At 66.5% G+C, this 92,030-nt stretch carries 87 protein-coding genes, 3 tRNA genes and 1 other RNA gene; 43 read left to right on the plus strand and 48 right to left on the minus strand.

Annotation, left to right across the window (positions count from 1 at the left end; all coding sequences use genetic code 11):
• The first annotated feature begins 700 nt into the window (after window positions 1-700).
• Window positions 701-868 carry a hypothetical protein gene (locus AAIL68_RS07075; RefSeq protein WP_347138974.1) on the plus strand — a complete coding sequence of 56 codons (168 nt, stop codon included), beginning with the start codon at window positions 701-703 and terminating at the stop codon, window positions 866-868.
• A 397-nt stretch (window positions 869-1,265) separates the two neighbouring features.
• On the plus strand, window positions 1,266-1,604 hold the full coding sequence (locus tag AAIL68_RS07080; protein WP_347138976.1) for a hypothetical protein: 339 nt from the start codon (window positions 1,266-1,268) through the stop codon (window positions 1,602-1,604).
• 157 nt (window positions 1,605-1,761) lie between these two features.
• On the opposite strand, the gene AAIL68_RS07085 is transcribed toward AAIL68_RS07080, so the two are convergent.
• From AAIL68_RS07085 to AAIL68_RS07105, 5 genes are all read right to left on the minus strand, one after another.
• Window positions 1,762-2,037 (minus strand): hypothetical protein, encoded by a 276-nt coding sequence (locus AAIL68_RS07085; protein WP_347138978.1) that lies wholly within the window; start codon window positions 2,035-2,037, stop codon window positions 1,762-1,764.
• A 112-nt stretch (window positions 2,038-2,149) separates the two neighbouring features.
• Window positions 2,150-3,337, minus strand: a complete 1,188-nt coding sequence (locus tag AAIL68_RS07090) for an AAA family ATPase (protein ID WP_347138979.1) — start codon at window positions 3,335-3,337, stop codon at window positions 2,150-2,152.
• 139 nt (window positions 3,338-3,476) lie between these two features.
• Window positions 3,477-4,703, minus strand: a complete 1,227-nt coding sequence (locus tag AAIL68_RS07095; RefSeq protein WP_347138980.1) for a site-specific integrase — start codon at window positions 4,701-4,703, stop codon at window positions 3,477-3,479.
• A gap of 251 nt (window positions 4,704-4,954) precedes the next feature.
• Window positions 4,955-5,029 (minus strand) — tRNA-Asn (locus AAIL68_RS07100).
• Between the two features lie 58 nt (window positions 5,030-5,087).
• Window positions 5,088-5,948, minus strand: coding sequence for an MBL fold metallo-hydrolase (locus tag AAIL68_RS07105; protein WP_347138981.1), 861 nt, complete (start codon window positions 5,946-5,948; stop codon window positions 5,088-5,090).
• A 34-nt stretch (window positions 5,949-5,982) separates the two neighbouring features.
• Between AAIL68_RS07105 and AAIL68_RS07110 the strand changes: the two genes are divergently transcribed.
• The 3 genes from AAIL68_RS07110 (at window position 5,983) to AAIL68_RS07120 (ending at window position 10,344) form a co-directional block, all read left to right on the plus strand.
• Window positions 5,983-7,329: an ATP-binding protein gene (locus AAIL68_RS07110; protein WP_347138982.1), complete on the plus strand. Its 1,347-nt coding sequence runs from the start codon at window positions 5,983-5,985 to the stop codon at window positions 7,327-7,329.
• A gap of 130 nt (window positions 7,330-7,459) precedes the next feature.
• On the plus strand, window positions 7,460-9,877 hold the full coding sequence (gene lon / locus AAIL68_RS07115; protein ID WP_347138983.1) for an endopeptidase La: 2,418 nt from the start codon (window positions 7,460-7,462) through the stop codon (window positions 9,875-9,877).
• Window positions 9,878-10,164: 287 nt separating this feature from the next.
• The gene (locus tag AAIL68_RS07120) at window positions 10,165-10,344 is read left to right on the plus strand and encodes a DUF2147 domain-containing protein (protein WP_347138984.1); all 180 of its coding nucleotides are present in this window, start codon (window positions 10,165-10,167) and stop codon (window positions 10,342-10,344) included.
• Between the two features lie 50 nt (window positions 10,345-10,394).
• On the opposite strand, the gene AAIL68_RS07125 is transcribed toward AAIL68_RS07120, so the two are convergent.
• The 10 genes from AAIL68_RS07125 to AAIL68_RS07170 form a co-directional block, all read right to left on the minus strand.
• Window positions 10,395-10,470: transfer RNA gene (locus tag AAIL68_RS07125), tRNA-Ala, on the minus strand.
• A gap of 527 nt (window positions 10,471-10,997) precedes the next feature.
• Entirely contained in the window at window positions 10,998-11,444 is a 447-nt protein-coding gene (locus AAIL68_RS07130) for a hypothetical protein (protein ID WP_347138985.1), read from the minus strand.
• 2 nt (window positions 11,445-11,446) lie between these two features.
• The gene (locus AAIL68_RS07135) at window positions 11,447-12,331 is read right to left on the minus strand and encodes a hypothetical protein (RefSeq protein ID WP_347138987.1); all 885 of its coding nucleotides are present in this window, start codon (window positions 12,329-12,331) and stop codon (window positions 11,447-11,449) included.
• Between the two features lie 5 nt (window positions 12,332-12,336).
• On the minus strand, window positions 12,337-13,374 hold the full coding sequence (locus AAIL68_RS07140) for a UDP-glucuronic acid decarboxylase family protein (protein WP_347138988.1): 1,038 nt from the start codon (window positions 13,372-13,374) through the stop codon (window positions 12,337-12,339).
• Window positions 13,375-13,379: 5 nt separating this feature from the next.
• Window positions 13,380-14,465: a glycosyltransferase gene (locus AAIL68_RS07145; RefSeq protein ID WP_347138989.1), complete on the minus strand. Its 1,086-nt coding sequence runs from the start codon at window positions 14,463-14,465 to the stop codon at window positions 13,380-13,382.
• On the minus strand, window positions 14,462-15,553 hold the full coding sequence (locus AAIL68_RS07150) for a glycosyltransferase (protein WP_347138990.1): 1,092 nt from the start codon (window positions 15,551-15,553) through the stop codon (window positions 14,462-14,464). Before AAIL68_RS07150 ends, AAIL68_RS07145 begins: the two co-directional genes overlap by 4 nt.
• A complete protein-coding gene (locus tag AAIL68_RS07155) occupies window positions 15,550-16,659 on the minus strand; it encodes a glycosyltransferase (protein ID WP_347138992.1) in 1,110 nt (369 codons plus the stop codon). Before AAIL68_RS07155 ends, AAIL68_RS07150 begins: the two co-directional genes overlap by 4 nt.
• Window positions 16,656-17,729 (minus strand): glycosyltransferase family 4 protein, encoded by a 1,074-nt coding sequence (locus AAIL68_RS07160; protein ID WP_347138993.1) that lies wholly within the window; start codon window positions 17,727-17,729, stop codon window positions 16,656-16,658. Before AAIL68_RS07160 ends, AAIL68_RS07155 begins: the two co-directional genes overlap by 4 nt.
• Entirely contained in the window at window positions 17,726-18,817 is a 1,092-nt protein-coding gene (locus AAIL68_RS07165) for an SDR family NAD(P)-dependent oxidoreductase (protein ID WP_347138994.1), read from the minus strand. Before AAIL68_RS07165 ends, AAIL68_RS07160 begins: the two co-directional genes overlap by 4 nt.
• Window positions 18,814-19,929: an NAD-dependent epimerase/dehydratase family protein gene (locus AAIL68_RS07170; protein WP_347138995.1), complete on the minus strand. Its 1,116-nt coding sequence runs from the start codon at window positions 19,927-19,929 to the stop codon at window positions 18,814-18,816. The genes AAIL68_RS07165 and AAIL68_RS07170 overlap by 4 nt, the downstream gene beginning before the upstream one ends.
• A 134-nt stretch (window positions 19,930-20,063) precedes the next feature.
• On the opposite strand from AAIL68_RS07170, the gene AAIL68_RS07175 reads away from it, so the two are divergent.
• From AAIL68_RS07175 to AAIL68_RS07190, 4 genes are read left to right on the plus strand one after another with little or no spacing between them, the layout of a single operon-like run.
• The gene (locus tag AAIL68_RS07175; RefSeq protein WP_347138996.1) at window positions 20,064-20,657 is read left to right on the plus strand and encodes a histidine phosphatase family protein; all 594 of its coding nucleotides are present in this window, start codon (window positions 20,064-20,066) and stop codon (window positions 20,655-20,657) included.
• A gap of 11 nt (window positions 20,658-20,668) precedes the next feature.
• Complete coding sequence (locus AAIL68_RS07180; RefSeq protein WP_347138998.1) at window positions 20,669-21,439, plus strand: TIGR04290 family methyltransferase; 771 nt, start codon at window positions 20,669-20,671, stop codon at window positions 21,437-21,439.
• The gene (locus AAIL68_RS07185) at window positions 21,436-22,368 is read left to right on the plus strand and encodes a glycosyl hydrolase (protein ID WP_347138999.1); all 933 of its coding nucleotides are present in this window, start codon (window positions 21,436-21,438) and stop codon (window positions 22,366-22,368) included. The genes AAIL68_RS07180 and AAIL68_RS07185 overlap by 4 nt, the downstream gene beginning before the upstream one ends.
• A 25-nt stretch (window positions 22,369-22,393) precedes the next feature.
• Window positions 22,394-23,518 carry an inositol-3-phosphate synthase gene (locus AAIL68_RS07190; protein WP_347139001.1) on the plus strand — a complete coding sequence of 375 codons (1,125 nt, stop codon included), beginning with the start codon at window positions 22,394-22,396 and terminating at the stop codon, window positions 23,516-23,518.
• On the opposite strand, the gene AAIL68_RS07195 is transcribed toward AAIL68_RS07190, so the two are convergent.
• Window positions 23,458-24,090 (minus strand): DUF1003 domain-containing protein, encoded by a 633-nt coding sequence (locus tag AAIL68_RS07195; RefSeq protein ID WP_347139003.1) that lies wholly within the window; start codon window positions 24,088-24,090, stop codon window positions 23,458-23,460. The two genes, AAIL68_RS07190 and AAIL68_RS07195, sit on opposite strands and share 61 nt — an antisense overlap.
• Before the next feature lie 50 nt (window positions 24,091-24,140).
• Here AAIL68_RS07195 and AAIL68_RS07200 point away from each other — a divergent pair, with 50 nt between their 5' ends.
• From AAIL68_RS07200 to AAIL68_RS07225, 6 genes are all read left to right on the plus strand, one after another.
• Entirely contained in the window at window positions 24,141-25,106 is a 966-nt protein-coding gene (locus AAIL68_RS07200) for a zinc-binding dehydrogenase (RefSeq protein ID WP_347139004.1), read from the plus strand.
• Window positions 25,103-26,086 (plus strand): Gfo/Idh/MocA family oxidoreductase, encoded by a 984-nt coding sequence (locus AAIL68_RS07205; RefSeq protein ID WP_347139006.1) that lies wholly within the window; start codon window positions 25,103-25,105, stop codon window positions 26,084-26,086. The genes AAIL68_RS07200 and AAIL68_RS07205 overlap by 4 nt, the downstream gene beginning before the upstream one ends.
• A 1-nt stretch (window position 26,087) precedes the next feature.
• The gene (locus AAIL68_RS07210) at window positions 26,088-27,143 is read left to right on the plus strand and encodes a polysaccharide pyruvyl transferase family protein (protein ID WP_347139008.1); all 1,056 of its coding nucleotides are present in this window, start codon (window positions 26,088-26,090) and stop codon (window positions 27,141-27,143) included.
• Window positions 27,140-28,528 (plus strand): Coenzyme F420 hydrogenase/dehydrogenase, beta subunit C-terminal domain, encoded by a 1,389-nt coding sequence (locus tag AAIL68_RS07215; RefSeq protein ID WP_347139010.1) that lies wholly within the window; start codon window positions 27,140-27,142, stop codon window positions 28,526-28,528. The genes AAIL68_RS07210 and AAIL68_RS07215 overlap by 4 nt, the downstream gene beginning before the upstream one ends.
• A gap of 107 nt (window positions 28,529-28,635) precedes the next feature.
• Window positions 28,636-28,956, plus strand: a complete 321-nt coding sequence (locus AAIL68_RS07220) for a hypothetical protein (RefSeq protein WP_347139012.1) — start codon at window positions 28,636-28,638, stop codon at window positions 28,954-28,956.
• 105 nt (window positions 28,957-29,061) lie between these two features.
• Window positions 29,062-31,026: a potassium transporter Kup gene (locus AAIL68_RS07225; protein ID WP_347139013.1), complete on the plus strand. Its 1,965-nt coding sequence runs from the start codon at window positions 29,062-29,064 to the stop codon at window positions 31,024-31,026.
• Window positions 31,027-31,042: 16 nt separating this feature from the next.
• Here AAIL68_RS07225 and AAIL68_RS07230 read toward each other — a convergent pair whose 3' ends face one another.
• Genes AAIL68_RS07230 through AAIL68_RS07240 form a run of 3 tightly spaced genes read right to left on the minus strand, consistent with a single transcriptional unit; the run spans window position 31,043 to window position 32,884 of the window.
• The gene (locus tag AAIL68_RS07230) at window positions 31,043-31,483 is read right to left on the minus strand and encodes a YcgN family cysteine cluster protein (RefSeq protein WP_347139014.1); all 441 of its coding nucleotides are present in this window, start codon (window positions 31,481-31,483) and stop codon (window positions 31,043-31,045) included.
• Entirely contained in the window at window positions 31,483-32,409 is a 927-nt protein-coding gene (locus AAIL68_RS07235) for a bifunctional riboflavin kinase/FAD synthetase (RefSeq protein ID WP_347139016.1), read from the minus strand. The genes AAIL68_RS07230 and AAIL68_RS07235 overlap by 1 nt, the downstream gene beginning before the upstream one ends.
• 31 nt (window positions 32,410-32,440) lie before the next feature.
• On the minus strand, window positions 32,441-32,884 hold the full coding sequence (locus tag AAIL68_RS07240) for a MaoC family dehydratase (RefSeq protein WP_347139017.1): 444 nt from the start codon (window positions 32,882-32,884) through the stop codon (window positions 32,441-32,443).
• A gap of 125 nt (window positions 32,885-33,009) precedes the next feature.
• On the opposite strand from AAIL68_RS07240, the gene AAIL68_RS07245 reads away from it, so the two are divergent.
• Window positions 33,010-33,858 (plus strand): class I SAM-dependent methyltransferase, encoded by an 849-nt coding sequence (locus AAIL68_RS07245; protein WP_347139018.1) that lies wholly within the window; start codon window positions 33,010-33,012, stop codon window positions 33,856-33,858.
• Window positions 33,859-34,150: 292 nt separating this feature from the next.
• On the opposite strand, the gene AAIL68_RS07250 is transcribed toward AAIL68_RS07245, so the two are convergent.
• The 3 genes from AAIL68_RS07250 to AAIL68_RS07260 all read right to left on the minus strand — a co-directional run bounded on the left by AAIL68_RS07250 (window position 34,151) and on the right by AAIL68_RS07260 (window position 36,086).
• Complete coding sequence (locus AAIL68_RS07250) at window positions 34,151-35,020, minus strand: TIGR01459 family HAD-type hydrolase (protein WP_347139019.1); 870 nt, start codon at window positions 35,018-35,020, stop codon at window positions 34,151-34,153.
• The gene (locus AAIL68_RS07255; RefSeq protein ID WP_347139020.1) at window positions 35,020-35,937 is read right to left on the minus strand and encodes a manganese-dependent inorganic pyrophosphatase; all 918 of its coding nucleotides are present in this window, start codon (window positions 35,935-35,937) and stop codon (window positions 35,020-35,022) included. The genes AAIL68_RS07250 and AAIL68_RS07255 overlap by 1 nt, the downstream gene beginning before the upstream one ends.
• A gap of 73 nt (window positions 35,938-36,010) precedes the next feature.
• A tRNA-Thr gene (locus AAIL68_RS07260) sits at window positions 36,011-36,086 on the minus strand.
• A 148-nt stretch (window positions 36,087-36,234) separates the two neighbouring features.
• Here AAIL68_RS07260 and AAIL68_RS07265 point away from each other — a divergent pair.
• On the plus strand, window positions 36,235-37,098 hold the full coding sequence (locus AAIL68_RS07265; RefSeq protein ID WP_347139022.1) for a hypothetical protein: 864 nt from the start codon (window positions 36,235-36,237) through the stop codon (window positions 37,096-37,098).
• 56 nt (window positions 37,099-37,154) lie between these two features.
• Here the strand turns inward: AAIL68_RS07265 and AAIL68_RS07270 are convergent, their stop codons facing one another.
• From AAIL68_RS07270 to acnA, 4 genes are all read right to left on the minus strand, one after another.
• Window positions 37,155-37,580, minus strand: coding sequence for a VOC family protein (locus AAIL68_RS07270; protein ID WP_347139023.1), 426 nt, complete (start codon window positions 37,578-37,580; stop codon window positions 37,155-37,157).
• 216 nt (window positions 37,581-37,796) lie between these two features.
• Entirely contained in the window at window positions 37,797-37,964 is a 168-nt protein-coding gene (rpmG, locus tag AAIL68_RS07275; protein ID WP_022707377.1) for a 50S ribosomal protein L33, read from the minus strand.
• Window positions 37,965-38,094: 130 nt separating this feature from the next.
• Window positions 38,095-38,469: RNase P RNA component class A (rnpB, locus tag AAIL68_RS07280), an RNA gene on the minus strand.
• Window positions 38,470-38,557: 88 nt separating this feature from the next.
• Window positions 38,558-41,314: an aconitate hydratase AcnA gene (gene acnA / locus AAIL68_RS07285; protein WP_347139024.1), complete on the minus strand. Its 2,757-nt coding sequence runs from the start codon at window positions 41,312-41,314 to the stop codon at window positions 38,558-38,560.
• Between the two features lie 239 nt (window positions 41,315-41,553).
• On the opposite strand from acnA, the gene AAIL68_RS07290 reads away from it, so the two are divergent.
• Both AAIL68_RS07290 and AAIL68_RS07295 read left to right on the plus strand, forming a co-directional pair.
• Complete coding sequence (locus AAIL68_RS07290; RefSeq protein WP_347139025.1) at window positions 41,554-42,549, plus strand: DUF1223 domain-containing protein; 996 nt, start codon at window positions 41,554-41,556, stop codon at window positions 42,547-42,549.
• A gap of 72 nt (window positions 42,550-42,621) precedes the next feature.
• Entirely contained in the window at window positions 42,622-43,230 is a 609-nt protein-coding gene (locus AAIL68_RS07295) for an inner membrane-spanning protein YciB (RefSeq protein ID WP_347139026.1), read from the plus strand.
• A gap of 343 nt (window positions 43,231-43,573) precedes the next feature.
• On the opposite strand, the gene AAIL68_RS07300 is transcribed toward AAIL68_RS07295, so the two are convergent.
• The gene (locus AAIL68_RS07300) at window positions 43,574-44,482 is read right to left on the minus strand and encodes a hypothetical protein (RefSeq protein WP_347139028.1); all 909 of its coding nucleotides are present in this window, start codon (window positions 44,480-44,482) and stop codon (window positions 43,574-43,576) included.
• A 544-nt stretch (window positions 44,483-45,026) separates the two neighbouring features.
• On the opposite strand from AAIL68_RS07300, the gene AAIL68_RS07305 reads away from it, so the two are divergent.
• Both AAIL68_RS07305 and AAIL68_RS07310 read left to right on the plus strand, forming a co-directional pair.
• Complete coding sequence (locus AAIL68_RS07305; protein ID WP_347139030.1) at window positions 45,027-47,657, plus strand: Rne/Rng family ribonuclease; 2,631 nt, start codon at window positions 45,027-45,029, stop codon at window positions 47,655-47,657.
• A 95-nt stretch (window positions 47,658-47,752) separates the two neighbouring features.
• Window positions 47,753-48,496 carry a cytochrome c biogenesis protein CcdA gene (locus tag AAIL68_RS07310; protein WP_347139031.1) on the plus strand — a complete coding sequence of 248 codons (744 nt, stop codon included), beginning with the start codon at window positions 47,753-47,755 and terminating at the stop codon, window positions 48,494-48,496.
• Here the strand turns inward: AAIL68_RS07310 and chrA are convergent.
• Window positions 48,493-49,659 carry a chromate efflux transporter gene (gene chrA, locus AAIL68_RS07315; protein ID WP_347139032.1) on the minus strand — a complete coding sequence of 389 codons (1,167 nt, stop codon included), beginning with the start codon at window positions 49,657-49,659 and terminating at the stop codon, window positions 48,493-48,495. The two genes, AAIL68_RS07310 and chrA, sit on opposite strands and share 4 nt — an antisense overlap.
• A gap of 133 nt (window positions 49,660-49,792) precedes the next feature.
• Here chrA and ftsW point away from each other — a divergent pair, with 133 nt between their 5' ends.
• The 13 genes from ftsW to recN all read left to right on the plus strand — a co-directional run bounded on the left by ftsW (window position 49,793) and on the right by recN (window position 64,091).
• Complete coding sequence (ftsW, locus tag AAIL68_RS07320) at window positions 49,793-50,956, plus strand: putative lipid II flippase FtsW (protein WP_347139034.1); 1,164 nt, start codon at window positions 49,793-49,795, stop codon at window positions 50,954-50,956.
• Window positions 50,956-52,056 (plus strand): UDP-N-acetylglucosamine--N-acetylmuramyl-(pentapeptide) pyrophosphoryl-undecaprenol N-acetylglucosamine transferase, encoded by a 1,101-nt coding sequence (locus AAIL68_RS07325; RefSeq protein ID WP_347139036.1) that lies wholly within the window; start codon window positions 50,956-50,958, stop codon window positions 52,054-52,056. The genes ftsW and AAIL68_RS07325 overlap by 1 nt, the downstream gene beginning before the upstream one ends.
• The gene (gene murC, locus AAIL68_RS07330) at window positions 52,053-53,480 is read left to right on the plus strand and encodes a UDP-N-acetylmuramate--L-alanine ligase (RefSeq protein WP_347139037.1); all 1,428 of its coding nucleotides are present in this window, start codon (window positions 52,053-52,055) and stop codon (window positions 53,478-53,480) included. Before AAIL68_RS07325 ends, murC begins: the two co-directional genes overlap by 4 nt.
• The gene (locus AAIL68_RS07335; protein ID WP_347139038.1) at window positions 53,477-53,722 is read left to right on the plus strand and encodes a DUF2484 family protein; all 246 of its coding nucleotides are present in this window, start codon (window positions 53,477-53,479) and stop codon (window positions 53,720-53,722) included. Before murC ends, AAIL68_RS07335 begins: the two co-directional genes overlap by 4 nt.
• Entirely contained in the window at window positions 53,719-54,093 is a 375-nt protein-coding gene (locus AAIL68_RS07340) for a hypothetical protein (RefSeq protein ID WP_347139039.1), read from the plus strand. The genes AAIL68_RS07335 and AAIL68_RS07340 overlap by 4 nt, the downstream gene beginning before the upstream one ends.
• Window positions 54,094-54,139: 46 nt before the next feature.
• Window positions 54,140-55,081 carry a UDP-N-acetylmuramate dehydrogenase gene (gene murB, locus AAIL68_RS07345; protein WP_347139040.1) on the plus strand — a complete coding sequence of 314 codons (942 nt, stop codon included), beginning with the start codon at window positions 54,140-54,142 and terminating at the stop codon, window positions 55,079-55,081.
• Window positions 55,082-55,276: 195 nt separating this feature from the next.
• Window positions 55,277-56,167, plus strand: a complete 891-nt coding sequence (locus AAIL68_RS07350) for a D-alanine--D-alanine ligase (RefSeq protein ID WP_347139041.1) — start codon at window positions 55,277-55,279, stop codon at window positions 56,165-56,167.
• Complete coding sequence (locus AAIL68_RS07355; RefSeq protein ID WP_347139042.1) at window positions 56,155-57,102, plus strand: cell division protein FtsQ/DivIB; 948 nt, start codon at window positions 56,155-56,157, stop codon at window positions 57,100-57,102. The genes AAIL68_RS07350 and AAIL68_RS07355 overlap by 13 nt, the downstream gene beginning before the upstream one ends.
• 3 nt (window positions 57,103-57,105) lie before the next feature.
• A complete protein-coding gene (ftsA, locus tag AAIL68_RS07360; protein WP_347139044.1) occupies window positions 57,106-58,455 on the plus strand; it encodes a cell division protein FtsA in 1,350 nt (449 codons plus the stop codon).
• A gap of 221 nt (window positions 58,456-58,676) precedes the next feature.
• Window positions 58,677-60,257 carry a cell division protein FtsZ gene (gene ftsZ / locus AAIL68_RS07365; protein ID WP_347139045.1) on the plus strand — a complete coding sequence of 527 codons (1,581 nt, stop codon included), beginning with the start codon at window positions 58,677-58,679 and terminating at the stop codon, window positions 60,255-60,257.
• 219 nt (window positions 60,258-60,476) lie between these two features.
• The gene (gene lpxC, locus AAIL68_RS07370; protein ID WP_347139046.1) at window positions 60,477-61,406 is read left to right on the plus strand and encodes a UDP-3-O-acyl-N-acetylglucosamine deacetylase; all 930 of its coding nucleotides are present in this window, start codon (window positions 60,477-60,479) and stop codon (window positions 61,404-61,406) included.
• 152 nt (window positions 61,407-61,558) lie between these two features.
• A complete protein-coding gene (locus AAIL68_RS07375) occupies window positions 61,559-62,410 on the plus strand; it encodes an outer membrane protein assembly factor BamD (RefSeq protein ID WP_347139047.1) in 852 nt (283 codons plus the stop codon).
• 34 nt (window positions 62,411-62,444) lie between these two features.
• Window positions 62,445-64,091, plus strand: a complete 1,647-nt coding sequence (gene recN, locus AAIL68_RS07380; RefSeq protein WP_347139048.1) for a DNA repair protein RecN — start codon at window positions 62,445-62,447, stop codon at window positions 64,089-64,091.
• A gap of 3 nt (window positions 64,092-64,094) precedes the next feature.
• Here recN and cysA read toward each other — a convergent pair whose 3' ends face one another.
• From cysA to AAIL68_RS07415, 7 genes are all read right to left on the minus strand, one after another.
• Complete coding sequence (cysA, locus tag AAIL68_RS07385) at window positions 64,095-64,814, minus strand: sulfate ABC transporter ATP-binding protein (protein WP_347139049.1); 720 nt, start codon at window positions 64,812-64,814, stop codon at window positions 64,095-64,097.
• Window positions 64,815-64,824: 10 nt separating this feature from the next.
• A complete protein-coding gene (gene cysW / locus AAIL68_RS07390) occupies window positions 64,825-65,688 on the minus strand; it encodes a sulfate ABC transporter permease subunit CysW (RefSeq protein ID WP_347139050.1) in 864 nt (287 codons plus the stop codon).
• Window positions 65,681-66,520 (minus strand): sulfate ABC transporter permease subunit CysT, encoded by an 840-nt coding sequence (gene cysT / locus AAIL68_RS07395; protein WP_347139051.1) that lies wholly within the window; start codon window positions 66,518-66,520, stop codon window positions 65,681-65,683. The genes cysW and cysT overlap by 8 nt, the downstream gene beginning before the upstream one ends.
• A 2-nt stretch (window positions 66,521-66,522) precedes the next feature.
• Window positions 66,523-67,524: a sulfate ABC transporter substrate-binding protein gene (locus AAIL68_RS07400; protein ID WP_347139053.1), complete on the minus strand. Its 1,002-nt coding sequence runs from the start codon at window positions 67,522-67,524 to the stop codon at window positions 66,523-66,525.
• Window positions 67,525-67,545: 21 nt separating this feature from the next.
• Window positions 67,546-67,764, minus strand: a complete 219-nt coding sequence (locus tag AAIL68_RS07405) for a hypothetical protein (RefSeq protein ID WP_347139055.1) — start codon at window positions 67,762-67,764, stop codon at window positions 67,546-67,548.
• Between the two features lie 153 nt (window positions 67,765-67,917).
• The gene (locus AAIL68_RS07410) at window positions 67,918-69,048 is read right to left on the minus strand and encodes an aminotransferase class V-fold PLP-dependent enzyme (RefSeq protein WP_347139056.1); all 1,131 of its coding nucleotides are present in this window, start codon (window positions 69,046-69,048) and stop codon (window positions 67,918-67,920) included.
• A 75-nt stretch (window positions 69,049-69,123) separates the two neighbouring features.
• A complete protein-coding gene (locus tag AAIL68_RS07415) occupies window positions 69,124-69,723 on the minus strand; it encodes a LysE family transporter (protein ID WP_347139058.1) in 600 nt (199 codons plus the stop codon).
• Window positions 69,724-69,894: 171 nt separating this feature from the next.
• Between AAIL68_RS07415 and AAIL68_RS07420 the strand changes: the two genes are divergently transcribed.
• Genes AAIL68_RS07420 through AAIL68_RS07430 form a run of 3 tightly spaced genes read left to right on the plus strand, consistent with a single transcriptional unit; the run spans window position 69,895 to window position 73,252 of the window.
• On the plus strand, window positions 69,895-70,593 hold the full coding sequence (locus AAIL68_RS07420; RefSeq protein ID WP_347139060.1) for a type 1 glutamine amidotransferase: 699 nt from the start codon (window positions 69,895-69,897) through the stop codon (window positions 70,591-70,593).
• Window positions 70,590-71,948 (plus strand): glutamine synthetase family protein, encoded by a 1,359-nt coding sequence (locus tag AAIL68_RS07425; protein ID WP_347139062.1) that lies wholly within the window; start codon window positions 70,590-70,592, stop codon window positions 71,946-71,948. Before AAIL68_RS07420 ends, AAIL68_RS07425 begins: the two co-directional genes overlap by 4 nt.
• Window positions 71,945-73,252: an FAD-binding oxidoreductase gene (locus AAIL68_RS07430; RefSeq protein ID WP_347139063.1), complete on the plus strand. Its 1,308-nt coding sequence runs from the start codon at window positions 71,945-71,947 to the stop codon at window positions 73,250-73,252. Before AAIL68_RS07425 ends, AAIL68_RS07430 begins: the two co-directional genes overlap by 4 nt.
• Window positions 73,253-73,363: 111 nt before the next feature.
• On the opposite strand, the gene AAIL68_RS07435 is transcribed toward AAIL68_RS07430, so the two are convergent.
• The 11 genes from AAIL68_RS07435 to AAIL68_RS07485 form a co-directional block, all read right to left on the minus strand.
• A complete protein-coding gene (locus AAIL68_RS07435) occupies window positions 73,364-73,810 on the minus strand; it encodes a TerB family tellurite resistance protein (RefSeq protein ID WP_347139064.1) in 447 nt (148 codons plus the stop codon).
• A gap of 86 nt (window positions 73,811-73,896) precedes the next feature.
• On the minus strand, window positions 73,897-74,802 hold the full coding sequence (ppk2, locus tag AAIL68_RS07440; RefSeq protein WP_347139065.1) for a polyphosphate kinase 2: 906 nt from the start codon (window positions 74,800-74,802) through the stop codon (window positions 73,897-73,899).
• A gap of 71 nt (window positions 74,803-74,873) precedes the next feature.
• Window positions 74,874-75,356: a hypothetical protein gene (locus AAIL68_RS07445; protein WP_347139066.1), complete on the minus strand. Its 483-nt coding sequence runs from the start codon at window positions 75,354-75,356 to the stop codon at window positions 74,874-74,876.
• 1 nt (window position 75,357) lies between these two features.
• A complete protein-coding gene (gene mnhG / locus AAIL68_RS07450; protein WP_347139067.1) occupies window positions 75,358-75,741 on the minus strand; it encodes a monovalent cation/H(+) antiporter subunit G in 384 nt (127 codons plus the stop codon).
• Window positions 75,738-76,019: a K+/H+ antiporter subunit F gene (locus AAIL68_RS07455; protein WP_347139068.1), complete on the minus strand. Its 282-nt coding sequence runs from the start codon at window positions 76,017-76,019 to the stop codon at window positions 75,738-75,740. Before AAIL68_RS07455 ends, mnhG begins: the two co-directional genes overlap by 4 nt.
• Window positions 76,016-76,501, minus strand: a complete 486-nt coding sequence (locus tag AAIL68_RS07460; protein WP_347139070.1) for a Na+/H+ antiporter subunit E — start codon at window positions 76,499-76,501, stop codon at window positions 76,016-76,018. The genes AAIL68_RS07455 and AAIL68_RS07460 overlap by 4 nt, the downstream gene beginning before the upstream one ends.
• Window positions 76,498-78,135: a monovalent cation/H+ antiporter subunit D gene (locus AAIL68_RS07465; protein WP_347139071.1), complete on the minus strand. Its 1,638-nt coding sequence runs from the start codon at window positions 78,133-78,135 to the stop codon at window positions 76,498-76,500. Before AAIL68_RS07465 ends, AAIL68_RS07460 begins: the two co-directional genes overlap by 4 nt.
• On the minus strand, window positions 78,125-78,475 hold the full coding sequence (locus AAIL68_RS07470) for a Na+/H+ antiporter subunit C (protein ID WP_347139072.1): 351 nt from the start codon (window positions 78,473-78,475) through the stop codon (window positions 78,125-78,127). Before AAIL68_RS07470 ends, AAIL68_RS07465 begins: the two co-directional genes overlap by 11 nt.
• Window positions 78,475-81,360 (minus strand): monovalent cation/H+ antiporter subunit A, encoded by a 2,886-nt coding sequence (locus AAIL68_RS07475; protein ID WP_347139073.1) that lies wholly within the window; start codon window positions 81,358-81,360, stop codon window positions 78,475-78,477. The genes AAIL68_RS07470 and AAIL68_RS07475 overlap by 1 nt, the downstream gene beginning before the upstream one ends.
• A gap of 192 nt (window positions 81,361-81,552) precedes the next feature.
• Complete coding sequence (locus tag AAIL68_RS07480; RefSeq protein ID WP_347139074.1) at window positions 81,553-82,629, minus strand: hybrid-cluster NAD(P)-dependent oxidoreductase; 1,077 nt, start codon at window positions 82,627-82,629, stop codon at window positions 81,553-81,555.
• A 7-nt stretch (window positions 82,630-82,636) separates the two neighbouring features.
• Window positions 82,637-83,869, minus strand: coding sequence for an aromatic ring-hydroxylating dioxygenase subunit alpha (locus tag AAIL68_RS07485; RefSeq protein WP_347139075.1), 1,233 nt, complete (start codon window positions 83,867-83,869; stop codon window positions 82,637-82,639).
• 472 nt (window positions 83,870-84,341) lie between these two features.
• Between AAIL68_RS07485 and nrdH the strand changes: the two genes are divergently transcribed.
• From nrdH to nrdF, 4 genes are all read left to right on the plus strand, one after another.
• On the plus strand, window positions 84,342-84,563 hold the full coding sequence (gene nrdH, locus AAIL68_RS07490; protein WP_347139076.1) for a glutaredoxin-like protein NrdH: 222 nt from the start codon (window positions 84,342-84,344) through the stop codon (window positions 84,561-84,563).
• 6 nt (window positions 84,564-84,569) lie between these two features.
• Window positions 84,570-85,022, plus strand: coding sequence for a class Ib ribonucleoside-diphosphate reductase assembly flavoprotein NrdI (gene nrdI / locus AAIL68_RS07495; RefSeq protein WP_347139077.1), 453 nt, complete (start codon window positions 84,570-84,572; stop codon window positions 85,020-85,022).
• Window positions 85,007-87,130 carry a class 1b ribonucleoside-diphosphate reductase subunit alpha gene (gene nrdE, locus AAIL68_RS07500; protein ID WP_347139078.1) on the plus strand — a complete coding sequence of 708 codons (2,124 nt, stop codon included), beginning with the start codon at window positions 85,007-85,009 and terminating at the stop codon, window positions 87,128-87,130. Before nrdI ends, nrdE begins: the two co-directional genes overlap by 16 nt.
• Window positions 87,131-87,209: 79 nt before the next feature.
• The gene (gene nrdF / locus AAIL68_RS07505; protein ID WP_347139079.1) at window positions 87,210-88,181 is read left to right on the plus strand and encodes a class 1b ribonucleoside-diphosphate reductase subunit beta; all 972 of its coding nucleotides are present in this window, start codon (window positions 87,210-87,212) and stop codon (window positions 88,179-88,181) included.
• Here the strand turns inward: nrdF and AAIL68_RS07510 are convergent.
• Window positions 88,178-89,740 (minus strand): NAD(P)H-hydrate dehydratase, encoded by a 1,563-nt coding sequence (locus tag AAIL68_RS07510; RefSeq protein ID WP_347139081.1) that lies wholly within the window; start codon window positions 89,738-89,740, stop codon window positions 88,178-88,180. The genes nrdF and AAIL68_RS07510 overlap by 4 nt on opposite strands.
• A gap of 154 nt (window positions 89,741-89,894) precedes the next feature.
• Here AAIL68_RS07510 and AAIL68_RS07515 point away from each other — a divergent pair, with 154 nt between their 5' ends.
• The gene (locus tag AAIL68_RS07515; RefSeq protein WP_347139082.1) at window positions 89,895-90,233 is read left to right on the plus strand and encodes a P-II family nitrogen regulator; all 339 of its coding nucleotides are present in this window, start codon (window positions 89,895-89,897) and stop codon (window positions 90,231-90,233) included.
• Between the two features lie 69 nt (window positions 90,234-90,302).
• The gene (gene glnA / locus AAIL68_RS07520; RefSeq protein ID WP_347139084.1) at window positions 90,303-91,709 is read left to right on the plus strand and encodes a type I glutamate--ammonia ligase; all 1,407 of its coding nucleotides are present in this window, start codon (window positions 90,303-90,305) and stop codon (window positions 91,707-91,709) included.
• Window positions 91,710-91,803: 94 nt separating this feature from the next.
• Here glnA and AAIL68_RS07525 read toward each other — a convergent pair.
• Window positions 91,804-92,030, minus strand: a 227-nt coding sequence (locus tag AAIL68_RS07525; protein WP_347139085.1) for a tetratricopeptide repeat protein, incomplete at its 5' end; no start/stop codon positions are given.

Consider the following 92,030-nt stretch of genomic DNA (forward strand, 5'->3'; position numbering starts at 1 on the left):
CTGGAACGCCACAACGCGGACGGTCCTGAACCTTCATCCTGCTTCCTAAACCGCTTTCAGGAGGCGAAAATGACACCAGGACGGCACAGCAGCTGCTTGCGGAGGCCGGGTATTACCGGGCCGCGGTCGATGGACGAATCTGTCCCGCGACCAGGGCGGCGGTTGAGCAGATCGAGAGGAATGCGGATGATCGGCGCGTGGGGTCGTGGCCTTTCACTCGGCGCCTGATTGCGGCGGCGCAAAGAGTCCTAGCGGCACAGGGGTATTACAAGGGGCTGATCGACGGCATCACCGGGCCGAGGACCACGGGCGCCGTGACGGCATGGCGGTCGGCAAAAGCAGGACCTGTCGTCCTTTCTGAACCTGCGCCCGTGAAGGGCGCTCAGCGATGGCTGGACCGTCTGGACATCGCGGCGATGAACCGAGCATTCGGGAGGCCGGGTTCGGCACAGGCGACGGCGGGGCGGTGCGTCCTGCCAGTTCCTTTTGTTCTGGCGTGGGACAAGGGCCAAAAGATCAGCACCTTCGCCTGCAACAGCGTCGCCGCGCCCGTCTTCCAGAGGATCTTTGAGGAGGCGGTCCAGCACTACGGGGAAGCTGCCTACAGAAGGCTAGGACTGAACCTCTTCGGCGGGTGCTACGCCAACAGGACTATGCGGGGTCGAACACGACGACTTCGACCCATGCATGGGGTGTCGCTGTGGATCTGGATCCGGAGCGCAATCAGCTGCGCTGGGGCCGGTCGAGGGCGTCCTTCGCGAAGCCCGACTACGACGCGTTCTGGTCGATCGTAGAGGGTCATGGCGGCACCAGCCTGGGCAGGAAGCGCGATTACGACTGGATGCATTTCCAGCTGTGCAACGAATGAGAGGGTCGATGGGATATCGTCCTCACCCCACCGGAAAGCCAATCGGCCGGCCGCCTTTGGTCGGCGGGTCGGGGCGCAGGGAGCCGGTCGTCGTCATCGTCCAGGTCGGAGCGCAACCGGGCGGGTCCGGGGTCTCGTCTATCCTCCCTTCAGAAAGCAAGGTGCGCGATGGAAGCAGCTGACCAGTCACTGGTGACGCTGATGCCGTCCTGCATCGTGATTATGATCCTGTTCTTGCTAGGAAAATAGGACCCCATGCAGATCCTTGAACAACTCCTGACTCTGATGACATCCCTCCTGCTCGCGCTGGCCGGCCTGATCGCGGCCCGCTTCGAGGCACGGATCAAGAAGATGACGCATATCGAGATGTAGTCGTATCACCGGGACGTCCTTCACCTTGGCCCTGTCCACCGGGGTCAAGCTGGCAGTCGCGAAACTGGTGCGGGACGGGAAGTCCGTGAACACGCATATCGAGGACATTAAAGCGCAGGGCGTCGCATATGCTCGCCAGTCCGTGCCTGATGCGATCGAATACCTGAAGGCCCAGTTCGATCGTCTACTGGATCTGGCGGAGAGCAAAATCGACGAGTCCGTCCCGTTTATCGAAATGGATGCTGAGAGGCGCCCCGTGAACGTCGTCCTGGATGGGAAAGAAGCCGCGACATTTTACGCACCCAAAGCAAGCCTCGACCAACTCGAGATGGATCTGAGCAAGGTGTCGCGGGCCAAGTCCTGAGCGGCATTCCAGAGCGAAGTAAGGCCCCCTTTCGGGGGCCTTTTGCATTCCTGAGCGCTCTCTCCCGCGGCCTTCATGCCTGAGACTGCACGTGCGAACGTTCATCAGGGCACTCTCAGGGCCAATTCCTGGGGTATCCAGACACCTCAAATTGGCATCAGCGGGGCATGCAGCGATAGAACCCGCCGTGCGACAGCCTGTCTTGCTCCTCGTTGACAGCCAGGCAGATGCCTTCAGAATTGAATTTGGCGCGCTGGGCCTCAGCCGCGCGGCATCCGCCCTGTCCCGCCTGGCAGGATTCAATCAGTTTATTGTATCCGTCGATCGCCGCACGGTCTTCACCGGACAACGCGTTAGCGTCTCCCCCGGCCATAGAGAAGAAGACTGCGACGAGGACCAGGACGGCAACGGCGGCAGAGACAATCAGCTTCATAGATAATTCCTTTCAGAAGATGCTGAGGGATTGCAGGGACTCGATGATGTCGAGCCAGTCCGCGAGCGCGGGCGCTTCGCTCCAAACAAAAGCCAGGGCGACGAGAGCGCGGTCAGTGCAAAGGCTCTTCATCGCCTTGGATTTCCTCTGCTTTTTCGATGCTCCGGATGATCGTGCGCAGGTCGATGCGTCGGTATCGCGCTCGGTCGGATAGAGTCCTGGAGAGGAAGGCGATCACCTCCGGATCCAAGCGGCCGGAGGCCAAGAGTCGGGTGATCTGCGGCACGTCAGCGGCTTGGATCCCGTCAAGGCGGATCACGTGAACGCGCGACAACAGCGCGTCTGGGATGCCCTGCAGCGAGTTCGAGGTCATGGCCCAATTAACATTCGTTAAGTCAAACTCGAGGCCGTAGAAGGGACACCGCCAGCTGCGCGCGGTTTCAGGCTCAAGCATCGACAGAAGAGCTGAATGAGCGCCCGGCAGTGCCCGACCACTGCTGGTCTCTGCCCGATCGGAAGCGCTGTCGATCTCGTCAACAATGATGATGGGGTTAGCGACCCTGCGCTGGAGGATCGTGCGAACAACAAGGCCGGCGTGCGCAGAACTCCATCCGCGCTCCATGCCCGTCAAGCTGAAGACACCGCCCCCGCTTGCCCCAAGGTCAATGGAGACAGACGGCACTCCGTAAACCGCAGATACTCTGCGAAAGAAAGCCGACTTGCCGATGCCCGGTGGGCCTAGGAGAAGGATGGGCGGAACGTGATAGTGCTCGCCCCGGCGCGCCCGGTCACGCATCCGGCGCATGACGTGTGTGCTGACTCGAGACATCCACGGCATCTCGCTGTGCAGGCCGGCGATAATCTCGTCGGACTCGTCCGACGTGACGCAGCCTGCGAGGCAGACGCCGCGAGATGCCGCATAGATCGCCTCGGTCTGAGACTCGTCTTTCAGCCAAGCTAGATCAGGGAGAGCCTCGGACATGCGCGCAAAGAGGGCGGAGGACCGTCGCTTGATCTTCTGAATGTCTGCAGGTCGAAGCGGCGGCGGTCCGTCTTTTTCAGTGAAAAGGGTCAAACGCTCATACGGCTTGACCGTCTCAAAGACCACGTCCCGCGCATCGCCGAGGCTCAGACCGATCTGCTCGACGAGGTAGCGCATCTGCTCGTCGATCCGCGCATAGCGCTGGGCACGGAGGACTTTGAGATGCTCCTCCAGGCGTGCCCGGATCACGCGAGCGGTGATAGTCGGGTATTTCGGCGCCCGGAAGGGCAGCACATATGTCCGCTTGGATCGTCCCATCTGTCACCCCATTCCCGAATTGCGCGGGAAGGCGCGACACGCCTACCCGATCAGCCTGTTGCTGATATCGCTATTCGAGAAAGGGGGCGCATGGTGTTGATCATGCACCCATTATATCGGCGGGCGATTCGTGAGGCAATCAGAAAACGCGGGGAATGCGTTGGATCGCTTCGAGCATCTCGGCCGGCTCCGAGTCCGAGCCGTAAACCCGGTCTGTGATCGATGTGGGGGTGTGGCCCAGGATGTCCTTGATCACACGGTCCCGGATATCCCTCATCTTCCCGAGCTGATCGACGACCGTGTGACGGAAGGAATGGAAGCATCGGCGAGGCAGCTCATCCGGCCGGAGACGTTCGGACATGATCTTGCGCCAGTTATAGTCGATGCAGTTGCCCAGCTTCGATTTCGCCGACTTACGATAGAGGCCAGGGAATAGTCGCCCCTCACCGTCCCGCAGATTGAGGATACCCAGTTCGATCAGGTGAGGATGAACCGGGACCTTGCGGATCGAGGATTCAGTCTTGATGCCGCGCTCTTCGTTCTCATCAAACCGAAAGCACCAGACGCCCCCTTCTTCGTGAAGATCGTTGACGGTCAGTCCCGCAATCTCTTCCCGCCGGGCGCCGGTGTAAGCGGCGACCAGGGGAAGCCAATAAAGGCCGTCCTGGATGATCTTGTCGCCGGGCTCATGCCGCCGCGCGATGTTGGCGCACCCGGTCCAGGTCGGAGCCCCGAAGATCCGGCGAAGCTGGTCCTCGGTGAACGCGAGGCGATCGTTGCGAGAACGCTTCGTTTTCTTGCGGCGGAGGGCGGTAGGCCTCAGCTTCGGGTCAATATGGATGCCTTCGTCGCCCGCCCTGGCAACGATCTGCTGGAAGACCTGAAGGATCCTGTTCGTCGTCCCGGCGGCCAGGCCGACAGGGCGCCCTTCCTGCTCAGCTTTCATCGCGATCTCCCGAAGAGGCATCTCTCTTTCCTTGGCGCTCTTTCGATACGACGGCGGCAGACGGCCCAGAAGATCGCTAAGTTCTACGACATGGTGCTGACGCATTTTGCGAATATCGGAGATGCCGGTTCCTTCTTCGATCAGGGCGGCCGTCTTCCTGATCGCGTCGCATGTGTCTGTATTTGCGGCACCGTCTTTCAGCAGTGCTCTGATCAGGCGCGAGGTGACGGACTGGATAGAGGGATCAAGAGCGGGCGCATCTTCCTCCTCTTCCCGAATAACCGGAGGCGCGGACTGCCCGGCCACGGAGGCTAGGATGCCGCCCTCTGCCATGGCGCCGCGGATGACGGCAAAAGCCTGCTCCAGCGAAATTTCTTGTCTGATCATACGGTCCCATACCCCCTCGGATGCAGCGGTCACGATGACGGCAAGGCGGCGGGCTGCACGCGGGCATGAGGTTCCCAGCGCGATCTGGACGACTAGCCGCCCAGCTTTTCGTCTCCAAGAGTAATATCGTCCGCGTCTAATGAGATGTGTTGCGATAGGCATGGGCAGCGTCCTCGTTCGGACGGCCCCGCCGGTGTCACCTGGGTGACATGCGCCGAATCAAAGCGCCGGTGTCACCCCGTCAGGGCTTCACCTTCCTGAAATCGTAACTGTTTATTAAAAACTGGCTCCGGCGGTAGGGATCGAACCTACGACCAATTGATTAACAGTCAACTGCTCTACCGCTGAGCTACGCCGGAACACGGGGGCCGTATAGCAATGCCGCCGGGGGGCGTCCAGAGGGGTTTTGAGGTTTTTTCACAAACTCGCAAATTCGCTGTCCGGGTGCAGGTCGCCCAAGGGCGCGATCGCGCCCAGGTCGGTCAGCGCCAGCAGGTGGGCCAGGACGTTGCGGGTCGCGGCGGGCAGCAGGACCGGGGGCACGTCATAGATGCGCCGGGCCAGGGCAGCGGCGTCCGCCGGGCCGTCGCGCAGGGCTGCAAGGATCTGCGCGGTGCGCTCGCGCCGGTGCGCGGCCAGTTCGGCCAGCCGAGACAAGGGATCCTCGATGGGCTCGCCATGGGCGGGCAGCAGGCGGCGGGGCTGGAGCTGCGCCAGCCGATCCAGCGTGCGCAGGTAATCCGCCAGATCGCCGTCGGGAGGCGAGATGATGGTGGAGGACCAGCCCATCACCACGTCGCCGCACAGGATCCAGTCGTCCCACAGGAAGGCAAGGTGGCCGCCGGAATGGCCAGGGGTGTGCAGCGCTGTCAGGCGCCAGCCGGATCCTTCGATCACGTCGCCGTCGCGCAGGGTGATGTCGGGGGCAAAGGCCAGATGCAGTCCCTCGCCTCCGCCCGTGGCGCCGCCCGCGAGGCGCTGCATCATCGGCGACCGCCCGGCCAGGGCATCGCCGAAGGCCAGCACCGGGGCGCCGGTCAGCCGCGCCAGGGCGGGCGCGCCCGCGCTGTGATCCAGATGCGCGTGCGTCACCAGGATATGGCTGATCCTTCCCTGTCCCGCTTCCACGATGGCCGCCAGATGGCCGGGATCGTCCGGGCCGGGGTCGATCACCGCCACCTGCTCATGTCCCAGCAGGAAGGTGTTGGTCCCCGGCCCGGTCAGGGGCGACGGGTTCGGGGCAAGGATTCGCAGCAGGTCTTTCGTCCGTCCGTCCATGCCGCTAGCCTTAGCACGACCGGCGGGGGTTTCCATGGCGAACCAGACAGAAGGCGGCTGGCTGAAGGGCTTTTTCCCGCGCGGGCTTTACGGCCGCGCGGCGCTGATCCTGTTCCTGCCGGTGGTGGTCGTCACGCTGGTCGTCAGCGTCATGTTCCTGCAACGCCATTTCGAAGGCGTGACGCGGCAGATGACCACCAGCATGGCACGCGAACTGGCCTTTGTCGCCGCCCGGATCGACCTTGCGGACGGGCAGCGCGACGCGGGCCACGAAATCGCCGTGCCACTGGGCGTCACCATCGGGGCGCCCGAAACGGATGGCGACGGGGATCAGCGCCTGTTCTATGACTTTTCAGGCCGCGTGGTGATCGAGGAACTGCGCGCCCATCTGCCCGCCCTCCGCGCCATCGACCTGGCCAGCGATGAAAAGCGGGTGATCGTGACCATCGACGGGCCCGCCGGTCCTTATTCGCTGTCCTTCGACCGCCGCCGGGTCAGCGCGTCCAATCCGCATCAGCTGCTGGTGCTGATGGTCTTCACCTCGTTCCTGATGACGGGAATCGCCACGATCTTCCTGCGCAACCAGTTGCGTCCCATCCGGCGCCTGGCCGAGGCGGCCGAGGATTACGGCAAGGGCCGGATCGTGCCCTATCGCCCCTCGGGCGCGACCGAGGTGCGCAGCGCGGGCGCGGCCTTCCTGGACATGCGCAACCGCCTGGAACGCCAGAACGAACAGCGCAAGATGATGCTGTCGGGGATCAGCCACGACCTGCGCACGCCCCTGACCCGCCTGCGGCTGGGCCTGTCGATGATCTCGCCCGACATGCCCCCCGACGACGATGAACTGCGCGCCATGGAGGCCGACATCGCCGAGATGAACCGCATGGTCGATGCCTTCCTGGACTATGCCCGCGACGAGGCGCAGGACAGCGCGCCCGAACCCACGCCCGTGTCGGATTTCGTGGACGGCGTGGTGGCCGATGCGCGGCGGGCGGGCCAGCAGGTGACATTGCGGGCGCTTGACGGCGACCCCGACGGCTGGGCGACCTTCCGTCCCGACATGCTGCGCCGCGCCTTGGAGAACCTGCTGGGCAATGCCGCGCGCTACGGCACCCGCGCGGAACTGGACGCCACCCTTGGCCCCCGCAGCCTGCGCATCGGGATCGAGGATGACGGCCCCGGCATCCCCGACGAGGCGATGGAGGCCGCGATGCGCCCCTTCACCCGCCTGGATCCGTCGCGCAACCGCAACAGCGGCGGGGGCGCGGGCCTTGGCCTTGCCATCGCCGCCGATGTGGCACGCGCCCATGGCGGGCAGTTGCGGCTGGGCCGGGGTCAGCGCCTGGGGGGGCTGCGTGCCGAAATCGTCATCCCGCGATAGGTTGCGCCGGAAATAGCAGGCATTTTCTGCGTCATATTGAATGGCGCGCGACGCCGCCCTAGATTGTCGGAACGCAGGGGCCGTGTGTCGCCATGACGGGGCCACGGCTTCGGGCAGAAAGGAACGCATAATGAACGAATTCGCTGCTTCGACCTATCCGGTGCTGCCTTTGCGCGACATCGTGGTCTTTCCCCACATGATCGTTCCGCTGTTCGTGGGTCGCGAAAAATCGGTCCGCGCGCTGGAAGCGGTCATGGAATCGGACAGCCCGATCCTGCTGGCCGCGCAGAAGGACGCCTCGGTCGATGAACCGACGGAAGACGGCATCTATCGCGCCGGCGTGCTGGCCAATGTGCTGCAACTGCTGAAGCTGCCCGACGGCACCGTCAAGGTGCTGGTGGAAGGGCGCGAGCGTGTGCAGATCACCGGCTTTGTGCCGAATGACGACCATTTCGAGGCCACCGCCATCGTGATGGCCGAGACGCCGGGCGACGCCGCGACGGTGACCGCCCTTGTCCGCACCGTGGCCGAGGAGTTCGAGCGCTACGTCAAGGTCCGCAAGAACATCCCCGAGGAAGTCGTGACCGCCGTAACCGAGGCGAAGGAGCCCGGCAAGCTGGCCGACCTGGTCGCGGGCCACATGGGCATCGCGCTGGACCGCAAGCAGGATCTGCTGGACACGCTGGACGTGGCCGATCGGCTGGAGAAGGTCTATTCCCTGATGCAGGGCGAGATGTCGGTCCTGCAGGTCGAGAAGAAGATCAAGTCGCGCGTCAAGACCCAGATGGAGAAGACGCAGCGCGAATACTATCTGAATGAGCAGATGAAGGCCATTCAGAAGGAACTGGGAGACGGCGAGGACGGCCAGAACGAGATCGCCGAGCTTGAGGAAAAGATCGCCAAGACCAAGTTCAGCAAGGAAGCCCGCGACAAGGCGGAATCCGAACTGAAGAAGCTGAAGTCGATGTCGCCGATGTCGGCCGAAGCCACGGTCAGCCGCAACTATCTGGATTGGCTGCTGTCCCTGCCCTGGGGCGTGAAGTCGCGCACCCGCAAGGATCTGACTGCTGCTGAAAAGGTGCTGGATGCCGACCATTATGGCCTGGAAAAGGTCAAGGAACGGATCGTCGAATACCTGGCCGTGCAGACCCGCAGCCAGAAGCTGAAGGGCCCGATCCTCTGCCTCGTCGGCCCTCCGGGCGTCGGCAAGACCTCGCTTGGCCGTTCGGTCGCCAAGGCAACGGGGCGCGAATTCATCCGCATCTCGCTGGGCGGCGTGCGTGACGAATCGGAAATCCGCGGCCACCGCCGGACCTATATCGGCTCGATGCCGGGCAAGATCATCCAGGCCCTGAAAAAGGCCAAGACGACCAACCCGCTCATCCTGCTGGATGAGATCGACAAGATGGGCCAGGACTTCCGGGGCGATCCGGCGTCGGCAATGCTGGAGGTGCTGGATCCCGAACAGAACGCGACCTTCGTGGACCACTATCTCGAGGTGGAATACGACCTGTCGAACGTGATGTTCGTGACCACGGCCAACAGCTACAACATGCCGGGGCCGCTGCTGGACCGGATGGAGATCATCAGCCTGTCCGGCTATACCGAGGACGAAAAGCGCGAGATCGCGCGCCAGCACCTGCTGCCCAAGCAGATCGCGGCGAACGGGTTGCGCAAGGGCGAGTTCGAGGTGACGGACGAGGCGCTGACCCATGTGATCCGCTATTACACGCGGGAAGCCGGGGTGCGGTCGCTGGAGCGTGAGATTGCCAAGTTGGCGCGGAAAGCCGTGACCGAGATCCTGAAAGGTCAGGTCAAGTCGGTGACGGTGGATGCGGCCAAGGCCGAGGAATACCTGGGCGTGCGCCGCCACCGCTACGGCCTGGCCGAGAAAGAGGATCAGGTCGGCGTGGTGACGGGCCTGGCCTGGACCTCGGTCGGGGGCGATCTGCTGCAGATCGAGGCGCTGCGCCTGCCGGGCAAGGGCCGGATGAAGACGACCGGGAAACTGGGCGATGTGATGAAGGAATCGATCGACGCGGCCTCCAGCTTCGTGCGGTCCATCAGCCCGGAAATCGGGGTGAAGCCGCCGGATTTCGACCGCCGCGACATCCACGTCCACGTGCCCGAGGGGGCGACCCCGAAGGACGGTCCGTCCGCGGGCATCGCCATGGTGACCTCGGTCGTGTCGGTGATGACCGGCATCCCGGTCCGCAAGGATGTCGCCATGACCGGCGAGGTGACGCTGCGCGGCAACGTGCTGGCCATCGGCGGCTTGAAGGAAAAGCTGCTGGCGGCGCTGCGCGGGGGCATTAAGACGGTGCTGATCCCGGCCGACAACGAAAAGGATCTGGCCGAGATCCCGGACAACGTGAAGACCGGGCTGACCATCATCCCGGTCAGCAATGTCCGCGAGGTTCTGAAGCACGCCCTGGTGCGGATGCCCGAGCCCGTCGAATGGGACGAGGCCGCCGAGGAAGCGGCCGAAGCGGCGCGGGTCGCCTCGGCGCGGGACGAACGGTCGGCTGGAAGCGCGGTCGCCCATTAAGGATCAGGGAAGGGCCGGGTTGCACCGGCCCTTTTCCTTTGCCTGTCTGCCGCACCGCAACGGGGTCACGCGATGAAGCCTGCGGCCCTTGCCCTTGTCCTGTTTGCCTTGGCGCCGGCCTTGTCCTGAGCTGCCGATCTCCTGGCCGGCACTTGGCGCACCCAGTTCAGCAAGAATGGCGGCTTCGGGCATGTGGAAATCGTGCCCTGTGGCGGAGGCCTGTGCGGCACGGTCGTCCAGACCTTCGATGCCGGAGGCAAATCGGTCCGGGCCAGCGACATGGACCGGTGATCCTTGAAAAACATCGTCGCCACGGGGACAGAACCTATGGCAAGGAGCGCATCATCAACCCTGAAACCCGGCGCAACTACACGGCACGCCTGACGCTGCACGGCGGTCTGCTGGATATCGGCGGCTGCGTGATGATGATCTGCCGCAATGCCGGAACCTGGCAACGCGTGAAGTGATACCTGCGGCCATCAGGCCACATATCTATCACGTAAATGCTAGGATTATTTGGTGGAGCCAAGGGGAGTCGAACCCCTGACCTCTTGAATGCCATTCAAGCGCTCTACCAACTGAGCTATGGCCCCACCGGAGGTCTGCTTCGTCTTTCGACGTTGCGTGGGGGGTCTATAGGGGTGCCCGCAGCGGGGTGCAAGCGGAAAATGAACAAGGCGCAGGAAGTTTCTGAAGCGGCTTACCCGGCAGGAAAAAGCAGTCCTCCGGCCCGCCCTTCGGGCGGACAAAGGGACTGTTTCAAGGAAAGACAGGATGGAGCTGGTGAGCGGTGAGGGATTGCCCACTGTACGGACAAATAATTGATATTTATTATAATTATTCTGATGTGTGCGGGGGTCGCGTTGTCATACCTGTGGTTGTGGTGCGCAAGTTCAAATCGTCTGCACGGAACAGCACAGACTTTAGGCTCACTGTCACCGTGGGCTAAGTTTATTTCATCAATGTTGCCCGAATGTCGGCTATTGTGCACCACTTGAACGGCAAATGACGACCAGATGCGGTCAGGGGCCTCGGATCGCAGAAGCCATCCTGTGCCGTCATGGGGGACAGGGATATTTTGCGAAGCGGAAGGCCGGCAAAGGCCGCAACAGCGCCTTTGTTATCCTTTCCGGCGGCCGAGATCCCCGTAACCCATCCCGGCCGCCGGAGTTGCGGCGTGGTGTTTTTCCTCGACCAGGTCCGATCGCAGCAGGGCATTGATCTCGCGCTTCAGCGCGGCTCTTTCGTCGTTGGTCAGATAGACCGAGCGCGCGAGTTCGATGAACCTCGCGTCGAACTCGGCGGCGGCCTCCTTGGCGCGGATGTCGTCCTCGATCTGCCACAGCACCCCGTTCACGCGGCGCAATCCGTCCATCAGGGGCGCAAGGCCCGGTTGCGGCAGGACGGGTGCCGCGACGTCGCGCAGAAGCGCCAGTTCCCGGCCCACATTGGCGCGGGCGGCAGGGTCGGCGATGCGGTCGGCCTTGATCTCCAGGATGGTGATCTTGTCCAGAAGCTCTCCCCAGGAGACGGGGGCAAGGGGGGCTGCACGGAAATCCGCAGTCATGGTCATCCTCCTTCTGCGGGCTGAAGCCGGGGCAGGCGGTCCAGTTCGGCGGCTGCCCTGCCGACAAGGCCCGCCCAATCGCCAGGCGCGGATTGGTGCCAGACCCGCATGGTCGGATACCAAGGCGTGCGCGGGCTATCGACAGGCCAGCGCCAGTCCGGGTCGTGCTTGACCAGCAGCCAGACCGGGCGCCCCAGGATCCCGGCAAGGTGGGCGATCATCGTGTCCACCGTGATCACAAGCGCCGATCCGGCGACAAGCTGGGCGGTCCGCACGATGTCCAGCGGGCAGCCTTCCGGGTTCAGCACCGGCAGCGTGGTTGGACCCGGCATCAGGGACAGCGCGGGGCCACGGCAGAAGGGCGCGAACATCGCCTGCGGAACCGATCGTCCGGCGTCCCAGTCGCCCGCGCCCCAGCACAGCGAGACCGTGCCGGGGGGCAGGGGGGCGGGTGCGATGTTCAGCGTGGGCATGGGCGCGTCGGCAGGGGTGGCGCGCAGGGCAAGGGACAACTCCATGATCTCCAGGTCGCAATCCTGCGGCGGCAGGGGATGGGCCACGTCGAAAGGCACCAGCCGAAGAGTGCCGGGAAAATCCCCGAACAGTGGCAGAAGATGCGGCTGCATCTCGACCGTGACCCGCGCCGCGCGCGCGCGCAGCAGCGGCAGGAAGCGCGAGAACATCAGCGTGTCGCCAAGCCCGTGATAGCAGCGGACCAGCACGTCCCGTCCGTCGAAGGGCCGACCGTCCCAGACCCAGCGCAGGTGATAGGGCAGGCGCGGATCGTCCCGCGTGGCCGGGTCGCGGTGGGCCAGCGACGCAGCCGCAATGGCCCAGGCGGCGGGAAAATCGCCGCGCCGCATGGCGTCGGTCCAGGGATCGCCCATGCCGCCTAACCGGCCGCTCCGGCGGCTGCGGGCTCGGAGGCCAGTTCCTCGGCGAACCACGCGCAGGTCGCCTCAAGCCCTTCGGCCAGCGGCACCCTGGGCTCCCACCCCAGCAGCGCGCCCGCCCGGCTGATGTCGGGGCGGCGGCGGCGCGGGTCGTCCACGGGCAGCGGGCGGTGGACCACGCGGGCACGGGTGCCGGTCAGGGTCAGGATATGGCCAAGCAACTCGTTCACCGTCATTTCGTGCGGGTTGCCCAGGTTGACCGGCTCGGTCCCGGCGATGTCCGCGTCCATCAGCGCCATCAGCCCCGCCACCATGTCCGAGACATAGCAGAAGCTGCGCGTCTGGCTGCCGTCGCCATAGACCGTCAGTTCGTTGCCGCGCAGCGCCTGGCAGATCAGGTTCGACACCACGCGCCCGTCGCCGGGGTCCATGTTCGGGCCATAGGTGTTGAAGATGCGCGCGACGCGCACCTCGGCCCGACCCGCGCGGGCATAGTCGAAGGCCAGGGCCTCGGCGGCGCGCTTGCCTTCGTCATAGCAGGCGCGGGGGCCGGTGCAACTGACATGGCCGCGGTAATCCTCGGCCTGGGGGTGGATCTCGGGGTCGCCATAGACCTCGCTGGTGGAGGTCAGCAGGAACCGCGCCTTGGCGGCCTCGGCCAGGTGCAGAAGGTGGTTGGTGCCGACCACGTTGGTCAGCATCGTGTGTTCCGGGTCGCGCTGGTAAAGCGGGGGCGAAGCCGCGCAGGCCAGGTTCCAGATGCGGGTGATGCGCGAGGCCATCCGCGTCAGCTCGGGTGGCAGCGGCTGGCTGATGTCGTGGCGCAGGAAACGGAAGCCGGGCTGGCCTTCCAGGGCCCGCAGGTTCGAGGGCCGCGAGGTCTGCAGGTTGTCGAGGCAAAGGACCGATTCCCCCCGGTCCAGCAGAGCGCGGCACAGATGCGATCCGATAAAGCCCGCGCCGCCCGCGACGACGTTCAGCGCCAGGGGCTGCACGGTTCCGCGAGGGCCATGATCCAGGTTGGTCTGCTTCCTCATGCTGCTTATCCCTCTGCTGTTTCGACTGGACGGGCGCCAGTCTTGTGATGTGCCGCCTCGGTCAGGTGGGCTTCCAGTTCGGCCGCGCGATGATCGGCGCTATGCGCGGATTCGATCCGCGCCCGCGCCGCGCGGCCCATGGCGCCGGCATCGCTGTCCAGCGCGGCCAGCACATCGGCCGCGCCGTCGGCCAGGACGATCTCGGACCCCGGCCGGAACAATGTCTCGATCCCGTCCCAGCGGTCCGAGATGATGGGCGTGGCGCAGGCTCCCGCCTCGAACAGGCGGACGGATGGCGAGAAGCCCGCGCGGATCATGTCGGCCCGCGTCACGTTCAGGGTGAAGCGGCTGGCCGAGTAGAAATCGGCGTGGTCGGCGGGCGGGCAATGCTCGATCCGTTCCACGTTCGCGGGCCAGTCGATGCCCGCCGGATACTGCGGCCCCGCCACCACGAACGCCAGGTCGGGGCGGCGGCGGGCGGGTTCCAGCAGCAGCCGTTCCAGCGTCGGCTGGCGGTCGTCGCTGTAGGTGCCCAGATAGGAGAGATCCCAGCGTTTCGGCACCTTTCGCGGGCCGTAAAGGTCCAGATCGACCGAGCAATACAGCGCCCGTGCCATGGGCGATCCGTAGCGGCTTTCGATATGGCGCAGGGTCGGGCCGCCGGTGAAGGACAGGTAGACATCGAAGCCCGGGATCACCTCGGGCGAGAGATATTCGAAATCGCCCCGTTCCAGCTTCGCCAGCGTCACGGGCGTGTCGATGTCGTAAAAGGCGGTCGTGCCGCGCGCCCATTTCTGGACGCGGCGGGACACCTCGACGCCTTCGGGTACGTAGGAGCCGACAATCACCGCATCCGCCTGCGCGATCTGGTCGCGCCAGCGATCCAGCCCGGCAAGGTCGGCGTAGAACTCCAGCCGGCACCAGTCAGGATCGGTCAGGTCGCGCTGGCTGGCATACCAGGGCACGTCGCGTTCGAGGAACAGGATCTCGTGCCCGCGCCGGGCGAAGGACTTGAGCAGCGCCCGGAAGGTGGTGGCATGGCCGTTCCCCCAGGAGGACGACAGCGACAGCCCAAGGACGACCAGCTTCATGCCCGGGCCTCCTCAAGCTGCGGCGCATGGGCCTTGAACAGCGCGTCCACCTGCGCCCCGCGCAGAGCATAGGTGTGTTCCCCTTTGATCCGCGCCAGCGCGGCCTGGCCGATCTCGCGCGCCCGTTCCGGCGTCAGCGCCGCCAGATGGTCGGCCACGTCCTGCCCGTCGCGGGCGACCAGCACCTCGGAGTTCGGGGTCAGGAACAGCTCGATCCCCTCCCAGGCGTCGGTGATGAGGCAGGCCGCTGCGCCCGCCGCCTCGAAGACGCGGGTCGCGGGGGAAAAGCCCACATTCGCCATGCTGTCGCGGGCGACGTTCAGGACCGCCAGCGGCGTGCAGTTGAAGGCGTTGTGCTCGGTCGTGTAGACATGGCCCAGGTGGCGGACATTGTCGGGCATCGGCTTGCTGTCCCAGCCATTGCCGCCGATCAGGAAGCTGCGGTCCGGGAGCTGTGCGGCGGGCTTGAGGAAGAACTCCTCGACCCGCGCCTCGCGGTCGGGCAGGCGGTTGCCGAGGAAGGCGAGGTCCGAGGCGAACTTGGGATCCGCCGGCGCGGGATGGTGCGTGGCGGGGTCCAGCGCGTTGTAGACCGGCTCGCAAAGCTTGGCGCCGAAGCCGCGATAGGCCTCGACCACCGGGGGGCCGCCGCCATAGGTCAGCACCATGTCGAGGCCGGGCAGCGCCCGGCGCACGGGATGGCTTGCGTCCGCCCGCATCTCGTCCAGCGTGGCGGCGGCGTCCACGTCCCAGAAGATCCGCAGTGCGCCGGGGCGGGCATGGGCGATGATGCCCTCCAGCAGTTCGCGGTCGAAGACGCCCACGCCGTTGGCCTTGACCACGATGTCGGCATCTGCCGCCTCGGCCAGAACGCCGCGCATGGCGTCCTCGGTCGCGGGATAGACGACCGAGCGGCACCAGTCCGGCGGGTCGATGTCGCGGTGCTTCTGGCGGTCGAAAGCGTCGGGTTCATAGAAGGTGATCTGGTAGCCGCGCTTGGCGAGTTCGCCGAGGATGCCGCGGTAATAGGTGGCCGCGCCGTTCCAGTAGGACGACAGAAGGCTGGATCCGTAAAAGGCGATCTTCATGCCGCGGAGGCTCCGAGGTTGAGGCCGAGCTGAGCGGCGATGGACAGAAGTTCCTGCGCGCGGTGGGCGCAGGTGTGGCGGGCGCGGATGGTCTCCAACCCATGCGCGACAAGCGAGGCGCGCAGGGCGGGGTCATGCGAAAGGTCGCGCAGATGGGTGGTCATTTCCGCGCCGTCACGCGCGAATAGGAAATCCTGGTCGGGGCGGAACAGGTTTTCGCTGTCTTCCCACGGGGCAGACACAAGGGGGATTCCGCAGGCAAGGGCCTCGAAGACGCGGATCGTGGGGATGCCGGGCAGCATCGTGGTGTAGAACCGGCGCGGCACGTGGACCGTGGCCATGTGGCGCGCAAAGATGCCGGGTGCCGCGGCATTGGGCGCCCAGCCATGATAGCGCACGCGGTAGCGATCCAAGGTCGCCAGCGCCTCGGCCGGATAGCGGACGCCGTAGATGTCGAGCGGCAGTTCGGCCTGTTGCGCCGGGCGGAACAGGAAGCGTTCCAACTCCTCAGTCCGCTCGCCGTCGCCCCAGTTGCCGATCCAGACCAGCCCCTCGCGCGCGGTTTCTTGCGCGGGCGGGTGGAACAGACGGGTGTCGGCGGCCTCGTGCCAGGTCCAGACGCGGTCGCCCCAACCCCAGCGGCGGTAAACCTCGGACAGCGTCTCGCCAAAGGCCAGCACGCCGTCGAAGCCCGACAGGTCAAAGGCGCGGATGGCGTCGGGGTCGCTGACTGCGCGGTGGTGGGTGTCGTGGAACAGCAGCTTGAACCGCGCGGCCCCCTTGCGGGCCTTGCCCAGCGTGGCCGCCAGCGCCGGGTCGTTCCATTCATGAACGATCACCAGGTCGGCATCGCCCGCCAGATCCACCGGATCGGCGGCGGGGTCATAGGTCTCGACGGACAGGTCGGGATAGTTCCGGCGGAAGGGGTCAAGCCCCGCCTGCCCGTGGTCGCGCAGCAGGTTCTCCAGGCTCCAGGCGCCCTGTGGTTCCAGCGCGCGGACGTGGTGGCCCAGCGCCACCAGTTCCCGCAGCACGCCGCGCAGGAAATGGGCGTTGCCGTGGTTCCAGCAGCTTTGCAGCGAATGGGTGAAATAGACGATCTTCATGCGGCTTGGGTCCGTCTCGAAAGCGCATCGCGATAGATTTCGGCCATCCGGTCGGCCGTCGCGGCGGGGGTGTAGCGGGCTGCGTGCTGGCGGGCGGCCTGCCCAAGCGCAGCATGGCGCGCGGGTTCGGCCAGCAGCCCGGCAACGGCATCGGCAAAGCCCTGCGCGTCGCCGGGCGCGACAAAGGTGGCGGCACCGTCCCAGAGTTCGCGGAAGGTCGGGATATCCGACAGAACCAGCGGGCAGCCGGCCTGCGCGGCTTCCAGCACGGCAAGGCCAAAGGGTTCGAACCGCGCGGCGCTGGTGAAGACCGGGCGGCGGGCCAGCCAGTGGCCGATGATTTCGGCGGGCAGGGGGCCGGTGGCTTGCAGATGCGCGGGCGTGACCGTCGCGCCGTGCGGCGCGCGGGTCGCGCCGACGGCGACGACGGGCGCGTCCAGCAGGGCCGCCGCTGCATCGAGCGTGGCCGTGTCCTTCACCTCGTCCCAGAGCCGCCCGACCGTCAGCGCGCCGTGGAAGGGCTGCGCTGCGGGCAGGGGCTTCGCAGTGCGGCCGTTGTGGACTGCCGCGGGCGTCACGGGCAGACTGTAGCGCCGCGCGGTAGCCTCCGCATAGGCGCGGGTGGGCGCCACCACGCGATCCGCCGCGCGCAGGCCCTGGCCGACCAGTTCCGGCAGCCAGGCGAGCGCAGGGTCCACGGGACCGCCGCGCGCCGCGTCCCACCAGGTGCCGAGGCAGCCGTGGTTCACCGCAACGACCGGCTGCGCGAAGCGGGCAACCGCCAGCGCGGGGGCGTTCAGGTGGACGACCTCGGCCCCCACCTCGTGCGCCAGCCGGGCCACGACCTCGCCTGCCGCCAGCACCGGTGCGGGGCCGTCGCTCAGCCAGTCGAGCGGCAGGCCCGTCTCGACCAGCCGCACCCGCGCCGCCTCCGCCGCCGCGCGCTGGTCGGCGTCGGGCGCGGGGCCCAGCACCGCCAGCGTGACCTCGGCCCCCAGCGCGGCGGCGAGTTCCAGCGAATATTGCCAGACCCCGCCGACCGCATCGGTGGTCATCAGCAACCGCATCATGCGGACTGCTTCAGGGGCGGGTGCCCCACGGGCAGGTTCACGCCGTTTTCCGCAGCCAGCCACTGGGCCAGCCGCGTGACGCCGTCCTGCCAGTCCACCTTGGGCGACAGGCCCAGCGCCTGTTCCGCCGCCCGCGTGTCGGCCACGAAATAGCGCTGGTCGCCCGCGCGCCAGTCGGAATAGGCGATGTCCACGGGCCGGTCGATGATCCGGCCCACGAAGTCCAGCAACTGTCGCAGGCTGACCGCGTTCTTCGGCCCCCCGCCGAGGTTGAAGACGCGTCCCTGCACCTCTTCGATCCGCGCCCAAGCCGCCAGATAGGCTTCCACCGCGTTCGACACGTCGAGAATGTCGCGGACCTGGCAGCCGTCGCCGAACAGGGTGATGGGCTGGCCCCTCAGCGCGCGGATCAGGAAATGGGCGACCCAGCCCTGGTCCTCGGTCCCCATCTGGCGCTGGCCATAGATGCAGGACATGCGCAGCACGCAGGTCGGCACGCCGAAGCTGCGGGCATAGTCCAGCACATACTGGTCCGCCGCGCCCTTGGAACAGCCATAGGGGGTGTGGAAGTCCAACGGGCGGGCCTCGCCGATGCCATGCGCGCGGACCTGCGCGTTGGTCGGCTGGTAAGCCTCGCCTTTCAGCGCGAAGTCGAGATCGGCCAGATCCCCATAGACCTTGTTGGTCGAGGCGAAGATCAGCGGCGTGCCGTCGTTCTTGGCGCGAAGCGCCTCCAGCAGGTTCATGGTGCCGATCAGGTTGATCGTCATGTCCTCGACCGGCTCGACCATGCTGGTGGTCACGGCGACCTGGGCGGCGAGGTGGAACACCACCTTCGCCTCGCGCGCCGCTTGTGCCATGCGCGCGGCGTCGCGGATGTCAGCCTGGATATGCTCGATCCGGTCGCCATGGCGGGTTTGCAGCCAGGCAAGGTTGCGTTCCACGCCGGGGCGACTCATCGCGTCATAGACGATGACGCGGTGGCCATCGCCCGCCAGCCGGTCGGCAAGGTTCGATCCGATGAATCCCGCCCCGCCCGTGACCAGCACCGGGCGGGGATCGGCGGCGGGGTCCAGACGCCCCGTCATGCCACCAGCCCGCGCTTGTCGAGTTCGGCGCGCATCTGGTCCACCCGGTCCACGGCCGTCTGGCTGGCGACCCATTCGGCCAGTTCCGCCAGCCCTTCGCGGAAGTCGGTCCGGGCGGTGAAGCCCAGCTTTTCGGCCGCGAGCGTCGTGTCGCAGAAGCAATGGCGGATGTCGCCGATGCGGGCCTTGCCGACGATCTGCGGTTCCAGCGAATTGCGGCCCATCGCGCGGCCCAGTTCCTGCGCGACCTCGGTCACGGACCGGTCGTTGCCCGAGCCGATGTTGAAGGTGCCGCCCGCCGCCTGCGGCAGGGACAGCGCCTCGGCGAAGGCGCGGGCCACGTCGGACACATGGACGAAGTCGCGGCGCTGTTCACCGTCCTCGAAGATCATCGGGGCTTGCCCGTTGAGATAGCGCGAGGCGAAGATCGCGAGCACCCCGGTATAGGGGTTCGACAGCGCCTGTCCGGGGCCGAAGACGTTGAACAGCCGCAGGCACACCCCTTCGATCCCGTAGGGGGCGGACATGATATGGGTGGTGCGTTCCTGCACGAACTTGTTCAGCGCATAGATGGATGCAAGGTTCGGGCGCTTCCATTCGGGCGTCGCCACGGGTGTCAGCGGGCGGTCCTCGTCGTCCACGGGATCCCATTGCTTCAGCCCGTCGCGGATGCCCACGCGCTCGGCATCCTCGACCAGCGTGCCGTCGGCGTCGCGGTAAAGCCCCTCGCCATAGATCGACATGGACGAGGCAGTGACGACGCGGCGCACAGGGTTGTCGATCAGCTTCTCGAACAGGACGGCGGTGCCCACGTCGTTGGTCGAGGTATAGCGCTCGACCTCGTACATCGACTGGCCCACGCCGACCTCGGCGGCCAGATGCACCACGCTGTCCACGCCCTTCAGCGCGCGGGCGACCGCATCGCCGTCGCGCACGTCGCCCTGGATGAACTCGGCTTCCTTGTTCAGCGCTTCGGGGCGGGTTGCGCCCTCTCCGTGGACCTGCGGGATCAGCGCATCCAGCACACGGACCTGGTGTCCTCGCCGCAGCAATTCGTCGGTGACGAAGCGTCCGATGAAGCCTGCGCCGCCGGTGATCAGAACCTTTTCCAATGTGTCCCCCGTTCTCTGTTTCAGAAATTGCAACGGTTTCAGTGTTATGATGTAAAAGCTTCCATGCAGGTTTGGTTCCATCTTCTTCTTGATCTTTGTTGCTTGCCCTTCGCACCCGCAGATCGGCGCCGGGCATGAGCGTGCTGATCGGACTGGTCCGCCATGGTTCGCATGACGACCTGGGCACCTGGCTGAGCGGGCGGACGCGCGACATCCCGCTGAACGCGGCGGGGCGGGAGGAGACGGCGGCGCTGGCGCGGCGTCTTGCCCGGCGGGGCGTCACCGCCATCGCCACCAGTCCCCGCCGCCGCACGGTCGAGACCGCCGCGATCCTTGGGCAAGGGCTGGGCCTGGCGCCGGTCCATGCGGATGCGCTGGATGAGATCGACTTCGGCGGCTGGTCGGGCGCGCGCTTTGCCGACCTGGACACCGACCCCGCATGGCAGCACTGGAACGCCGCGCGCGGGACCGCCCCCACGCCGGGGGGAGAGACGATGGCCGCTGCCGTCGCGCGGGCCCTGGCCTTTCTGGACGGTCTGGCAGAACAGGGCGGCGGGCCGGTCCTTTGCGTCAGCCATTGCGACGTGATCCGGGGGGTGATCGCCCATGCCTTGGGCCTTGCCCTGGACAACATCCTGCGGTTCGAGATCGCGCCCGCATCCATCAGTTGGATGATGGCGCATGGACAAGGCCCGTCGCATGTCCTAACCATGAATGGCAGGGAGTGACGGAACGGATAATGAACGAAACGCAGATTATCCAAAAGATTGAAGGGCTTGGTCCCTGGTTCCAGAACTTGGACCTTTGCGGTGTCCGCACCGCGCCCGAACATTTCCTGGGTGATTATCCCGCCGACAAGTTCTCCCGCTTCTCGCATCTGGTGCCCGAGGATCTGACCGGCAAGACGGTGCTGGACATCGGCTGCAACGCCGGTTTCTACAGCTTCGAGATGCGCCGCAGGGGCGCCGCCCGCGTCCTTGGGATCGACACCGACGCCCGCTATCTGGCGCAGGCCCGCTTCGCGGCCGAAGTGCTGGACATGGACGGGGTCGAGTTCCGGCAGATGGGCGTCTATGACGTGGCCGCCTTGGGGGAACGCTTCGACCTGGTCGTCTTCATGGGGGTGCTGTACCACCTGCGCCATCCGCTTCTGGCGCTGGACCTGATCCGCGAACATGTCGCGGGCGATCTGATGCTGTTCCAGACGCTGACGCGCGGCCCGGATACGGTCGCCGTGCCCGCCGAGGATTACGATTTCTCGGAAGACGCCCATTTCCAGCAGCCCGACTGGCCGCGCATGGCCTTCATCGAGCGCCAGTGGGCCAATGACTGGACCAACTGGTGGGTGCCGAACCGCGCAGGCGTCGAGGCGATGCTGCGCGCCTCGGGCTTTGCGGTGGAAGCCGGTCCTGCCGACGAGGTCTATCTGTGCCGCACCAGTCCGGTGCCCTTCGCCAATTACGGACCCCACGTGGTCTATCCCGCCCGACCCGAGGAGCCTGCCCGATGATCGAAGCCGCGATGATCTGGAACGAGCCGAACAACAAGTCCCACTGGGATCCCGAACTGGACCCGGACTGGTCGCGCTTTGCCCAGTGCGTGACGCTGGCGGGGCAGGCGATCAAGGATGTGAATCCCGCAATCACCCGCGTGTTGGGCGGCATGTCGCCCATCGACCCCCTGTGGGTGCAGCGGATGGATGGCCATGGCGCGCTGGACCATGTGGACGTGGTCGCGGTCCATGGCTTTCCGCTGGACTGGAACCTGTGGCAGATCCACGAATGGCCCGCCAAGGTGGCCGAGATCGAGGCGGTCACGGAAAAGCCCGTCTGGGTGACGGAAGTAGGCGTGGGCAGTTTCGGCGCCGAGGAGGTGCAGGTCTTCGGCGTGCAGAAAACGGCGGAACTGCTGGTCGGCCGTGTGCCGCGCATCTTCTGGTATTCGCTCTTCGACCTGCCGCAGGAATGGGGCGCCACGACCCGCCACCGAGAGGCGGAAGGGTCGTCCTATTACCGCCATTTCTACATGGGCCTGATCCGCGCCGACGGCACGCCCAAGCCGGGGCTGGAGGCCTATGCGCCTCATGCCGCGGACATGGGGCTGATGCAGTGGTTCCATTACCAGGATCCGCGCCTGGACGACGCGGTGGCCTGGATGAAACGGCTGGGCGTGCGCCACCTGCGCACGGGCCTGTCCTGGGCCGACAGCTTCCGCCCCGACGCGCTGGGCTGGTTCGACCGGCAGATGGAGGCGCTGGCGGATTTCGACACCACCGTGACCTTCTGCTTCACGCCCGAACATCTGGGCCCCGGCGCCCATCACACCAGCCCGCCGCATGATCCGCAACAGTTCGCCGATTTCTGCGCGGCGATGATTGAACGATATGCGCCCCGACGGGTTGAAGCGCAGCCAGCTACAAAGCTGGCCGCCCTGACTTGACCCGTCCCGATCCGAAGGTCCATCCATGAAAGACGCCCACATGCCGATCAACATCGCCATCATCGGGGTCGGCAACTGCGCCAGTTCCCTGGTGCAGGGGCTGGCGCATTATGCCGGGCGCAACGATGCCACGGGGCTGATGCACCACAGCCTTGCGGGCTATCGCCCCGACGACATCCGCGTGGTGGCGGCATGGGACATCGACGCCCGCAAGGTTGGCCGCGACGTGGCGCAGGCGATCTTCGCGCCCCCGAACTGCACCGCCGTTTTCGCCCCCGAGGTGCCCGACACCGGCGCCGTGGTCCGCATGGGCCGGATCCTCGACGGCGTGGCCGAGCATATGGCCGATTACCCCGAGGCGCGGACCTTCGTTCCCGCCGACGCGCCCGAGCCTTCGCGCGCCGATGTGGTGGCCGCCCTGCGCGACGCGGGTGTGGACGTGCTGATGAACTATCTGCCCGTGGGCAGCCAGCAGGCGACGGAATTCTATGCCGAATGCGCGCTGGAGGCCGGGGTGGCCTTCGTCAACAACATCCCGGTCTTCATCGCCTCGGACCCCGAATGGGCGCAGCGGTTCGAAAAGGCGGGCGTGCCAATCATCGGCGACGACATCAAGGCGCAGCTTGGCGCCACCATCGTCCACCGTGTGCTGACCGACCTGTTCCACAAGCGCGGCGTCAAGCTGTGCCGGACCTATCAGCTCAACACCGGCGGGAACACCGACTTCCTGAACATGGCGAACCACAAGCGCCTGGAGAAGAAGAAGATCTCCAAGACCGAGGCCGTGCAGTCCGTCGCCGCCGACCGGATCGCGGACGAGAACATCCATGTCGGCCCGTCCGACTATGTCGCCTGGCAGAACGACAACAAGGTCTGCTTCCTGCGGATGGAGGGCGAATTGTTCGGCGGCGTCCCCATGAACCTGGAACTGCGCCTGTCGGTCGAGGACAGCCCCAATTCCGCGGGCGTCGCCATCGACATGATCCGCTGCGCCGCCATCGCCCGCGACCGTGGGTTGTCGGGGCCGGTGCTGGCGCCTGCGGCGTATTTCTGCAAGCACCCGCCCGAGCAGATGACCGATGACGAAGCCTACGATGCGGTCGAGGCTTTTATCGCGGAAGGCTTGCCCGTCGCGGCGCCCGCGTCGTGATCGGTGCGGGGATGACCGGGGGCGCCGTCGCCCCCGCCGATATCCTCCAGCGCATCCAGCACCTGCTCGGGATCGACGTTCTTCTCGACCTCTTCGGCGGCTTGCTCGTCTATCGGAACGTCCAGCTTCTCGGCCATGCGGTGGATGACGGTCGCAAGCTTGGTCAGCTCGTCCTCGGTCAGCAGGCTGACATGCAGGGTGAAATCGGCGCGGCTGTCGGCGCGCTGTTCCTCGCGCCGCTGGTTCATCAGGACGAACAGCGACAGGAAGATCGCCTCGGTCGAGGCGACCGACCCGATCAGCCCCAGCCCGTCGCCGAAGGGGATCGGCACGGGGATCAGGTCCGTCAGGACCAGCAGCGCCCCTCCGTAGAAGACGATATGCAGAACGATGAAGGTCATCGACCCTGCGATCCGGGTGATCCGTTCCGCGATCTTGTCGCTGGGCGAGGCGCGGGCATCCTCCTGACGGCGCCGCTGGACCAGCCGCATGATGTTGCTGGTCAGTTGCTCCTTCATGCCTTCCCCAGAGGGGACGGGATCCTTGCGGTCCATGACAACCTCGCCAATCATGCCTTGCACAAGAAGGGACCGGGCAGCCCCTTGGTTCCGGGAGACGACAGATGACCCAGACCATGCGTGCGGCGGTCCTTGAAGGACCGCAACGGTTTTCCGTGGCCGAAGTGCCCGTTCCCCGGCCCGGTCCGGGCGAGGTGCTGATCCGGCTGGAAGGCTGCGGCGTCTGCGCGTCCAACGTGGAACCCTGGGAGGGCCAGCCCTGGTCCACCTGGCCCGGCGCGCCCGGCGGCATGGGGCACGAGGGCTGGGGCCGGATCGTCGCCTTGGGCGAGGGGGTGCAGGGCCTGTCCATGGGGGACCGGGTGACCGCGCTGACCGAACGGTCCTATGCGGAATACGACGTGGCGCAGGCCGACATGGTGGTGCCGCTGCCCGCGTCCCTGGACGGGATGCCGGTTCCGGGCGAACCCGTGGCCTGCGCCATGAACATCTTCGCGCGGTCGGACGTGCGGGCGGGACAGACGGTGGTGATCGTCGGCATCGGCTTCCTGGGCGCGATCCTGACGCGGCTGGCCACGGACGCGGGGGCAAAGGTGATCGCCGTGTCGCGCCGGGCCGAGACGCTGGACCTCGCCCGCCGCATGGGCGCGGCGGAAACCATCCCCATGGACGACCACTGGCGCATCATCGAGGATGTGAAGCGCCTGACGGGTGGCCGCATGGCGGAACGGGTGATCGAATGCGTGGGCAAGCAGTGGCCGCTGGATCTTGCGGGGGAACTGGTGGCCGAGGGCGGGCGTCTGGTGATCGCAGGCTATCACCAGGACGGACCCCGGCAAGTGAACATGCAGATGTGGAACTGGAAGGGCATCGACATCGTCAGCGCCCATGAACGCGACGCGGGCGTGCGCGTGGGGGGCCTGCGGGCGGCGGTCGATGCGCTGGCATCAGGCCGGCTGGACCTGGGGCCGCTGCTGACGGGGACTTACGCGCTGGACCAGTTGGGAGAGGCGCTGGCAGCGACCCGCGACAAGCCGGGCGCTTTCGTCAAGGCCTGGGTGGCGCTGTGAAGCCGCGTCTTGGTTTCCTCGGCACCGGCTGGATCGGGCGGCACCGGATGGCGGCGCTGGCAGTCACGGGGCTTGCCGAGATCGTGGCCGTGGCCGAGCCCGACGACACCGGCGCGGCCGAGGCGCTGAAACTGGCGCCGGGTGCGCGGCGGGTGGACGGCTTGGACGCCCTGCTGCGCGAAGACATCGACGCCGTGGTGATCGCCACCCCCAGCGCGGCGCACGCCGAGCAGTCCATCGCCGCCCTGAACGCGGGCAAGGCCGTCTTCTGCCAGAAGCCCCTGGGCCGCACCGGGCCGGAGGTGGCGGAGGTGGTAAGGGCCGCGCAACGCGCCGACCGGCTGCTGGGCGTGGACCTATCCTATCGCCAGACCGCCGCCATGGCCGCGATCCGGCCGCTGCTGGACACGGGCGCCCTGGGCCATGTCTTCGGCGTGGACGTGACCTTCCACAACGCCTGGGGGCCGGACAAGCCGTGGTTCTATGATCCCGCGCTGTCTGGCGGCGGCTGCGTGGTGGACCTGGGCGTCCACCTGATCGACCTTGCGCTGTGGTCGCTGGGGTGGCCCGAGGTCACGGGCGTCGAAAGCCGCCTTTACGCCAAGGGTGCACCCTTGGCCGATCCCTCGGCGCAGGTCGAGGATTACGCCTTGGCCACGCTGGACCTCGCGGGCGGAACCGTGGTGCGGCTCGCCTGCTCCTGGGGGCTGCAGGCCGGGCGCGAGGCGGTGATCGCGGCCGAGTTCTACGGGACGGAAGGGGGGGCGAGCCTGCGGAACGTCAACGGATCGTTCTACGACCTGCGGGCCGAGCGGCATCACCATATCCAAGCCGAACCCCTGGCCGAGCCGCCCGACGACTGGGGCGGGCGCGCGGCGGTGGACTGGCTGGCGCGGCTTTCCCAAGGAGCGCGCTTTGACGATCAGGCGCGGCATCTGGTGACGGTCGCGCGGGTGATCGACCGGATCTATGGCCGATAGGATGCGGGTCGGCGTCCTGACCTTCCACCGCTGCATCAACTATGGCAGCTACTGGCAGGCCCGCTGCCTGGTCGAGGCCATCGCCGCGCGCGGCCATGACGCCGTTCTTCTGGACCACCATTCCCGCGAGGTCACGTCGCGCGAATGGCGCTATGCCTTCCAGCCGCTGACGCCGGACCGCTCGTCGCGCGCGGATGTGGCGCAATACGGGCGCAAGCTGCGGAAGTTCGTGGCCGCCTTCCGCGCCCTGCCGCTGTCGGCGCCCTTCGACCTGGACAATCCGTCCGCAATGCCCCCGGTGGATCTGGCGGTGATCGGCAGCGACGAGGTGCTGAACCTCTCGCATCCCTGGTATGGCGGCAAGCCGGTCTTCTGGGGCGACGGGATCGCGGCCTCTCGCACCGTCACCTATGCCGCGAGCTTCGGGAACTACGCCGCCGATTTCGTCGAGCCGCAGTGGTCGGAACGCCTGCGCGCGCTGGATGCGATCTCGGTGCGCGACGACAACAGTTTTGGATTGGTGGCGAGGGCCCTGGGAAGGGAACCGGCGATGGTGCTGGACCCGGTGCTGCTGAACCCGCCGCAGGTTCAGGCGGTGGACGAAGCACCCTATGTGCTGGTCTACGGCCACCACATTCCCGACTGGTTCGCCGTGCGCGTCAGCGAGGCCGCCCGCGCGCGCGGCCTGCGGACGATCAGCGTGGGTTACCGCAACGACTGGGCGGACGAGCAGCGGCTGGACGCGGGGCCGCAGGAGTTCGCGGCGCTTGTGGCGGGCGCGCAGGCGGTGGCGACGACCTATTTCCACGGCTGCTGTTTCGCCTTGGCGAACGGCAAGCCGCTGGTCTGCGCGCCCTCGGATTACCGCTGGACCAAGGTCCGCGACCTGACCGCGCTGCTGGGGGCCGAGCGCCACCTGACCTTCGAGGACCGCGACCCCGCCGACGTGGGCGCGCTGCTGGCCGAGCCGGTTTCGGACGCGATTCAAGCGCGGATTGCCGATTTGCGGGCGCAGTCGGCGGCCTGGCTCGACGCGGCGCTGGCGGGGCGGGCATGACGCGGGCGCTCAGTCCCGCGCAGATCGTCCGCTCGGGCCTCTGCATCGGCTGCGGTTCTTGCGCTTCGGGCGCCGACGCGCGGATGGAATGGGACGGCTACGGCCAGTTGAAGCCGACCGGCCCCGCCACCCGGCGGCGCAGCGAGGAGTTTGCGAAACTCTGCCCGTTTTCACCCGAGGCGACGAACGAGGACGCCATCGCCGCCGCCTGCTTCCCCGACGCGCCGCAGCACGACGCGCGCTTGGGCCGCTACACCTCCTGCCACGTCGGCGCGGTAGCCGAGCCGCCCTTCCGGGAACGCGGCAGTTCCGGCGGCATGGTCAGCTGGGTCGCGGCCGAGCTGATGCGGCGGGGCGAGATCGACGGCGTGCTGCACGTCCATCCGGGCGCGCCGGGGGAACCTTTCTTCGGCTATCGCATCAGCCGATCACAGAATGAACTGCTGGCCGGCGCCCGGTCCCGCTATCACCCCATCCATCTGGCCAAGGTTCTGGATCAGGTCCGCGCCACCCCGGGCCGCTATGCCGTGGTCGGCATTCCCTGCTTCATCAAGGCCGTGCATCTGGCCCGCGCGCAGGATCCGGTGCTGGCGGAACGGATCACGCATTTCCTTGGCCTTTTCTGCGGTCACATGAAAAGCGCGCGCTTCGTGCAAAGCTTCGCCTGGCAGCTTGGCGCGGACCATGACCGGGTGCGGGCGGTCGAATACCGGCTGAAAGACGCGAACCGGCCCGCGAACTGGTACACGGCGCATCTGACGCTGGACGACGGCTCGACGGTGCAGAACGAATGGTTCCATCTGGCGGATGGCGACTGGGGCGCGGGGTATTTCCAGAACTCGGCCTGCAACTTCTGCGACGACGTGGTGGCGGAAACGGCGGATGTCAGCTTTGGCGATGCCTGGGTGGAGCCCTATTCCTCGGATGGGAGGGGCACCAACGTGGTGGTGGTCCGCGCGCCCCTGATTCAGCGGATCATCGACGAGGCCCGCGCCGAGGGGCGGCTGGAGTTGGAAGAAGTCGATGCCGATTTCGTGGCCGACACCCAGGCGGCGGGCTTCCGCCAGCGGCGCGAGGGGCTGGCCTATCGCCTGACCTGGGCGAAACGCGGCATCCAGCCAGTGAAGCGCGTCGCGCCGCAGGCCGAAGCGATCGGCTGGCGGCGGAAGCTGGTCTATCGCACCCGCGCCGCGATCAGCCGCGGCTCGCATCGGATGGCGCGGCTGGCGGCAATGACGGGCCGACCACAGATCTATCTGGGCTGGGCAAGGCGGATCTACACGGTTTACGAGGGGCTGACCTATCATCGCGGCAGGCTTGCCCCGATATTCGACAAGATCGAGAGGATGAGGGAATCGCGGCGCGGCGGCACCCGCTTGCCCTAGACAGGAACGATGCCTCTGAAACCTGGACGTTCCAGCGACCTTCACCGCCAGCCGGGGCGCGACGCCATCGGGCCAGCGCCGGTCCCCAAACCTTCCCTTGACCGGCCATGCCTCCCCTGACCCCCGACAGGCGCTATATCGTTGTCCGTGGCCGGTTGTGGCGGGCGGCCAATCCGAACCTGGATGAAGCCTGCCGGACGCGCCTGACAGCCGAACTGATGGCGGCGCGCCGGACGGTCAGGGCGGCCCGCGCGGCGGGCGACAAACCCGCCGAAGACGCCGCGCATGGTGCCGTCCACAGGGCCAAGGTCGCGCTTGGCGAACGCGGGCCGGTCTGGTGGACCGACGGCGCGCCCGACCTGAACCGCAGGATGGCGCGCAACACGCCCTATGCGGAATGGTTCGCGGCACTTCCCGCAGATCCATGAAGGCAGCGCACCGTGCCGGGATGCATCAACACCCCTGTGCAGCGCGTTCGGGGGGATGTATGTAGCAAAGGTTCCGTTCGGCGGAACGGTCATCATCGGACAATCATGCCCCAAGGCCCGGACCCGGCAAGTCGCGCTGTCAGCCAGACACTTGACGACGACGAACTCGACATCGCGACCTATCTTCGCGAGGAAGGGGAAGAGCCCCATATCCCGCCCCCGCAAAGCCTGGCGGCCCTGATGGTCGGCGCGGTGGGCGTGGTTTACGGCGATATCGGCACCAGCCCCCTTTACGCCTTCCGCGAGGCATTGCGCCCGGTCGCCGCCGACGGGTTGCAGCGGGCCGAGGTGCTGGGCCTTCTGTCGCTGCTGATCTGGACGCTGATCCTGATCGTGACGGTGAAATACGTGCTGTTCCTGCTGCGCAACGACAACCGGGGCGAAGGCGGGGTGCTGGCGCTGTACACGCTGGCGCGGCTTGCCATCGGGCATCGGGTGATTCCCGTGCTGCTGCTGGCCCTTGCGGGCGCGGCGCTGTTCTTCGGCGATGCGATCATCACGCCCGCGATTTCCGTCCTGTCGGCGGTCGAAGGCGTGTCGCTGGTGGTTCCCGCCTTCCAGGACTGGATCGTGCCCGCGACCGTGGCGATCCTGATCGGGCTGTTCCTGGTGCAAAAGGCGGGGACGGCGCATGTGTCGCGCTTTTTCGGGCCCATCACCGTGATCTGGTTCCTGACCATGGGCGGCATGGGCTTGTGGCACATCGTCGACGATCCGGCGATCCTGGCGGCCTTCAACCCCGTCTGGCTCGTCCGCTTCCTTCTGGAGCACCAGGGCGTGGCCTTTGTCGTGATGGGATCGGTCTTCCTGGCCGTGACGGGGGCCGAGGCGCTTTATGCCGACCTGGGCCATTTCGGGCGCCGCCCCATCGTGCTGGCCTGGTTCATCCTGATCTTCCCGGCGCTTGTCCTGAACTATCTGGGGCAGGGGGCGCTTGTGCTGCGCGACCATTCCGCGATCGAGGCGCCCTTCTATGCCATGGTGCCCGGCTGGCTGCTGCCCGCCCTTGTCGCGCTTGCCACGGCGGCGACCGTGATCGCGGCGCAGGCGGTGATCTCGGGCGCGTTTTCCATGGCCCGCTCGGCGATCCAGTTGGGCCTGCTGCCCCGGATGCGGATCCGCCATACCTCTGCCCAACTCAGCGGGCAGATCTATATCCCGGCGATCAACTGGGGGCTCTTGATCGGCGTCTTGTGGCTGGTGATTTCCTTCCGCACCTCCGAGGCGCTCGCCTCGGCCTATGGGATCGCCGTCACGGGGACCATGCTGGTGACGACCGCCCTGGCGCTGATCTATCTGCGCGCCTCGCGGCGGATGCCCCTCTGGGCGGGGCTGGCGATGCTGATCCCCATCGGCCTGATCGAGATGTCCTTCCTGTCGGCCAACCTGGTCAAGGTTCTGGACGGCGGCTATGTGCCCCTGCTGCTGGCCTTTGCGATGGGCGTCATCATGTGGGCCTGGTGGAGCGGGACGCAATCCGTGGCCCAGAAGACCCACCGCTCGGCCGTGGATTTTGCCAGCTTCGTCAAAAGCATGTCGCACAGTTCGGTGCATGTCGTGCCGGGCACGGCGCTGTTTCTGACCTCGGACCCGACGGTGGTGCCATCCGCGCTGCTGCACAACCTCAAGCACAACCGGGTGCTGCACCAGCAGAACGTGCTGCTGACGGTGGAAACCCTGCGCGTGCCCGTCGCCACCCCCGAGGAACGCGCCACCTTCGAGCCCGTGGACGACCGCTTCGGGCGCCTGACGCTGCGCTTCGGCTATATGGAGACGCCGAACGTGTCGCGCGCGATGCTGGCCGCGCGCAAGGCCGGGCTGCGCTTCGACGTGATGAGCACGAGCTTCTTCCTGGGCAGGCGCAGGCCGGTTTTCGCGGCCTCTTTCGGGATCAAGCGGTTCCTGGCCTCGCTTTACGCGCTGCTGTATCGGTTCTCGGCGGATCCGTCGGATTACTTCCGGCTGCCGCGCAACCGGGTGGTGGAACTGGGCGAACGCTTCGCGGCCTGATGACCGGGGCGGGGGATCAGGACAGATCCTCGATGATGTGGTCCTCCCAGTCCTCCTCGCTCACGGCGGCCTCGCTGACCGTCCAGCCGCGCACGCTGGCGCCTGCGCGGTGGACGCTTTCGCGGTCGCCCGAGATCAGGTGGTGCCACTTGTACAAGGGCCGCCCCTCGTGGCGCAGGCGATAGGCGCAGGTCGCGGGCAGCCACCAGGCGATCTCGGCCAGCTTCCTGGGCGTCAGGACGACGCAGTCGGGGACGTAGTCGTGGCGGTTCGCGTAGCTGCTGCACTGGCATTTCTCGCCGTCCAGCAGCTTGCAGGCCACGCGGGTGAAGGCCAGTTCGCCCGTGTCCTCGTATTCGATCTTGTTCAGGCAGCACTTGCCGCAGCCGTCGCACAGCGCCTCCCATTCGTCGGGCTGCAACTGGGGCAGGGGCAGTTCCCAGAACCGCTCGCGCATCACGCGCCCGCCAGCACCGCGCGGGCCTGCTCCGCATCGGCGGCAATCTGATCGATCAAGACTTGCACGCTGTCGAATTTGGCCTCGTCGCGCAGGAATTCAACCAGTCCGACCGAAAGATGCTGGCCATAAAGATCGCCGTTGAAATCGAACAGGTGAACCTCAAGGTTCGGGGCATTGCGTCCGAACATGGGCCGCACGCCCAGGCTGGCAACCCCTTGGCAGGACAGCTTGTCCGGCCCGGTCAGCACGTCCACGACAACCGCATAGACGCCCAGGCGCGGCAGGTGCAGGTCGTCCATGCGCATGTTCGCGGTGGGCCAGCCGAATTCGCGGCCGCGCTTGTTGCCGTGGATCACCTCGCCCTCGATCCGGTGCAGATGGCCCAGCATCCGCTCGGCATCGCGGGGCCGCCCTTCGGTGAGCGCCTGCCGGATCGCGGTGGAACTGTAGTGCTGCCCCCCGGTGCCCACCAGCGGCACCGCCGTCACGCCAAAGCCAAGCTGCCCCCCCAGATCCCGCAGGGTGGCGACATTGCCCGCGCGGTCCTTGCCGAAAACGAAATCCGCGCCGACCGTCACATGGCTGACGCCAAGCCCACCCACCAGAACGTCGCGGGCGAAAGCCTCGGGCGACAGCCCCGCCAGCACCGCGCCGAAAGGCAGTTCGTAAAGCTGTTCCACCCCCAGCCGGGCCAGCCGGTTGGCGCGCGATTCGGAATTCATCAGCCGGAAGGGCGGGGCGTCGGGGGCGAAGAACTGGCGGGGGTGGGGCTCGAAGGTGACGATGCCCAGCGGCGCGCCCGTCTGGCGCGCGGCCTCGATCACGGCGCGGTGGCCCAGGTGGATGCCGTCGAAATTGCCCATGGCGACGGATGCGCCGCGGGCGCCTGCCGGAAGTCCTGTCCAATCGCGATGGATCTGCAAAGGGTGCCCCCACTGGGGCGCGGGTGCCCCGTCAGTCGAACTTGCGGCTTGGCGCCAGAACGACCGCCTCGCCTTTCAGGACGACCGTATCACCCACGAGGCAGCGGGTTGCAAGTGTGACCCGCCGCTTCGCGTGGTCGATGCCGTCCACCGTCACCTCGGCCCGGACGGTGTCGCCGGGGCGGACGGGGGCCATGAACTTCAGCGTCTGGCCCAGATAGACCGTGCCATGGCCCGGCAACTGTTCCCCGATCACCGCCGAGATCAGCCCGGCGGTCAGCATCCCATGCGCGATGCGCCCTTCGAAGATCGTGTCGCGGGCATAATCGTCGTCCAGATGCACCGGGTTGCGGTCGGTCGAAACCTCGGCGAACAGTTCGATGTCGCGGTCGGTCACCTGCTTTTGCAGGTGGCGGGTCATGCCCACCTCCAGATCCTCGATGACGATGGTGCCGCGGGGAAGGTTGTCCAGCATGGCATGTTCCCTTGGATGACCGATCAGCTTGCCGATGCTGCATAGCAGCGAAACAGTCTTCAAGCAATAAACTTATGAGATATTCAACCAAAGTATAATATTGTTACGCATAGAAAGGACTTGCCATGGGCCGTATCGCCAACCAGCCGCAGGCGGATTTCTGGACTTCACCCGCCGGGCGGGCTTGGGTTGACCATGAACGCGCCCTGGACGCCACGATGGAGGGCCTTCTGTCCGCGCTGCTGGATGCCGCCGCCTTGACCGGGGCCGAGCATGTCCTGGATGTCGGCTGCGGCACCGGGGCCAGCACGATCGCCGCCGCGCGGCGGGTTCCCCAAGGCGGCGTGCTGGGGCTGGACATCGCGGCACCGATGCTGGACCGGGCGCGGCAACGCGCCTTGGCCGAAGGGGCTGCGAATGCCTCGTTCCACCTGTGCGACGCGCAGGTCGAGCGGCTTGCCCTCGAAAGCCGCGATGTCCTGATCTCCCGCTTCGGGATGAGCTTCTTTGACGACAGCGTGGCGGGTTTCCGCAACCTGGCCGGTGCGCTGCGCGAGGGCGGGCGCATGGTCTTCCTGTCCTGGGCAGGACTGGCGGAAAATCCCTGGTTCACCATCCCCGAACAGGCCGCCCGGCAGCGGCTGGGCGGCCCGCGGGAGCCGCCGTCGAACGGCCCCGGTCCGCTGGCCTTCGCGGATGCGGGTCATGTGCTGGATCTGATGGCGCATGCGGGTTTGTCTGAAAGGCGGGCCGAGACTCTGCGGATCGACCTGACGCCGCCCGGCGGAGCCTCGGGCGCGGCAAGCCTTGCCACCCATGTCGGACCCGCCGCGCGCCTGCTGCGGATCTGCAACGCCACGCCCCAGGATCGCGCGGCGATTGCTGAACAGATCGAAGGCAGCTTCGCCTTGTTCAGCGAAGGGACAACGCTGCGCATTCCGTCTTCGGTGCATGTGTTTTCCTGCCGCCGCTAGGGCAGACCGGCACCCACACCTGCGCCGCCCCTGATCTGGCGAAGGCCCTTGCCTTCGCCACGTGGCTCCATAACCATCAACACCGCCGGGCCTCAAAGGCCCGGCCAGCGCCCGCCCCGCCACTGGCAGGCGCTTCACGCCCACCGGGTCGGGCGCTGGCCTCTCGTGGGTTTGAGCGGGACCGTTTCTGATGGCAACCGATCACGCGGGCGGGGGAAACGCATGCGTTTCCTTGTCCCGCCCGGTCAGACGCCGCCTCATGTCTGCTGAATGCCGATCAGCCGCCGGCCTGTCAGCGCAACCGGCCGATGCTGTATTGCGGGGTCAGCGCATGGCCGCCCAGCCAGTCCAGCAGCAGGCCCTGGTCGGGGTTCTCGACATCGGGCCCCAGCGCGTCCGCCGCCAGTCCGCCGGTCACGAACAGCACGTCGATGCCTTGCTCCAGCCCACCCTTCACATCGGTGAAGATGCCGTCGCCGACCGCCAGGATCCGCGCGTCCGGCCCCAGATCCAGCAGGCGCCGCGCGCGGTCATAGATCGGTGGATGCGGTTTGCCGAAATAGAGCGACGTGCCGCCAAGCCCCTCGTAATATTCCGCCAAGGCACCGGCGCAGTAGATCCGCGTCTCGCCCATGTCCACGACGATGTCGGGGTTGGCGCAGAGCAGCGGCAGGCCACGCTCGCGCGCCTCCATCAGCCGGTCGTGGTAATCCCCCGGCGTCTCGGTCAGTTCCTCGAACGGGCCGGTGGCGACGATCCCCTCGGCCTCGGCCAGGGAAACGCGGTGGATCGGGGCGGCACCGGCGAATTCGGCGGGAATGTCGTCGAAGAAGCCGTCGTCCTTGTCGGTGCCGATATGCCAGACCTTGCGGCCGACGCGGCCTTCGAACATCGCCTCCTGCGCGGCGTCGCCCGAACTCACGACGATGTCCCAAGCGTCGCGCGGCACGCCCATGCGGTCAAGCTGGGCGATCACATACTGGTTCGGGCGCGGCGCATTGGTCATCAGCACGACCCGGCCGCCCCCCCGGCGGAACGCCTGGAGCGCAGCCACGGCGGCGGGATAGCGCTGCTTGCCGTTGTGCAGGCAGCCCCACAGGTCGCAGAACAGCACGTCGTAATCGGCGCCGATCTGCGACAGCGACTGGATGATCCGGGTCATTACAGCGCAAGGACCGGGATGATCTGCTTCTTGCGGCTCATCACGCCGGGCAGGACCACGCTGTCGCCCGAAACGGTCACGCCGAAGCTGCGTTCCGCCAACTGGCGGACGAAGTCGTTGGGGATCAGCAGGGTCGCTTCCTCGCGCAGGATATCGACGATGAAGCACAGCACCTGGTCCGCGCCATCCTCGGCCGCGACGCGCGGCATGGCGGCCAGCAGCGCGTCCTTGCGCGCCAGCAGCATCTGCGGAGAGGTGGTTTCCAGCACCGTGATGCGCAGTTGCTTGCCGCCCAGTTCGTATTCCTTGCTGTCCGTGCGCAGCAGTGCCTCGTCGGAAAACGCGCTGACATCGGACTTGGCCGCGAACATCTCGGTCGCATAGTCGGTGATGTTGACGCCAAGGTCTGCTGCGAGCTTCTCGGCCACGGCGCGGTCATGGGCGGTGGTGGTCGGGCTGCGGAATTCCAGCGTGTCCGACAGGATGCAGGTCAGCATCGCGCCCCGGATGGATTCCGGCGCGCGGGCCATGTCCTCGCCGATCAGGTCGTGCATGATGGTGGCGGTGCAGGCCAGCGGGCGCACGGTGATGTTGATCGGCACGCGGGTCTTGATGCCGCCGGCCAGCAGGTGGTGGTCGATGATCTCGATCACCTCGGCCTGGTCCAGGCTGGCGGGCAGTTCGGCGGGGTTGTTGGTGTCCACGATGACGCATTGGTCGCCCGCCGCGACATCGGCGATGATCTGCGGCTTGTCCAGGTTCCACCGCTTCAGCATCCACAGGGCCTCGGTGTTCGGCTCTCCCTGCAGCACGGCTTGGGCGGGGGTCTTGCGGACCTCGTTCAGATACCAGGCCCAGATGATGGGGGAACCGGTCGAATCCGTATCGGGAGAGGTATGGCCGAAGACCTTGATCATGTTGCACCTGTAAGCGGTCTGGGTTTCGCGCGTTATAGGGCGGGGCCAGGGGGATGTCCAACGGCTGAGAAGATGGTGCCGGTTGCAGGAATCGAACCCGCGACCTTCTGATTACAAATCAGCTGCTCTACCTGCTGAGCTAAACCGGCATCCGCGCGTGAAGCGACGGTTCCTGCGATAGCTGCTGGCGGGCTTTTCCGCAAGCCGCCTTTGCGCCAAATGCGATTTGACTGCGCGAAACGCGCCGCTACTGTGCGCCAGCCCAAGGGGCGCGCAGAAAGAAGGATCAAGGCCGATATGCAGATGGTGTTTCATCTGGGGGTGCATGGTACGGATGGCGACAGGCTGCTCAAGACGCTGCTGAACAACCGCGACTGGCTGATGCAGCATGGTACCGACGTGATCACGCCCAACCGCCATCGCGGCCTGTTCGAAGAGGCGCTGATGTCGCTGAAGGGCGGGCCCGCCACGGCCGAGATGCAGCAGATCATGCTGGACGCGGTCCTGCACAGCGAATCCCCGGTGCGCGCGGTCTTCTCCACGCCCACCTTCATGGGCGCGCCGGGCCGGGTGGTGGGGCAGGCGGGGCTTTACCCGCAGATGGGCGCGCGGGCGGCGGCCCTTGCCAACCTGTTCCCCGACCATCAGGTCGAATTCTTCCTGGCGATCCGCAACCCCGCCACCCTGATCGCCGAGGTGCTGCCGATCTTCACCGGCGGCGGCTATCACGTGTTGATGCAGGGCCGCCAGCCGCTGGACCTGCGCTGGCGCGACCCGATCCAGGCGCTGCTGCGCGCGGTTCCCGGCCACCGCGTGGTGATCTGGTGCCACGAGGACGTTCCCCTGATCTGGCCCGAGATCGCGCGCCTTGCGGGCAACATCCCCCCGGATGCGCCGTTGAAGGGCGGCACGATGTATCTGGAGGAGCTCCTGAGCGAGGAAGGCATGGCCCGCCTGAAAGAGGCACTGTCCACGCAGGACCGGCTGAGCGTCGCGCAGCGCCGCGCGATTTCGTCCGAGGTGATCCAGGGCCACGCGCTGGACCAGGTGATCGACCTGCCGGGATGGACGCAGGAGGTCGTGGACCGGGTGACGGACAACTACCGCGCCGACGTGGCCGAGATCGCGGTGCTGCCGGGGGTGGAGTTCGTGCTGGCGTGAGCCGGGCCGCGAGGTGGGTTATGCGGACAAGGCGGAGGCTTGATCCTTAACCTGCATCAAGCCCTGCAGGGACGCATCCCGAGATCCTGGAAGAATCGCAACAGGTAACCGTCAGGATCGGCAACAACAAATTGCCTGTTTCCGCCCTCTTCGGCACCGACACGATACCATTTGTCTTCCACGGGAAGGAAAAGCGGGTGCCCGATGCGGGCGAGAGCTTCTACCAAGGGGGTAATAGAGGGTACGCGGATCTGCACGTTCAAGCCCATTCCAAAGGGATAGCTGACAGGAAGATGCCCTGCATCGAAGGTGCGACCTTCTCCTATCTGATCGATCATCAGTTCCGCATCTCCTAACCGAAGGTAACAAAAGCCTTCCTCGGGACGCTCATAGACACATTCGAAACCAAGCACGCCGCAATAGAACGCTTTTGATTTTTGCCAGTTGGAGGCCGAGAACTCCGGCACCAGTGCGTTGCCCAAATCATGTCCTCCTGGATGCAATAAGGTCAGCCCTGGCGGAAGGCGCCATGCCTGCAAAGGGCTCAAACCGTCCGCTTTGATGCAGGGAACTGATCAAGCACTCAACTCTTGCAGCATACTTGGAGGCTAAAAAACAACCCGTCCAAAACAAAAAGGGCGCCCGAAAGCGCCCTCTATCCGATCGAACCGACTGTTCGGCCCTATCCTGCAAGATCCTTACTTGATCTTGCCTTCCTTATATTCGACGTGCTGACGGACGACCGGGTCGTATTTGCGGACGGTCATCTTTTCGGTCATGGTGCGGGCGTTCTTCTTGGTCACGTAGAAGTGGCCCGTGCCGGCGGTCGAGTTCAGCCGGATCTTGATGGTGGTCGGCTTCGCCATGTCATTGCTCCTGCTTCGGGGCAATCGCGCGGCGCAGACCCCGTGGAATTCGTTTGAAGCCCGCCTTTTACCCACGGATGCGGCGAAGTCAACCCGAGTCGCCGTGCAAAATATGGAAAAACCGGACAGATTGCGCGGAGGGCCTGTAAGCCGGATTCTGTCCACCGCCCAAGGGCGGCTGGATGACCATTCCTCTGGCCCGGCGGTTGCCCGCCGGATCAAGCTGCCTACCCGGACCTGCTGGGGCAAGGCGGCCCTGCGGATCGCTCCGCGCGCGGTCCCTATTCGGCATTGCTCCCGGTGGGGCTTGCCATGCGGGGCCTGTTGCCAGGCCCCCGGTGGGCTCTTACCCCACCGTTTCACCCTTGCCTGCACGGATGCAGGCGGTTTGTTCTCTGTGGCGCTTTCCCTGGGGTTGCCCCCGCCGGGCGTTACCCGGCACCGTCGCCTCATGGAGTCCGGACTTTCCTCGACGGCGCACCGCCGCGGTCATCCAGCCCTCCGCGCAAGGCGGATATGGCGGGGAAGGGGCGCGGGGTCAATGAAAAACCCCCGCTGCGGACAGCGGGGGTTCAGATTGGTGATGGGCCGGATCAGCTCTTGGCCAGGTTGCGCAGCACGTAATGCAGCACGCCGCCGTTCTTGAGGTATTCGATCTCGACCTCGGTATCGACGCGGGCCTTGAGCTGGATCTCCTTCACCGTGCCGTCCGCATAGCGGATGGTGCAGGGCACCAGCGACAGCGGCTTGAAGTCCCCCGCAAGGCCGTGGATCGAGACGACCTCATCGCCCTTCAGGCCCAGGGTCTTGCGGTTCTCGCCCGGCAGGAACTCCAGGGGCACGACGCCCATGCCGACCAGGTTCGAGCGGTGGATGCGCTCGAAGCTCTCCGCGATCACGGCCTTGACGCCCAGCAGGTTGGTGCCCTTGGCCGCCCAGTCACGGCTGGACCCCGCGCCGTATTCGATGCCGCCAAAGATCACCAGCGGCGTGCCCGCATCCTGATAGGCCATCGAGGCGTCGAAGATCGTCGTCTGCTTGCCGTCCGGCCCCTTGGTGAAGCCGCCCTCAACGCCGTCCAGCATCTCGTTCCTGATGCGGATATTGGCGAAGGTGCCGCGCATCATGATCTCGTGGTTGCCCCGGCGCGAGCCGTAGCTGTTGAAATCCTTGGGCGCGACCTGCCGTTCGGTCAGGTAGATGCCAGCCGGAGTAGTCGGCTTGAAGGAACCGGCCGGGCTGATGTGGTCGGTGGTGATCATGTCGCCCAGGATCGCCAGGACGCGCGCGCCGTCGATGTCGCTGATGACACCGGCTTCCTTGGCCATGCCCTGGAAATAGGGCGGGTTCTGGATATAGGTCGAGGTCGGCGGCCAGTCATAGGTCTCGCTGTCCGTCACCTCGACCGCCTGCCAGCGGGCGTCGCCCTTGAACACGTCGGCGTATTTCGACTGGAACGCCTCGCGCGTGACGGTGGCGTGGACCAGATCGGCGATCTCCTGGTTGGTCGGCCAGATGTCCTTCAGATAGACATCGCGGCCTTCCGGCGTCTGGCCGATCGGATCCTTGGTCAGGTCGATGTTCAGGTCGCCCGCGATGGCATAGGCCACCACCAGCGGCGGCGAGGCCAGGAAGTTCGCGCGCACGTCGGGGCTGATGCGCCCTTCGAAGTTGCGGTTGCCCGACAGCACGGCGGTCGCCACCAGGTCGTTGTCGTGGATCGCCTTGGAGATCGCCGGATCGCCCAGGGGCCCCGAGTTGCCGATGCAGGTGGTGCAGCCGTAACCCACCAGGTTGAAGCCCAGGGCGTCCAGATCCTCCTGCAACCCGGCGGCTTCCAGGTATTCACCAACCACCTGAGAGCCGGGCGCCAGCGAAGTCTTGACCCAGGGCTTGCGGTTCAGGCCAAGCGCGCGCGCCTTGCGGGCGACCAGACCCGCCCCGATCATCACATAGGGGTTCGAGGTGTTGGTGCAGCTTGTGATCGCCGCGATCACGACCGATCCGTCGCGGATCGTGTAATCCGTGCCCTCGACCTTGGCGGTCTTGCGCACGTCCTTGGCGGGCGCCACGACGGCACCGCCTTCCGCGCCCATCGCCAACCCGTCCTGGGTCAGATCGACGCCGCGGTAATCCGCCACGACCTTGTAGAAGACACGGGCCGAGTCGGTCAGCGGCAGGTAATCCTGCGGACGCTTGGGGCCGGAAATCGCCGGGACGATTTCCCCCATGTCCAGGTGCAGGGTCGAGGAATAGACCGGATCGTAATCCGCGCCGCGCCAGAAGCCGTTTTCCTTGGCATAGGCTTCGACCAGGGCGATGCGGTCCTCGTCGCGGCCGGTGTTGCGCAGATAGCGCAGCGTTTCGTCGTCGATGGGGAAGAAGCCGCAGGTGGCGCCGTATTCGGGGGCCATGTTGGCGATGGTCGCGCGGTCGGCCAGCGGCAGGTTGTCCAGCCCCTCGCCATAGAATTCGACGAACTTGCCCACGACGCCGTGCTTGCGCAGCATCGCCACGACCTTCAGCACCAGGTCGGTGGCGGTGGTGCCCTCGACCATCTTGCCGGTCAGCTTGAAGCCCACGACTTCCGGGATCAGCATGGACACGGGCTGGCCCAGCATCGCGGCCTCGGCCTCGATCCCGCCGACGCCCCAGCCGAGCACCGCCAGGCCGTTGACCATGGTGGTGTGGCTGTCGGTGCCCACCAGCGTGTCGGGATATGCGACCAGCTCGCCGTTCTGGTCGGTGTCGGTCCAGACGGTCTGGGCCAGGTATTCCAGGTTCACCTGGTGGCAGATGCCGGTTCCGGGCGGCACCACGCGGAAATTCTGGAACGCGTTCTGGCCCCATTTCAGGAACTGGTAGCGCTCGATGTTGCGTTCGTATTCCAGGTCCACGTTGCGCTGGAAGGCGCGCGGGTTGCCGAATTCGTCGATCATCACCGAATGGTCGATGACCAGATCGACCGGGTTCAGCGGGTTGATCTTCTGCGCGCTGCCCCCCAGGCCGATGATCCCGTCGCGCATCGCCGCAAGGTCCACCACGGCGGGAACGCCGGTGAAGTCCTGCATCAGAACGCGGGCGGGACGATAGTTGATCTCGCGCGGGTTCTTGCCGCCGAGCGACGCCCATTCGCCGAAGGCCTTGATGTCATCGACCGACACCGAAAAGCCGCCATCCTCGAAGCGCAGCAGGTTTTCCAGCACCACCTTCAGCGCGGCGGGCAGTTTCGAGAAATCCCCAAGCCCGGCCTCGGTCGCGGCGGCGATGGAATAATAAGCGTAATCCTTGCCGCCCGCCGAAAGCTTGCGGCGTGTCCTGGCGGTATCGGTTCCGATCTGGATAGGCATGGGGCCTCCCTGTCTGCGAATTGGATGGGTCCGGCGTGCGTGGCCTTGCTTTGCCCCATGGGACGGGGTTTCGCAAGGTGTCTCGCGGTGATTTGTATGCAATTGCATACCATAGATGGGGGTGTTGCTCAAGGGGCACAAGGCCCGTTCACGGCATGGCTAACAAAGCGTTGATTTGTTCCGGGCGCGGGGCGGACGCTATGCAGGATGGACGTTTGACCCAAGGATCGGACCCTGGAATGCTGGCCGCATCGGCAGCCCTGCGCAAGAAGACCCTTGTCGCCGCGATCCTGTGCGGCCTGGCCGCCGCCTGTGACGGGATGGCCGCCGCCCAGGGCCTGGAAGGCGAGGGCAGGGGCCCAAGCAACAGCGGTATGGGCGACATCGGCGCTGCTCATGACGGTGACACGGGCGGCATGGACGGCGCGCCGGTGATCCCGGCGCCCGGCGATCCCGGACGGTCGGCGCCTTCCTCGGCCTATGCGCCGACGGAACTGGGCGGGATCAACAGCTTTGCCGCGACCGACACGCCGCCGCCGATGGAAAGCTATGGCTTCGCCGATGCGCTGCCCGTGGTGGTCGAGCTTTTCACCTCCCAGGGTTGCTCGTCCTGCCCGCCTGCGGATGCGATGCTGGCCACCCTGTCGGGCGAGCCCGGCATCCTGCCCTTGTCCTTCCATGTCGATTACTGGGATTACCTCGGCTGGGCCGACAGCTTCGCGCGGCCCGAGTTCACGGCCCGGCAGGAAAGCTATGCCCGCGCGGCGGGGGAGCACGCGGTCTATACGCCGCAACTGATCGTGGACGGCGTGGATACGGCGGTGGCGCTTGGGCCCGCGCAGCTGATGGGGCTGATCGACGCCAGCCGCGTGGCCCCCGCCATGGTCAGCGTGCAGCGGGAAACCACCGCCGACGGCCAGAGGATCGAGCTGATGCCCCTGTCCGACCTGGGCGGCGGGGTCGGGATCCTGCTGGTCCGCTATGCCCCCGAGCGCGCGGTCGAGATGACGGCGGGCGAGAACCGCGGCAAGGTCGTGACCTACACCAATGTCGTGCTGTCGCTGGACCGGCTGGCCGAATGGGACGGCTCGGCGCCCCTGCGCATGACCGTCAGCCCGGACGGGACGGCGGATGACAGCTTTCCCGCCGACACCCGCCACGCGCTGCTGGTCCAGAAGGAACTGGGCCGCGACGCCTTGCCGGGACCGATCCTGGCCGCGATCCGGCTGGATTGAGGCCACGGGCCTTGCCGCGCCGCCCGCGATGCGGGAAAACAGCCCTGGCCTGAGCGATGAAGGAAAACTGCGATGACCGAACCGAAACCCTGGGTGCTGCCCGCGCTGGAATGGGGTCCGCTGCTGCTGTTCTTCGCGGTCTTCATGCTGAACCGGGGCGGCAGCGTCAGCCTGTGGGGGCAGGACTATACGCCCCTGGTCTTTGCCACGCTGGTCTTCATCCCCGCGCTTGCGCTTGCCACGCTGATCCGCTGGCGGCTGACGGGGCACCTGTCGCCCATGCAGATCGCCACGCTGCTGCTGGTGGTGGTCTTCGGGGGCCTGTCGGTCTGGCTGAACGACCCGCGCTTCTTCAAGATCAAGCCCACGATCATCTATCTGCTGTTCGCGGGGCTTTTGGGCTTCAGCCTGGTCACGCGCCGGAACTGGCTCCAGGCGATCCTGTCCGAGGCTCTGCCCATGGATGCCGAGGGCTGGCGCAAGCTGACGGGGCGCATGGCGCTGCTGTTCCTGGCGCTTGCCGTCGCCAACGAGGTCGTCTGGCGCACGATGACCGAGACGACCTGGGTTTACTTCAAGACCTTCGGGATGCCGCTGGTGATCTTTGTCTTCCTGATGGGGAATGCCGGGCTGTATCGCGCCCATTCCATCGAGGTTCCGACCGACGACGCCACGAAATAGGCTTTGTGGCGACAGTGACCGGGCGGAAACAGGAAACGCATCGCGTTTCCCCGCCCGCGTGTGACGGTGCCATCAGGGACGGTGCCACTCCGCGACCCCAGGAGGCCGGCGCCCGACCCGGTGGGCGAGAAGCGCCCGTCGGGGGCGGGGCGGGCGCTGGCCGGGCCTCTGGGGCCCGGTGGCGAAGGTGGATATGGAGTCGCGTGGCGAAGGCGATGGCCTTCGCCAGTCGAATGGAGGCATCCCGCTTGTTCGATCCGCCGGGCCCGTAGGGTGGGGTTCCACCCCACCTTTGCCGGTGCGTGGTGGGTCAAACCCCACCCTGCAAGCTGCGGAGGCGAGCCTAGGCCCGCGCGCCGCCCCATTGCGCGGGCGGGGCCAGCAGGCGCGACCAACGCGGCTGGATCCCGCCGGGCAGGCGGGCGCGCAGCATCGGCAGCGACAAGGCCCAGGGCTGCGCCAAGGCGGTACGGTAGAAATCGAACAGCCCGCGCCGCAGATAGGGTGTCCAGTGCGACAAGCGCAGCGGGCGCCGTTCGGTCGCAAAGCCAAGCCGGTCAAGCGCGGCCAGCGTTTCCCCGTCGTCGATCTGCAGGTCCAGCCAGTTGCCCGCCGGACGGTCCAGCCCGAAGCCAAGCGCCTGCCTGCGCCCCCGGCCCAGCCAAAGCTCCATCCCGAAGTCGAACAGGTCGTTCTCGCGCGAGGTGATGTTCAGCACCTCGGCCCCGCGCCCGGCGGGGCTGCCCAATGCGGCGGCGGCGGTATCGCGGAACTCGGCCCCCGCCAGCAGGACCATGCGCCCGATGCAGCCGGGCTCCCCGTGGTGCAGGGCCTGCAGGGCGACGCGCGCGCCCAGCGAATGGGCGATCACCGCCACGGGCCTGCCCGCCCGGTCCGCCAGGTGCGACACCAGCCCGGCCAGCGACCGCCCCACCTCTCCCGCGCGGGCATAGGCCTGGCCCAGCATCCCCCGCGCTTCCCAGCCGAAGGCGATGGCCAGCCCCTCGTCCTCGGCCCCCGCGCCAAAGCCAAGCGCGCGGGGCCATGACAGCGCCCGGCGGGCCGAGCGGTCTGGATCAAGCGACAGGATGTGCCGGTGCGGGTCGCAATGGGCGGCGGCGGGGGAATAGCGATAGCCGTGGATCATCAGGATGACCGGCGCATGGCCGGGCAGGCCGCCAAGCGCCCCGGCCAAGGCGGGCGGCAATCCGGCGGGCAGCGCGCAATCGGCATTGACCTTGATCACCGGCATGGACAGCGACTCCTTCTTGCCCGAAGGGCATGGGGCAAGGATGCGACAGGGGCGTGAAAGAAGCGTTAAGGCTGCGTGACGGGTGTTGCGCGCGCCATTTCCGAACGGCCGGAACCTGCGCATCGGCGGCCATGCCGTTTTCGCCATTGAATTTTCCCCGTTATCCCCTCTATGTTGCAACCATGCGTCATTCGGTCTGCAATCGCGGGTTGTGGGGCGCAAACAGTTTCGCAGCGCGGCACCTCTGGCACCGGATCAACGGACGGCGGCATGTGTCACGCGGAAAACCCGCCCATGCTGCGCATTGCCGCGCGACCGGGCGATATCAGACAGCGGCGCGATGGGCTTTTGCCTTCGCGTCAACCGTAAGGAACAGACGCGATGACGCGCGCATGGGACGGTCAGGATCGGGACGGGGGGGCTGCACGCCTTTCCCGCCCCATCGCCGTCGCCGCTGCCGCGCCCGTGTCCCCATCACATCGCGGCCTGCATCCAGGGGTGCCATTGGCACCGCCGGGCGCGCGCCTGCGCGAAAGATTTGAACATGGCAAAGAAAATGCTGATCGACGCCACCCATGCCGAGGAAACTCGGGTGGTCGTGGTGGACGGAACCAAGGTCGAAGAATTTGATTTCGAGACCGTAAACAAGCGCCAGATTTCCGGCAACATCTACCTTGCCAAGGTCACGCGGGTCGAACCGTCCTTGCAGGCGGCCTTCGTGGATTACGGCGGAAACCGCCACGGTTTCCTGGCCTTTGCGGAAATCCACCCGGATTACTACCAGATCCCCGCCGCCGACCGCGAGGCGCTGATCGCCGAGGAACGCGCCTATGCCGAGGCGCAGGAGGCCGAAGACGCCGCCCGCGCCAAGCGCCGCCATGCCCGTGCCGAGCGAACCGGGACGGGCGACGAGACCGTCAGCGCCGAGGTCGAGGCTTCGGAAGGCGAGGAGGTCGAGGCCGGGGCGACCGAAGGCGAGGACGCCGACGCCGCGTCCAGCGACAGCGCGGAAACGGCCGAGGATGCCGGGCATCCGGGCGACGAGGATGCGGCTGACAGCGCGACCGATGCCTCTGCCAAGGACGAGGAGATCGAATCGGTCGCCGACGAGGACGTGGCCGAGGAAATCCACGTCCCGAAAAAGCCGCGCCCGCGCCGCTACAAGATCCAGGAAGTCATCAAGGTCCGGCAGATCATGCTGGTCCAGGTCGTCAAGGAGGAACGCGGCAACAAGGGCGCCGCGCTGACCACCTATCTGTCGCTGCCGGGCCGGTACTGCGTGTTGATGCCCAACACCGCGCGCGGCGGCGGCATCAGCCGCAAGATCACCAACATCGCCGACCGCAAGAAGCTCAAGGACATCGCGTCCGAACTGGACGTGCCGAAGGGCGCGGGCCTGATCATCCGCACGGCGGGCAGCCAGCGGACCCGGTCCGAGATCCGGCGCGATTACGAATACCTGCTGCGCCTGTGGGAACAGATCCGCGACCTGACCTTCAAGTCCATCGCCCCCGCCCCGATCTATGAGGAAGGGGATCTCATCAAGCGGACCATCCGCGACCTGTACAGCAAGGACATCGACGAGGTTCTGGTCGAGGGCGAGCGCGGCTATCGCGTCGCCAAGGACTTCATGAAGATGATCATGCCCGACCACAGCCGGGCCGTGCAGCAATACACCGACGCCATGCCGCTGTTCGCGCGCTATCAGGTGGAAAGCTATCTGGGCGGCATGTTCAACCCGGTCGTGCAGCTGAAATCCGGCGGCTATATCGTCATCGGCGTGACCGAGGCGCTTGTGGCCATCGACGTGAACTCGGGCCGGGCCACCAAGGAAGGCTCGATCGAGGAAACGGCGCTGAAGACCAACCTGGAGGCGGCTGACGAGGTCGCGCGCCAGTTGCGCCTGCGCGACCTTGCGGGCCTGATCGTCATCGACTTCATCGACATGGAGGAGCGGCGCAACAACGCCGCGGTCGAGAAGCGCCTGAAGGACAAGCTGAAATCGGACCGCGCGCGGATCCAGGTGGGCCGCATCTCGGGCTTCGGTCTGATGGAGATGTCGCGCCAGCGCCTGCGTCCGGGGATGCTGGAATCGACCACGCAGCCCTGCGCGCATTGCCATGGCACGGGCCTGATCCGCAGCGACGACAGCCTGGCGCTGACCATCCTGCGCGCCATCGAGGAAGAAGGCACCCGCAAGCGGTCGCGCGAGGTTCTGGTCCGCGCGCCTGTCGCGGTGATCAACTTCCTGATCAACCACAAGCGCGAGCATATCGCCGGGATCGAGGCGCGCTATGGCCTTTCCGTCCGGCTGGAGGCCGATCCGTCGCTGATCTCGCCCGACTTCGCCATCGAGAAGTTCAAGACGGCCACCCGCAACGTCCCCGAGGTCGCGGCCCCCGTCCTGTCGGTCGATGCCGACCTGATGGCCCAGATCGACGACGAGGAAGAGGATCTGCCCGAGGAGATCGAGGCGGAAGCCGACGAGGCCGAGGACAATGCCGAGGCCGCTTCGGCTGACGAGGAGAATGGCGAGGGTCGCGGGCGCCGCCGCCGTCGCCGCCGCCGCCGGAAGAACGGCGACCGGGCCGAGGGCGAATCGGCTGATAGCGGTGACGAGTCCGAGGAGACAGCCGAGGACGCCGCCGAGGCCGAGACGGACAGTGAGACTGCGGGCGAAGCCGAGGCAGCCGAGGGTAATGGCAACGGCCGCCGCCGCCGGTCCCGGTCGCGCAACCGCCGCCGCAATGGCGACCTGCCGCCCGCCGAAGGCCTGCCCGAGGTCGTGGACCTGCGGGAAGCCCCGGACGAGGCTGCGGAATCGCTGCCCGGTCTGAACGCCCGCCCCGAACCGGCCCCGGTCGAGGAGGAAGGCGAGATCGTTCCGCTGTCCGAGATCGCATCCGAACCCCAGGCGGCCGAACCCGAGCCGCAGGCCGAGGATTTCGTGCCCGCCGATCTGGTCGCCGTGCAGGTCGAGGAAACGGCCGTCGCCGCACCCGAGCCGGAGGTCGCCCAGGCCGAGACGCCGCAGGACCAGCCTGCCGAACCCGCTGCGCCCGAGGCCGAGCCTGCGCCGGTGGAAACCCCTGCCGAACGCGAGCCCGAGATGGCCGAGGCCGAAACCGAGGCCGAGCGGCCCAAGCGCCGCGGCTGGTGGTCCGGCAACCGCTGACGATGCAAGGGGCGCGGGTCACACCGCGCCCCTTTCGCAAGGACGTGACGCAATGACCCATGGCCTGCGCTGCGGCAATCGCTAAGCTGCGCGCCATGTTGGGAATCGAACTTGCCACCGCCGCCTTCCTGCCCGCCGCCCTTGTGGCGCTGCTGGCGGGCATCCTGTCCTTCCTGTCGCCCTGCGTGCTGCCCATCGTGCCGCCCTATCTGGCCTATATGACGGGCGTGGGCGTGAACGGACTCAAGGCGCGCGAACGCAGCGCCGTGCTGCCCGCGCTGTTCTTCGTGCTGGGCCTGTCCACGGTGTTCCTGATCATGGGCTTCGCGGCATCGGCATTCGGCCGGGCCTTCCTGCAATATCAGGATGTTCTGGCCAAGATCGCAGGCGTCGTCGTGGTCGTCATGGGCCTGCATTTCCTGCGCGTGATCCGCATTCCCTTCCTGGACCACGAGGCGCGGATCGACACCGGCGAGCAGGGCGGCGGCGCGCTTGGCGCCTATCTGCTGGGGCTGGCCTTCGCCTTCGGCTGGACCCCCTGCATCGGCCCGCAGCTGGGCATGATCCTGTCGCTGGCCGCCACCGGGGGAGAGATGTCGCGCGGCACCGCGCTGCTGGCGGTCTATGCGCTGGGGCTGGGGATCCCCTTCCTGCTGGCCGCGATCTTCATCAACCGCGCCATCGGGCTGATGAACCGCATCAAGCCCTGGCTGCATGTGATCGAGCGCGCGATGGGCCTGCTGCTGCTGGTCGTCGGGGCGATGCTGCTGACGGGCGCCTTCTCGGCCTTTTCCTACTGGCTGCTGGAAACCTTCCCCGGCCTGGCGATGCTGGGCTAGACCAGCACCAGGGCCATTCCGGCAGCGGCGCCGGCAAGCACCACCTGCCAGGCGGGCCGCTGCCACGCGGCCAGCATCACGAACAGCACCCCTGCCACGGCGAAATCGGCATTGCCCCGGATGCCGCCGGTAAAGACCGGATCGTACAGCGCCTGCGCCAGGATCCCCACCACGGCGGCATTGGCCCCCGCCATCCCGTGCCGCGCCCATTGCTTGCGGGACAGCGTGGCCCAGAAGGGCAGGCCGCCCGCCATCAGCAGGAAGCCCGGCAGGAAGATCATCGCCAGCCCGATCAACGCGCCGGGCAGGCCCGCCGCCACCTGGCCCAGCCAACCGGCAAAGGTGAACAGCGGCCCCGGCATGGCCTGCGCCGCGCCATAGCCCGCAAGGACGCTGGCTTCGGGGACGATGCCCTTCGTGCCTGCAGCCAGCAGCGGCAGGACCACATGGCCGCCGCCGAAGACCAGGGCACCGGCGCGATAGAACAGGTCGGCCAGCCGCCATCCCGGCCCCGCATCGGCAAGCAACGGCAATCCCGCCAGCAGGACCGCGAAGACGGCAAGGCAGGCCACGCCCGCCGCCCGCGACGGACCCCGCAGCGCCTGCCCGCCCGCGCCCGGCTGCCCGACCCGCAGCACCAGCCCCGCCAGCCCGCCCGCTGCGATCACCGCGACCTGCGCCACTGCCGACAGCGGCAGCAGCGACAGCGCCAGCAGCGCGGACAGGGCGATCCCCGCCCGTGGGCCATCGGGCGCAAGGCTGCGCGCCATGCCCAGCACCGCATGGGCGACAACGGCGACCGCCGTGATCTTCAGGCCCGCGACCAATCCTCCGACAAACCCCGTTTCAGGCGGCACGGTCCCGGCCATGGCCGCAAGCAGCACCATCGCCACCGCCGAGGGCAGCGTGAAGCAGGTCATCGCCACCAGGGCGCCCGCCAGCCCGCCGCGCTGCCAGCCCAGCGCAAAGCCCGCCTGCGACGACGCCGGTCCCGGCAGGAACTGCGCAACCGCCACGATCCCCGCAAATCCGGCGTCGTCGATCCATTTCCGCCGCAGGACCAGTTCGTCCCGGAAATAGCCCAGATGCGCGATCGGCCCGCCGAAGCTGGTCAGGCCCAGCTTCGTGAAGGCCGCGGCAATGTCGATCAGGTTCCCTTGCATCCGGTGGTCCTTGCCTGCCTGGGGTGTTTCCCGCACCCGCAATCCCCAGTAGCGCAACGCCGATTTTCGCGCTATGCTGTCCGGCAGACCCGGAGAACCGGGCAATATCAGAGGCAGTGACGGCGGTATCCCCATGACCGAGATGGTCTTTGGCACGACGCCCGTGCGGGCGGGCGACCCGATTCTTCCACGCTGGTGGCGCACCCTGGACAAATGGTCGCTGGCCTGCGTGCTGGGGCTGTTTGCCGTCGGCATCCTTCTGGGACTGGCGGCGTCGGTCCCGCTGGCCGAAAAGAACGACCTGCCGCGCTTCTACTATGTCCAGCGGCAGGGGGTCTTCGGCGCCATGGCCCTGGTCATCATGCTGGTGATCTCGATGATGTCGCCGCGCCAGATCCGGCGCATCGGCGTGATGGGCTTTGCCGCGGCCTTCGTGCTGATCCTGCTGCTGCCCCTGATCGGCGAGGATCATGGCAAGGGCGCCACCCGCTGGCTGTCCATCGCCGGAATCTCGATGCAGCCGTCCGAGTTCCTGAAGCCGGGCTTTGTCGCCATCTGCGCCTGGTTCATGGCTGCCGCGCAGTCCATCGGCGGCCCGCCGGGCAAGACCTATTCCTTCATTACCGCGGTCGTGGTGGTCATGCTGCTGGCCTTGCAGCCTGACTTTGGCCAGGCATCGCTGGTGCTGTTTTCCTGGCTGGTGATGTATTTCATCGCGGGCGCGCCGATGGTTCTTCTGCTCAGCGTGATGGCGATCGCGGCGGCGGGCGGGTTCTTCGCCTATGGCGCCTCCGAACACTTCGCCCGCCGGATCAACGGGTTCCTGAACCCGGAAATCGACCCCCGCACCCAGATCGGCTATGCCACCAAGGCCATCCAGGACGGCGGCTTCTTCGGCGTGGGCGTGGGCGAAGGCAGCGTGAAATGGTCGCTGCCCGACGCGCATACCGACTTCATCATCGCCGTCGCGGCCGAGGAATACGGCACCGTCATGGTGCTGCTGGTGATCGCGCTCTATTGCACCATCGTCGTGCGGTCCTTGCTGCGGCTGCTGCGGGAACGCGATCCCTTTGCGCGGATTGCCGGGGCGGGGCTTGCCTGCGCCTTCGGCGTGCAGGCGCTGATCAACATGGGCGTGGCCGTGCGCCTGCTGCCCGCCAAGGGGATGACGCTGCCCTTCGTCAGCTATGGCGGATCGTCGGTCATCGCATCGGGCATCGCCGCCGGGATGCTGCTGGCCCTGACCCGGACCCGGCCCCAGGGCGAACTGGCCGAGATCCTGCGGCGGGGACGCTGATGCCCCGCGACACCAGAACCGCTCCGCTTGCCCTGATCGCCGCCGGGGGAACCGGCGGCCACATGTTTCCGGCCCAGGCGCTTGCGGAACTGCTGCTGGCCGAGGGCTGGCGCGTGAAGCTCTCCACCGACGACCGGGGCGCGCGCTATGCGGGCGGCTTTCCCGATGCGGTCGAACGCAGCATCGTGCGCTCCGCCACCACGGCGCGCGGCGGGATCCTGGGCAAGCTGACCGCGCCCATGAAGATCGGCGCGGGCGTGCTGTCCGCGCGGGCGGCGTTCCGGCGCGACCGGCCCGGCGTGGTGATCGGCTTTGGCGGCTATCCGACCATTCCGGCGCTGTCCGCCGCCGTGACCCTGGGCCTGCCTCGGATGATCCATGAACAGAACGGCGTGATGGGCCGCGTGAACCGCCTGTTCGCGGGCCGCGTGCAGCGCATCGCCTGCGGCACCTGGCCCACCGACCTGCCGGGGGGCGCCACCGGCATCCATACCGGCAACCCCGTTCGCCAGGCCGTGCTGGACCATGCCGCCGCACCCTATGCCCCGCCGGGCGACGGGGTGCTGCACCTGCTGGTGATCGGCGGCAGCCAGGGCGCGCGGGTGCTGTCCGACGTGGTTCCCGCCGCCATCGCCGCGCTGCCGGGCGACATGCGTGCGCGCCTGCGCGTCAGCCACCAGGCGCGGGCCGAGGACGTGGCGCGCGTGACCGCAGCCTATGCCGATGCGGGCATCGCCGCCGATGTGCAGCCCTTCTTCACCGATGTTCCCGAACGGCTGGCGCAGGCGCAACTGGTCGTCAGCCGGTCCGGCGCATCCTCGCTGGCCGACATCACCGTGATCGGCCGGCCCGCGATCCTGATCCCCTTTGCCGCCGCCACCGGCGACCACCAGACCGCCAATGCCCAGGCCCTGGCCGAGGCGGGGGCCGCGCTGATCCATCCCGAATCGGTGCTTGACGCGCCCGGCCTGACGCGCGACATCCGCGCGATCCTGAACGACCCCGCGCGCGCCGCCCAGATGGCCGGTGCCGCGCTGTCCCTTGCCCGTCCCGATGCGGCGCGGCGCCTGTACGACCTTGTCACGGAGATTGCCCGATGAACGCCGCCACCAAACTGCCGCACGAACTGGGGCCCATCCACTTCATCGGCATCGGCGGCATCGGCATGTCGGGCATCGCCGAGGTTCTGCTGACCCTCGGCTATGACGTGCAGGGCAGCGACGCGAAGAAGTCGAAGATCACCGACCGCCTGGAAACCCTGGGCGCCCGCGTCTTCGAAGGCCAGCGCGCCGAGAATATCGGCCAGGCGGGCGTCGTGGTGATCTCCACCGCGATCAAGAAGGGCAACCCGGAACTTGAGGAAGCGCGCCGCCGCGGCCTTCCCGTGGTCCGCCGGGCCGAGATGCTGGCCGAACTGATGCGCCTGAAGTCGAACATCGCCATCGCGGGCACGCATGGCAAGACCACCACTACGACCATGGTGGCGACGCTGCTGGACGCGGGCGGGCTGGATCCGACCGTGATCAACGGCGGGGTGATCCATGCGTATGGGTCCAACGCGCGGGCGGGCGCGGGCGAATGGATGGTGGTCGAGGCGGACGAATCGGATGGCAGCTTCAACCGCCTGCCTGCCGACATCGCCATCGTCACCAATATCGACCCCGAGCATATGGAGCATTGGGGCAGCTTCGATTCGCTGCGCCAGGGGTTCCTGAACTTCGCCTCGGGGATCCCGTTCTACGGCCTTGCCGTCTGCTGCACCGATCACCCCGAGGTGCAGTCCCTGGTGGGCAAGTTGACCGACCGCCGTGTCGTGACCTTCGGCTTCAACGCCCAGGCCGATGTGCGCGCGATGAACCTGCGCTATGAAAACGGCATCGCGCAGTTCGACATCGCGTTGCAGGGCGAAGGCCCCACCGAGACCGGCGATATCGAGATGATCGAAGGGTGCAGCCTGCCCATGCCGGGCGACCACAACGTGTCCAACGCGCTTGCCGCCGTGGCCGTCGCCCGCCACCTGGGCATCAAGAAATCCGAGATCCGCGAGGCCCTGGCGAAATTCGGCGGCGTCGGCCGCCGCTTCACCCGCGTGGGTGAAATCAACGGCGTCACCATCATCGACGATTACGGCCATCACCCGGTGGAAATCGCCGCCGTCCTGAAGGCCGCGCGCCAGGCCACCAGGGGCCGCGTCATCGCCGTCCACCAGCCGCATCGCTACAGCCGCCTGTCGAATCTTTTTGAAGATTTCTGCACCTGCTTCAACGAAGCCGACGTGGTCGCCATCGCCGAAGTCTATGCTGCGGGCGAAGATCCGATCCCCGGCGCTACCCGCGACGACCTTGTGGCGGGCCTGATCGCCCATGGCCATCGCCATGCCCGTGCGATCCTGGACGAAAACGACTTGGAGCGGCTGGTGCGTGAACAGGCCCGGCCCGGCGACATGGTGGTCTGCCTGGGGGCGGGCACGATCTCGACCTGGGCCAACGGCCTGCCGGAACGGCTGCAGGGGCGCGCCGCGTGACGCATTCGGCGATCCTTGCGCTGGCGGTGGTGGCAGGCTGGCTGATCCTGGCCCGCCTTGCCCGCAGCCTGCGCCTGCGCCAAAGACACCGGGCGCTGTGGGCCCTGGTCGCCACGGGTGTTCCGATCCTGGGCTGGCTGACCTATACCTGCGGCCCCTGGGCGGGCATCGGTTTCCTGTCCCTGGGCGTGCTGGTGCTGCTGCGCCTGCCCATGCGGGTGCGGACCCGAACGGCGCCGTGATCCCCTTTTATCTGGGCATCGCCCTGGTGGTCCTGTGGTCCGTCTGGACAGGCGCCAACCGCATGGCCGCGCGATCCTTTCGCCCGCTGCTGGCGGCGCTTGCCGTGCTGCTGGCCGGGGCAGGGGCCTGCTGGCTGATCGGCGCCGAAAAGACCGGCTACGAATACGCGGGTCTGCTGGGCGCGCTGATGGCGCTGCTTCTGCTTCTGGCGGCGGGGTCGGTGGCTTTTGGCGCTGCGCTGCGCGGGCTGCACGACGCCACCCGCCGCCGGGTGGCCGCCGATCCTGCCGACCCGCTGCGTCCGGCCTGGGACATCTGGGGCCTTTGCGCGCTGTCAGCCATCGCCGTGATCGCCAGCCTGCTGGAATGACCCCGCCCGGTTGACCGCTCCGGTCCCGCTGTTTACCACATCCGCCATGATGACCGATCTTCCCCAGACCCGTGGCGCGCTGACCCCCAACCGTCCCTTGGACGCCCTGACATGGCTGCGCGTGGGCGGCCCCGCCGACTGGCTGTTCCAGCCCGCGGACGAGGATGACCTTGCCGATTTCCTGCGCGGCCTGGACCCCTCGGTTCCGGTCTTCCCCATCGGCGTCGGCAGCAACCTGATCGTGCGCGATGGCGGCATCCGGGGTGTGGTGATCCGCCTGGGCCGGGGCTTCAACGGCATCGCGGTCGAAGGGGACCGCGTGACCGCAGGCGCCGCCGCGCTGGATGCGCATGTCGCCCGCCGCGCGGCGGACGCGGGGTTGGATCTGACCTTCCTGCGCACCATCCCCGGTAGTATCGGCGGGGCGGTGCGCATGAACGCGGGCTGCTATGGCAGCTATGTCGCCGATCATCTGGTCGAGGTTCGGGCCGTGACGCGCCAAGGCGAGCGAATCGTCCTGACGCCCGATAACTTGCGCTTCGCCTATCGCCACGCCGAGCTGCCCGAAGGCTGCGTCCTGACCGAGGCGGCCTTCCGCGCCGCGCCCGCCGACCCCGATGCGCTGCACGCGAAGATGGCCGAGCAACTGGCCCGCCGGGACGAAACGCAGCCCACCAAGGAACGCAGCGCCGGGTCCACCTTCCGCAATCCGGCGGGGTTCAGCTCCACCGGACGGGCCGACGATGTCCACGACCTCAAGGCCTGGTCGCTGATCGACCGCGCGGGCCTGCGCGGGCATAGCTGGGGCGGAGCGCAGATGTCGGAAAAGCACCCGAACTTCCTGCTGAACACCGGCGGCGCCACGGCGGCCGAGCTTGAGGCGCTTGGCGAACTGGTCCGCCGCCGCGTGCTGGAGGACAGCGGCCACGAGTTGCAATGGGAAGTGATCCGCGTCGGCGACCCCCTGCCGCAACCGCAAGATGATTGACGATTCGCCCAACAATCTTTGGTCGATGGCAAAAATTACCCTTTTGTGATTTCTGTGCATCAGCTATCCTTTCGCCATAAGCGCAGACCGGGATGAACCCGGCCGCGCGGGGACAGAAAATCCCGGACCAACCGGGGCGAAAGGCGAAACGTGGCGGGCAGGTCGAGCAGGACAGCCCATACCGTAGCCGTTCTGATGGGTGGCCCCTCGGCCGAGCGAGAGGTGTCGCTGTCATCGGGGCGTGAATGCGCGAATGCGCTGCGGGTGGCGGGCTATGAGGTGATCGAGGTCGAACTGGGGTCTGAGCGCGGCGGCGATCTGGTCGCGCGCCTGGCGGGCCTTCGCTGCGATGTCGTCTTCAACGCACTGCATGGCCGCTGGGGCGAGGATGGCTGCGTCCAGGGCATCCTGGAATGGCTGGGCCTGCCCTATACCCATTCGGGCGTGCTGGCCTCGGCCTTGGCGATGGACAAGACGCGGGCCAAGGACGCGCTGCGCGTGGCTGGCCTGCCGGTCGTTGAAAGCGTCATCGCCTGCGCGGACGAGGTGCGCGCCCGCCATGTCCTGCCGCCGCCCTATGTGGTCAAGCCGAATGACGAAGGCTCGTCCGTGGGGGTCTATATCGTCCATGACGGCGCCAACGAGCCGCCGCAACTGGCCGACACGATGCCCGCCCGCGTGATGGTCGAAACCTATGCGCCGGGGCGCGAACTGACCACGGCGGTGATGGGCGACCGCCCCCTTGGCGTGACCGAGATCGTGACCGAGGGCTGGTACGACTATGCCGCCAAATACTCGGTCGGCGGATCGCGCCACATCATCCCCGCCGAGATCCCGGCGGACATCACCGCAGCCTGCCTGGATTACGCCGTCCGCGCGCATCGGGCGCTTGGCTGCCGGGGCCTGTCGCGGACCGATTTCCGCTGGGACGACACGCGGGGCCTGGACGGGCTGATCCTGCTGGAAGTGAACACCCAGCCCGGCATGACGCCCACATCGCTTGCGCCGGAACAGGCCGCCCATGCCGGGATCGACTTTCCCGCCCTGATGCGCTGGATGGTGGAGGATGCGCTGTGCCGGACGTGATCGACCACCGCCCGAACCGCCAGCCCCAACCCGACCGCATCAAGCGCGACCCCGCGCCGTCGCGCCTGCAATACCGGCTGGAACGCATGTGGCTGCGGCCCATCTGGCGCCGCACGGTGCGGATCGGCGTGCCCGTTGCCCTGGTCGCCATGATCGGCGGGCTGTGGCTTGCGGATCAGGACCGCCGCGCGCTGCTGACCGATGGCGTCCAGCAGATCATGGACAAGGTCCAGAGCCGCGAGGAATTCCTGGTCAAGACCATGGTGGTCGAGGGCGCCACCCCCGTGGTGGACGAGGCATTGCGCAAGATGCTGCCGGTCGATCTGCCCGCCTCCAGCTTCGACATCGACCTGACGGCGCTGCGCCTGCAGGTGATGCAGCTTGACGTGATCGAGTCGGTGGACCTGCGCATCAAGCCGGGCGGCATCCTGTCCGCCGTGGTCAAGGAACGCGAACCGGCAGTCCTTTGGCGCCATGCGCGGGGGATCGAGATCCTGGACAAGACCGGCCACCGCGTCGCCTCGGTCACGTCGCGCGACGTGCGCGCCGACTTGCCCTTGATCGCGGGCGAGGGTGCGGATCTTGCCGTGCCCGAGGCGCTGTCGCTGATCGACGCGGCCGGGCCGATCCTGCCCCGCGTGCGCGGGCTGGTGCGCAAGGGCGAGCGCCGCTGGGATCTGGTGCTGGATCACGGGCAGAAGATCATGCTGCCCGCCGAGGGCGCGACCATCGCGCTGCAGGCTGCGATCGCGCTGGACCGGGCGCAGGACATGCTGGGCCGCGACATCACGGCGGTCGATCTGCGCAACCCGTCCCAGCCCGTGCTGCGGCTGGGGGTCGATGCGCGCAACACCATCCGCGAGGCGCGGGGGCAGGCGCTTCTGGGGCCGGACGGCAAGGTCGTGCCGGTGGACGACAAGAAGAAGGGGGGCTGACATATGGCGGAACTTTATCAAACGCAGCGGGCGATGCGGAACATCCGCCGGGCCGCCCTGCAGCGCGGCGTGATCGGCATCCTGGACATCGGCACCTCGAAGATCGCCTGCCTGGTGCTGCGCTTCGACGGCACCGGCACCTTCCGCGAAACCGATGGCGTCGGCCCGATGGCGGGGCAGGTCAACTTCAAGGTGATCGGCGCGGCTTCGACCCGCTCGCGCGGGATGCGCTGGGGCGAGATCGACGTGATGGCCGAAACCGAACGCGCCATCCGCACGGTGGTCGCCGCCGCGCAAAAGGTCGCGGGCGTGCGCCTGGACCACGTCATCGCCTGCCTGTCGGGCGGGCGCCCGGCGTCTTACGGCCTGGCGGGGGAAATCACGCTGGAGGCGGGCCGCGTCCACGAACATGACGTGGCCCGCGTGCTGGCTGCCTGCGATTCCCCCGATTTCGGCCGGGGACGGGAGGTTCTGCACGCCCAGCCGGTCAATTTCGCCGTGGACAACCGCAGCGGGTTGGGCGACCCGCGCGACCATGTGGGAAACCGGCTGGCCTGCGACATGCATGTGCTGACCGTCGATGGCGACGTGATCGGCAACCTGATCCAGTGCATCCGCCGCTGCGACCTGGAACTGGCGGGCATCGCCTCGGCCTCCTATGCCTCGGCCCGCGCGGCCCTGGTCGAGGATGAGCAGGAACTGGGTTCGGCCTGCATCGACTTTGGCGGCGGCGGCACGGGCGTGTCGATTTTTGTCAAGAAACACATGATCTTCGCCGACAATGTTAAGATCGGCGGCCAACTGGTCACGCAGGACATCGCCCAAGGCTTGCGGGTGCCGCTGCCGGTGGCCGAACGGCTGAAGACCCTGAACGGCGGGGTCGAGGCCACGGGCCGGGACGACCGCGACATGCTGGACTTGGGCGGTGAGGCCTCGGGCTGGGACGGGTCGGGCTGGGACACGGGCCGCCGTTCGGTCAGCCGCGCCGACCTGATCGGCATCATGCGCCCGCGGGTCGAGGAAATTCTGGAAGGCGTGCGCGAAGTCCTTGATGCGGCAGGATTTGATTCCATGCCCAGCCAGCAGATCGTGCTGACCGGCGGCGGCAGCCAGATCCCCGGCCTGGACGGCTTGGCCGCGCGCATCCTGGGGCCGAACATCCGCTGCGGGCGGCCGCTGCGCATCGACGGGCTGGCCCACCAGTTCACCGATCCCAGCTTTTCCAGCGCTGTCGGGCTGGCCTTGTTCGCCGCCCATCCGCAGGACGAATGGTGGGATTTCGAGATGCCGGCGGACAGCTATCCGACCCGCAGCCTGCGCCGTGCCTATCGCTGGTTCAGGAACAACTGGTAAGCCCTTGACCGCAAATGTGGTGCGATCGCAACATCCCACCACATTCTGCGCCATTGGCAAGATACCGCCGAAAACACCTGCGGATACTGCCAGATTTTGCGGTTTTTGCGAGTTTTTCGGGTGACGCAAGACCCTCTGCCCGCTAGGATCGACGCTGATGACGAGGGATTCGACGGGCGGCAGGTCATGACCCGTTCGACATAGCAAAAACAGGCGGAACCATGAACCTCAATCTGATGATGAACGACGAGGACGAACTGAAGCCCCGGATCACCGTCTTCGGTGTCGGCGGCGCGGGCGGAAACGCGGTCAACAACATGATCGAGAAGAAGCTCGACGGGGTCGAGTTCGTGGTGGCCAACACCGACGCGCAGGCCCTGGCCGGATCGCGCGCCAGCAGCCGCATCCAGATGGGCCCGAAAGTGACCGAGGGCCTGGGCGCGGGCGCCAAGCCCATCATCGGCGCCAAGGCCGCCGAGGAAACGATCGAGGACATCGTCGATCACCTGATGGGCGCGCATATGTGCTTCATCACCGCCGGCATGGGCGGCGGCACCGGCACCGGCGCCGCCCCGATCATCGCCCAGGCCGCGCGCGAGATGGGGATCCTGACCGTCGGCGTTGTGACCAAGCCCTTCCAGTTCGAGGGCACCAAGCGGATGCGCCAGGCCGAGGAGGGTGTCGAGGCCCTGCAGAAGGTCGTGGACACGCTCATCATCATCCCCAACCAGAACCTGTTCCGCCTGGCCAACGAAAAGACCACCTTCACCGAAGCCTTCGCCCTGGCCGACGACGTGCTGTACCAGGGCGTCAAGGGCGTGACCGACCTGATGGTGCGTCCGGGTCTCATCAACCTTGACTTCGCCGACGTGCGCGCGGTCATGGACGAGATGGGCAAGGCCATGATGGGCACGGGCGAGGCTTCGGGCGACAACCGCGCCCAGGAAGCCGCCGAACGCGCCATCGCCAACCCGCTGCTGGACGAGATCAGCCTGAACGGCGCCAAGGGCGTGCTGATCAACATCACCGGCGGCTATGACATGACCCTGTTCGAACTGGACGAGGCCGCCAACGTCATCCGCGACAAGGTGGACAGCGACGCCAACATCATCGTGGGTTCCACCCTGGACCCGGAGATGGACGGTTCGATCCGCGTGTCGGTCGTGGCGACCGGCATCGACGCCAGCGCCGCCGCGGCCGAGGTTCCGGCCCCGCGCCGCAGCATGGCCGAACCGCTGACGCAGAATCCCTCTGTCGCGCAGAAGGCCGAGGTCGCGCCGCAGCAGGACGAACTGCCGCAGCGCCGCGTCGCCCCGCCGCTGGCCGAAACCCGCCCTGCCGCCCCCGCCGCGCGGGTCGAGGATGACATGCCCGCCCCCGCCTATCAGCGCAGAGAACCCGCACAGCCCGCGATGCTGAACGTCAAGGAGGACGCGGGCTTCATCGCGCCGCGCGCGCCCCAGGGCGCCACGCCGCGCGGCCAGGCCTCGCCCGAGACGCTGGAGCGTCTGCGCCGCGCCGTGGAAAACAAGGGCGAGCGTCAGCAGCCCGCGCCGCAGCCTGCGGAACCCGTCCGCACCCCCAGCCGCATGGCTGGCCTGGGCCGGATGCTGGAACGCATGGCGGGCCATGCCGACACGTCCGTGCCGAAGCCGCCTGCCTCCTCGATCGCCGAACGGGTGAACGAACGCGTGGCCGTTCGGGCGCGCCAGCAGGAAGCGGACTTCGACGATCTGGCCAGCCCCGACGCCGCCGGTGACAATGTCGAAATTCCGGCCTTCCTGCGCCGTCAGGCGAACTGAGCCGGTCACAAATTTGAATGCGAAGGGCCGCGGTGACGCGGCCCTTTTTGCTTGCCTTGGCACGCTGTCTTGAAGGCCGTTCAGGATGGTCGCGCGGCACCCCCCTCGAATGTTTCACACCGTTACAAATCGTTAATTGAAGGAACGGCACCAAGGGCCTAGGTCACTCGTTACCCTCTCGGACGATCCCGGTCGGGCGTGATTTCAAGGCAGGTGGCCATGCAGGCGACAGTGAAAAAGATGGTGACGTTTCAGGGCGTGGGGCTGCATTCCGGTGCCCCGGCGCGGCTTGCGATCCATCCCGCGCCTGCTGGTCACGGCATCGTCTTCCGCCGCAGCGACCTGTCCCCGGCGGTCGATATTCCCGCCCGCTGGGATCACGTGACCCCGTCCAAGCTGTGCACCCTGATGGATGACGGCAAGGGCACGACGCTGTCCACCGTCGAGCATGTGATGGCGGCGCTTGCGGGAACGGGGATCCACAACGCCCTGGTCGTCGTCGATGGCCCCGAGGTTCCGATTCTCGACGGTTCCGCCGCGCCCTTCGTGCGCGCCATTCTGCGCGCCGGAATCGCGATGCAGGCGGCGCCCCTGCGGGCCATCCGCGTGTTGCGCCCCGTCGAGGTGCGCGAGGGCGAGGCCTTTGCCCGCCTGACCCCCGCCGACCACCTGGAAATCGACTTCCATATCGAATTCGCCGACGCTGCCATCGGCCGCCAGGAAAAGCGCCTGGACATGGCCAATGGCGCCTTCCTGCGGGAACTGGCCGACAGCCGCACCTTCTGCCGCCAGGCCGATGTGGACGCCATGCGCAGGAATGGGCTGGCCTTGGGCGGCACCTATCTGAACGCGGTCGTCGTGGATGGCGCGCGGGTGTTGTCGCCGGGCGGGTTGCGCCATGCCGACGAAGCCGTGCGCCACAAGATGCTGGACGCCATGGGCGATCTGGCCCTGGCGGGCGCGCCGCTGCTGGCGCGCTATACCGGGCACCGCGCGGGCCATGCGATGACGAACCGCCTGCTGCGCGCGCTTTTCGCCGATCCTTCGGCCTGGGCCTGGGAAACCTGTTCCCCGGCGCTTCAGGATCGCCTGCCCGGCGCGGGCGTCGCCGCCTATGATCTAGCGGCAACCGCCTGGGCGGCCGCGTAAGCGGCCTTCCGCAACGTCAAGGCCCGTCCCGAAAACGGACGCCGAATTCAACGGATTGCCATTTTGCGCCCCCTGATGTTCTGTGCTAGAGGGTCCGGGCAGCGCGGCCCGGACGGGGCGGCTGCAAGGAAGAAGTCTTAGGCAGGGTGAAGATGGCGCGCTCGAAATTCTCGGCTTCCCTGATGGCGGCGGTTCTGGCGGGTCTGGTGCTGACGGGCTGCGGGGGGCGCGGCTCGGGGGATGCCGACAAGAAGAACCTGGACCGCTTCACGGCCGAGGAAATCTACAAGCGCGGCGAGTTCGAGCTGGAAAACAGCCGCAAGCCCGAGGATGCGGTTTTCTATTTCAGCGAAGTCGAGCGGCTTTATCCCTATTCCGAATGGGCCAAGCGCGCGCTGATCATGCAGGCCTATTCCAACCACCGCGCCCAGAACTATGAGGAAGCGCGGGGTGCCGCGCAGCGCTTCATCGACACCTATCCGGGCGATGAGGATGCGGCCTATGCGCAATACCTGCTGGCCTTGTCCTATTACGACCAGATCGACGAGGTGGGCCGTGACCAGGGCCTGACCTTCCAGGCGCTGCAATCGCTGCGCACGGTGATCGAGCAATATCCCGACAGCGAATATGCCCGCAGCGCGATCCTGAAGTTCGACCTGGCCTTCGACCACCTGGCCGCCAAGGAAATGGAGATCGGGCGCTATTACCTCAAGCGCGGGCATTACGCGGCCTCGATCAACCGCTTCCGCGTCGTGGTCGAGGAATTCCAGACCACCGGCCAGACGCCCGAGGCGCTGCTGCGCCTGGTCGAGGCCTATCTGGCGCTTGGCCTGACGGACGAGGCGCAGACGGCGGGGGCGATCCTGGGCCACAACTTCCAGTCCTCGCCCTTCTACCAGGACGCCTATCGCCAGTTGCGCGGTCGCGGCCTGTCGCCCGAGGCGCGTGGCGACAGCTGGCTGAACAACGTGTATCGCCAGATGATCCGGGGACAGTGGCTTTGAGTTAGGGTGACGTTCACCCTGCGAGGATAACCCGATGCTGCGTTCGCTGGACATCCGCAACATGCTGCTGATCGACCGGCTGGGGCTGGCCTTCGGTCCCGGCCTGAACGTGCTGACCGGCGAAACCGGCGCAGGCAAGTCGATCCTGCTGGATTGCCTGGGCTTCGTCCTGGGCTGGCGCGGCCGGGCCGATCTGGTGCGCCAAGGCGCGAGCCAAGGCGAGGTGACGGCGGTTTTCGACCTGCCCGCCGGTCATCCCGCCCGCGCCGTTCTGGCGGATGCCGGGATCGAGCTTGAGGACGACGAGTTGATCCTGCGCCGCGTGAATGCGGGCGACGGGCGCAAGACCGGCTATGTCAACGACCGCCGAGTGTCTGGCGAGGTTTTGCGGCAGTTGTCGGAAACCCTGATCGAACTGCACGGCCAGCATGACGACCGGGGGCTGCTGAACCCGCGCGGCCACAGGGCGCTGCTGGATGCCTTTGGCGCCATCGACCTGGGGCCGGTGCGCGAGGCCTGGGCCGCCCGCCGTACGGCCCGCCGTGATCTGGATCAAGCCGAGGCCCGCCTGACCGCCGCGCGCGCCGAGGAGGATTTCCTGCGCCACGCCGTCGCCGAACTGGACGATCTGATGCCGGAAGCGGGCGAGGAAGCGACGCTGGATACCCGACGCCGCGCCATGCAGGGCGCCATCCGCATCCGCGAGGATGTCGCCCGCGCCTTGAAGATGCTGGGCGGCGAAGGGGCCGAGGGCGCGATGCTGGACGCGACCCGCTGGCTGGAGGGGGCATCCGACCGGGCCGAGGGGCGGCTGGACGAACCGCTGGCCGCGCTGTCCCGCGCACTTGTCGAATTGGGCGAGGCGCATCGCGGGGTCGAGGACGCCCTGAGGGCGCTTGACGTGGATCCCTCCCAGCTTGAGGCGACCGAGGAGCGGCTGTTCGCCCTGCGCGCGCTTGCCCGCAAGCACAACGTGCTGGCGGACGATCTGGCGGGGCTGGCGGACGAATTGCGCGGCCGCCTGGGCCAGATCGACGCGGGCGAGGCGCAGATCGCCGCCTTGCGCAGGCAGGTCGAGGATGCCGAGGCCCGTTACGATGCCGAAGCCGACGAGGTAACGCGGGCGCGCACCGAGGCCGCAGCCGCCTTGGACCGCGCGGTGACGGCGGAACTCGCGCCCCTGCGGATGGAGCGCGCGGTGTTCCAGACCCTTGTGACGCCCGGTGAGCCCGGCCCGGATGGCCGTGACGACGTGGCCTTCACCGTCGCCACCAACCCCGGTGCGCCTGCGGGCGCCCTGGACAAGATCGCCTCGGGCGGAGAGTTGTCGCGCTTCCTGCTGGCGCTGAAGGTCTGTCTTGCGCGCGGCAACGATGCGCTTGTGCTGATCTTCGACGAGATCGACCGGGGCGTGGGCGGCGCGACGGCGGATGCAGTCGGTCGGCGGCTGAAGAAGTTGTCCGATGATGCGCAGGTTCTGGTGGTGACGCACTCCCCGCAGGTCGCGGCGCTTGGCGCCAACCACTTCCGCGTGTCGAAGTCGGTCCATGACGACATGACGACCTCGACCGTGGCGGCACTGTCCGCGCCCGAACGGGTCGAGGAGATCGCCCGGATGCTGTCGGGCGACCGGATCACCGATGCCGCGACGGGCGCGGCACGGGCGCTGTTGCAGGGCTGAGGCTCAGGCGCTGATGAAGTCGCGCACGAATTCGGTCGCGGGCTTGGCGCGGATGTCCTGCGGCTTGCCGATCTGTTCGATGCGGCCCATCGACATGACCACCACCAGATCGGCCAGTTCCATCGCCTCGTCCTGATCATGGGTCACGAAGACCGTGGTCAGGCCGGTTTCGTCATGGATGTCGCGCAGGCCTTGGCGCAACTCCTTGCGGACCTTGGCGTCAAGCGCGCCGAAGGGCTCGTCCAGAAGCAGCATTCGCGGCTCGATGGCAAGTGCGCGCGCCAGGGCCACGCGCTGACGCTGGCCGCCGGACAGTTGCGTGGGATAGCGCCCGGCGATTTCCGGCAACTGGATCAGGTCCAGCAGCTTGGTCACGCGGCGGGTGATCTCGGCCTTCGGGGGGCGCTGACTGCGCGGGCGGGCGCGCAAGCCATAGGCGATGTTGTCGAAGACCGTCATGTGCCGGAACAGGGCATAGCTTTGGAACACGAACCCGGCACGGCGTTCCTGGACCGTCATGCCCGTCGCGTCCTGGCCGTTGAACAGCACGCGCCCCGAGGTCGGGAATTCCAGACCCCCCAAGATGCGCAGCAGCGTGGTCTTGCCTGAACCCGACGGCCCCAGCAGCGCGACAAGCGCCCCCGACGGGATGTTCAGCGACACGGGTTGCAGGGCGGTGGTGGCGCCGAAGGTCTTGGCGATTTCGTCGATGTCGATATGCAAGGCAGCCTCCTCAGTGGCGGCGGATGGCGGCAAGCTGGTCGGCGTGACGCAGCTCCAGCAGGGTTTTCAGAAGCAGCGTGACAAGCGCCAGCGCGGTCAGCAGCGCGGCCATGCTGAAGGCCGCGACGGAGAGATACTCGTTGTAGAGCATCTCGATCGTGATCGGCATGGTGGCGGTCTGGCCCCGGATCTTGCCCGACACGACCGCCACCGCACCGAATTCCCCCATGGCCCGCGCGGTGCAAAGCAGTGTGCCATACAGCAGTGCCCAGCGGATATTGGGCAGCGTCACCGTGCGGAAGGTGCGCCAGCCGGACGCGCCAAGGGTCAGGGCGGCCTCTTCCTCGGCCCGGCCCTGTTCGATCATCACGGGGATCAGTTCGCGCGCGACAAAGGGGAAGGTCACGAAGATGGTGGCCAGCACGATGCCGGGAATGGCGAAGACGATGGGCCAGCCATGCGCGACCATCCAGCCGCCGATGGCGGAATTGGCGCCGAACAGCAGGACGATGCACAGGCCCGCGACGACCGGGCTGACGGAAAAGGGCAGGTCGATCAGCGTGATGAGAAACGCCTTGCCGCGAAAGTCGAACTTGGTGATGAACCAGGCGGCGGCGATGCCGAAGGCGGCGTTTGCGGGCACAGCGATGGCGGTGATCAGCAGCGTCAGATGAATCGCGGAACGGGCGTCGCGGTTGCCCAGTGATTCGACGGCCGCCAGCCAGCCGTCCTTCAGCGCCTCGGCAAAGACCACCGCCAGGGGGGCGAAGACCAGGATCGCCAGCCCTGCGACGGCGATGGCGATCAGGGCGATGCGCAGCAGCGGCGCTTCCTCGGTCGCCGCGCGGAAGGTGGGCAGGGAGGTGTCAGACATGGCCCATCTTCCTTCGGCTGACGATCTGGATCAGGTTGATCGCCAGCAGCATGGCAAACGAAATCACCAGCATGGCGATGCCGATGGCGGCTGCGGCGTCATAGTTGAATTCCTCAAGCTGGATCACGATCAGCAGGGGGGCGATTTCCGTGCGCAGCGGGATGTTGCCCGCGATGAAGATGACCGATCCGTATTCGCCGACTGCCCGCGCCAGGGCCAGGGCAAAGCCCGTCAGCGCGGCGGGCATCAGCATCGGCAGGATGACATGGCGCAGCGTATAGAGGCGGGACGCGCCCAGGGTGGCGGACGCTTCCTCGACCTCCTGCTCGATCTCCTCGATCACCGGCTGGACGGTGCGGGTGGCGAAGGGCAGGCCCACGAAGACCAGGGCGATGAAGATGCCCCATTGCGTATAGGCGATCTTCCAGCCGACCGACTGGGCGAGGCTGCCGAAGGCGCCGTTCGGCGCATAAAGCGCGGTCAGCGCGATCCCCGCCACGGCGGTCGGCAGGGCAAAGGGCAGGTCCACGGCGGCGTCCAGCAGCCGCTTGCCCGGAAAGCGATAGCGGACCAGCACCCAGGCCAGCAGCACGCCGAAGACCAGGTTGAACGTCGCGGCCAGCAGCGCCAGCTTGAAGGACAGGAACAGCGATGCCGTCACGCGTTCGCGGCTGACCACGTCCCAGATGTTCGACAGGCCGAAATTGGCGCCCTTCATCAGAAGGGCGCCGATCGGCAACAGGACGACGATGGAGAGCATAGCGATGGTGATGCCCGCCGAGAGGCCAAGGCCGGGCATCGCCGTCTTGTGGAACAGGGGTCGCGCGGTCATGGTCACTTGGCCGTGTAGATCTGGTCGAAGATGCCGCCGTCGCCGAAATGTTCGGGCTGCACCTTCTTCCAGCCGCCGAAATCCTCGATGCTGACCAGATCAAGCTTGGGGAAGCGGGCCACGTCCTCGGGGGCGGCGGCACTGGTGTCCCAGGCGCGGTAATAGTGCTTGAAGGCAAGCGCTTGGCCTTCGGGGGAATAGAGGAAATCCAGATAGGCATTGGCCAGTTCGCGCTGCCCGTCGCTGGCGATATTGCCATCGACAATGGCGACCGGCGGTTCGGCCAGGACGCTGACCGAGGGCACGACGATGTCGAACTGATCCTCTCCGATCTCCTCAAGCGCCAGATAGGCCTCGTTCTCCCAGGCCAGCAGCACGTCGCTGATGCCGCGCTGGGCAAAGGTCGTGGTCGCGCCGCGCGCGCCGGTGTCCAGGACGGGGACGTGCTTGAACAACTCGCCCACGAAGGCCTGCGGATCCTGGCCGTTCTTTTCCGCCCAGGCCCAGGCCGCCAGGTAATTCCACCGCGCCCCGCCCGAGGTCTTGGGGTTCGGCGTGATGACCTCGACGCCCTCCTTGACCAGATCGCCCCAGTCGTTGATGCCCTTGGGATTGCCCTCGCGCACCAGGAACACGATGGTGGACGTATAGGGGCTGGAGTTGTGCGGCAGCTTCGACTGCCAGTCGGCGGGCAGCTTGCCGGCTTCGGCGATCTTGTCGATGTCGGACGCCAGCGCCAGCGTCACCACCTGCGCGGCAAGCCCGTCGATCACCGCGCGGGCCTGCGCGCCGGACCCGCCATGGCTGGCCTCGATGGTCGGCGCCTCGTGGCCGTCGGCCGCCCATTTTTCGGCGAAGGCCGCGTTCACGTCGCGGTAAAGTTCCCGCGTCGGATCATAGCTGACATTCAGCAGCGTTTCGGCGGAGGCAGGCACCGCGACCGCCAGGGCCAGCACGATGGCGGACAGCGGGGCGCCGATGCGGCTGGTATGCGACTTGAACATGAAACCGTCTCCTGAAGGCGTTTATTGGTGTGTGCGGGTGGCCAGCGGTTCGATCCGCGCCTCCCATAGGACAGGATCGCGGCCTTCCAGCAGGGATGCCGCCGCCGCCTCGGGTTCCCGGCTCAGCGCCAGAAGGGGGGCGCCATTGACGCGGTGGACCTGCCCGGTGCGCCGGTCGATCAGGCGCACCGAATATAGGGGGCGCGGGGTTGCATTGATCTGTTGACCCTGGATCGTCATCGCGGTCGCTCCTCTGACTCGCTATAACGCAAATAACGACAGGGAAAGTCGTGTTTATCAAGAGAAGAGATGCGCTGAAATTCAGCGCCGCAAGAGAAATTAATTCTACGAAACTGGGCGCGGGCTAAGGTGCCCGCGCCCCTGTCTGTGTCCTTATGCCGGGATCACCTTGTCCAGAACGGTCCGCAGCCGCGTCACCGTGCCGTCCACATCCTTCAGCTTGTCCAGCCCGAACAGCCCCAGCCGGAAGGTCGAGAAGGCGTCCCCTTCGTTCACCGCAAGCGGCACCCCCGCCGCGATCTGCATCCCTTCCGCCGCGAACTTCTTGCCGTTCCTGATGTCGGGATCGTCGGTATAGCTGACGACCACCCCCGGCGCGGCGAATCCCTTTGCCGCGACCGACCGCACCCCGCGTTCGGCCAGCATGTCCCGCACGGCATTGCCAAGCCGCCATTGCGCATCGCGCGCGGCGTCAAAGCCCATCGCCCGCGTTTCCTCCATCGCGTCGCGCAGGCCAAGCAGGGCGTCGGTCGGCATGGTCGCGTGATAGGCGTGGCCGCCGTCTTCATAGGCCGCCATGATCGCGCGCCATTTCTTCAGATCCAGCGCAAAGCTGTTGCTGTCGCTCGAGGCCAGCCGTTCCGCCCCGCGTTCCGACAGCATCACCAGACCCGCCGCGGGGGATGCCGACCACCCCTTCTGCGGGGCCGAGATCAGCACGTCCACGCCTGTCGCCTTCATGTCCACCCAGATCGCGCCGGATGCGATGCAGTCCAGCACCATCAGCGCGCCGACCTCATGCGCGGCGTCCGACAGCGCGCGGATATAGTCGTCGGGCAGGATCAGCCCGGCCGAGGTTTCGACATGCGGGGCAAAGACCGCATCGGGCCGGGCCTCGCGGATCTTCGCCACGACCTCCTCGACCGGCGGGGGCGCATAGGCGGGCTGCGGCTCGTTCCCGGCAGGGCGGGCCATGGCGACGGTGGTGTCGCGGGCAAAGCCGCCCATGTCGAAGATCTGGCTCCAGCGATAGCTGAACCAGCCATTGCGGACGATCAGCGCGTGGCCGGTGCCGAACTGGCGGGCCACCGCTTCCATCGCATAGGTGCCGCCGCCCGGCACGATGGCGACCTGATGGGCGCCATAAACCTCGCGCAGCGCGGCGGACAATTCGCGCATCACCTGCTGGAAGCGTTTCGACATGTGGTTCAGCGAGCGGTCGGTGAAGACGACCGAGAACTCTTCGAGCCCGTCCGGGTCGATGTCGGGGTGAAGGTGGGGCATCGCATTCTCCTGTCAAGCTGGGTGCAACCTAGCCTTTGCCGCCGCGCCCTGCCAGACCGCCAAAGGCCGCAGGGCTCAGCGCGGACCAAGCGCGCTCACACCGATTACGATCATCGCCCCCGCCGCAACGTAACGCAAAAGGCGGGAGGCCCCGAACGGCCGGCCCCGCAGGGCGGATGAAAACAGGATCGCCAGAAGCGAATACCAGATCGTGCTTTGCAGGATGATCAGGGCGAATATCCCGGCATAAACATGAACGGGCGCGGTGGCCGGTATTGCCGAAAGAAATGTCCCCATCCAGAAGGCGATGGCAAGGGGGTTGGCCAAGGCCGTCAGAAGGCCCACGGCAAAGGGCCGCCCGCCGGTCGGGACCGCGCGCCGAACCTGCGGAGCGGCCAGCATCCGCAGGCCGATCCAGAGCAGATAGAGCGCGGCCAAGACCCGAAGACCCGTGAAAAGCTGGCCGTTGCGCGCGATCACCGCGCCCGCGCCCAGCAGCGCGATGCCGACCCACAACCCCGTCGCCGTCACGACCCCCGCCGCCGCCGACAGGCCGTCCCGCCGCGATCCCGCGCTGGCCACGCAGCAGATCGCTAATGTATTCGGGCCGGGTGTCATTGCCACGGCAAGATGCATCCCGGCGATGAAAAATATATTCGCAAAAAGGTTCATCATTTAAAAACCTGATGAGCCTTTCCATATTAAACCCATTCGCCCTGATTTAATATTATTTAATATTCCGGCATAATCGCTGCTTGCACGCTTTTGAACTTGCGCAGCGCGCCCCCTTGCGGCCCCCCCGTCCGGGCGACTACCTTTCGGGCAGCAGCAACACGCAGGTTCTTCATGCGCATCGGCATCCTTCAATGCGGCCAGGCGCCCGCCGAATTGAAGCAGGACATGGGCGACTATCCCGACATGTTCGTCCGGCTTCTGGACGGACGGGGCTTCGATTTCCGCACCTGGCACGTCGAGGCGATGGAGTTTCCTGCCTCCGTCCATGACGCGGACGGCTGGCTGCTGACCGGATCGCGTCACGGCGCGTACGAGGATCACCCCTTCATCCCGCCCCTGGAACGCTTCATCCGCGACGCCTATGACGCAGGCGTCCCCATGGTCGGCATCTGCTTCGGACACCAGATCATCGCGCAGGCGCTTGGCGGCACGGTCGTCAAGCATCCCGATGGCTGGTCGGTCGGCACGCAGGATTATGACTTCGACGGCGAAACGGTGCGGCTGAACGCCTGGCATCAGGACCAGGTCGTCGTGCTGCCCCAGGATGCGCAGGTCGCGGGGCGCAGCGCGTTCTGCGAAAACGCGGCGCTGATCTATGGCGACCGGGCCTATACCGTGCAGCCGCATCCCGAATTTTCCGACGACTTCATTCGCGGGCTGATGGACAAGCGCGGCAAGGGCCTGGTTCCGCAGGATCTGCTGGACCGCGCGGACGAGCGCATGGGCGAGACCAAGGGCTCGGCCATCGTCGCCGACCGGATCGAGGCTTTCTTCAAGCAGCCCCGCGCCATCGCCAAGGGTGCCGCATGAGCGACTGGATCGACAGGCTGCCCCAGGCCGCCCGCAACTTCCTGGCCGGGCGACGCCTGGACGAGGTCGAATGCATCCTGGCCGACATCGCGGGCGTCGCGCGCGGCAAGGCCATGCCCGCGTCGAAATTCGCGCGCCAGGACAAGTTCTATCTGCCGAACTCGATCTTCCTGCAGACGATCACGGGGGAATGGGCCGACAACCCGGCGGGGGCGTTCACCGAACCCGACATGATCCTGACCCCGGATTTCAGCACGGCGACCGCCGCGCCCTGGACCGCCGACTGGACGCTGCAGGTCATCCACGACGCCTATGACCAGCAGGGAAACCCCGTGCCCATCGCGCCGCGCAACGTGCTGAAGCGGGTCGTGGGCCTCTATGCCGAACGCGGCTGGAAGCCGGTCGTGGCGCCCGAGATGGAGTTCTTCCTGGTCGCCCGCAACATCGACCCGAACCAGCCGATCATCCCGCCGATGGGCCGGACGGGGCGGCGGGCCGCCGCCAAGCAGGCCTATTCGATGTCGGCCGTGGACGAATACGGCAAGGTCATCGACGACATCTATGACTTCGCCGAGGCGCAGGGATTCGAGATCGACGGCATCCTGCAGGAAGGCGGCGCGGGGCAGGTGGAGATCAACCTGAACCACGGCGATCCTGTCGCGCTGGCGGACGAAATCTTCTACTTCAAGCGCCTGATCCGCGAGGCCGCGCTGCGCCATGACTGTTTCGCCACCTTCATGGCCAAGCCCATCGAGGGTGAGCCGGGCAGTGCCATGCATATCCATCATTCGGTCACGGATCTGGCGACGGGGCGCAACATCTTTTCGGATGAAAAGGGCGCGGAAACGCCGCAGTTCCTGCATTTCATCGCCGGGATGCAGAAGCACCTGCCCGCCGCCGTGGCGCTGCTGGCGCCCTATGTGAACAGCTATCGCCGGTATGTCCCGGACTTTGCCGCGCCCATCAACCTGGAATGGGGCCGCGACAACCGCACCACCGGGCTGCGGGTGCCGATTTCCTCGCCCGAGGCGCGGCGGGTGGAAAACCGGCTGGCGGGCATGGACTGCAACCCATACCTGGGCATCGCGGCCAGCCTCGCCTGCGGATACCTGGGCCTGGTCGAGGGAGAGAACCCGCGCGGCGAATGCCTGGGCGACGCCTACATGTCGTCGCAGGACGAGCTGCCCTATAACCTGGGCGATGCGCTGGACATCATGGCCGACAGCGCGCCCATGCGCGGCGTGTTGGGCGAGGACTTCGCTGCCGTCTACGAATCCGTCAAGCGCAACGAATACAAGGAGTTCCTGCAGGTCATCAGCCCTTGGGAACGCGAACACCTGCTGCTGAACGTATGAAGCTGCTTTATGCCAACGACCGGCGCGGGGAATATCCGCCCAGCGTCTATGCCGACGCCTGCGCGGCCCTGGACCGCTTTTCGCCGCTGAAGGGGGAAACGCGGGCCGACGTGGCGGTGGTGGGCGGGGGCTATACCGGCCTTTCGGCCGCGCTGCATCTGGCGTGGGCGGGCCGGGACGTGGTGCTGGTCGATGCGCAGCGGGTGGGCTTTGGCGCCTCGGGGCGCAATGGCGGCCAGATCGGGTCCGGCCAGCGGCAGGAGGTGGACTGGCTGGAACGCCAATATGGCCGCGACACCGCCCGCCGGTTGTGGGATCTGGCCGAGGATGCCAAGGCCCTGACCCGCGCGCTGGCGGCGGAAAGCGGCGTGCCGATCCGTGACGGCGTGGCTCATGCCTGCCGCAATGCGTCCGAGGTCGAACATGCCGCCCGGATGGCCGCGCATCTGGCGGCGCATTACGGCTATGACAAGGTGCAGCCTTTGGACCGCGCCGCCTTGGCTGCGCATCTGGGAAGCGGGGCCTATGTGGGGGGCGATGTGGACTGGGGCGCGGGGCATGTGCAGCCGCTGGCTCTGGCGCTTGGCATGGCGCGTCTTGCGGTCGCCGCCGGGGTGCGCATTCATGAAGGCACCCATGTCCATCGCATCGAACACGGCACGGCGACGGTGAAAAGCCGTGTCCTGTGCGACACCGGCAGGATCGTCTGCGATCACGTCATCCTTGCGGGGAACGGCTATCAGGGGCGGCTGGACGCCAAGGTCGCCGCACGGGTCATGCCGATCAACAACTATATCGTCGCGACCGAACCCCTGGGCGACCGCTTCCCCGAAATCCTGCCGCAGCGGATCGCCGCTGCGGATACCAAGTTCGTGGTGAACTACTGGCGGCTGGACGACGACCGCCGCCTGATCTTCGGCGGGGGTGAAACGGTCAGCTATCGCTTCCCCAAGGACATCGCGGGGCTGGTGCGTCCGCATCTGCTGTCGGTCTATCCGCAGCTTGAAGGGGTGCGCCTGACCCATGCCTGGGGCGGCACGCTGGCGATCACCATGAACCGGATGCCGCATTTCGCCCGCCCTGCGCCGAACTGCCTGTCGGCAGGCGGATACAGCGGGCATGGGGTGGCGATGGCCACGCTGGCGGGCAGGCTGATGGCCGATGCGGTGGCGGGACAGGCGGACGGCTTCGACGCAATGGCCGCGATCCCGACGCGGCCCTTTCCCGGCGGGTCGATGCTGCGCAACCCCCTGCTGGTGGCGGGAATGGCCTGGTACGGATTGCGCGACAGGCTGGGGGTCTAGGGCCCGGCGGCAATCGCTGTGTGTAGGGTGGGGTTTCACCCCATCGTTGCCGGGTGGGTGAAACCCCACCCTACTTGCCATCACGCAGGCAGGTCTGAAGGCCGATCTGCTCTAGCGCGCGCCCGCGACCCGCTGGCGTTGCAGGGCCGAATCACGGTCTGTCACGCCCAGAAGCCCGGCGACCAGGCGGATCGCCGTTTCCTCGTTCGCGGCGCGGTGGTTGTCGGCAAGCGAGATTTCCCACATGGCACCGATGATCGCGGTCCGATCCTCAAGCGAGACGCGGTCCTTGATCAGCCGGGTGAAGCGCACGGTGTCGGGGGCCTCGGCCTCGATCATCTCGGCCGCCGACCGGCGCTCGGCGGCATCCGCCATGCCCAGCCCGTGCAACTGGGCCAGCACCTGGTCGATGCGGGCCTTTTCGGCGGCGTTGTAATGGTCGTCGGCCCGCGCCACCCGGACCAGCAGCGCAGCGACCGCAATCTCGGCATCCTCCGTCGCCAAGGGCTTCGGATAGCGGTCTTCCGAGAACAGGCGGTTCAGAAGATTGCGGAACATTGGTCCACCTTAGGCCTTTGGTGTATTCATGCAAGGTTTAAGGGTATGATCATCCTTTATTATACCATACGGCGAACGCGACGCCTTCAGTATTTCTGCGGCACATACAGATCCCGCGACAGCACGTCGCGTTCGTAATCGGGGTTGAACACCCGGTTCGGCAGGGTCACCTCCTCGTGCTCGACATCGCCGTAGGGGATCAGGCTCAGCAGGTGGCTCATGCAGTTCAGGCGGGCGCGCTTCTTGTCGTTGGCGGGGACGATGTACCAGGGCGCCTCGGGGATGTTGGTGTGTTCCAGCATATCCTCCTTGGCCTTGGTATAGGCTTCCCAGCGGACGCGGGACTGCAGGTCCATGGGCGACAGCTTCCACTGCTTCAGCGGATCGTGGATGCGCATCAGGAAGCGCATCTGCTGTTCCTCGTCGGTGATCGAGAACCAGTATTTCACCAGCCGGATCCCCGACCGGACCAGCATCCGCTCGAATTCGGGAACGTCCTGGAAGAACTGATCGACCTGTTCCTCGGTCGCGAAGCCCATCACGCGTTCGACGCCCGCGCGGTTGTACCAGCTTCGGTCGAACAGCACGATCTCGCCCCCGGCGGGCAGGTGGGGGACATAGCGCTGGAAATACCATTGTGTCTTTTCCCGGTCGGACGGGGCGGGCAGGGCCACGGTGCGGACAACGCGCGGGTTCAGGCGCTGCGTGATGCGCTTGATCGCGCCGCCCTTGCCTGCGCTGTCCCGGCCTTCGAAGATGACGACGACCTTTTCCTTGTTGTGGCTGACCCAGTCCTGCAGCTTGATCAGTTCCGTCTGCAGGCGCAGCAATTCGCGGAAATACAGCTTGCGGTCCATCTGGTCGGGCCGCTTGTCGCGATAGATGCGCCGGATCTCCTCGGACAGGACGGCGTCTTCCAGCTCGATCTCGTAGTCTTCGTCCAGGGTTTCCAGAAGCTCGGCTTCCAGCCAGTCCTTGGGTTCTTGGTTCATGGTCGGCTCCGTGATTCCCGTGCCCGTTTAAGGCAGGATTGTAACGGTTCTGCGGTGGCGGGGCGTTCCCGTCAGCGGCCGAAGCGGGCGGCGCAGGCGGGGGTGACGGCCAGGACGAAATCGCCGCGCCCGCCATCGACGGTACCGCACCACTGGCCGGTCACGGTGAACAGGCTGCGCGTGCCCTGCGCCGGGCGATAGGCGACGCGGCGGCCGTTCACGTCGAACAGGTTCAGCACGCCGCCGGGATTGGTCGCGTAATAGCCCAGCACGCCCCCGTCGGCGGTGATGATGAGGCGCCCTTCGTTGTCGGGGTTCGAGGGCCGGTTCGCCCAGGTCGAGGCGCGGTTGGCCGGGTTGCCCGACGAATTCCAGGCGGCGTTCGGCGAATTGGCGGCGCTTGCCGGGTTGTTCGCCGGATGGCCGGGGCCAAGGTCGAAGGGCAGGCGCGTCTGGTCCAGGACGATCAGCGGCGCATCGGCCCAGGCCGGGACCGGGGCCGGGCCTGCCGCCAGGCAGCAGGCAAGCGCAAGAACCGGGGCGCGGGCCGGCATCTCAGTCCACCCGCGCGTCGTCGCGCCCTTCGGGGCGGATCTGCATTTCGGGGGGCAGGACCGGGGATTTCTCGTCCTGGTCGCGCAGCAGGGCTGCGCGCGCCAGCATCATCAGCGTGACGGGCGTCGTCACGACGATGCAGAAGCCGATGAAGAATTCGTGGATCACCGCCCGTTCCTCAAGCACGCTGAACATCAGGGCCGAGGCAATGATGATCCCGCCCGTGCCCCAGCTTGTCGCCAGCGTCGGCGCGTGGAGCCGGTCATAGAAGGACCGCAGCCGTGCAAAGCCCAGCGCGCCGATCAGCGTCAGGGTCGAGCCCAGGACCACGAAGAACGCCACCGGAATGGCCATCCACAGCGGCACGGCGTCAAGTGGGGTCATTCGATCACCTCGCCCCGGAACAGGAACTTGGCCAGCGCGACCGAGGTCACGAAGCCCATGATGGAAATGACGGTCGCGGCCTCGAAGAAGAAGGCGGTGCCAAGCTGCATCCCCGTCACCAGCAGAAGCAGCATGATCGCGACATAAAGCGAATCGAGCGCCAGCACCCGGTCCTGCGCGCGCGGTCCGCGCAGGATGCGCGATCCGGCAAGGCAGCCCGCAAGCGCCAGGGCGATTTGCGCGTAACCCAGGGCGACGGTCAGGATCATCCCGCTCATTCGAAGATCTCCAGCAGCATCGGTTCATAGGTGTTGACGATCACGTCCTGATAGTGATCGGCCTCGGAGGCGTCGAAGATGTGGATGGTCAGGATACCGCTGTCCGTTCCGTATTCCACCCAGGCCGTGCCGGGCGTCGCGGTGACGATGATCGACAGGACGGCCAAGGCGTTGGGATTGGTGACCTGCAGCGGGATCTGGATGAAGGCCGACTTGCGGCCGTTGCGCCCTTCGGTCAGCAGCAACCGGGTGACGGCGATGTTCGACCGCACGATGTCCATGAACAGGGTGACGAACAGCCGGGGGATGGTCCGCCAGCGCCCGATGCGGGGCTTGGCCGGGTGCAATGCCGAATAGGCCCAGCCCGCGACCAGCGACAGCGCGGTTCCCAGGATCAGGTAGCCCAGGGAAAAGCGCGTCAGAACCAGCCACAGGAAGACCAGCGACAGCGACAGCACCGGATGGGGGATCAGGCGGGTCATGGCTGGTCCTTCTGCCCTTCGGGGCGGTCGGCCGCGCGGGGGGTGGCGAAGACGCCATAGGAATAGGCCGCGGTATCGTGCAGCGCCTGCGCCGTGCCCGCCGTATAGCGCAGCATCGCCTCGGCCTTGAAGCTGGTCAGGGCCAGCACGACCATCAGCGCGATCACCGGGGCGATCTCCAGCGCCAGCACGCGCGGCAGGGCGATGTCGCTGGCCCAGAAGGTCTGGATGCCGATTCGCGCCATGCCGATCAGGGTCGCAAAGCCCGACAGGATCAGCAGCGCGATGAAGGTCCAGGCAAGGCCCGCGGGCAGGGCGGCCTGCGCGATCAGCGCCTGCACCATGGCCAGCTTGCCGATGAAGCCCGGCAGCGGCGGCAGCCCGGCCAGCATCAGCACGCAAAGCGCGAAGCAGATGCCAAGCACCGTCATCGCCGGGATCGCCAGGCCTTCGTCCGGCACCTCGTCCAGGTCGGCGTCGTCGATGCCATAGGCGTCGGCGGTCAGGGCCAGCATCGCGGCGATGCCGCCATCCTCGCGGTCCATCGGCTCGATCAGCAAAAATAGCGCGCCGGTCGCCAGGACCGATCCGATCAGATAGTAGAGCGCCCCCGACAGCATGGCCGGGCCGCCGCCCGCCAGGGCAAAGCCCGTGATGCCCAGCACCGTGCCCGACGAGACTAGGACCGAATGGGCGGCCATCCGCCCCAAGCCCTGCGAGGACAGCACCCCCAGCAGCCCGAACAGCACCGTGGCCATGCCCAGAAGGATCAGGACGCTGGCCCCGAAGCCCGCCGATGCGCCCCCGGTTTCCCCGAACAGCAGCATCGACAGGCGCAGGATCGCGTAAACGCCGACCTTGGTCATGATCGCGAACATCGCGCCCACGGGGGCGGCGGCGGCCATATAGGCGGTGGGAAGCCAGAAGGACAGCGGCCAGCTGCCCGCCTTGACCAGGAAGGCCACCGCCAGCACCGCCACGCCCGCGTGCAGCAGCGGCCGGTCCTCGACCGGGACGGTGGCCACCAGATTGGCCAAGTGGCCCATGTTCAGCGTGCCGGTCACGCCATAGATCAGGCTGACGCCGATCAGGAACAGCAGCGACGCGGCCAGGTTGATGGCGATGTAATGCATCCCCGCCCGCACCCGGAGCTGGCCCGACCCGTGCAGAAGCAGGCCGTAGGACGCGGCCAGCAGGATCTCGAAGAAGACGAACAGGTTGAACACGTCGCCGGTCAGGAAGGCGCCGTTCAGCCCCATCAGCAGGAACTGGAACATCGAATAATAATGCGGCCCCTGCCGGTCCCAGGCCGCATGGGCATAAACCAGCGACGGGATCGCCAGAAGCGCGGTCAGCACCAGCATCATCGCGGCCAGCCGGTCCAGCACCAGGACGATCCCGTAGGGCGCGGCCCAGTCGCCCAGCAGATAGAAGCTGATGCCCTTCGCGTCGCTGATGTCGCCGCCCGCCTTGGCGCGGATCACCAGCTCCACCGCGATCAGCAGTTGCGCGGCGGTGGCGATCACGCTCAGCCAGAACTTCGCCTCGCGCCGGCGGTCGTCGTAAAGCAGCATCAGCGCGCCCGTGACGAACGGGATCAGGATCGGCGCGATGATGAGGTGTTCACCGATCACTGGCGCGCTCCTTTCCGTCAACATGGTCGGTGCCGGTCAGCCCGCGCGATGCGATCATCACCACCAGGAACAGCGCCGTGGTGGCGAAGCTGATGACGATGGCGGTCAGCACCAGGGCCTGGGGCAGCGGATCGGCATAGCGCGTGGGGTCGATGAAGCCGCCCTTGGGCATGATCGGCGGCGCCCCCGGCGTCAGCCGCCCCATCGCGAAGATGAACAGGTTGACCGCATAGGACAGAAGGCACAGCCCGATCACGACCTGGAAGCTGCGCGGGCGCAGCAGCAGCCAGATGCCGGATGCGGACAGGATGCCGATGGCGGCGGACAGGATGATTTCCATCAGGCGACCTCTTTCCGGGCGGTAAGTTCGTCCTGTTCGCGCCTGCGGCTGGCGCGCAGCGACTGGTGGGCGATGGCGACCAGCATCAGCACGACGGCGCCCATGACGGTGGCGAAGACGCCGATGTCGAACAGCATCGCGGTGGCCGCCGGAACATCGCCCACCAGGGGGATATGGACATAGCGCGCATGGGCCGTCAGGAACGGATAGCCGAACAGCCAGGCCCCCATCCCCGTCGCTGCCGCGCTCAGCAGGCCGATGCCCATCCAGCGGATCGGCAGGACGATGATGCGCGATTCGACCCAGCGGACATTGGTTGCCAGGTATTGCACCAGAAAGGCGATCGCCAGCGTCACGCCCGCCGCAAAGCCCCCGCCCGGCAGGTCATGGCCGCGGAAGAAGAAGTATCCTGCCAGCATGATCAGCAGCGGGAACATCCAGATCATGATGACCGAAGGAACGTAGAGATAGTCGTCCAGCGACGGGCTGCCGGCCAGGGTCTGCTGATAGGGCGCCTCGATGCTTTCGGGGGCGGGGCGGAAGCGGCGCAGCAGGGCGAAGATGGTCAGGCCGACGATGGCCAGGACGGTGATTTCGCCGAAGGTGTCGAAGGCGCGGAAATCGACAAGGATGACGTTGACGACATTGGTGCCGCCGCCTTCGTAATAGGCATTGCCCAGGAACCAGTCGCCGACATTGCGCACCACCGGCCGCGACATCAGCGCGAAGGCGATGGCCGCGATGCCCGTGCCGCCCGCGATGGCGATGACCAGGTCGCGGCCGCGCCGGATCTTGGAGGGCATGAGCTTGTCGGCGGCGATCTCGGCCCGGCGCTTGGGCAGCCAGCGCAGGCCCAAGAGCAGCAGGACCGTTGTCGCCACCTCGACCAGAAGCTGCGTCAGCGCGAGGTCGGGGGACGAGAACCAGGCGAAGGTCAGGCAGGTCACGACGCCCGCGCCGCCCAGCAGGACCAGGGCGGCAAAGCGGTGATACTTGGCCTGCCAGGCCGCGCCGATGGCGCAGGCCGCGCCCACCAGCCACAAGAGCGCGAAGGCCGGGTTCGGCGCGTGCAGCCGCAGGTCGGACGCGAAGGTCAGCACCCCCCACAGCGACCCGCAGGCCGCCGCGATGGCCGCCAGCACCAGCAGGCGAAGCTGCGGCTGCAGCGCCTCGGTCGAGAACCAGCCGCGCGCCAGACGCGGCAGCCGCCAGGTCAGGCGGAACAGCAGCCAGTCATAGATCCGCTGCCCCCGGATGCGGTGCAGAAGGAATGGGCCTTCGGGCCCCTGCGGGATGGATTTCGCGCTGAAGGCATAGATCAGCGCGCCGACCGCCAGCGCGATCAGGCTGAGCATCAGGGGCGCGTTGACGCCGTGCCAGACGGCAATGTGGTAATAGGGCATGTCGGCCCCCGCGACGGACCGGGCGGCGGTATTGATGATCGGCCCCAGCGTCAGGGCGGGGAAGATGCCCACCAGCAGGCAGATCAGCACCAGCAGTTCCACCGGGCGGCGCATCCAGGGGGGGGGTTCGTGCGGGGTCTTGGGCAGGTCGGTGGCCTGCGGGCCGAAGAACACCGTGGCGATGAAGCGCAGCGAATAGGCGACCGACAGGCTGCTGCCGACGATGGCGAAATAGGGCAGGGCGTTGTCCAGCCAGGTGCCGTTGTGCCAGTCCACGGCCTCGGCCAGGAACATCTCTTTCGACAGGAAGCCGTTCAGCAGCGGCACCCCCGCCATGGCGGATGCCGCGACGATGGCCAGCAGCGCGGTGAAGGGCATCGGCCGGAACAGCCCCGACAGGCGGCGCATGTCGCGGGTGCCGGTCTCGTGGTCGATGATCCCGGCGGCCATGAACAGCGACGCCTTGAAGACCGCGTGGTTGCAGATGTGGAAGATCGCGGCCAGGATCGCCACCGGCCCGCCGATCCCGGCAAGCGCGGTGATAAGCCCCAGATGGCTGATCGTGGAATAGGCCAGCAAGCCCTTCAGGTCGTGGCGATAGAGCGCGACCGCCGCGCCCAAGACCAGCGTGATGCAGCCCGCGCCGGTGACGGTGAAGAACCAGGCCTCGGTTCCCCCAAGGACGGGCGAAAAGCGGACCAGCAGGAACACGCCCGCCTTCACCATGGTCGCGGAATGCAGGAAGGCCGACACCGGCGTCGGCGCGGCCATGGCGCCCGGCAGCCAGAAATGGAACGGGAACTGCGCCGACTTGGTGAAGGCGCCCAGCAGGAACAGCGCCAGCATCGGGCCATAGAAGGGATGCGCCCGCACCCGCTCGCCGGACCGCAGGATCATGCCCAGGTCATAGCTGCCGGCGGCATGGCCCAGCATCAGCATCGCCACCAGCAGGCACAGCCCGCCAAGCGCGGTGATGATCAGCGCCGTCCGCGCCCCGTCGCGCGCCGCGGCCCCCTGGTGCCAGAAGCCGATCAGCAGGAAGGACATGAAGGATGTCAGTTCCCAGAACACCACCATCACCAGCACGTTGCCGGACACCAGGATGCCCAGCATCGCCCCGGTGAATGCCATCAGCAGCGCGTAGAAGCGCGGCAGGCTGTCGGTGCCGCCCATGTAGTAGCGCGCATAGATCACCACCAGCACGCCGATGGACAGCACCAGCGTGGCGAACAGCCAGGCGAAGCCGTCCATCCGCAGCGCCATGTTCATGCCCAGCGAGGGCGCCCATTCAAGGCTGGCGCGCAACACGGTGCCCGCTTGGATGGCGGGCAGGAAGGCCGCCAGGATCGCCAGCCCGCCGCCCAGCGACAGGGCCGACAGCCAGGTGGATGCGCCGCGCGCCGTTTGCGGCAATGTCAGCAGGATCAGTGAGGTCGCGAAGGGAAGAAAGGCCAACAACAGGAACAGATTGTGTTCGGCCATGCTGGACTTGCCCTTACCCTCGTCGATGCGCCACGGTCGCCGCCCATGCCGGTGTGCCCTTGTTCCGGGGTCGGAAAGACAAGCAGCGCCGTGCCGTTAGGGGGTCACGACCCGAATGCCTTTCGCACCGCCCGAGTTCAAGCCCGGATTGCCCGGATCGTCAGGTTTTGTCCAACTTTTCCGTTATCGGGATCAGACCTCGACCTCGATGGCGCCCATGGGGTGGGAACAGCAGGCCAGGATATAGCCCTCGGCGATGTCGTCGTCGCTGATGCCGCCGTTGTGGACCATGTGGACCTCGCCCGCGACCTTGCGGATCTTGCAGGTGCCGCACAGCCCGAAGGTGCAGCCCGACGGGATGTTCAGCCCCGACCGCTTGGCCACCGCCAGCACGGTGTCGGTTTCCGCGCAGGGGGTGGTGACACCGCTGGCGGTGAAGGTGATCTGTGCTTTCGCGCCTTCCTCGGGAGCCACGTCCTCGATCACCGGGGCGTCGGCCTCGGTCTTGATGGGGGCGCCGAAGCTTTCCTGGTGGTAATGGTCCATGTCGAAGCCCAGCGACACCAGCATGTCGCGGACCGACTGCATGAAGGGCTCGGGGCCGCAGCAGAAGACCTCGCGTTCCAGATAGTCGGGGGCCATCAGGCCCAGCATGATCTGGTTCAGGCGGCCAAGATAGCCGGTCCAGGCGGTGAAGGGGTCGTTCTCCTCGACCGTGAAGCGCAACTGCAGTCCGGGCACGCGGTCGGCGAACTGTTCCAGCCTGCGCCGGAAGATGATGTCGGAGGGGCGGCGCGCGGCGTGGACGAAGACGATGTCCGGCATCTCGCCCGAATCCCACGCCCAGGTGGTCATCGACATCATCGGCGTGACGCCCGACCCGGCCGAGATGAACAGGTGCTTCTTGGCCGGATGGCGGTGGCTGGAAAAGATCCCCGACGGGCCAAAGGCCTTGATCCGCATCCCCGGCCGCAGGTGGTCCAGCATCCAGCGGGTCGCCAGCGACGCGCGCTGCGCCTTGACCGTGACCGAGATCGACAGCGGCCGCGAGGGGCTGGAACTGATCGTATAGGTCCGCTGAACATTGCCCGAGGGCAGGGGCAGGTCCAGGGTGATGAACTGCCCCGGCTGGTAATCGAACCACGCCCCAGACGGCGCCCGGAAGGTGAAGGTGGCGGTGTCTGGCGTTTCGGGCACCACCATCGCGCATTCCAGCGGCTCGTCGTCGGACCACGGCTCCGTAGCCCAGTTCAGGCGTGGCTTGTTCATGCGCTTCTCACTCTGCCGCGACGCTTGTGGGCGTCAGCCGCCGGGCCATCAGTCCGCAATACCAGTCGATCAGGTGGATGACACCCGCTTCCTGCGTCGGCGAATAGGGTCCGGGCTGATAGGCGGGCGAGAGGATCCCGCGCTGGTTTTCCTCGACCACCTGGCGGTCCTCGTCATTGGTCGCCAGCCAGACTTCGGTCAGCTTTTGCAGGTCATAGTCCACGCCCTCGACCGCGTCCTTGTGGACCAGCCACTTGGTCGTGACCTCGGTCTCGGTGGGGCTGATCGGCAGGATGCGGAAGACGATGGCGTGGTCGGGCAGGAAGTGGTTCCAGCTTGACGGGAAGTGATAGAACATCAGGCTGCCCGCGTCGTTCCAGGGGATCGTTCCCATGCGGCGCGACACGGCGGCCTTGCCCGACATGGTAAAGCTTTCCTGGTTGTCCATCAGCGGCACGCGGGCCATGCGCCACTGCATGTCCGGCGCGTTGGTGAAGCGCGAGGGCAGGTTTGCGGCATCGCAGCGCGCCCAATGCTCCAGGATCTCGGGACTGGCGGAGTTCGGGCCCTCCATCACCGTCATCAGCGGATCGTCCGAATAGGTCCGGCAAAGAGAGGGATGCGAGCCGCCGCAGTGATAGCATTCGCGATTGTTCTCCATCACCAGCTTCCAGTTGCCCTTCTCGATGATGGTCGAGGAGAAGGCGACCTTGCTGTCGGCGATGGCGCTTGGTGCGACGAAGCGGGTCAGGTTGGCGGCCAGGTCGTTGATCGCGGGCGGGATCTGGGCCAGGCAGATGAAGACCATGCCGCCCAGATCGACGCAATGAACCGGCTTCAGACCGTATTTGCTGGCATCGAACCCTTCGCCCATGTCGCGGGCGTAAAGCAGCTTGCCGTCCAGGTCATAGGTCCACTGGTGATAGGGGCAGACCAGTTTCGGGTTGCTGCCGTTCGTCTTGGGGCACAGCCGCTGGCCACGATGGCGGCAGACGTTGTGGAAGGCGCGGATGCGCCCGTCGGCGCCGCGCACCACGATCACCGGATAGGCGCCGACATTCAACGTGACGTAATTGCCGGTCTTGGGGATCTCGCAGGAGGGGAGCGCGAAAAGCCATTCGCGATACCAGATCTGTTCCAGGTCGTCCTGGAAGGCCTGCTGCCCGCAGTAAAGGTCACGGGGCAGGGAGAAGCCGGGGACGCGTTCGGCGATCAGGCTGGCGGTCGAGGTCGTATTCATGTCTGGACCCATGGAGGTGCTGGCTGCTATGGGGTGCAACTTAGCTGGATTGCGACGCGACCGTGGTCGGATTGCGACCTTGCGTCGCATGATTCAGACATCCCCGGCGGGGGCCGCGACCTTCCTGCCGTGGTCAGGCAATCCAGAAAGTTTCGGTGCGGCAATTTGGCGACAGCGGAACCGAATCACGCTGTCAAGCGATAACCACATGTTGACGATTTGGGCGTGTTCGTGTCTATATCATGTGGTCGAGACGCGGTTTCGGATTTCCCTTGCAGCAAGGCTGGTTGGCGGCCTTCCTGCCTGGAAACTCCGCAATTGCGACCGACTGGCGGGCCCGGCAAGCTATCGGCAAGGGGCCAGAGCAGGCCAAGACAGAAATGACACCGGGCAAGGGTCCGGCGCTGTGGCCTGCGGGGTGCCCCCTGCGGCCCTGCTGCCCCCTTTTGTCCAGAACGAAGGAGCAGTGGGCATGACCATCACCGTTTATTCCAAACCCGCCTGCGTGCAATGCACCGCGACGACGCGCGCCCTGGATGCGCGCGGGCTGTCCTATGACGTGATCGACCTGACCGAGGATGAGGCCGCGATGGAGCGCGTGACCGCGCTTGGCTATCGCCAGGCCCCGGTGGTGATCGCGGGCGACGCGCATTGGGCGGGCTTCCGGCCCGACATGATCGGCCGTCTGGCCTGACCGGCGATGCAGGCGGCGGGCGGGGCATGGTGGGGTGAAACCCCACCCTACGGGCTGGTCTATTATTCCTCGGCTTCGGGGAATACGGCGCGCTTCGTGGCGGCCCTTGGCTTTCCCGCGCTGCGGATCCCGATCCGGCCCACGGACGCGATGCCGCAGGTTGACGCGCCCTTCGTGCTGATCTGCCCGACCTATGCGGACGGGCAGGGGCGCGGCGCGGTGCCCAAGCCTGTGATCCACTTCCTGAACGATCCCCGCCGCCGCGCCCTGCTGCGGGGGGTGATCGGCGCGGGCAACCGCAATTTCGGCGCGACCTTCGCGCTGTCGGCCCGCGTCATCGCGGAAAAATGCAATGTCCCCGTCCTGTGGCGCTTCGAGCTGGCGGGGACCGACACTGACATTCAAAAGGTCCGCACGGGCCTTCATCAATTCCGGGGGTTGGAATGCTTGACGGTCTGAAGCCAGAACTGGATTACCATGCGCTGAACGCGATGCTGAACCTGTATGACGCCGACGGGCGCATCCGGTTCGAGGCCGACCGCATGGCCGCGCGGCAGTATTTCCTGCAGCATGTGAACCAGAACACCGTCTTCTTCCATTCGCTGGACGAGAAGCTGGATTACCTGGTCGAGGAAGGCTATTACGAGCCGGAAGTCCTGGACCAGTATTCCAAGAATTTTCAACGCGCGATCTGGGACGCCGCCTTCAAGCGCAAGTTCCGCTTCCCGACCTTCCTGGGCGCGTTCAAGTACTACACCAGCTATACCCTGAAGACCCGCGACGGGCAGCGTTACCTGGAACGGTATGAGGACCGCGTGGTCATGGTCGCCCTGACGCTGGCACGCGGGGACGAGGCGCTCGCCATGCGCTTCATGGAAGAGATGCTGTCGGGCCGCTTCCAGCCCGCCACGCCGACCTTCCTGAACGCGGGCAAGAAATCGCGGGGCGAGCTGATCTCCTGCTTCCTGCTGCGGGTCGAGGACAACATGGAGTCCATCGGCCGGTCCATCAACTCGGCCCTGCAACTGTCCAAGCGCGGCGGCGGCGTGGCGCTGATGCTGACCAACCTGCGTGAGGCGGGGGCGCCGATCAAGGGGATCGAGAACCAGTCCAGCGGCGTCATCCCGGTGATGAAGCTGCTGGAAGACAGCTTCAGCTATGCCAACCAGCTTGGCGCGCGGCAGGGGGCCGGGGCGGTCTATCTGAACGCCCACCACCCCGACATCATGCGCTTCCTGGACACCAAGCGCGAGAACGCGGACGAGAAGATCCGCATCAAGACGCTGTCGCTGGGCGTGGTGATCCCCGACATCACGTTTGAACTGGCCAAGAAGAACGCCGACATGTACCTGTTCTCGCCCCATGACGTGCAGAAGGTTTATGGGGTGCCGTTTTCCGAGATCTCCGTCACGGAAAAATACGCCGAGATGGTGGACGACAAGCGCATCAAGAAGAAGAAGATCAGCGCGCGCGAGTTCTTCCAGACCATTGCCGAGATCCAGTTCGAATCCGGCTATCCCTACATCATGTTCGAGGACACGGTGAACCGTGCCAATCCCGTGCATGGCCGCATCACCATGTCGAACCTGTGCAGCGAGATCCTGCAGGTGAACGAGGCGTCCGAGTTCAACGAGGATCTGAGCTATTCGCACCTGGGCACGGATATTTCCTGCAACCTGGGTTCGCTGAACATCGCGGCGACCATGGACGGCCCTGACTTCGGCGCTACCATCGAGGCCGCGATCCGCGCCCTGACCGCCGTGTCGGAAATGTCGGCCATCGAGGCGGTGCCCTCGATCCGGCGCGGCAATGACGAGGCACATGCGGTCGGCCTGGGCCAGATGAACCTGCACGGGTTCCTGGCGCGCGAACGCATCCACTATGGCAGCCCCGAGGGGGTCGAGTTCACGTCCGTCTATTTCGCCGCCGTGGCCTTCCACGCCATCCGCGCGTCGAACCTGCTGGCGCAGGAGCATGGCCGGACCTTCAAGGATTTCGAGAAGTCGAAATACGCGGACGGCACGTTCTTCGACAAATACACGACCCGCGACTGGCTGCCCACGCTGCCCGACGTGGCGCGGGTCTTCGAGGGCGTGACCCTGCCCACGCGCGACGACTGGGCCGCGCTCAAGGCCGACGTGATGAAGCACGGGCTGTATAACCGCAACTTGCAAGCGGTGCCGCCGACCGGGTCGATCAGCTATATCAACAACTCGACCAGTTCGATCCATCCGATCGTGTCCAAGATCGAGATCCGCAAGGAAGGCAAGATCGGCCGCGTCTATTACCCCGCCGCCTTCATGTCGAACGACAACCTGGACTACTATCGCGACGCCTATGAGATCGGCCCCGAGGCGATCATCGACACCTATGCCGCCGCGACCGAGCATGTGGATCAGGGCCTGTCGCTGACGCTGTTCTTCCCGGCCGAGGCCACGACGCGGGACATCAACCGCGCGCAGATTTACGCGTGGAAGAAGGGCATCAAGACCATCTACTACATCCGCCTGCGCCAGACCGCGCTGGAGGGGACCGAGGTCCAGGGCTGCGTGTCCTGCACGTTGTAACGGCTGTCGCACCGGGGGTTTCACACCCCCGGTCCCCCGTGGGATATTTTTACACAGAAGATGAGAGGGGTTCTTCGGGATGAAGGATCAGCAGATGCAGACGGTCGCGCGCGCGATCAACTGGAACCGCCTGGACGACGAGAAGGATCTGGAGGTCTGGAACCGGCTGACGGTGAACTTCTGGCTGCCGGAAAAGGTGCCGCTGTCCAATGACGTGCAAAGCTGGGCCACGCTGCGGCCCGCCGAGCGCGAGTTGACGATCCGCGTCTTCACCGGCCTGACGCTGCTGGATACCGTGCAGAACACCATCGGCGCGCCGTCGATGATGCCCGACGCGATCACGCCCCACGAGGAAGCGGTGCTGTCCAACATCGCCTTCATGGAGGCGGTCCATGCGCGGTCCTATAGCTCGATCTTCTCGACCCTGTGTCTGACCAAGGAGGTGGACGAGGCCTTCCGCTGGGCCGAGGAAAACCCGCATCTGCAGGGCAAGGCGCGGCTGATCCTGGACGAATACAAGGCGGGCAGCGATCCGCTGAAACGCAAGATCGCGTCGGTCTTCCTGGAAAGCTTCCTGTTCTATTCGGGCTTCTACCTGCCGATGTACTGGTCCTCGCGCGCCAAGCTGACCAACACCGCCGACCTGATCCGCCTGATCATCCGCGACGAGGCCGTGCATGGTTATTACATCGGCTACAAGTTCCAGCGCGGGCTGGAGCGCGTGGACGAGGCGCGGCGGGCGGAACTCAAGGATTTCGCCTTCTCGCTGATGTTCGAGTTGTACGACATCGAGCAGAAATATACGGCCGAGCTTTACGACGGCATCGGCCTGACCGAGGATGTAAAGGCCTTCCTGCACTACAACGCGAACAAGGCCCTGCAGAACCTTGGTTACGAGGCGCTTTTCCCACCCCAAGCCTGCGAGGTGAACCCGGCGATCCTGGCCGCGCTGTCCCCGGATAGCGAGAACCACGATTTCTTCAGCGGCTCGGGGTCTTCCTATGTCATCGGCAAGGCGGTCGCGACCGAGGACGAGGACTGGGATTTCTAGGCGCCCATGTCGCGCAAGACCTGCGGGATCATCTCTGGCAGGTCGTCGGCGATCAGGCCGGGGCCGAAGGCGCGGGCGGCCTTGGCATGGATCAGCGTGCCCAGGCTGGCGGCCTCCAACGGCTGAAAGCCCCGTGCCAGCAGGCCGGTGATAATCCCCGCCAGCACGTCGCCCGCGCCTGCCGTGGCGAGCCAGGGGATGTCGAAGGCGGAGTGGATGCAGGCGCGGCCGTCGGGGTGGGCGATCACCGTGTCGGGGCCCTTCAGCAGCACCACCGCGCCGCAGCGCGCGGCGGCTTCTCGGGCGGCGTCCAGCTTGGAATAGGCAGGGCCTTTGGTCGGTGTTTCCGCCAGCCGCTCGGCAAGGTCGGGGAACAGGCGGGCGAATTCGCCCAGGTGCGGGGTCAGGACGCAATTGCCGTGCAGGGTGGCCATCAGGCCGGCATCGCGCGACAGGGCGGTCAGGGCGTCGGCGTCCAGAACGGTTGAACGCCGCGCGGGCAGAACTTCAGCCAGCAAGGCGGTGGCGCGGTCAATGCCGCAGCCGGGACCGATGCAAATGGCGTTGATGCGTGTGTCGGCCAGCATGTCGCGCAAGGCTACCCCGTCGTTGATGGCGCGGCGCATCAGGGCGTCGGGTTGACCGGAATGTTCGGGCAGCGCATCTTGCGGCGGTGCGATGGTCACGAGGCCCGCACCGATCCGCAGGGCGGCACGCGCCGATAGGCGTGCGGCCCCCCCATGGCTTGACGGGCCTGCGATGACCAAGGCCGAGCCATGGTCGAACTTGTGCCCGCCGCGCTTGGCGACCTGCCCGCTTGTGACTTGGTGACATCGCGGTTCGCTTGGCGCCCAGGCAAGTCCAAGGGGCGCTACGACCACCTCGCCGCACAGGGGGGGACCATCCGAGAGCAGGTGTCCCGGCTTCAGCGTCTGAAATGTCACGGTCAGGTCGGCGCCCCAGACGTGCAGATCACTGTCAGCAAGCAGCCTGCCGCTGTCTGCACACAGACCGCTGGGAACGTCGATTGCCACGACGTGATCGACGCCAGGAGATTTCGGTCCACAGAAGAGGTTGTTCACGGCATCGTGGATGCCATCGAAGACGCCCCATAGGTTATTGGCAAGCGGTCGCGACAGGCCGATGCCGAACAGGGCATCAACCATAAGTTCGGCCTGATAGGTGTATCCGACATCCGCAATGATGGGACGGACCGCACCAATCCCGCACCAGCGGTCGTGATTGGCCCGTGCGTCCGGGGGCAGGCGTTCCGCCTCGCCCAGCAGGTCCACCTGAACCTGCCAACCCTTGCCAGCCAGAAGCCGCGCCACCACGAAGCCGTCGCCGCCATTGTTGCCCGGTCCGCACAGGACGATGGCGCGATGCGGCCGTCCCTCGGGATGGGTTTCATAGTCGGGCCACTTGCGCAGGATCGCGGCGACAACGGCTTTCCCCGCCCGCTCCATCAGGTCCAGCCCCGTCACCTGTCCGCTGGCCATGGCTGCGGATTCGATGGCGCGCATTTGGGCGGTTGTCAGAACTTCGGTGCCCTGCAGCATGGCTTCTGCCTTATAATTAATCAGCCAGCGTAAAAAACAGGCGCAAACCGCTGGTCCATTCGATTGCGCGCCAAATCCATGCCGCGCCCCGTTTACCCGTGCCATGAAACCCGCCAATCAGGCACCAGGCAAGCCGCGAGGAAGGATCATTGCGATGAAGAAGGTCGAGGCGATCATCAAGCCGTTCAAGCTGGACGACGTGAAGGAAGCGTTGCAAGAGGTGGGCGTGCAGGGTCTTTCCGTCACCGAGGTCAAGGGCTTCGGCCGCCAGAAGGGCCATACCGAGCTTTATCGCGGCGCGGAATACGTGGTCGATTTCCTGCCCAAGGTGAAGATCGAGATGGTCCTGCCCGACGACCAGGTGGATGCCGCCATCGAGGCCATCATCGGCGCCGCCCGCACCGAAAAGATCGGCGACGGCAAGATCTTCGTCAGCCCCGTCGAACAGGCCATCCGCATCCGCACGGGCGAAACCGGCGACGACGCGGTCTGAGCGCATCACAAGACATTCTGCGCCCGCCGCCAGGACGAGCCGGGCCGCATCAAGGAAGAAAGGGAAGACATGACGGTCAATGACGTATTGACGCTGCTGAAGGACGAGGAGGTCGCCTATGTTGATGTGCGCTTCACCGACCCCAAGGGCAAGCTGCAGCATGTGACGCTGGACGTGGACCTGATCGACGAGGACTGGTTCGAGGAAGGCTTCATGTTCGACGGAAGCTCGATCGCCGGGTGGAAGTCGATCGACCAGTCCGACATGAAGCTGATGGCCGATCCGGCATCCGCCTATATCGATCCGTTCTATGCCGAAAAGACGCTCTGCGTGCATTGCAACGTGGTGGAACCCGACACGGGCGAACCCTATGCCCGCGACCCGCGCGGCACGGCGGTGAAGGCCGAGGCCTACCTGAAGTCCACCGGCATCGGCGACGCCTTCTACTGCGGCCCCGAGGCCGAGTTCTTCCTCTTCGACGACGTGCGTTACCAGGTGTCGCCGCAGAAGGTGTCCTATCAGATCGATTCCGTCGATGCGGCCTGGAACACCGACACCGAATACGAGATGGGCAACCAGGGCCACCGCGCGCCGCTGAAGGGCGGGTATTTCCCGGTCAATCCCATCGACGCGGGCCAGGACATCCGGGGCGAGATGCTGTCCACGATGAAGCGGATGGGCATGAAGGTGGACAAGCACCACCACGAGGTCGCCACCGGACAGCACGAACTGGGCCTGATCTTCGGCGGGTTGGTCGAACAGGCCGACAACATCCAGAAATACAAATACGTCATCCACAACGTGGCCCACGCCTATGGCAAGAGCGTGACTTTCATGCCCAAGCCCATGAAGGGCGACAACGGGTCGGGGATGCATGTCAACATGTCGATCTGGAAGGATGGCAAGCCGCTGTTCGCGGGCGACAAATATGCCGACCTGTCGCAGGAGGCGCTGTATTTCATCGGCGGCATCCTGAAGCACGCCAAGGCGCTGAACGCGATCACCAACCCTTCGACCAACAGCTACAAGCGCCTGATCCCCGGCTTCGAGGCCCCGGTGCTGCGCGCCTATTCCGCGCGCAACCGCTCGGGCGCGGTGCGCATCCCGTGGACCGAATCGCCCAAGGCCAAGCGGGTCGAGGCACGCTTCCCCGATCCCTCGGCCAACCCCTACCTGGCCTTCGCGGCCCTGCTGATGGCGGGTTTGGACGGGATCAGGAACCGCATCGATCCGGGCCCGGCGTCGGACAAGGATCTCTACGATCTGCCGCCGGAGGAACTGGCCGAAATCCCGACCGTCTGCGGCAGCTTGCGCGAGGCGCTGGAGGAACTGGAAAAGGACATGGATTTCCTGCTGCAGGGCGACGTGTTCACCCGCGACCAGCTGGAAGCCTATATCAAGCTGAAATGGGAAGAGGTCTATGCCTATGAGCATACGCCCCATCCTATCGAATACGCGATGTATTACAGCTGCTGAACCAGGGCAGCGACACGGAAAGGCGCCCTTCGGGGCGCCTTTTTGATTAACATAGGTCAAACATGTATTCTTACATAATTGATAAAATGGCATTCTATTCTAGGAGAGGGCATGAAATATTATCACCTAATTCACAAGCTTTTTGAAAAAAATATTCCGCCTGAAAAATATCCATTTCTACACCTTCTCCGGTTTCATATAGTTCTCCAATATTGCGACACCCAACTCCATCACTACTTGCACAGGCAGAGCGATAGAGAGAGGCGGCGTACGCTTCATTTTTGGGAACACCCTTTCCGTTTTCGTACAAGGTTCCTAGGG

This window comes from Paracoccus sp. SSK6 (assembly GCF_039770665.1).
GTDB lineage: Bacteria > Pseudomonadota > Alphaproteobacteria > Rhodobacterales > Rhodobacteraceae > Paracoccus.

Coding starts and splice junctions, on each gene's coding strand:
- AAIL68_RS07435 (WP_347139064.1), bottom strand. CDS start 73,810: ATGTTCCGCAATCTTCTGAACCGCCTGTTCTCGGAAGACCGCTATCCG.
- AAIL68_RS07350 (WP_347139041.1), top strand. CDS start 55,277: ATGGGTGGCCCCTCGGCCGAGCGAGAGGTGTCGCTGTCATCGGGGCGT.
- ftsZ (WP_347139045.1), top strand. CDS start 58,677: ATGAACCTCAATCTGATGATGAACGACGAGGACGAACTGAAGCCCCGG.
- AAIL68_RS07415 (WP_347139058.1), bottom strand. CDS start 69,723: ATGATGAACCTTTTTGCGAATATATTTTTCATCGCCGGGATGCATCTT.
- AAIL68_RS07290 (WP_347139025.1), top strand. CDS start 41,554: ATGCTGGCCGCATCGGCAGCCCTGCGCAAGAAGACCCTTGTCGCCGCG.
- AAIL68_RS07310 (WP_347139031.1), top strand. CDS start 47,753: ATGTTGGGAATCGAACTTGCCACCGCCGCCTTCCTGCCCGCCGCCCTT.
- AAIL68_RS07085 (WP_347138978.1), bottom strand. CDS start 2,037: ATGAAGCTGATTGTCTCTGCCGCCGTTGCCGTCCTGGTCCTCGTCGCA.
- AAIL68_RS07215 (WP_347139010.1), top strand. CDS start 27,140: ATGACGCGGGCGCTCAGTCCCGCGCAGATCGTCCGCTCGGGCCTCTGC.
- AAIL68_RS07410 (WP_347139056.1), bottom strand. CDS start 69,048: ATGCCCCACCTTCACCCCGACATCGACCCGGACGGGCTCGAAGAGTTC.
- AAIL68_RS07180 (WP_347138998.1), top strand. CDS start 20,669: ATGAACGAAACGCAGATTATCCAAAAGATTGAAGGGCTTGGTCCCTGG.
- AAIL68_RS07220 (WP_347139012.1), top strand. CDS start 28,636: ATGCCTCCCCTGACCCCCGACAGGCGCTATATCGTTGTCCGTGGCCGG.
- AAIL68_RS07420 (WP_347139060.1), top strand. CDS start 69,895: ATGCGCATCGGCATCCTTCAATGCGGCCAGGCGCCCGCCGAATTGAAG.
- AAIL68_RS07185 (WP_347138999.1), top strand. CDS start 21,436: ATGATCGAAGCCGCGATGATCTGGAACGAGCCGAACAACAAGTCCCAC.
- ppk2 (WP_347139065.1), bottom strand. CDS start 74,802: ATGAACCAAGAACCCAAGGACTGGCTGGAAGCCGAGCTTCTGGAAACC.
- nrdE (WP_347139078.1), top strand. CDS start 85,007: ATGCTTGACGGTCTGAAGCCAGAACTGGATTACCATGCGCTGAACGCG.
- cysT (WP_347139051.1), bottom strand. CDS start 66,520: ATGACCGCGCGACCCCTGTTCCACAAGACGGCGATGCCCGGCCTTGGC.
- AAIL68_RS07200 (WP_347139004.1), top strand. CDS start 24,141: ATGACCCAGACCATGCGTGCGGCGGTCCTTGAAGGACCGCAACGGTTT.
- AAIL68_RS07140 (WP_347138988.1), bottom strand. CDS start 13,374: ATGAGGAAGCAGACCAACCTGGATCATGGCCCTCGCGGAACCGTGCAG.
- AAIL68_RS07480 (WP_347139074.1), bottom strand. CDS start 82,629: ATGAACAAGCCACGCCTGAACTGGGCTACGGAGCCGTGGTCCGACGAC.
- lon (WP_347138983.1), top strand. CDS start 7,460: ATGAACGAATTCGCTGCTTCGACCTATCCGGTGCTGCCTTTGCGCGAC.
- AAIL68_RS07405 (WP_347139055.1), bottom strand. CDS start 67,764: ATGACGATCCAGGGTCAACAGATCAATGCAACCCCGCGCCCCCTATAT.
- AAIL68_RS07230 (WP_347139014.1), bottom strand. CDS start 31,483: ATGCGCGAGCGGTTCTGGGAACTGCCCCTGCCCCAGTTGCAGCCCGAC.
- AAIL68_RS07460 (WP_347139070.1), bottom strand. CDS start 76,501: ATGACCCGCCTGATCCCCCATCCGGTGCTGTCGCTGTCGCTGGTCTTC.
- murB (WP_347139040.1), top strand. CDS start 54,140: ATGATGACCGATCTTCCCCAGACCCGTGGCGCGCTGACCCCCAACCGT.
- recN (WP_347139048.1), top strand. CDS start 62,445: ATGCTGCGTTCGCTGGACATCCGCAACATGCTGCTGATCGACCGGCTG.
- AAIL68_RS07325 (WP_347139036.1), top strand. CDS start 50,956: ATGCCCCGCGACACCAGAACCGCTCCGCTTGCCCTGATCGCCGCCGGG.
- nrdH (WP_347139076.1), top strand. CDS start 84,342: ATGACCATCACCGTTTATTCCAAACCCGCCTGCGTGCAATGCACCGCG.
- AAIL68_RS07155 (WP_347138992.1), bottom strand. CDS start 16,659: ATGAAGATCGTCTATTTCACCCATTCGCTGCAAAGCTGCTGGAACCAC.
- AAIL68_RS07110 (WP_347138982.1), top strand. CDS start 5,983: ATGGCGAACCAGACAGAAGGCGGCTGGCTGAAGGGCTTTTTCCCGCGC.
- AAIL68_RS07245 (WP_347139018.1), top strand. CDS start 33,010: ATGGGCCGTATCGCCAACCAGCCGCAGGCGGATTTCTGGACTTCACCC.
- AAIL68_RS07300 (WP_347139028.1), bottom strand. CDS start 44,482: ATGCCGGTGATCAAGGTCAATGCCGATTGCGCGCTGCCCGCCGGATTG.
- AAIL68_RS07160 (WP_347138993.1), bottom strand. CDS start 17,729: ATGATGCGGTTGCTGATGACCACCGATGCGGTCGGCGGGGTCTGGCAA.
- AAIL68_RS07145 (WP_347138989.1), bottom strand. CDS start 14,465: ATGAAGCTGGTCGTCCTTGGGCTGTCGCTGTCGTCCTCCTGGGGGAAC.
- AAIL68_RS07425 (WP_347139062.1), top strand. CDS start 70,590: ATGAGCGACTGGATCGACAGGCTGCCCCAGGCCGCCCGCAACTTCCTG.
- AAIL68_RS07510 (WP_347139081.1), bottom strand. CDS start 89,740: ATGCTGCAGGGCACCGAAGTTCTGACAACCGCCCAAATGCGCGCCATC.
- nrdF (WP_347139079.1), top strand. CDS start 87,210: ATGAAGGATCAGCAGATGCAGACGGTCGCGCGCGCGATCAACTGGAAC.
- AAIL68_RS07475 (WP_347139073.1), bottom strand. CDS start 81,360: ATGGCCGAACACAATCTGTTCCTGTTGTTGGCCTTTCTTCCCTTCGCG.
- AAIL68_RS07135 (WP_347138987.1), bottom strand. CDS start 12,331: ATGGGCGATCCCTGGACCGACGCCATGCGGCGCGGCGATTTTCCCGCC.
- AAIL68_RS07190 (WP_347139001.1), top strand. CDS start 22,394: ATGAAAGACGCCCACATGCCGATCAACATCGCCATCATCGGGGTCGGC.
- AAIL68_RS07470 (WP_347139072.1), bottom strand. CDS start 78,475: ATGGAAATCATCCTGTCCGCCGCCATCGGCATCCTGTCCGCATCCGGC.
- AAIL68_RS07090 (WP_347138979.1), bottom strand. CDS start 3,337: ATGGGACGATCCAAGCGGACATATGTGCTGCCCTTCCGGGCGCCGAAA.
- AAIL68_RS07375 (WP_347139047.1), top strand. CDS start 61,559: ATGGCGCGCTCGAAATTCTCGGCTTCCCTGATGGCGGCGGTTCTGGCG.
- glnA (WP_347139084.1), top strand. CDS start 90,303: ATGACGGTCAATGACGTATTGACGCTGCTGAAGGACGAGGAGGTCGCC.
- AAIL68_RS07105 (WP_347138981.1), bottom strand. CDS start 5,948: ATGGACGGACGGACGAAAGACCTGCTGCGAATCCTTGCCCCGAACCCG.
- AAIL68_RS07255 (WP_347139020.1), bottom strand. CDS start 35,937: ATGATCAAGGTCTTCGGCCATACCTCTCCCGATACGGATTCGACCGGT.
- AAIL68_RS07515 (WP_347139082.1), top strand. CDS start 89,895: ATGAAGAAGGTCGAGGCGATCATCAAGCCGTTCAAGCTGGACGACGTG.
- AAIL68_RS07295 (WP_347139026.1), top strand. CDS start 42,622: ATGACCGAACCGAAACCCTGGGTGCTGCCCGCGCTGGAATGGGGTCCG.
- murC (WP_347139037.1), top strand. CDS start 52,053: ATGAACGCCGCCACCAAACTGCCGCACGAACTGGGGCCCATCCACTTC.
- mnhG (WP_347139067.1), bottom strand. CDS start 75,741: ATGACCCCACTTGACGCCGTGCCGCTGTGGATGGCCATTCCGGTGGCG.
- AAIL68_RS07265 (WP_347139022.1), top strand. CDS start 36,235: ATGCAGATGGTGTTTCATCTGGGGGTGCATGGTACGGATGGCGACAGG.
- nrdI (WP_347139077.1), top strand. CDS start 84,570: ATGCAGGCGGCGGGCGGGGCATGGTGGGGTGAAACCCCACCCTACGGG.
- AAIL68_RS07430 (WP_347139063.1), top strand. CDS start 71,945: ATGAAGCTGCTTTATGCCAACGACCGGCGCGGGGAATATCCGCCCAGC.
- AAIL68_RS07130 (WP_347138985.1), bottom strand. CDS start 11,444: ATGACTGCGGATTTCCGTGCAGCCCCCCTTGCCCCCGTCTCCTGGGGA.
- AAIL68_RS07225 (WP_347139013.1), top strand. CDS start 29,062: ATGCCCCAAGGCCCGGACCCGGCAAGTCGCGCTGTCAGCCAGACACTT.
- AAIL68_RS07485 (WP_347139075.1), bottom strand. CDS start 83,869: ATGAATACGACCTCGACCGCCAGCCTGATCGCCGAACGCGTCCCCGGC.
- AAIL68_RS07165 (WP_347138994.1), bottom strand. CDS start 18,817: ATGACGGGGCGTCTGGACCCCGCCGCCGATCCCCGCCCGGTGCTGGTC.
- rpmG (WP_022707377.1), bottom strand. CDS start 37,964: ATGGCGAAGCCGACCACCATCAAGATCCGGCTGAACTCGACCGCCGGC.
- cysW (WP_347139050.1), bottom strand. CDS start 65,688: ATGTCTGACACCTCCCTGCCCACCTTCCGCGCGGCGACCGAGGAAGCG.
- ftsA (WP_347139044.1), top strand. CDS start 57,106: ATGGCGGAACTTTATCAAACGCAGCGGGCGATGCGGAACATCCGCCGG.
- AAIL68_RS07305 (WP_347139030.1), top strand. CDS start 45,027: ATGGCAAAGAAAATGCTGATCGACGCCACCCATGCCGAGGAAACTCGG.
- AAIL68_RS07400 (WP_347139053.1), bottom strand. CDS start 67,524: ATGTTCAAGTCGCATACCAGCCGCATCGGCGCCCCGCTGTCCGCCATC.
- lpxC (WP_347139046.1), top strand. CDS start 60,477: ATGCAGGCGACAGTGAAAAAGATGGTGACGTTTCAGGGCGTGGGGCTG.
- AAIL68_RS07150 (WP_347138990.1), bottom strand. CDS start 15,553: ATGAAGATCGCCTTTTACGGATCCAGCCTTCTGTCGTCCTACTGGAAC.
- AAIL68_RS07250 (WP_347139019.1), bottom strand. CDS start 35,020: ATGACCCGGATCATCCAGTCGCTGTCGCAGATCGGCGCCGATTACGAC.
- AAIL68_RS07445 (WP_347139066.1), bottom strand. CDS start 75,356: ATGCCGGCCCGCGCCCCGGTTCTTGCGCTTGCCTGCTGCCTGGCGGCA.
- chrA (WP_347139032.1), bottom strand. CDS start 49,659: ATGCAAGGGAACCTGATCGACATTGCCGCGGCCTTCACGAAGCTGGGC.
- AAIL68_RS07175 (WP_347138996.1), top strand. CDS start 20,064: ATGAGCGTGCTGATCGGACTGGTCCGCCATGGTTCGCATGACGACCTG.
- AAIL68_RS07240 (WP_347139017.1), bottom strand. CDS start 32,884: ATGCTGGACAACCTTCCCCGCGGCACCATCGTCATCGAGGATCTGGAG.
- AAIL68_RS07195 (WP_347139003.1), bottom strand. CDS start 24,090: ATGATTGGCGAGGTTGTCATGGACCGCAAGGATCCCGTCCCCTCTGGG.
- ftsW (WP_347139034.1), top strand. CDS start 49,793: ATGACCGAGATGGTCTTTGGCACGACGCCCGTGCGGGCGGGCGACCCG.
- AAIL68_RS07210 (WP_347139008.1), top strand. CDS start 26,088: ATGCGGGTCGGCGTCCTGACCTTCCACCGCTGCATCAACTATGGCAGC.
- AAIL68_RS07455 (WP_347139068.1), bottom strand. CDS start 76,019: ATGAGCGGGATGATCCTGACCGTCGCCCTGGGTTACGCGCAAATCGCC.
- acnA (WP_347139024.1), bottom strand. CDS start 41,314: ATGCCTATCCAGATCGGAACCGATACCGCCAGGACACGCCGCAAGCTT.